We start from the raw sequence: 115,343 nt of genomic DNA, 5'->3' as shown, positions 1-115,343 counted from the left end.
ATGCGCGATCCGATGGACTCGTGCTTCTCGTGTTACTCGCGCCTGTTCGCAAACAACAATCTCGATTTCGCCTACAGTCTGGACACGGTGGGACGCTATTACGTGCGTTACATTCAGCTGATGCAGCATTGGCACCGCGTACTGCCGACGGGCACGGTGCTGGACGTGCGCTACGAGGATATGGTGACGGATACCGAGGGCCAGGCGCGACGTTTGCTTGACCACCTCGGCCTGCCCTGGGACGAGCGCTGCCTCGACTTCCACCGGAACAAGCGTGTCGTTAAAACCGCCAGCATCGCCCAGGTACGCAAACCGATCTACCGATCATCCATAGCGCGCTGGAAACACTTCGAGGCATATCTGAGCCCGTTGCTGGATATCGTCAAAGACTATCGGTGATTTAGCGGGGCGTTTTGCCAGGCGCACTAAAAAAAGAGCCCGGCCTTACGACCGGGCTCTTTACGTTGGATTGCCGTAACAGCCGCTTGTTCTGGCGGCTGTCCGGTTTGCTTGGCTTACTGCACGGTCAGGGTGACGTCGTCGAGCGTGAAGTCGGTGTTACCCGACGACGAAGTCTCCTTGCCGGTGAACTTGATGGTGACGGTCTGACCGATGTACGCGGCCAGATTGGCGGTCTCCACCGCGTAACCGGTGTTGGTATTGAGGCTGGTGAAGGTCGACAGGGTCTTCAGCACCGTGCCGGACGAATTCAGCACCTGCACGGTCAAGGTATCGGCCGCTGTGCTCTTGGTCGAGTCGATATGCAGGTAGTACTGCAAGGTCGCCGTCGTCTTGCCGCTTGGAATCGCTACCGATTGTGATGCCGTATCGGTGTGCGAGCTGCCGTACCCATCGAGCCATGCGAACCACGAACCTGCATGCGGGCTCTCGCTGCTGCCGCAGCTGCTGCTCGTGCAAAGGACGCCCGACGATAGGGTCCATGGTGTCGCCTTGCCGGTTTCGAAGCCGGTGTTGACGAGCAGCTGGGTCGGCGTACCGCCGCCACTGCTGCTGACCGTTACCGATGCCGTCTTGGCGCTGGTCGTGCCGCTGACGCTGTCGGTCACGGTCTCAGTCACACTGTAGGTGCCGGCGGCCGCATAGGTATGGCTGGGGCTCGTGGCGGTCGAGGTGCTACCGTCGCCGAAGGTCCACGCATGCGTGCTGATGGTACCGCCCGAATCGGTGGACGAATCAGTGAAAGTAGCGGTCAAGCCACTGGTGGTGTCGCTGAAATTGGCTACTGGAGTACCGCCAGTGGTGCCACCGCCGCCGCTGATGTTGCTGGAAAGGGAACTGACGATGATGCTGCCGAAGCCGGTGGTGTAGTCCCAGCCGGTGGCAGCCGTCTCGCCACTGTTGTTGCCCGAGGTGATGTCATGGAAGTCAGTTGCATAGTTGGCAGCTGCTGCCTTGTAGATCAGCGGAGCGGCAAAGCCGAGGGCACCGCCATTCGCGCCCTGGATACGTGCCCATGCGCCGACGAATAGCGGTGAGGCCAGGCTGGTGCCGCCGATCTGCTGGTTTGCCTGACCATCCACGATGACTAGCGCACCGGAATCCGGACTGGCGTCATAGGCGATGTCAGGCACGCCGCGGAACTTGGACGTACCGTTCTGTCCCACGCCCACCTGCCAGCTGGGAATCGGCTCGAACGTGCTGGGGCTGCCGCCAGTCGCACCTTCATTCTCGCTGAGATTGTTCCACACCGTCTCGCTGTCCCAGGTGGTGCCGGTGGTATACACCTCGGTACCGCCCGCCGAGATCACGTATTGCGAACTGGCCGGCCAGCTCGGCGTCACGCCGCTGGTGCACTCGTTGGCGCCGGAATCACCTGAGGACACCGAGAAGGTCTGGCCCTGCGCCACAGCCTGTTCGAAGACCGTATCTTCCGCCGTGGTGGTGCCCGCTGATTTGGCGTCGGTTTCGCACTCGCCCAGCGAGACGTTGATCACGACAGCCTTGTCGTCGGTCACAGCCAGGTTGTAATCGGTGGTGAGTGCCGCGTCGGAAAGGCTCGCTGCATCGTAGAGGATCAGGCTTTTCACGCCACCGGTCATCGCGAGGATGTCCTGGGTGTCCAGATCCCATTCGCCGTCGCCGCTTGCCGAGACGCTGCCGGTGTTGCCTGAACCCTCGATCGATGGCACGAGAGACGGCAGACCGTTGGTGCTCTCAAAGGACTTGACGTCGCTGAGCACGTCGCTCATCTGGCCCGAAACGATGTTACCCACCGTGACCGTTGATGCGGTAGGGAGGCTGCTGGCGCCGTAGATCTTGGGAAAATCGAGTGGGTTGTGACCGACGGCCGTTCCAGTAGCCAACGGGTGTGCAGCGTTCGTGTGAGACCTGACCGCGAATATATGCGAGAGATGCACATTATCCAGGCCGAGTACGGTCTGCACGGTGTCCTGCAGCGCAGCGGGAATCATCACGGCGCTTGTATTGTGATAGGCGTTGCGGCCATCGTGGGTACGCACACTCTCGAACGTGGTGTTGAACGTGGCGCGCACCGTGTCCGAGGTGGCATCGCCTTCAACCAGCAAACGGTTCGGGGCGATGGTGACGTTCTTGTAGCCAGCCTTGGTCAAGTAATCGGCCACGGCCTGCGCCTGCGCCTGGGTCGGCGAGTACTGCGCGGCGAATTGCGCCGGACTCATCGAACGCTGCGCGACCGGTGTACCCGGCTGTTCGGCTTTGGCCACAAAGCTGTCCAATTGATCCTTATTGCGCAACTTGAGCGAAACCACGATGTGCATCGGCTGCGAGACGGCCAGCGGTCCGGTCGATACGTCACCGTTACGCAGCGTGTTGACTTGTTGGGTTGCCAGCGCGACAAACGCGTTACTGACATTGCTTGCGGGGGTGGCACAGACAGACGCAGTGGCGGCCAGGGCAATGGATGCGACCAGCAGCTTGAGACGGAAATGATTTTGCATTGGAACTCCCGAAGTGTTTTAAGAGGCAAAAAGAGCCCGCACGGGGCACGAAGACCTCATGAAATAAATGCCGTGGACAGACACGGCATGGCTGACTTTCTTGGATTGCCTTGCAATCCTGTTGCGTTCCGTACGCCCTCTTTGAATATCTCTACAAGGATCAACACGCACGCTTTGACAGGGCGACGTCAAAATCAAAAAAGAAACGTCGTAACAGGACCGTCTACCAAACTCCCGATTGGCGAACTCTGTGACGTTATGGCGAAGTCTGGAGTATCGTCAATAGGACTTTTTGAAGTATTAGGTGATTGCAATCACACAACGGTCGGATAGCTTTATTTTTATTCCGTCTGAAAAGGTTTTCGCAGGAAATTAAGCTATCTCTGATTTTCTGACTGACGACTTTTCCTTGATCTCATCCTCGACACGCCCAAGAAAATTTGATTGATAAATCATTGAAAACAATAATTTACATTAAATTTCCAGCGGATGATCAGCGAAAATTCTTCAAGAGAGCGCAGATTTTCAGACAGGAATAGTAATAACTTGCATATTTCGCAAGTAGATGCGTTTAGATCGATATTATTCATATCGCTTCAGATATCACTGTTGGCAGCTGAATATACGAAGATCTTCGTGGATAATAAAAAGACAATGCTTATTATCTATAGCGTCTTAATTCTCCATGGCAATAAATAACAATCGATTTAGTGTCGGCGATGAGTTCACCTGAATAATTAATTGGCATGAGTTAATACCAAAAATTTTGGTCCTTACGTGAAAGCAAAGCGATGCTTTGCCGGGGTCTGCAGCAATAAGCGCTGAAGCGGCGGTTTCGATCTGCGGAAGCAACGTGCAACCATGCACGAATGACTAAAGCCGCTGTTCCTCAAGTGACAATCATTGGTGGTGGCCCCGCTGGCCTGATGGCGGCGGAGGCCGCGTGCGCTGCTGGCATCGCCGTTGATCTCTACGACGCCATGGGTTCGGTGGGTCGCAAATTTCTCTTGGCAGGGAAGGGCGGCCTCAACCTGACCCACGCCGAACCCTTCGCTGACTTTGTCGATCGTTTTGGCACGCGCAAGACAGAGGTCACTCGCTGGCTGGACGCATTCAATGCGCAGGCCTTGCGCGACTGGGCGAGCGGTTTGGGCGTGGATACGTTCGTCGGTAGCTCGGGTCGCGTATTTCCTGCAGATCTCAAGGCAGCTCCGCTCTTGCGCCGATGGTTGCGACGGTTGCGCGAATCCGGTGTCGTGTTTCACATGCATCATCGTTGGCTAGGCTGGCAGGACGATGGCGCACTGCACTTCGCCGCCGCACAAGGCGAGCACATCGTCAAAGCGAATACGGTGATATTCGCGCTGGGCGGTGCCAGCTGGCCACAGCTCGGCTCCGACGGTGCGTGGGTAGATTCGATGTCGCAACTAGGTGTCGGAATTGCTCCGCTGCAGCCGGCAAACGGCGGCTTTGAAATTCCCTGGAGTGAGCATCTGATCAGCCGATTCGCCGGCGCTCCACTCAAGCCTGTCGTCGTGCACTGGACCGATCGTCAGGGCACCTCGCATGCGCGGCAGGGCGAATTCGTGCTTACCGAGTACGGTATCGAGGGCAGCCTGATTTACGCGATCGGCGCCGAGCTCCGCGAGCAGATTACCGAACGCGGAGAAGCCGTGCTTACGCTGGATCTGGTGCCGGGCTACACGCAGGCCCTACTAGCTGAGCGTCTTGCGGCGCCGCGCGGCAAGCACAGCATCGGCGACTGGTTGCGCCGCCGGGCCGGGTTGGATCCTTACAAGAGCGCGCTGGTATTCGAATTGACCGCCAAGGCAACGTTGGCCGATCCGGTCGCTTTGGCCGCGCAACTCAAGGCGCTTCCGCTTCACCTGCGCAAACCACGACCAATGGCCGAGACCATCAGCACGGCCGGCGGCATACGGCTTGAGTCGCTGGATGATGCACTGATGCTTCGTGCGCGGCCCGGCGTGTTCTTCGCCGGCGAAATGCTGGATTGGGAGGCGCCAACGGGCGGCTATCTGCTGACCGCCTGTTTCGCCAGTGGGCTGATCGCCGGTCGCGGAGCCGCCGAATGGATTAAAAGTGGCCGGCCTGGAACGCCGTAATCTGTAGTGCATTCAAGGCGCGGGCTGCTTCACGAGCTTGATCTCGAACAGCTTTGGCCAGCGCTTGCCGGTGACGAAAAGCCGATCGTGTTTCGCGTCGTAGGCGATACCGTTGAGCACATCGTTGACCGGTTCGGGTAGTTGGTTGATATCAAGCAGGCTGGCCAGGTCGAGCCAGCCGGTAACATGGCCGGTTGCCGGATCGATCAGCGCGATCTTGCTGGTGAGCCAGATGTTGGCGTAGATGGTGCCCTTCACCCATTCCAGTTCGTTGAGGTTGGTTACCGGCACGCCGTCGGCGGTCACGGCAATGCTGCCGGTCTGCGCAAGGGTGTCTGGATTGAGGATGCGCAGGATGGACGAGCCGTCGCTCATGTAGAGCTGCTTGCTGTCGCGCGTGAGTGCCCAGCCCTCGCCAGGGTAGGCAAAGGTGCGCTCCAATTTGAACGTGTTGAGGTCATGGACGAAGCCGATCTGGCTTTTCCAGGTCAGCTGCATCAGCTTGCCCTTCCAGTCCACGATGCCCTCGCCGAAATACTGCGGCGGCACGTCGTAACGTTGCAGTACCTTGCCGGTCTGCAGCTCCACCTTGCGCACGGTGGATTCGCCGGCTTCACCGGTGGCCTCGTAAAGAAACCCATCCTTGTAGAACAGGCCCTCGGTATAGGCAGAAATATCGTGTGGATAAACGTGCACGACCTTGTAGCCATAAACCGGTATCGCTGCCCCGGCTTGTGTGCAGCAGGCGAGCATGGCGAAGGCGAGAAGGTAAGTCAGCCGTCGAATCATCGGAATCATTCCGTCGTTTGGTTGGGTGATGATGGTTGGGTGATGAGTTTGCCCGCGCTCATGCCAGCGGGCGCACGCGGAAATTGCGGCCTTTGATCTTGCCGGCGCGCAATCGGTCCAGTGCCTTGGTCGCCAGCGAGCGGCTGATCGCCACGTAGGCGCGGGTGGCGTAGACGTCGATCTTGCCGATGTCTTTCGCGGCAAGGCCCGCGTCGCCGGTGAGTGCGCCGAGGATGTCGCCAGGACGCAGCTTGTCCTGCCGGCCGGCATCGATCACCAGGGTTTTCATCGGCGCCAGATGCAGGGTCTTGCTGCGTTGTGGCGAGACTTTCAGTGGCTTCCATGGCAGCGGCGTGCCGTTCAACTCTTCGATATTGTTGGCCTTGGGCCGCTCGCGCGGCGCACAAAGCGTAATAGCCAGGCCGGATTGCCCGGCGCGGCCAGTGCGGCCAATGCGATGCGTGTGCGTTTCCGGATCGTGTGCGATGTCGTAGCTGATCACCAAAGGCAGCGCCGCGATGTCCAGTCCGCGTGCGGCGACGTCGGTAGCCACCAGCACACTGCAGCTGTGATTGACGAAGCGCACCAGCACTTCGTCGCGGTCGCGTTGTTCCATGTCGCCGTGCAGGGCCAGCGCGGAGAAGCCGAGGCGATCGAGCTCCTGCGCCACGGCGTCGACTTCGCGGCGCATATTGCAGAACACCAGCGCCTGATTGCCCGAAACCTCCGCGGCACGCTCGCCGCTGAGCAGTTGTGCCAACGCGTCCATCTTCTGTGCCGGCTCGACTTCGTGGAAGCGTTGCTCGATCGCGGGCTTCTCATCAGCCGGCGCATCCACGGTCACCTCGACGGGATCGTTCTGTAGACGTTGACTGACGGCGCGGATCTCCTGCGGATACGTGGCGGAGAACAGCAGCGTTTGGTGATGCTTGGCGATGCGCCCGACGATGTCGCCGATGGCATCGCTGAAGCCCATGTCGAGCATGCGGTCAGCCTCGTCCAGCACCAGCACCTTGATGCCGCCGCCGTGCAGGCTGCCCCGCTTGAGGTGCTCCTGCACGCGGCCGGGCGTACCGACCACGATGTGCGGATCGTGGGTGAGCGAGGCCAGCTGCGGGCCTAGCGGCATGCCACCGCACAGAGTCAGCAGCTTCACGTTGGCGATATTGGCGGCCAGCTTGCGGATCGCCTTGCTCACCTGGTCGGCCAGCTCACGCGTCGGGCACAGCACCAGCACCTGCAGCCGGATCGTGTCGGCGTCAAGCGTCTGCAGCAGGCTGAGGCCGAACGCGGCGGTCTTGCCACTGCCGGTCTGAGCCTGCGCGATTACGTCGCGGCCTTCGAGCATCGGAGGCAGGCTCTGCGTCTGCACCGGGGTCATGCTGGTGTATCCCAGGGTCTCGATGCTGGCGAGCAGGGCGGGTTTGAGGGCAAGTGTGTTGAAGGTGGTCATACGCGCATGATCGCATGACCGCCGCTGCGGCAATCGGCAGCTTGCATCCGTACGCTGGCTCGCCGACCCTGTAGGGCTACCGACAAGCGACGAAAACCCATGGATATCGTGTTCATCGAAGACCTGCGCATCGATACCGTCATCGGTATCTACGACTGGGAGCGCCGCGTGCGCCAGACGCTGTCATTCGATATCGAGATGGCGTTCGACAACACGCGCCCGGCGGCCAGTGACAATATCGCCGACACGTTGAATTACAAGGAAGTTTCCAAACGTCTGATCGGTTACGTCGGCGAATCGAGCTTCGGCCTGGTCGAGACGCTTGCCGAACGCTGTGCGGCGATCGTCCGCGAGGAATTCGGCGTCAGCTGGGTGCGCCTGAAACTGTCCAAACCCGGCGCTGTGCGCGGCGCCAAAGCCGTTGGCGTGCGTATCGAACGCGGAACCCGGCCAGTCTGATGGCGCGGGTCTATCTCAGCCTGGGCTCCAACATGGAGCCGCAGCGTTATCTGCGGGCAGCGGTGGATGAACTGCGCCAGCGTTTCGGTACCTTAGCGGTGTCGCCGGCGTATCGAAGCAAGGCAGTGGGTTTCAACGGGCCGGAGTTCGTCAATCTGGCGGTGGGGCTGGATACCGATCTGTCACCCACCGATTTGAACGACTGGCTGCACGCGCTGGAAGATCGCCACGGCCGTCGCCGCGACGTGCCGCGCTACGCCGATCGCACGTTGGATCTGGATATCGTCTTCTACGATGACCTGCTCATTGAGGGGCCTGGCCACCTGCAGATACCGCGTAACGAGCTGCAGTTCGCCTTCGTGCTGCGACCGATCGCGGATATCGCGCCGGATTTTCGGCATCCGGTCAGCGGCCAGAGCATGGCCGATTTGTGGAAAGCGTTTCCAGCCGAGCGCGAGCCGATGCGCGTGGATTCCCTTATGGATATGACGGTGGGTTGAGCAAATCGCTGGATTACCTGGCGGTAAGAAGATCCGTTGTTACTTGCAGAGCCGGGTGCTTGAGGATCTTTTTCGCCCCATTCTTCCGTCACTGTTGACGCATCATGGTGAGGCGCAGCTGCTCGTTCATATTGACAGCATGCGTCCGCCATCCACGTGGATAACCTGCCCGGTCACATAGTGCGCATCGCGTAGCAGCCACAGAGCCGCATTCGCCACATCCTCTGGCGTGCCTGCGCGCTTCAGCGGGGTGCGGGCGAGCAGCGTCTGCTGTTCCTCATCGCTTTTGCCCTCGGCGGGCCACATCACCGCCCCCGGCGCAATGCCGTTGACGCGGATATCAGGCCCCAATTCCAGAGCCAGTGAGCGCGTCATCGCCGATAGCGACGCTTTGGCCATGCAATACAAGGTATATCCCACCAACGGGCGTTCCGCGTAGATGTCCAGCAGATTGACGATGCCACCTTTCGCTGCCCGCAGCGCCGGTATCGCGGCCTGAGTGAGGAAGAACGGTGCCTGCGCATTGGAGGCGAACAGCTCGTTCCATTGCGCCGGCGTAGCGTTGTCGAGCGGCGTGGCATAAAACGCGGAGGCATTGTTGACCAGCGCATCGAGCCGGCCAAAATGCGCCAGCAGTTTTTCGATCAGCGTCGGTAGCGAGCTAAGATCCGCCAGTTCAGCCGGCAGCAACAGCGTGCTGCCTGCGCGCTGTTGTTCCAGCTCTTTGGCCAGTGCCTGCGCCTCGTTGCTCGAATGGCGATAGTGCAAAGCCAGATCGTAGCCCGCTGCGTGCAGCGTTCGCGCTATCACTGCGCCCACACGCCGGCTGGAGCCGGTGATCAATGCGACGGGTCGAGGATGTGCTGTCGTCATCTGTTGAACGCCACGCTGGCTGGAAAGGTTCTGGCGCTCATTCTGACGTCGGCTTGCGCGACTTGCCTGCGGCTTTTTTGCTGGCGGCCTTGCTGACTTTGTCGGCACCGATCTTGTCGGCAGCTTTCGCGATCTTGCGAGCGGCGCCAGCCAGCGCCTTGTCCGTCGCTTTCCTGGCCACCTTTTTTACGGCCTTTTTAACGGCAGTCTTGGCTGCACTGGTCACGGTCCCAGTCTTCGCCTTGGGCTTCAGCGCAACCGCGTCGACGGCCACGGCAGCGGCGACTTCCGCCTCGTCGGCGATCTCGATGTCGCCGCTGAACAGCGCGATGGCTGTGCTGGCGACTTGCCCGGTGTCGTAATACGCGTAGGCGCCGACGCCGAGCGCGCCTACTACCGGCAGCCAGCGCGAAATCCCTTCGCCGATCGTGCGTTGAGTCAGTTTGACGCCGATTTGTTTGGCGACGCGTTGCACGAGGCTGTGCGACATGCGGCGAAATACCAGTCGATCACCCATGCGCACGACGAGATCACGAAATGCCTGTGCGGCCGTATGCCGGAACAGGCACCACAGCATCTGTTCGCGGCCGAGCGAGGCATGGCGTCCGTAGGCAGCGGCAATATCACTGACCATCTGACCCTGGATTTTCCAGATCAGCGTCAGCTCCGGCAGCAGCGTCAGCCAGCCCAGCGGGCCGGGCGGCAGTGCCAGCGAACCGGCGGTGAGCGCCGCCCGCTGTGCCGCACGATTGCCGATGCGACGCGCCTCCGCTTCGGGATTCGTACTGCTGTCGACCTTGCTGTTTGGTACCCGACTGACGAAGTCGAGGATGGCCTGCGTCACCTTGTTGTGTTCCACCGGTGCGATGACGGCGGGGACGTTTTTGCTGCTCTTGGTCATGCATGGCTCCCGAGCGACTGATTTATCAGCTTACGCAATGAATGCGTCGGCCGATCTGCGGATATGGAACACCAGTCTAGGCAAATGAAGTGAAGCTCGACTCAATGGCCAGCATGCGCCATCCGCATGGGGTGCTTCAGTGTCGAATGCGTGCTGATGAATTTCTCGAGGGCATGACTTATGGGGCATACGTCGTGCACGGGCAAGTAGTAATGTTATAACATTACATACACGCCGCTTTCCCACATCCCCGATGGACGTCCTGATGAAACTCTCCCTGCTTGCCCTGAGCCTTGCCGTTGCCCTGGGCACCGTGCCCGTCCATGCAACCGATACCGCTTCCGCAACGACAGATGCCGCCACTAGCGACACCACGGCATCGGACGGTACGGCAGCCGACCGCGTGACCCGCAATAAGCAGCTGAAAGACGCGAAAAATCTGGGCACCATCGACGTGACGGCTGCACTGGATCAGGCGCGCAATTCGCTGTCGCCGGATACCGGCAGCAGCCAATATGTGATCGACCAGAAGACGATCCAGGCGTTGCCGCTGGGTGATTCCACGCCGATGAACCAAGTGCTGCTGCAGGCACCTGGCGTGGTTCAGGATTCCTATGGCCAGTTGCATGTTCGCGGTGACCACGCCAACCTGCAATACCGCATCAATGGCGTGATGATTCCCGAGTCGATCTCCGGCTTTGGCCAGACTCTGGATACACAGACCGTTCAGAGCGTGAAGCTGCTCGATGGTGCGTTGCCGGCGCAGTACGGCGAACGCACTGCCGCCGTCGTGGATATCACGACCAAGAGCGGTAGCGATCTCGGCAACGGCGGCAGTGTGGGTATCACCGGTGGTTCCTATGGCACGGTCAATCCCAACGCGTCGCTGTGGGGCAATAGCGGCAACTGGAGCTATTTCTTCACCGGCAACTATCTCAAGAACAACGTCGGCATCGAAAACCCGACGGCGAGCAAAACACCGATTCACGATCACACCAACCAGGTGAAGGCGTTTGGCGATGTCACCTATCTAATCAATAACGATACGCGTCTGAGCTTCCTGTTCGGCGTCTCCAACAACCGCTTCCAGATTCCCAACAACCCGGGCCAGACGCCGCAGTTCGGCTATCTGGATACGGTCAATTTCAACTCCGCCAACTTGAACGAACAGCAGGACGAACAGACCCGCTTCGGCGTGCTGGCGTTACAGGGCAAGTTGGGCGATACCGCCTATCAGATCTCAGCGGGTGTGCGTTACAGCGGTCTGCAATATTATCCGGATGACATTGGCGATCTGATGTTCAATGGCGTCGCCGGACAGATCAACCAGGGCGATCATGCGAAGACGCTGCAGGCCGATTTCGCCATGCCGTGGGGCGATAACCACACGCTGCGCTACGGCCTCTACGGTGAGTTCGACCAGGCCTATACCAATACCAATTCGCTGGTGTTTCCGGCCAATCCGGATGGCTCACAGGCCAGCACGGTACCGTTCAACATCTTCACCGGCAGCAACATCACCGCCAAAACCTGGGCGGCCTATGTGCAGGATGAATGGAGTATCGGCGACAACTGGACGCTGAACTACGGTCTGCGCGGCGACCAATACGAGGCGTTCCGCACCGAGAGCCAATTGAGCCCGCGCCTGGGTATGGTCTGGCAGGCCACCGGCAGCACCACCGTGCATGCCGGCTACTCCCGTTATTTCACGCCGCCGCAAACCGAGCTGATCTCGTCCTCGAATATTGATGCATTTGCCAACACCACCAATGCGGTCAAGAACTACGGCAACAACACTCCGCTGGCGGAGCGCTCAGACTACTTCGATCTAGGTGTCTCGCAGACCATCGGTTCAGCCTGGACCGTAGGTCTGGATGCATACGACCGCAAGGTCAAACGGCTGCAGGACGAAGGCCAGTTCGGTACCGCGCTGATCTATTCCACCTTCAACTACGCGCAGGGTCGCGTGCGTGGCACCGAATTCAGCCTCACGTACAACCAGGGGCCGGTGTCGGCGTACTTCAACTTCGCCTACAACCGTGCGATGGGCAAGGACGTGATCACCAGCCAGTACAACTTCTCACCGGTCGATCTGGCCTATATCGCCGATAACTACATCCATCTCGATCACGACCAGAAAGAGACGTCCTCTGGTGGTATCAGTTACGCCATCAGCGATACCACCAAGGTGGGTGCCGACTACCTCTTCGGCAGTGGCTTGCGTGAGGACGGCCTCACGCCGAACGGTCTCTCGCTGCCGTACTACTTTCAGCTAAACGCCAATGTGTCGCACGATTTCAACTTCGCCGGTTTTGGCAAACTGCATACGCAGCTGGCACTAATCAATGCGCTGGATCGCACGTATGAATTGCGCAGTGGTACCGGCGTTGGCGTGGGCGCACCGCAGTACGGTCCGCGTCGTGGTCTGTTCCTGAACCTGCAGAAGAATTTCTGAGCGAGTTCACGGTTCGGGTTTTTCATCCGTCAGGGATGACGAACCCGAATCGATGGTTGTGTGGGAACGGCTGACACGGGTGCATCGGCTATCCTTGCGCCTGGCCAACGACACAACTCCGCATGCATACCCGACTTCCCGAGCCCAACGCGGACGAACGCGCGCATTCCGATCAGTTGCTGCTTCGGCTGCGTGAAGAGATTGCAGCGCACGGTCCGATGCCGTTCTCGCAATACATGCATCGCTGCTTGTACACGCCGGGGCTCGGCTACTACAGCGCGGGCAAGGCCAAGTTCGGTGCAGCGGGTGATTTTGTCACGGCACCGGAGCTGGGCGGGCTATTTGCATGCTGCGTGGTGAATGCTGTGCAGCCGCTCCTCGCTGCGCTGGGCGACGAGGCCGATTTCCTGGAGCTGGGCGGGGGCAGTGGCGTATTCGCCGAGGTGGCGCTGAAGGCATTGGCGGCGAGTGGAACCATGCCGCGTTATTACCTGATACTCGAACCCAGTGCCGATCTGCGTGAGCGTCAGCGCCTCCATCTCGCCGCTAGTCTCCCAGCCGAACTCAACGCGCGCGTGCAGTGGCTCGATGGGCCACCCGAAGCCGACTGGCGCGGCGTGCTGTTCGCCAATGAGGTGATCGACGCACTGCCGACCACGCGATTCACGGTGCAGGGTGGTGAAATCTACGAGGAGCACATCACGCTTGATGGTAACGGCCATCTGCAACGTACCGACCGTCCGGCGGATGCGCTGGTCTCCGGCGCCGTGCGCCACGTCGAGCGTGATCTGGGCACGACGTTTGCCGATGGTTATCGCTCGGAATTATTGCCGCAGCTGCCGTACTGGATTCAGGCGATTGCCGGTTCGCTCACCGCTGGCGTGATGCTTTTCATCGACTACGGCTACGTGCGCCGCGAGTTCTATCTGCCCGAGCGCGACGATGGCACGCTGATGGCTCACTATCGCCATCGCGCGCACAACGATCCGTTGCATTTGCCCGGCCTCAACGACCTCACCGCCTCGGTCGATTTTACCGCGCTGGCCGAGGCCGGCAAAAGCGCGGGTTTTGATCTGGCCGTCTATCTGCCGCAGGCGCAGTTCCTGATCGGTGCCGGTCTGCAGGATGTCTTCCAGTCCATGCAGGCCGAGGTCATGGATGAGCACGGCGGCTATCAACTGGCGCAGCAGGTAAAGCGACTCATGCTGCCGGATCAGATGGGCGAACGCTTTCAGGCGATGCTGTTCGCCCGTGGCATCGACGCACTATCGCTGCCCGATGACTTGCTCACTGCCGATCAGCGCGGGCGACTCTAGGCTGCGGTTTCATCTCAGTACGCGTGTTGTTCAGTACGCCTGTTGTCGCCAGACATCGGCGACCATCATCCAGGGATGAAAGACAAAACGCAGCGTATGATTGCCGGCCGGAACGCAGACGGCGCGGAACATGTCGTTGACGCAATGGATAGGCAGAGGCGCACCGTCGGCATCTGCCACCCACTCGGGGAATCCAGTTCACTTGTCGCAGGGTACTTCGTAGCGTTTACGTGCCGGGCGAAACCTTGCCGGCGCTGGTCGCTGGTGCTGGCGCATCAGTCGGTTTGGCGGGCACGGGCGGCGGAACCGGCAGCGGCGTTACCGGTGTCGAATCCGATGGACGATGCACCAGCTGGCCGCGGCGGAACTGTTCGCTGGCCACCTGGTAATACGACACCGCTTGGTCGATCAGCGTCTGGTTCTGCGGGTCGATCGGCGTGGCGTCACCGGTGGCGTAGTCCGGCTTGAACTGCTCCAGCTTGCGCTGCGGCTCCAGCACGGTGAGCGCATCGTCACGCAGATAGCCGAGTTTTTCGTAGGTGCCCGGCAGCGCGTGGCCCTGTTTCGGCGGCAACTGGAACACGTCCTGGCCGAAGAAGCGTGTGCGGTAGCTGAAGTTGAGCATGCCCAGCAGGGTCGGCGGAATATCCAGCTGGCCCATCACCTGTTCCACGCGCTGCGGCGGGAAATTTTTCGGTGAATAGATCCACAGCGGGATGTGATAGTGGTTGATCGGCAGTGTGGTCTTGCCGGCGCTGGAGGCACAGTGGTCGGCGGTGATCACGAACACGGTATTGTCGAAGTACGGCTTGCTTCGCGCGCGTTCGATGAAGTCCTTGATCGACCAGTCGGTGTACGCCACCGAACCTGGGCGGGACGGTGCGATCTGCTTCACGCGGCCGGCCGGGTAGGTGTAAGGCCGGTGGTTGGAGGTGGTCATGATGTGCAGGAAAAACGGCTTGCCATCGTTGTGGATGTCGTCCATCTGCTGCAGCGCCAGCGTATAGAGATCTTCATCCGACACGCCCCACACGTTCTGACTGTGGATCGGCGCATCCTTGGGAATGTCACCGCGGTCGACCGTGCGGTAGCCGTTGTGGCTGAAGAAATAATTCATGTTGTCGAAGTAGCCATAGCCACCGTAGACAAAGTCCGACTGATAACCGCGATCGTTGAAGATGTCGGCCAGCGAGAAGAGATTCTCGTTGTGGTGCTCGCGGATCAACGAATCGCCGGGCGTCGGCGGCACCGACAGCGCCAGCGCTTCCAGTCCGCGCACGGTGCGCGTGCCATTGGCGTAGAGGTTGTCGAAGAAAACACTTTGGCCAACCAGCGAATCCAGGTATGGCGTGAGGTTTTCCTTGTTGCCGAAGGTGCCCAGGTAATCGCCGGACAGGCTCTCCACGCTGATCAGCACCACGTTGAGATGCTTCTCCGCGCCAATATGGCTGATGGCGCGGGTGAGGTCCTGCGGATCATCACTGAGGTAGGTGGCGTCCGGCGTCTTCAACTGCTCGCGGAGGATGCTGAAGGCCTTGTCATCGGGCAGGGTGCGATAGAACTTGGCGTAATCCAGATGCGAGCTACGAAACGCCGCAAAGAACTGGTAGATGCCATTGCCGGCCAGCTCGTTGACGTAGCTGTTGGCGGTGCGGTCCTTCATGCCGCCGTTGACCGCGAACAGTGACACGACGGTAAGCACCAGCCACAGCAGCGCCACACTGCCGCGCTGCCAGAAGCGGCTGCCATCGTCGCGGGTGCGCAGGCCACGGCGGCTCAGCGCAAACACCACCAGCGTGCCGATCACCAGCAGCCCGAGCCAGGTGAAGATCGGATATGACTCGCGGATATTGCCGATTACTTCGGTGGTGTAGACCAGATAATCCACCGCGATGAAATTGAAGCGGACGCTGAACTCGTTCCAGAACACCAGCTCGCACGCTGCCACGAAAAACAGCCCGTACAGCAGGACCAGGCCCATCAGGTACATCGCCCACTGGCCGCTGCGTGCTGAGTAAGCGAGCGCCGGCATCGGCAGGAAAAACAGGAACAGAATCACCAGCGGCCACGACTCGTGCACGTGCACGTGCCAGCACAGGAACACCAGACCCAGGCAGGCGGCATACAGCAGCGCCATGCCGAGCAGATACAGCAGCCACTGCCCCAAACCGGAAATCCGCGCGCGCCGGGCCGGCACCAGCCACAGGAACAGCACCATCGGCCACGCCACGTAGATAAACGTGATCAGGTCATATCCCAGGCCGACGCCGAAGCTGTAAAGCAGGTTGAGTGGGCTGTGCGAGACATCTGCGCCCGACATCACCAGCAACGCCACACGGGTCACCAGCGCGATCGCGACAAAGGTGATTGCCAGCCAAAGCAGGGGGCGGAAACGCTGCCGCATGGGTGAGACCGTGGTTAAAACTCGCGACACGGGCAACTCCAGGAAAGGATATCAGGGGATATGTCGGTCAACGCTCGATTAACGGCGCTATCTATCCGGACTTTATACAACGTGAGGGCTTTACGAATGTTTAGTTTTTACTAGTGCGATCGCCTCGACGCGGGCGGCATTCATCGCTTCGCCGATGGCCGGGCCGACAAGTCCCTGTTCGACAAACACCGCGGCATCGACGGATGCGGCGGCAGCACGTGCTTCGCGCAGGTAATCGGCTTGCGGATAGGCATCACTTTCATGGCCTAGTCGGCCACGCTTATCCGCTTCGCAGGCCGCAAGAAAAAACTCCAGTCGCACGGGACGACGCAGTGCATCCAGCGCGCTCAGCAGCTTCAGCACCGTGGCCGGCTTCAGCTCGAACGCACGATGCGCGTTCAAATGCTCGCGACAGACCTGCTCGGCCAGCGCCGCGTGTTCGGTGGGTACCTTCAAGCGCTCGGCCAACGCTCGCAGTGGCGCTACACCGCGATGCTCATGGCCGACATGCCGCGGGAGCTCATCAACCGGCGTCAACGCCTTGCCGAGATCGTGCACCAGCGCGCAGAAGCCGACGATGTCGTTGCCTGGTGCAATCCGCGCTGCGGCATCCAGCACCATTTCCAGATGCACGCCGGTGTCGATTTCGGGATGGAACTCAGCCCGCTGCGGTACGCCGTAAAGCGCGTCGATTTCAGGAAACAGCACAGCCAGCGCACCGCACTTGCGTAGTACGCTCACGAAGGCGGAGGGCTGCGGTTCGGTCAGCGCCTTGCGCGTTTCCGCCCATACGCGCTCCGGCACCAGGTGATCCACCTCGCCATCGCGCACCATCTGCTGCATCAGTGTCATCGTCTCGTCAGCCACGGTGAAACCCAGCGGTGCGAAGCGCGCGGCAAAGCGCGCCACGCGCAGCACGCGCACCGGGTCTTCGACAAAAGCATCGGAAACATGCCGCAGCACGCGCGCCTCGATATCGCGCACGCCGTGGTATGGATCGGTGAGCGTGCCGTGCTCGTCCTGCGCAATGGCATTGATGGTCAGGTCGCGGCGAGCCAGATCCTGCTCCAGCGTCACCGTCGCATCGGCCTGGAACACGAAGCCATGATAGCCACGGCCGGTCTTGCGCTCGGTCCGCGCCAGCGCATATTCCTCACCGCTGCGCGGGTGCAGGAACACCGGAAAATCCTTGCCCACCGGTTTGTAACCCAGCGCCAGCAATTCATCCGGCATAGCTCCAACGACGACGTGATCGCGATCGACCACCGGCCGTCCGAGCAGGTCGTCACGGACTGCGCCACCCACTAGATAGATTTGCATGAAAGATTATTTGCCATGCGTGTGTGTCTTGTCCGAAGAGACAAAAGTAGGTTGGGATGAGCGCCAGCGAATCCCAACATCCCGGCCGGTACAACGTTGGGATTCGCTGGCGCTCATCCCAACCTACACGGCTATCTAAAGCTTCGTAGGTAATGGCCCCAGGGCGCAAATGATTCGTAGCTTGATGAATCGAATGCCGAGTTTGGCGGTTTCGTTTGATTGAAGCAGTCTTGAGCAGCGCTGCATGCATTTATCCGAGATGCTCGTGAATGATTTTGCTGAATCTACCGCCGTGCTGCACGCGCCTCATTCAACCGGTTTTGCAGTGGCGAGCCGTGAATCAGCCGCGGCAGCCACGGCGTGAACGGTTGCGGCACGATGCCTAATGCCGCATAGCCGTCGGTCTTGCCGACGGAGTCGGTGCGCAGCGAGAGGAAGTTGTCGAGCGAGAAGGGTTTGCCGGGCAGCAGGCCGGCGACCTTGGCCTGCAGGCGGCCGAGGCTGTCGGGTAGCGCGATGATGGTGCACTTGAGGCCGGCCGCATCGCTGATCTTGCGCACGATCTCGCCCAACGTGAGTACCTCGGGGCCGTAGAGTTCGAAGCTGCTGCGTTTGCCCAGCTTGTCGCTGGCCACGCAGCGAGCGATGGCTTCGGCCACATCACCGACATAGGTCGGCGCCATCCGCGATTTGGCCCGCACCAGCGGAAATACGGGCAGCTTTTTCAGCAGCGCAGCGAAGCGGCTGACCAGCCCATCGGCGGGGCCGAAGATTACGCTGGGCTGATAGATCGTCCATTCGAGCGACGAGGCCTTGACCAGCGACTCGGCTTCGCCGCGCGTCTTCAGGTATTGCGACAGCCCCTGGCCCGCCTTCAGCGAACTCATCTGATGCAGGCGTTTGACGCCGCTGGCATGGCAAGCGGCGATCACGCGTTTGGTCAGCTCCACATGTGCGCGCTGGAAGCTGTGGGGGCCACTGGCGTTGAGGATGCCGATGAGATTGATCACCGCGTCGGCGTCGGCGAATTCCTTGCGCAATACGTCGTCGCTATAGACATCGGCGCTGCGGATGGTGACCTGCGGCAGGACACCGAGCGCGCGGTTCTGTTCGCGGTTGCGACTGAGCATCACGATGTGATGGCCGTCGGCGGCCAGCCGCGGCACGAGATGACTGCCTACAAATCCGGTGCCGCCAAGGATGACGATTTTCTGTGCGGCCATGGGAATCAATCCTGCTTTGTACAACGGCTGATGAGTATGGCGGTTCAGGGCGATGAGCCGGGCGTCGATGATGACGTCGCTGGTGTGATGGCAGGCATCGGGGTTGGAATGCTTTCCGGCTTGTTGACCACCGCGCTGGCAGGGCAGTCGATCGTGCGCTTCACGGTCATGGCGTTCGGCAGTTCGTAGGTTTGCCCAATCGGGCGCATGCGTGTGGTCAGGGGCACCGCCTTGCCGTTGAGACGCCAGTCGTAGATCACGCTGAAAGCCATCACGCGTGCTACGTATTCGCGTGTTTCCTTGTACGGCATGCTGGCGACAAACAGATCCGGCGCCAACGTGCCGCGGGCGGCCAGCCACTGGTCGACCTTGTTGGGTCCGGCGTTGTAAGCGGCACTGCCAAGCCATGGTGAACCGTTGTAATGGCTGGCGACCTGGGCGAGATAGCGAGTACCCAGTGTGATGTTGACCGCGGGGTCGTACAGCGTGTCGCCACCATCCCAGTTGAGCCCGTTGCTGCGCGCCACGAGAGCGGCAGTGGCGGGCACCAGTTGCATCAGGCCGCGGGCGTCGGCGCCCGAGTGTGCGTCGATCATCCATGCGCTTTCAGCGCGCAGGATGCCGTAGGCCCACGCGGGTTCGATCCCGGCCTGTTGGGCCTGTGTGACCACACCATCCTGACTGGCCAGTGGGAAGCGCAGATCGTACATGCGCAGTGCGTCGCCGCTGGTCAGCGTGAATACGGCGCGGTCGTACCAGCCGCGTTGGTTGGCAAGATCGGCAGCCAGTCGCTGCGTGGTCTGGTCGTCGCCCTGCAGCGCACGGTTCCATTCGCGTCTGGCAAGCTTCGGCAAGTTGACGGCGTAAAGTTCGAACGCGCGCAGCAATCCTGGTCGGTTCAGCAGCTCCTGCTCGCGTTGCGGATCGTCGGCCAGCTGCAGCGGGCAGATCGCATAGGGCTGATCGAGCTTGTCGGCGGCCAGAAAGCCGAAGAAGGTTGCTTCCTTGGCGAGCGTGGCGAAAACTGGCTGCGCCTCGTCATTGCGATTGAGCGCGGTCAGCGCGCGCGCGCGGAAGTAGCGCCACTCGCCGTCCAGTTTCTGAGTGTCGCTCATGGCCGCAATCGCGGCGAGCACCGCGCTCCAGTCCTGCTCGGCCAGCGCAATGCGCGCGCGCCATTCGCGCGTGCTGTCGCTCTGCGCGGCGGCGGGCAGGTCGATCAGGCGCGTCAGCGCGTTCTCGTCGAAATCAGTGGCGTGGAACAGCGCCAGCGTACGGAGGATCTGATCTCGCTGCGATTCGCTGAAGGCGAAATGCGTTTGCAGGTTCTGCCACGCGGTGTCGGCGCTATCGGACTGGCGCCGGGCCAGCCGCGTGAGCGCCAGCGTGGCCGCCTGCCGCGCGCGCGCGGTATCGGGCCAGCTGGGGGCGGCGGCGACGGCGGACGATGGGTCACGCAAGGCCAATGCCAGCTGTTTCGCGGTGGCTTTGTCTTCCGACGGCAGCCAGCCGGCGAGCTTGCTGATGGTGTTTGCCTGGCCGGCGTCAGCCGCACGGTCGATACGCGACCACAATCGTGTACTGGTCAGCAGGCCCTGGTCGTGCGCGGCACTGAATACCGGATCGCAGGCATCGGGTAGGCTGGCCTTGCTCCACAGGTCGGAGAGATCCCGGTCGAAATCCAGCGTCGTGCCGCGCGACAGTTTCGCTTGCAGCGCATCGCAGGTCAGTGCATCGCCGAGGTCCGGCTGATAGAGCACGAGGAAACCGTTCCAGTCCTGCCGGCGCGCCAGTTCCAGCAGAAAATCGCGGCGTAGATCGGCGGCGGGAATCCAGTCCGGATACTGTTTGATGTATGACTGTACCGTAGCGAGGTCGGTCTGCTTGAGGTCGTGCTCAAGTGCGGCAGCCTGCAGATACGGATACAACGGGTAGTCGCGCAAGCCGCTGGCCTGCGAGCGCCAGCCATCGCCGCCTTGCTGCTGGGCGGTGGCATAAGCCTGTTTGAATGCGGCGCGCTGCGCGTCGATCGACTCGTCAGCGTGGACCACGGGTGCGGCAAAGAAGCCGGCGAGGGTCAGCAGCAAACCCGGGAGCGAAGCACGCCATAGCGTGGTGGAGACGAACATGGCAACTCCTGCGATCGTTCGGCCGCCAGTGTAGTGGATGGTCGTAGCGGATGACCCGAGCGCGCATGACGGCGTGGTTCATGAATGTCCATCCACCGAGTGACGTCGTCAACGGAGGGTTGGCATCGGCCTGCTAAACTGACCCGCTTACGACTTGAACACAAGCAGGATCGGCATGCCTCCAGCGCCATCGCCAACGCATCGCCGACACGCAATCACCTGGCTGTTGCTGGGGCTGTTGGCAATTTCAGGCGCTTGGTGGTGGTGGGCGATAGGTCGGCCAGTCGCGCTGCCTGATGCACCATCGGCACGCATTGCCTGCGTCTCGTATGCGCCGTTTCGTTTGGCGGGTGAATCGCCGCTCGATCCGCATGCTTTCATCAGCCCGCAGCGTATCGATGCCGACCTTCGGGCGTTGTCGCAGCGTTTCGACTGCGTGCGCACGTATTCGCAGGGGCAGGGCCTTAGCGCCGTGCCTGAGATTGCCAAGCGCTATGGCTTGAAGGTGCTGATGGGCATCTGGCTGAGTCGGGATCCCAAGCTGAACGAGCAACAGATCCAGCTTGGCATTCAAGCCGCTCAGGCCAATCCGCAGGTGTTGCGCGGCGTGATTGTCGGCAACGAAGTGCTGTTGCGCGGTGAATTGTCCTCAACGCAAATAGCTGGCTATCTGCGGGAGGTGAAGGCGGCGGTGAGCGTGCCGGTGACCTATGCGGACGTGTGGGAATTTTGGCTGCGGCATCCCGAGCTGGCCACATCGGTGGATTACCTCACCATCCACATTTTGCCTTATTGGGAGGACCAGCCGGTGTCGCCGGAGCGCGCGGTACAGCATGTCGCCGACGTCTACGCGAAGGTGCAGCACGCGTTTCCCGGGCGCCGCGTGATGATCGGTGAGACCGGTTGGCCCAGCGAAGGGCGACCACGTCAGGCAGCCGATGCCAGCCTGGTCAACGAAGCGCGCTATCTGCGCGAATTTCTGCGCTACGCGGCGACTGTGCAGATGCCATACAACGTCATCGAGGCGTTCGACCAGCCGTGGAAGCGCGCGCAGGAAGGCACCGCCGGCGGTTACTGGGGCATCTTCGACGTACACGCCAAACCAAAGTTTGCGATGCAGGGCCCGCTTGTCGAAGAGCCACACTGGGCGTTCGGCTGGCTGGCCGGCGTGGCCGGTGCCCTGGTGTTTGCCATCGTCGGCTTCTGGCGCCGATGCTGGAGCGGTATGCGCGGTTGGCTCGCGCTGTTGCTGCTGGGATTCGCCAGCGGCTGCGCGCTAGCCTGGCAGTCGCGGCAGATGTGGTTCGCCTGCCGTGATGTGTGGGAGTGGACGCTGTCGATCACGGCCTGTGTGCTGGCGCTGCTGACGGCGCTGGCGTTGGCGCGCTGGGTTGCTGCGCGTTTGGCGGGTATTACTGAGCTGGCCTGGCCATCCGTATGGCTGCGGTTTGGATGGCTATTTGGTTTGGCGTATTTCGGCCTGCTGATGGTGTTTGACGGGCGCTATCGCGATTTCCCGCTGGGCCTGTTCGAGCTGCCGTGCATCGGCTACGCGCTGGTGGCATTGCTGTCGGGTCGCTACGAGGTCCGAATGCCGCTGATCGAGGAACGTTTCCTTGCGGCATGTCTGCCCGCGCTTGCCGCCATGGTGGTGTTGCAGGAAGCAGGGCTGACACCAGTGGCATGGCTGTGGCTCTTGCTCAACGCTGCAATGGGTGCGCCGGTGCTACTCAGCTGGCGACAGGCGCGGCAAGAGCTGCGCCTGAATCCGCAGCAAGCGTAGGCAGCCGATCAGCAACGCCAGCGCGCCGGCTTCAAAGCAGTACATTTCCAGCGCGAACGCACCCAGTGCCGCAGCCAGCCAGGCCGCCCACGGATGTTTCCAGATCAGCGACAGCGCGGCGGCGATCAGCGCGGCGATGCCATAGCCGTTGCCCAGAAAACCCAGCACCACCCATTGCCGCACATTGCACCATGCCGGGCCTTTGCCGCTCTCGCACAACTGCACGACGGCGCTGGGTTCGACCAAGCCATAGCGCAGTACCGCTGCGAGTAGTCCGACGGCAATCAGCAGCAGCCAGGGCAATGCCTTTCGCGACCACCCTATCGGGTTCGATCCAGATGTCATGTGTCAAAGCTCATGCAGGTTCTTTCGTGGGTTCGTTTGATCGCTGGTCTTGTCAGGTGCGCATTCATCATCGACGCCGTCCGCGCGTCACGTTGCCGACGTGCGACGGCAGTCGAATCTCGGCGGCCAGCGGCAGGTGATCGGAGAATGCCTGTGGGAGTGTCCATGTCTTGTCCAGTTGGATCGCTGCCGAGGTGAGGATGTGATCCAGCGCCCGGCGCGGTTTCCAGCTGGGAAACGTGGGTGTCGACTGCGCCGGCGGCTGCAGGCCGCATTTGGAAAACAGGTAGTGCATTTCCGCGCTATGCGGCTCGGTATTCAGATCGCCCATCAGCACCGCATGCGGAAAATCCTGCAGCAGTTCGGCGATGAAGCCGAGCTGTTTTGCCCGCGCCGGCGCGCTCAGCGAGAGATGTGCCACCATCACGGCCAACGTGCTGTCGCCCTCGCCGAATTGCGCCAGCAGCGCGCCGCGGCCGGGGATGCGGCTGGGCAGTGGATAGTCCAGCACCGAATTCGGTTCCATTCGGCTGATCAGGCCGTTGGCCGAGTGTGCCAGTCGCGCCATCGGACGGTTTGGCTGATGGCTCCAGAACGGCATACCGGACGTTTCGGCGAGGTAGCGGGTCTGGTTGAGAAAGCCCGAACGCAGGCTGCCGGCGTCGGCTTCCTGCAGGCCAATCACGTCGAACTGCGGCAGCACTTCGGCGAGCCGGTCGAGGTTGTCCATCTTGTTACGCCCAGGCAGCACTGCGGTGAGGCTGCGCGTGACGTATTCGCTGTAGCGCTGGACGCTGGCGCCAGCCAGGATATTGCAGCTGAGCAGGCGCAGGCGGCGCTCGGCAGGTGCGGCTTGAGGATGGGCGGCGCGGTTCATCGCAACACACTACACGGGGAAGAGAGACAGGCGGTTAGCGCAAGCGAAACAGGCGCTCGAGTGAGTCGGTAGAGTCACCAGCTCACTTGAGCAGCATAGCGTGAGCCATGCGATGTGAACGCCGCGCCAGCCTACCGACCCTCTTCGACGATTGAAGCGGCGAGATTTTACTTGCCGCTCAATTCGCGCTTGGCCAGCCACAGCGCTATGGCGGCCAGCTGTTCCTGATCCGTTGCGCCAGTTACACGGTACTTGCCGTCGATCACCAGGGTCGGTGTGCCGTCCACCTGCCATTTCTGCATCAGCGCCAGGTCGCTCTTCAATTTTGCGGTGACCTCGTCGGAGGTCGCGATCCGCATGAAGTCGGCACGATTGACGCCTTGGCGAGCGTAGAAGTCAGCCAGCTCATCCATGGAGTTGATGGGGTAATTCTGGCCAAACTTGTCTGCAAAGAGTTGCAGATGGGTGCGATCGACGACGCCCAGTTGCTTGGCGGCGTAATAAGCCCGCGCAAAAGGCAGCCACTCGGCACTGAATGGCGCGGGCATCAGCTTGAATACCACGCCGGGCGGCAACTCTTTGCGCAGCTTTTCGGCAATCGGTGCGAAATGCGCGCAGTGGATGCAGCCGTATGAAAACACCTCGACCACTTCCACCTTGCCCTCGGCGCTGTAGCGCTGAGCCGGGCCGGGCAACGTCACGTACTCGCTGCCCTCGGTGTATGGCGCAGCCGTTGAACTGGATTGCGCGCTGCAAGCGCTGGTCAGCAGCAGACCGCCAAGCAGGGTGAGCAGACGCAAACGGGCATATCGCTTCAGCATGAGGCTTCTCTTTGAGGATAGCTGTGAAAACTAATGTATCAGGCTGATTCGAACGTCAACATGCAAAAGTACTTACTTGCCGGCGGTTTCCTTGGATACCAGCCATTGCACCAGTTCAATCGTCTGTGGCAGGCCGCCGGCGTCTTTTGGCGTCAGCCGGTATTTGCCGTTAACCACGATGGTCGGTGTGCTGTCTACGCCCAGAGCCTTGAGCTCATCATCCGCACGCTTCATTTGGGTATTAATGCTGAAAGAGTTGGCGACGCCAACGAACTGCTTTGGATCGACGCCGTACTTGGCGTAGAACTTGGCGACATCGTCGATAGTCGGCCATGCTTCATGCGGTTTCGGCTTGCCCGCCTGCAGGTCATAAGTAGACAGCTCGCCGGTTTTCCAGGAGGCGTCGAACATCGCATCGTAGGTTTTATCGGCCACGCCGAGCGCCTGTGCGGCATAGAACGCGCGCTGGAACAGCGGCCAGTTTTCGTCCGGACGGAACGAAGCTGGCAGGTAAACCACGACTGCATTCGACGGCAGGCTTTTGACCAGCTCATCCATGGTGGTGTGGAAAGAATTGCAGGCCGGGCAGGCGTACGAGAACACTTCGGTCACTTCAACCTTGCCGGGATGGCTGGTCGGCTGTGCAGGATCGACCAGGAAATAATTTTTGCCTTCGACCCACTTGCCGTCGTCCACGAACGGTGCGGCCGGCTTGGTCGGCTGGGTATCCGCGGTTGCAGGGGTCGATGCGTTGGCAGCGGGTGCGGCGCTGGCGGCAGCAGCTGGTGCGGTGCTTGCCGGCGCGGGAGTCGTGCTGGCAGTTGCCGTGGTGGCGGCCGTGGTCGATGCCGCCGGTGTAGAAGAGCTGGCGGCGCTGTTGTCGCTGTCGTGGCTGCAGGCGGCGAGCGCGAGCAGGGCGACACACAGGATCGGTAAACGCTTCAACATGGGAAACCTCGGAGCGGAGGGGGCGCGAAGCCGGATGAGGCCGTGAACCAGATGGGGTGTGAGACCGTCGGCGCCGACGCGAGTTCAGCGCTGTTATCGATCAGGGCGTGGTGAGGGCTGGCGTCGGCTCGGCGCTGTGCAGGCCCTCGACATAGCTGGCCAGGGCGGCGATGTCGTTGGCGTCGAGCTTTTGTGCAATCGACGGCATGATCTGCGAATGCGTGTCGTCGCCCCATACGGTACCGTCGTGCCATGCCTTCAGCGTGGCCTGGATGTACTGCGCATGCTGAGCAGTGAGCTGCGGATACATCGCGCCCGGATTGCCGCGACCGTCAATGCTGTGGCAGGCCATGCAGGCGGGTATGCCGCGCGTCGGGTCACCCTCGCGGAACAGCGTCTGGCCATGATCGACCAGCGCCTGATCGGCGACGCCGGGTAGCGAGGTTTTGCTGGCAAAGTAGGCGCCGACGTTCTGCATGTCCTGCGGCGACAGCGGTGTGGCCATGCCCAGCATGATCGGATTCTGCCGCTTGCCGGCCTTGAAGCTGGCCAGTTGGTGGGCGATGTAGGCCTCGCTCTGGCCGGCCAACTTGGGATACTGCGGATCGCTGGAGTTGCCGTCGATGCCATGACAGGCGCCGCAAACAGCGGCCTTGGCCTGGCCTGCGGTCGCGTCACCGGGTTTGATCGCAACGGCCACGGCAGGCTCGGTCGCGCTGCTGGCGGTGGGAGGTGTCGTTGCTGCGGTCGCGGCTGCTGCGCTGGATGCGGCAGCCGGCTTTGCTGCGGTGCTGGCCGCCGCTGGTGCGGCCGCCGCGGAAGCAGAAGCGGCCGGTTTTGGCGCGGTGGTCTGAGCCATCACCGCGCTGGCGGATAGCGCAAATGCAAGAGCGGTGGCGGACCCGAGAACAGCGTTCCGAAAACCGGCGGACCGAAAACTCATACACTTGACTCCCGAGAAACTTGCGAACACCGCCGTGACTTGCCGCCATTCGGCTTGCAATAGGCAGTAACCCAAGAATTATCCCTGTGCCACCGTCCCTTGGTCAAACCATTCCCATGTCTAATCCCCTGCAAGGCGCGCAGTTCGTGCTCGCCGCTCATCGCATCAGTCAATTGCCCGCCGATCAAGGCGCCGAAGTGGCGTTCGCCGGCCGCTCCAACGCCGGCAAATCCAGCGCGCTGAATGCGCTGACCAATCACAAGGGGCTGGCCCGCACGTCCAAGACGCCTGGCCGCACCCAGCAGATGGTGGCCTTCAGCCTGCCTCCGCCGACGCAGGTCAAAGGCCAGCCGCCGCTGGATATCCGGCTGATCGATCTGCCCGGCTACGGCTACGCCAAGGTGCCGCTGGAGATGCGCGAGCACTGGAAACTGGAGATCGATGCGTATCTGCATCAACGTCAGAGCCTGCGCGGGCTGGTACTGATCGTCGACATCCGTCATCCATTGAAAGAGTTTGACCGACAGATGCTGGAGTTTTGTCTGGCGACGCAACTGTCGTGCCATCTGTTGCTGACCAAGGCCGACAAACTGTCGCGCAATCAGGCCACGCAGGCGCTGGCGACGTTGCGCAAGCAGTTCGTCACCGAAGGGCTGCACGCGACGGCGCAGATCTTTTCCTCGTCAGCCGGTACTGGGGTGGATGAGGCGCGCGAAGCGGTGATGGCGCTGCTGCGGCAGCCGCGGATTCTTGGCGAACGATCGCACTGAGGCAAAACGGACGCGTCAGCGCAATTTGGTCAGCGCTGACGCGGCGCGACGACTCAACCCAAGCGGATCAGCGCGGCAAGGTTTCCAGAAACGCTGCGCACAGCGCTTCCATACCCACACGATCTTCGTCATCGAAGCGGTTGATCATCGGGCTGTCGACGTCCCACACGCCGAGCAGGGTACCGTCGGCTTTTACCAACGGCACCACGATTTCCGACTGCGAAGCGGCGTCGCAGGCGATATGTCCATCGAATGCATGCACGTCCCGAACCAGCTGCGTTTGTCGATGCTGCGCGGCCGTGCCGCAGACGCCGCGGCCGAGTGCGATGCGGATGCACGCCGGCTTGCCCTGGAACGGACCGACCACCAGTTCGTTGCCGTCGAACAGATAAAAGCCGGCCCAGTTCACCTCGGGCAGGCTGTTGAAAATCAGCGCGCTGAAGTTGGCCGCATTGGCGATCATGTCGGCCTCGCCCAGCATGAGCCCGCGGGCCTGATTGACCAGCTCGTCATAGTGTTCGCGCTTGCTGGCATAGTTTGTCGTGATGGACTCGAACATGATGGGTCTGCCGGCAAAGTACGTATTATGCCCCGTGCTATCTATTGGAGTAGGGCTTAATGAAACTCGTCGAGCAACGTGAAGGCATCGAGGCGGGTCGACTCGGCATGTTTGCCAGCGGATGTTCGCCTTTATGCTGACCGGCCGTTTGCCGTATTTTTTCAAGCGGGGTTGCCAAGGCAGGGTGGCAACGTGAATCAGGCAGCTGTTTTCATTGCGGGCACCGATACCGGCATCGGCAAGACGCACGCCGCCTGCGCGCTGCTCCATGCGCTGCGTGCTGCGGGCTACAACACCTGCGGCATGAAGCCGGTGGCCAGCGGCTGCACGCCAACGCCGCAGGGGTTGTGCAACGACGATGCGCTGGCGCTGCAGGCAGCGAGCAGCTCTTTGTTGCCTTACGAATGGATCAATCCGATCGCCTTGAGCGAACCGCTGGCACCGCATTTGGCCGCTGCGCATGAGGGCGTCGAGATTTCGTTGGCGCCGTTGCGCCACGCATTCGATCAGCTCATTGGCAGCCATCAGCGCGTGGTGGTTGAAGGCGTCGGCGGCTGGCTGGTGCCACTAGCGCCGGGCCTCTCGGCAGCGGATATAGCCAAGCAGTGGGAGCTGCCGGTGATTCTCGTGGTCGGTCTGCGGCTGGGGTGTATCAATCATGCGTTGCTCAGTGCACGGGTCATCGAAGCCGATGGCTGCCAGCTGCTGGGCTGGATCGGCAACGTGATTGATCCGGACATGCTGGCGCTGGACGAGAATCTGGCAACCCTGCGCGAGCTGATGCCTGCGCCGTGCCTCGGCGTGTTGCCGCACGGCGTGGCGCCAAAGCAGGCCGCCATACATCTGCAGACCGCCGCGGCGACCTTGGGCTGAGCTTCACATCGTGCGTGCTTCGATAGCGCATTGACCACTCAAACATGCACCTATCGCCGGAGGCACCATGGCCCGCAGTCACTACTACCTTTCCATTGCTGATCTGACCAAGGCGCGCGGCAGCGACCCACGCTTTTCCTACGAGGGCGCTGGCCCGGGCGACTTCGCCACGGCGATGCAGCAGGCGTTGCGGGATGCCTCCCTCTTCGAACGCTGGCGCGCGGCGCAGCCCGATCCCGATGCGGTCGACAGCAGCCTGGCCGCGACTGATCCGCAGGCGGAGGTGACGGCCAGGGTCAGCGACCTGCATATCGAGGTCGAGCTGCTCACGACCTTGCCGATGAGCGTTGTGCGGCAGCGGCTGAATCTGTTGATCGGCAGCGCTTGGCAGCTGCGCGATATGCGTGCAGCCTGAGAGCCTACGGATTCATCTTCAAATTGCCCCAGTTGAACCGGTGGCAGCATCTCATCGGATGAATCGGTCATTCGATCCCTTGGTCCGTGTTAGTCCAGACTGCAATCCACCCCGGTAGCCCGGTGCCCCTGACTTTCGGCCCTTGGAAGAATCGGGCGAGAATGGTTAGAGTCAATGGCTGTTTACTGCTCACTCGTCCTTCGGACGCGTTATCTTGCACAATTCCTGGGGAACTCCGATGCTCCGTCTGCGTATGATCGTTATCGCCACATCCATCGCTCTGGGTGCCTGTTCGCAGCCGTCCGACGATACCGCCAAGCAGCCCGCCACCGCGGCAACGGTGGCGCACGCCAGTACCGCGACGCCGGCGCCTGCCGCCAGCACCAATAATCCGTTCTTTGCGGCTAGTACGCTGCCGTTCCAGGCGCCGCCGTTCGACAAGATCACCGAGGCGGATTACCAGCCGGCGATCGAGGAAGGCATGAAGCAGCATCTGGCGGAGATCGAGAAGATTGCCGACAACCCGGACGCGCCCACCTTCGACAATACCTACGTGGCGATGGAGAAATCCGGCGCCCTGCTGACTCGCGCGATGATGGCGTTCGAAGGCGTGGCCCAGGCCAACACCAGCGATACGCTGCAGAAGGTGGAGGAAGAGGAAGCACCAAAGCTGGCCGCGCATCGCGACGCCATTACGCTCAACAGCAAGCTGTTTGCGCGCGTCCAGGCGGTGTACGACCAGCGCGACGCGCTCAAGCTCGATCCGGAATCGCTGCACCTGGTCGAAGTGACCTACAAGAACTTCGTCCGTGGTGGCGCCAAGCTGTCCGACGCCGACAAGGCCAAGCTGAAGGATCTCAACAAGGAGGAGTCGACCCTCAGCACCCAGTTCAGCAACAAGCTGCTCGCCGCGACCAAGGCCGGTGCGCTGGTGGTGGACGACAAAGCCAAGCTTGACGGTCTGTCCGATGCCGATATCGCAGCAGCGGCCGGCGCCGCGAAAGAGCGCAAGGTCGATGGCAAGTGGGTTGTAGTGCTGCAGAACACCACCCAGCAACCTGCGCTGCAGGACATCAACGATCGCGCCACGCGTGAGGCCTTGTTCAACGCTTCGTGGAATCGCGCTGAAAAAGGCGATGCCAACGACACCCGCGACATGATTGAGCGCATCGCGCAGATCCGCGCCGAGCAGGCCAAGTTGCTGGGCTACCCCAACTATGCCGCCTGGACGCTGGACGACCAGATGGCCAAGACGCCGGATACCGCGATCAAGTTCATGCAGAACCTGGTGCCGGCTGCCACGGCCCGCGCCGAGCGCGAGTCGAAAGACATCCAGGCGGTGATCGACCAGCAGAAGGGCGGCTTCAAGGTCGCCGCATGGGACTGGGAGCATTACTCCGAACAGGTGCGCAAGGCCAAGTACGACCTCGACGAAGCGCAGATCAAGCCTTACTTCGAACTGGACAACGTGTTGCAGAACGGCGTGTTCTACGCCGCCAACCAGCTTTACGGCCTGACCTTCAAGGAGCGCAAGGACATTCCGGTGTACCAGCCTGACGTGCGCGTGTTCGAGGTGTTTGACAAGGACGGCACCTCGATGGCGCTGTTCTATTGCGACTATTTCAAGCGCGACAACAAGAACGGCGGCGCCTGGATGAGCAATTTTGTCAATGAGTCCACGCTCCTTGGCGCCAAACCGGTGATCTACAACGTGGCCAACTTCACCAAGCCGGCCGCGGGCCAGCCGGCGCTGTTGTCGTTCGATGACGTGGTCACCATGTTCCACGAGTTTGGTCACGGCCTGCACGGCATGTTCGCCAACACCAAGTACCCGTCGCTGTCCGGTGCCAACACCGCGCGTGACTTCGTCGAGTTTCCGTCGCAGTTCAATGAGCACTGGGCGTCCGATCCGAAGGTGTTCGCCAATTACGCGAAGAACTACAAGACCGGCGAGCCGATGCCGCAGGCGCTGGTCGACAAGATGAAGAAGGCCGGTACCTTCAACAAGGGCTATGACATGACCGAGCTGGTCTCGGCCGCGCTGCTCGACATGGGCTGGCATACGCTGGGTGCCGACGCACCAAAGCAGGACGCCGACAAGTTCGAGGCCGAAACGCTGAAGAACGACAAGATCGATCTGAGCTATGTGCCGCCACGCTATCGCTCCAGCTACTTCATGCACATCTGGAGCAACGGCTATGCCGCCGGTTACTACGCCTATCTGTGGACCGAGATGCTGGCGGACGACGGCTTCGAGTGGTTCAAGGAACACGGCGGTCTGACCCGCGAGAACGGTGATCGCTTCCGCACGATGGTGCTCTCACGCGGCAACACCGAAGACCTTGGCACGATGTACAAGGACTGGCGCGGCAAGGAGCCGAGCATCGAGCCGATGCTGATCGATCGTGGCCTGAAGGACGCACCGAAAAAGTAAGGTCGCGTTTCGACTAGGTGTACAGAAATGATCAGGCCCGCCATGTGCGGGCCTGATCATTTCTACTGGAAGCAACCGTCAGCTGTGGATGTCGCACGAAATTGCGAATCATCCGGCACAGCCGGTGTGCGCATGGAATAATCGAGCTTCATCGACTGGAGCCGCCAACGCGTGGACAGCTTTCAATTTCTGAAGACCGCGGTGGTGTTTTTGCTGGCGACGGTCATCGCCGTGCCATTGACCAAACGCTTCCGGCTCGGCTCTGTGCTGGGTTACATGATTGCCGGCATGGTGATTGGCCCGCAGCTGCTGGGGCTGATCAGCGATACCGAAGGCGTTGCATCGATCTCCGAGTTCGGCGTGGTGCTGATGCTGTTCGTGATCGGCCTGGAGCTGTCACCGCAGCGGCTGTGGGTGATGCGTCGCTCGGTGTTTGGCACCGGCCTGTTGCAGGTGTTGAGTGCGGCCATGGCAATCGGTGCGGTCGGCTATTTTCTATTCGGCCTCAGCGGGCGGTCGGCGGCGATTGTCGGCGGTAGCCTGGCGCTGTCGTCCACTGCATTTGGTCTGCAGATACTGGCCGAACGCAAGGAGGCCGGTTCGGCGTACGGGCGGCAGGCGTTCTCGATCCTGCTGTTCCAGGATCTGGCAGCGATCCCGCTGATTGCGGCAGTGCCGCTGCTTGCCACTACGTCGGCTTCGCACGGCGTCGATATTTATAGCGTGCTGCGCACGATTGGCGTGATTGTGGCGGTGGTGGTGGGTGGCCGCTATCTGTTGCGGCCGGTGTTCCGATTCGTGGCGAAAGCCGATTCGGTGGAAGTCTCCACGGCTACTGCGCTGCTGGTGGTGATGGGTACCGCGTTGATCATGGAACTGGCGCATGTGTCGGCCACGCTGGGCGCGTTTCTCGCTGGCGTGCTGCTGGCCGATTCGGAATACCGGCATGAGATGGAATCGCATATCGAGCCGTTCAAAGGGCTGCTGCTCGGTTTGTTTTTTATCAGCGTCGGTATGTCGATGGATATGTCGCTGCTGCTGGTGCAGCCGCTGCTGGTGGCGGAGCTGGTTATCGGCCTTTTGCTATTGAAAGGCCTTTTGCTGTGGCCGCTGGCGCGACTGCCAGGCGGGCTCAACCGCTCCGACAGTTTGCGCCTGATCATGTTGCTGGCCAGCGGCGGCGAGTTTGCGTTCGTGGTGCTGAAGCAGGCCGCCGAGAAGCAGCTGATCGATGGCGGCCAGCGCGACGCACTGGTGCTGGCGATCACGTTGTCGATGGCCTTGACGCCGCTGCTGGTGGTGCTCGCCGCGAGGCTACTCAACGTCAAGCCGAAAAAGCCGACACGCGAGTACGACACGATCGATACCGATACACCGCGGGTGATCATCGCGGGCTTCGGCCGCATGGGACAGATTATCGGCCGCGTGCTGCGTGCGCAGGGCATTCCGTTCGTGGCGCTGGAGCATTCGGTGGAGCAGGTGGATGCCTCGCGTCGTTTCGGCAGCATCAACCTGTTCTTCGGTGACCCGACCCGACCGGAGTTGCTGCGAGCAGCACAGGCCGACAAGGCTGAGGTCTTCGTGCTTGCCACCGACGATCCGGAAACCAGCCTGCGCACGGCGAGGCTGGTGAAACGGCAGTACCCTCATCTCAAAATCATCGCCCGGGCACGCAATCGTCAGCATGTGTTCCGTCTGATGGACATGGGCATCGACGAGCCGGTGCGCGAGACGTTCCATTCCAGTCTCAAGATGACCCGCAAGACGCTGGAGGCACTGGGTCTCTCGCATGAGCTTGCCGTCGATCGGGTCGAGCGTTTCCGGCGCTACGACGAGGATGTGCTGAAGAAGCAGGCGTTGGTCTACGATGACGAGACCAAGCTGATCCAGAGCACGCGCGATGCCATGGCCGATTTGCAACAGCTGTTTGAAGCGGACGCCGAGCCGGGTGCCGAGCGGGAACGTCAGCGCGACAAGGACAAGCCGCTCAGCGCCGAGGATTGAGTCGGCCCCAAAGGCGCAGGCGCTTTCTGTTCGCCGGAGGGGCGTTGTTCGAAAGGAATTGCTCAGGGAGGGGCGTCACCATGTGACAAGCTCCCAAGGGGAATCCATGCGCATACCGTCAACCGCATACCTAGTCCGGCGTTGCTTGGAGTCATGCCCATGACTGCAAGAAATCCTTCGCGTCGCGAAGGGGCGACAAACGCCACATCGATAACGTCGACAGCTGTCACCGCGGCCCCGATAACTCCCGTAGTGATCCGTCTCGGTCGCCTCGGCGATACGATCCTGTTGCAGCCGTTGCTGCGCAAACTGCAGCAGCGCTATGGCAAGCCCTGCCGTGTACTGGCCTTGGGCGACTGGCCGCAGGTGCTTTTTTCTGCGCAGCCAGAGGTGGACGGGTTTATTCCGCTGCGCAGCCAGTACGGCTCGCTGTTGTTCAGTCCGCCACGGTGGCGCGTCGCGATGGCATTGCGGCGGCTGCGCCACTCACCTTTCTACATCTGCGAACCGGAGCCACGTGCAGGGACCAAGGTGCGCCCGATGCTGGCGCTGGCCGGCGTGCCGGCGGAGAACTGCCAGTTTATCCAGCCGATGACGATGCTCCAGGACGAGCACTGGATCGACTGGCTACTGCGTTTTGGCGATCAAACGCCAGATGCTTTTCGCGTCAGTCATCCCTGGACTGCTTCAATCGCATCAACGGAAATAGCTCCTCAGCTGCAGGTAACCGAAGCCGAGCGCGACGATCGAGACGCCTGGCTGCGCGTGCAAGGTATGCTGGGTCGGCCGCTGGTGCTGTTGCAGCCGGCAAACAAACGCACGATACGCTGGAATGGCGTGCGGCATGCCGACGATGACGACAAATCCTGGCCGGCCGAACGCTGGGGCGCGTTGGCACGGGCCATCAGTTACCGCTTGCCGCAGGCCCAGATCCTCTTTTGCGGGTCGGCCGCCGAAGCCGGCTATATCGAATCGCTGCTCAGCGCGACCGAAACCGGTTCGTTGCGAATCGACACCGCCGTGCTTCCGCTAGGTCGGCTGAAAGCGCTGCTTGAAATCGCCCACAGCATGGTTTCGGTAGATACCGGTCCTGCCCACCTGGCCGCGGCCATGGGCTGCCCGCTGGTGGTGCTGTTTGGCGGGCGATTCCCATGCATGTGGGCGCCGCGCAGCGGACACGGTAGCGCGGTCACGGTGATTGGCGGAATGCCCGAGGTTCGCCGGATCGACGAAATCGATACCGTGCAGGTGATATCCGCCTGGCGCACATTGCCGCCGCGGTGCGCCGCGGAGGCAGCTCCGGATTTGTCTGTCGAGTAATTCGTCGATCCGATCGATTTCAGTCTGCCGGCTGTGCTGGCTGACGCAGCGTCTGCCGCACACTGGGAATCGCGCCGACGCGCGGCGCCAGTTCGTGAGCAATGTCGATATAGCCCACCTGTCGCGCCACATCTGCCGCCGTGCGTCCGAACGCGTCGGCGGCAAGACGATCGGCGCCGCGTGACAGCAGTACGCGGGCCGGCGGCAGCAGCGCGTGCATCGCGCAGGCATGCAACGCGGTAACACCGCGCTGGTCGGCATGCTCGACTTTGGCGCCGGCATCCAGCAGCAGCGGCACCAGCGCGCCAATATGTGTGGCATCGCAATCGCTGCCGGGTCGCAGCTGCGCGCCGAGCAGCAACAGCAACGGCGTCTTGCCCTCGCTGTCGGCTTGATTGATGTCGGCGCCGCGCTTGAGCAGTCCGTCGAACAGCCGGCGCGCACGCAGGCTGTCATTGTGTTCAAAGCCGAACTGCGCGGCGGCGTGCAGGGCGCTGCGACCACCGGCATCCACCGCGTTGACGTCCGCGCCACCATCGAGCAAAGCCTCGACGATTTCCGGATGACCCATGGCGGCGGCCACCATCAGGGCCGTCGTGTCGTTGGGCAGGCGCTGATCGATCGCGGCCTTGTGCTCCAACAGCAAGGCAACCAGCGCCTCGCGCCGTGCGGCGACCGCCGCGGCCAGCGGTGTCACGCCGCTGCGTGCGGCGAGGGACGAGTTCGCGCCGGCATCGAGCAGGGCTGCGGCGATTTCGCGATGGCCCGCACCGCAGGCGCGCAGTAGCGCAGTCGCGCCCTGGTCGTCCTGGGTGTCGACGGCGAAACCGAGTTCCAGCAGTCGCTGCACCGTGGGGAGTGCGCCGACGGCAGCAGCGGCCGGTAGATCGTCAGCACGTAGCGGCCGGCTGGGCCGTGACCAGTCGTGCCAGTCCAGCCAGCGCTCCACGGCCGGGTGCTCCAATGCCAACCCCAGCGGAGTTTCACCATTGGCGTCAGCGGCTTCGGGATTGGCGCCGTGGGCGATCAGCGCGCGCACCAGCGGTAGTGCATCAGCGCCGTGCTCCAGTGCGGCAAACAGCGGTGTGCGGCCGTCGCGGTCGCGCGTGTTGGGGTCGCAACCGCGTGCCAGCAATGCCTGCAGCAAGCTCAGCTGGCCGTTGATCACGGCAAGATGCAGCGGCGTGCGGTCGCGTGCGTCGGCACCGAATGGATCGGCGCCGCGTTCGAGTAGATTGAGTGGTAGCGCCGTGCATTGTGCCGAGCCGTTGAGGCGCGAGAGGGCTTGCGCCAACAACCCCGCACCGGCTGGACTGGCACCGGCCTGCAGCAGATCATCCAGCGCTTCGGTCGATGTCGGCAGTTGCTGCAGCAAGGCGTCGAACAGGCGACGACCCAGTGGCGGCAGCGCCGGCGCATCGGCTTGCGCGGTGTCGGCATCATCGGGCAACTGCGGCTGCAGTCGCGCTTCGGCATCGAGGCCGTGCTCGAGCAACCAGCGTCGCGCAGCACTCAGGCCAGGCGTGGCCAGATCCAGATACAGCTGCGCCAGCTGTCCCTGCGGCCATTCGCGCACGCGCTCGGCAAAGCTTGAAACGATCGCCCAATGAGCGAAGCGCAGCGCATCGAGCAGATGCGCCGGCGTATCGGCACCTTCGGTCAACACATCGCGACTATGGCTGGCTGGGAGCGGTGTGTCGGGGTCGAGCAGGGCGACCAGATCCCAGCGGCCGGCGGCGGCGGCATGGTCGAGCGCGCTGCGACCATCGCCGCCTGGTGTTTTGGGTTCGGCACCCAGGGCAAGCAGGGCGCTGATGGTTTCGCCGCGCGCATGCGGTGATTGGCAGGCAAGTGTGAGCGCATCGCGGCCGTGGTGATCGCGCGCCCGTGCATCGGGCTGCGCTTCGGCCAGTAGCTGCACGATGCCGCTCGCACCGGCGCGAGCAGCTTCCATTAACGCGGTGCTGCCACGATGGTCGGCCAAGGTAACGTCGGCACCCGCCGCGCACAGCACCCGGGCGATCTGTTCGTGGCCTTCGGCAGCGGCGGTCAGCAGTGCGCTGCGATGACGGGCATCGACGGCGTTGACCGCAGTGCGATGCTTGAGCAGCAGCTTGACGCCGGTGACGTCGTCATCGGCGATACCCGCAGCGGCAATCAGGGCGGGCTCGCCGTTGGCCGGCGCGGGCTTGGCGCCGTGTTCCAGCAAAAATTTCGCCAGCGGCCAGTTGGCGGCGCGGCAGGCAATCGCGAGCGGGCTGACGCCCGACCGCGTGAGCGCGTTGATCGGCGCGGAGGCATCGAGCAGCATGGCTGCCACGCCAGCGTCGGCGCTGAGCACCGCGCCGTGCAGCGGTGTGCTGCCCTCGGCGTCGGCAGCCAGCGGATTGGCGCCGTTGGCGAGCAGGGTCATCACCGCCTCGGCACGGCCGTGCCAGCTATCGCGGGTGGCGGCGAGCAGAGGGGTGATGCCGCCGCTGTCACGGTTCACGTCGGCGCCCTTGGCGATCAGTGCGCGCAGCAGGCGGATGTCCGGCAGCAGCGCGGCAAGCATCAGCACCGGGCGCTGGTCGCGGTCATCGGCAACGGGTGCGGTATTCGGATCGGCGCCGGCTTCGACCAAGGCAAGCGCGCGGTCGATATCGCCATCGCGTGTGGCGATCAGTAGCGCCTTGGCCTGCTCGGGTGTGCCGGCAGCGCGCTCCTGTTCGTTCAGCACCACGACGACCGGCTGCTTTGCCGGAATCGACTTGATCGCCGTCGGGACGACCGCCACAGGTTGCTTGACGTTCTTCGCGCACAGCAGTGCACGAAGCGTGCGGTTGGCGATGATCAGGCTACCCAGCGGCAGCAGCACCACGCCATAAAGGGCCAGCGCGGCGATGCGTGGTTCGGATGGCAGCACACCATAGAGGCCGGTCAGTGCGACCGCACCGAAAGCCATCACCAGCAGGGCCAGCGACGCGGGTAGAAAATGGCTGAAGAAACGCTCCTCGTGCGACAGATGCCGACCGAAAGCCAGGCTGCGCAAGGTAGCCGTAAAAATCCAGGAACTGTCGCGCTGCGCAGGGTAGGCATCGTCCCAGACGAAGACCAGACCGAACGCTGGCCACAGTCGCCAAAGCGCAGCGAGCGCAATCACCAGCGCGGCCGCCAGAACAAGAGCGGCGCCGAGGCTGGGTGTATGGCTCAGCTGCAGCATCGGCCAGGCGACCAGTAAAAACACCAGTACGGTATAGCCAGTGAACATCACCAGATGCGCGGCGCCGCGCCGCAAAACCGTGCGGCCAAAATGCGGTTCGGGATCGAAGCCGATCGCGTGACAGATCGCGGCCATCGTCAGTGCGTTCGCCAGCAGCAGCGGAATCAACGTCAGCGGGTGGGTGACAAAGCCTGCCGCCGTGATGGCCAACAAGCCTGGAATGAACCAGGCGAGGGATTGCACGAGAGGAGGGCGGCGTCGTGATTTGGGCTGGGTCATGTCGACAGTATAGAAATCGTTGCGACTTCAGACGGTAACCTGATGTTAACGCCCATACTATTTTTCGGTGATTTCTTCCGCGTCGACGATGGCATTTCCGAGATCGCGCTTTCAATCATCGCGATCGTCCCGCGAAGCGGCTTCCCTGTACGAAGGATGATTGGCGACGGCCAGAGTCTGCTGTGGTGGCAGCTGCAGGTGCCAGCCCTGCGTGCGCAGATGGTCGAGCACCTGCTCAGTGTCCTCGACCGGCAGCTTGCGTTGCTCGTCCAGCTGCACTTCGACCACGAAGCGCAACTCGCCCAATAGCAAGAGGAGCGATTCGGACAGCACATCGAAGCCGTCGCGGCGGGCCAGCCAGAGATAGCTGTCGGTTTTGCGCAGGCTGGCGTAGACGAAACATTGCATGGCCGTACTCCCGTGGTTATGCAAACACCGGTCGTGCTGCTCAAGACGATCACGAGGGTAACAGCGCCAGCCGTCGGTTGCTCGAACCGATTTACAGATAACGTTGGAAAGCGGCGACCGCAAGAACCATCGCCATATCATTCCCCCTGCCGTGCCTGCCGTAAACACGCTTGCCTGGGAGTTTGCTCGGATTCGAGTTCGCCCCGATGCGCCAGTCAGCCGCGTTTGATCAGCATGTTTACCATGCGATGAAAAAACGCTCCATACGGTGGTCCGAGCATGCCCGCGCCGTTGAGCCTTGCCTGCCGGAACACGGGTTTCATGTGCGAGAACGTGCGGAATCCGGCTTCACCGTGATAGCCACCCATGCCCGAAGGGCCGACGCCGCCGAAGGGCAGGCCGTGCTGGGCGATGTGATACAGCGTGTCGTTGACGCTGACGCCGCCGGCCACGGTGCGGGCCAGCACCGAATCGATCAGCGCGCCGTCTTCCTCGAACAGGTACAGTGCCAGCGGATGCGGATGTGCGGCGACATAGGCGACCGCCTCATCCATCGTGTCGTACGGCACCAGCGGCAGCAGCGGGCCGAAGATTTCGTCGCGCATGATGTCCATGCTGTCGCCGACATCGCTGAGCAACTGCGGCGGCAGCAAGCGGCGTGAGGCGTCATCCGCCGCGTCGCCCAACAGATGCACTTTCGCGCCGGCAGCGACGGCCTTGTCGCGCAGGCCGATCAGGCGCGCGTACTGGCGATCGGAAATGACGCTGGCGTATTGCTTGCTCTGCGCGAGCTGCGGATACATCTTCGTTACCGTGCGTTTGGCGACATCGATGAATTCAGCCATGCGCGCGCGCGGCAGCAGCACGTAGTCGGGCGCGATGCAGGTCTGTCCGGCGTTCACGAGTTTGCCGAACAGGATGCGCTCCACCGCATTGTCGAAGCGCGCGCCGGGGCCGATGATCGCAGGCGACTTGCCGCCGAGCTCCAGCGTCACCGGTGTCAGGTTGGCGGCGGCGGCCCGCATCACGTGGTGGCCGACAGCGGTGGAGCCGGTAAACAGCAGATGGTCGAACGGCAGCGATGAAAATGTCTGCGCCACCTCGGCGTCACCGGTGACGACGGTCACTTCATTCGGCTGGAAATACTTGGCGATCTGTTCGGCGAACAGCGCCGAAAAACTCGGCGTGAACTCGCTCATCTTCACCATGGCGCGGTTGCCTGCGACCAGCGCGTCAACCAGCGGGCCGATGGCCAGATAGAGCGGATAGTTCCACGGCACGATGATGCCGATCACGCCCAGCGGTTGGGGGATCAATACATTGCGTGCCGGCAGAAACGTCAGGCCCGGCAACGAGCGCTGCGGACGCATCCAGCCACGCCCTTTCTTTAATGCGTGACGGACGCTGGACAGGCTCGGGAAAAATTCCAGCAGATCAGTTTCTTCGGTTGGCCGCTGACCGAAGTCGGCGCTGATCGCCGCGGCAAATGTGTGGCGCTGCTCGTTGAGCAGGGTCTCCAGCGCATGCAGCCGTTTGGCGCGGACCGGCCATTCGGGCGTCGGGTCCTTGGCATGCGCGGCACGCAACTGCTGCAGGCGTTCGGCAAGGCTTGCGTCGGGGAGACTCATCGGTATTCTCGATAGGCAGAAGACCTTATCTGTAGCACACCGCTGGTGTTGTTGCGGTTGCACAGCAGCATTTGTCCGAATTTGTCCGAGTCCCAAAAAAGGCGCCGAACTTCGAGTTCGGCGCCTTTCCCAGATCAACCGTCGAACTTACTCGCCAATGGTCAGCAGTGACGCATTGCCGCCGGCAGCGGTGGTGTTGACGGTGAGCGTGCGCTCGTTGGCGAAGCGCAGCAGGTAGTGCGGGCCGCCGGCCTTGGGGCCGGTGCCGGATAGGCCTTCACCACCGAACGGCTGCACGCCGACGACCGCGCCGATCTGGTTACGGTTGACGTAGCAGTTGCCGACGCGGGCGTGACTGCTGATGTAGTCGATGGTGTCATCGATACGACTGTGGATGCCGAGCGTCAGGCCATAGCCGGTGGCGTTGATCTGCGCGACGACCTTGTCCAGTTCGCTGCCCTTCCAGCGGATCAGGTGCAGGATCGGGCCGAACACCTCGCGCTGCAGGACGCCGAGCGAGGCGATCTCGTAGGCGCGTGGGGCGAAGAACGTGCCGTGGTCGGTGACGGATGAATCCATCGCCACTTCGCCGATCTTCTCCGCTTCACGATCCATCCGCGCGGCATGATCGACCAGCAGCTTGCGCGCATCTTCATCGATCACCGGGCCGACGTCGGTGCTGAGCTGGCCGGGGTCGCCGACCTTCAATTCGCCCATCGCGCCGGCGAGCATGGCGATCACCTTATCGGCGATGTCTTCCTGCACAAACAGGATGCGCGCGGCCGAGCAGCGCTGGCCGGCGGACTGGAAGGCTGAGGCGATCACGTCCTTGACGATCTGCTCGGGTAGGGCCGAGGAGTCGGCGATCATCGCGTTCTGGCCACCGGTTTCGGCGATCAGCGTGGCGATGGGTGCGTTGCGTGCGGCCAGCGAGCGATTGATCGCCCAGGCAGTGTCGGTGCTGCCGGTGAAGGCGACACCGGCAATGCGGGGGTCTTTCGTCAGCGCCGCACCGACCGTGGCGCCGTCACCCGGCAAGTACTGCAGCACGTCGACCGGTACGCCTGCGGCGTGCAGCAACTGCACGGCCAGATGGCCAATCAGGGTGGTCTGTTCGGCCGGCTTGGCGATCACCGCGTTACCCGCTGCCAGTGCAGCACTGACCTGGCCGAGGAAGATCGCCAGCGGGAAATTCCACGGACTGATGCAGACGAACACGCCGCGGCCGTGCAGGAACAGTTGATTACTCTCGCCGGTCGGCCCAGGCAATTGCTCGGGTTGACCGAACAGCCGGCGCGCCATGGTGGCGTAGTAGCGCAGGAAGTCGGCCGCCTCGCGAATTTCCGCGATCGCATCGGGTAGGCTCTTGCCGGCTTCGCGCACGCACAGTGCGACGAACTTGCCGCGGCGCGCTTCGAGCTGGTCGGCTGCGTGCTCGAGAATCGCGGCGCGGCTGGCAGCGGGCAGACGATCCCAGCCTGGCTGTGCGGCGACGGCGCTGGTGATCGCCTGGTCGACCGTGGAGCTGTCGGCGGCGACATAGCTGCCGACGATCTGGCGGCGATCGGTCGGATTGGTCACCGATACGGTCGGGCCGCTGCTGCTGGCGTTGGGCACCAGCGAGCCAGCTTTCCACGGGCCGGCGTTGGCGTTCACCGCGTCGGCGAGGGCTTTCAGTTCGTTGTCGTTGGCAAAGTTGACGCCCATGGAATTCTTCCTGGATACATTGGTTGAATGCTGCGCAAGCGCGGCATTCTCACCATAGAGATTCACCGGCAGCGGGATGCGCGGGTGAGGGATCGAAGCAAAGCGGCGCACGGTTTCGCACGGATCGGCAACCAGCTCGCGCACCGGCACGCTCTCATCGACCACGCGGTTGACGAAGCTGGTGTTGGCACCATTCTCGAGCAGGCGGCGCACCAGATACGGCAGCAGATCCTCGTGCGTGCCGACCGGCGCATACACACGGCACGGCACGTTCAAGTTCTTCGGACCGATCACTTCGGCATACAGATCCGTGCCCATCCCGTGCAGGCGCTGGTTTTCGTAAGGCCGGCCCTGTGCGATGTGATGCACGGCGGCGATGGTGTGGGCGTTGTGGGTGGCAAACTGCGGATAGATCAGGTCGCTGCCGGCGCCGAACAGGCGTCGTGCACAGGCGAGGTAGGACACGTCGGTGTTCGGTTTGCGCGTAAACACCGGATAGCCGGGCAGGCCGTTTTCCTGCGCGCGCTTGATCTCGGCGTCCCAGTAGGCCCCCTTGACGAGGCGCACGTACCAGCGACGTTTTGCCGCACGCGCGGTTTCGATCAGCCAGTCGATCACGAACGGCGTGCGTTTGGCATACGCCTGCACCACGATGCCGAGACCGTTCCAGCCAGCCAGCGACGGATGTGCGAAGACGTCACCGATGATGTCCAGCGATAGCTCGAGCCGGTCGGCTTCCTCGGCGTCGACCGACAGCGCGATGCCGTACTTCATCGCCAGTTGCGACAGTTCCAGCAGCTTCTCGGTGAGCTCGCGACGGGCGCGTTCGCGCTTGGCCACTTCGTAGCGTGGATGCAGCGCAGAAAGCTTGACCGAAATCGACGGCGCGTCGGTATGGTTGGCGAAGGGGCCACGCGCGCCGATGGCTGCGATGGCATCGCGATAATCCTGCTGGTAGCGCTCGGCGGTGGCCGCGGTCAGCGCCGACTCACCGAGCATGTCGTAGGAATAGCGGTAGACCGCATGTTCCTTCTTGGCACTGCGATCCAGCGCCTCATCGATGGTGCGCCCCATCACGAACTGGTGGCCCATGATGCGCATGGCCTGGCGCACGGCCAAACGGATCGCCGGTTCGCCGGCACGACCGACCAGTCGGCGCAGCGCGCTGGTGACGTCGTGGCGGGTTTCCTCGGCCAGGTTCACCAGATGACCGGTGAGCATCAGTCCCCAGGTCGAGGCGTTGACGAACACCGACTCGCTCTGGCCGAGGTGTTTCTTCCAGTTGGCGTCGCCGAGCTTGTCGCGGATCAGTTTGTCGGCGGTGGCCTTGTCCGGAATGCGCAGCAGCGCCTCGGCCACGCACATCAGCAGCACGCCCTCCTCGCTGGACAGGTCGTACTGACGCATGAAGGACTCGACCACGCTCTGGTCCTTGGCGCGCAGGCGTACCCGGCTGACCAGGTCGGCGGCGACGTCGATGACCTTCTCGCGCTCGACCGGCGGCAGACTGGCCTGGGCGAGCAGGTCGTTGACCGCTTCGGTTTCGTCGCGCAGCCAGGCGGCGGTGATGCGCGCGCGCGCAGGCGTGGGGTCGCCGGGGAGTTCGGAGCTGAGAATAGGTTGGGTCACGGGCTTGTCAGAAAATCCGCGGAGGCGGAGGGGAGCGCGGGATTGTACGCTGGCGCCCGCTTTTTGCGTGCGTCATCCGGGCGCATTCCGATGCAACTCTGCATTGGCCAACGGCACACGGGACAACTTTCGATGGGGTTCTGGACTACGCCGTCAATGAGTGGACAGGCCGCTTTTCCTCATTGATGTCACATTTCCAGATCGCGGCATTCTTGCCCGCTGCCGCGCCGGGGCCTATCATCCCGATGTTCCTGGCACGCTGGATCCTTATGATCGTGCTTCGACCGGTCGCCGACGATCTGCTGTGTGTGACGATGTGGCTCAAGCCCAATCGTGCGCTCAGCCGTCGAGGCCTGCGTCGACTGATCGTGGTACTGGCGGTACTGGCGCTGACAACAGCGGGACTGGGCGCGTGGCAGGGCAATGTGTTTGCACCGCTGTTCGCCTTGGTGGAATCCGTGGCTGTCTCGTGTGCGTTGAGCGTGGCCTGGCGGGCCGGCGATCGCAGTGAGCGCATCACCCTCGACGCATCGTCGCTGGAGGTGCAACTGCTGCCGAGTCGGCGCTGCACGCAATTCCAGTCGTACTGGGTGCGTGTGCTGCTGAAGCCAGGCAATGGTCGTCAGCGCCTGTTGTTGTCATCGCACGGGCGTGAAATGGAGATCGGCGTTTTTCTGGGAGAGCAGGAACGCGTCGAGCTGTCAAAGAAACTCAGGGTGCTGCTGGCCACGATCAACGACCAGCGGCGCAAGTAGGTTCATCAAAGGTGCAACACATGACATCTGGCAGCATCAGGCGATCATTTACCGCAGCGGCGGCCATTGCATCAACACTGTTTGGCGGGGCAGCCAGCGCGGACCCATCGCCGTATCAGTTGAACATGGAGCGTGGCGCATCGACCTGGTCGCAGGTTCCCTACGAACTGAACAACTGGTCGTTTGGCGTATGTGTCGTGATCGGCATCCTGGTGTTCGGCGCGATGTTCATCGCGATGTTCCGCTTCCGCAAATCGCGCGGTGCAGTCGCTGAAAAGTGGTCGCACAACACACGTCTGGAAATCATCTGGACAACGGTTCCGGTGATCATCCTGATCACACTGGCCTACTTCGCGACCGGCGGCATCACCTCCTGGGCCGATACTACCGGTTCGCAGATGACGGTCAAGGTGACCGGCTATCAGTGGAAGTGGCGCTACGACTATGTGGAATATCTGGGCAAGCCGATCAGCAAGGTCGGCTTCATGTCCAAGCTCGATACGCAGAGTGACCAGACGCGCCAGCTGGGCTCGGGCATGGACCCGTATGCGGTCAAGGTGGGCAACGAAAATACCTATCTGCTGGACGTCGACAAGCCGCTGGTCGTGCCGGTCGATACCAAGATCCGCTTCGTCATCACCGGTGCCGACGTGATCCACTCATGGTGGGTGCCGGCGCTGGGCTGGAAGCTCGATGCGATTCCCGGCATCGTCAACGCCGCCTGGACCAATATCAAGGAACCGGGCACCTATCGCGGCCAGTGCGCCGAGTTGTGCGGCCAGGATCATGGCTTCATGCCGATCGTGGTGGTCGCCAAATCCAAGCCGGATTTTGCGAAGTGGCTGGCCGACCAGCAGGCGAAGTCGGCACCGCCGGCTGCGGCGCCCGCTCCGGCCGCTGCCTCGACGGCGGCGGCACCGAAAACCGCACAGATTGCCCCGGTGCAGTCCGTGAGCAAATCGGCTGCCGCCAAGCAAGGCTGAGCTGCGCTCTTACAAACGCTTTCGCACACGTCACTCACGTCGTCGCATCCCTATCAGGTTAGAGGTCAAGGCCATGTCCCACGCAGCCACCCATGATCACCACGATGATCACCACGGCGCGCCGAAGAATTTCTTCCAGCGCTGGTGCATGTCCACCAACCACAAGGACATCGGCACGCTCTATCTGGTTTTTGCGCTGCTGATGTTTTTCATCGGCGGCAGTTTCGCGATGGTGATCCGCGCCGAGCTGTTCAAACCGGGCCTGCAGCTGGTGCAGCCGTACTTTTTCAACCAGATGACCACGCTGCACGCGCTGGTGATGATTTTCGGCGCGATCATGCCGGCTTTCGTCGGCCTCGGTAACTGGATGATCCCGTTGATGGTCGGCGCGCCGGACATGGCGCTGCCGCGCATGAACAACCTGTCGTTCTGGATCCTGCCGTTCGCCTTCGCCCTGTTGCTGTCCACCCTGTTTCTGCCCGGCGGTGGCCCGGCTGGTGGCTGGACCATGTACCCGCCGCTGTCGCTGCAGAGCGATTCGCTGGCCTACGTGGTGTTTGCCGTCCACCTGATGGGCATCAGCTCGATCATGGGTGCGATCAACATCATCGCGACCATCCTGAATATGCGCGCGCCCGGCATGGAGCTGCTGAAGATGCCGGTGTTCGTGTGGAGCTGGCTGATCACGGCGTTTCTGCTGATTGCGGTAATGCCGGTACTGGCCGGTGCGGTGACGATGCTGCTGACCGACAAATATTTCGGCACCAATTTCTTCAATCCGGGCGGCGGCGGCGACCCGGTGCTCTATCAGCATATCTTCTGGTTCTTCGGTCACCCCGAGGTCTACATCATGATTCTGCCGGCGTTTGGCATTATCTCCGAGGTGATCCCGACCTTCGCCCGCAAGCCGATCTTTGGCTACAAGGCGATGGTGTTCGCGATTGCGTCGATCGCCTTCCTGTCGTTCATCGTGTGGGCGCACCACATGTTTGCGGTCGGCCTGCCGATGGGTGCCGAGATCTTCTTCATGTACGCCACGATGCTGATCGCGGTGCCGACCGGCGTGAAGGTATTCAACTGGGTCAGCACCATGTGGGGCGGCTCGATGACCTTCGAGACGCCGATGCTGTTCGCGGTGGCGTTCGTGATTCTGTTCACCATCGGCGGCTTCTCCGGCCTGATGCTGGCGCTGGTTCCGGCCGACTTCCAGTATCACGATACTTACTTCGTGGTGGCGCATTTCCATTACGTGCTGGTGACCGGCGCGCTGTTTGCGATCATCTCGGCGACGTATTACTGGCTGCCGAAGTGGAGCGGCCGGATGTACAGCGAGTTCTGGGGCAAGATGCATTTCTGGAACAGCGTGATCTGGGTCAACGTGCTGTTCTTCCCGCAGCACTTCCTGGGTCTGGCCGGCATGCCGCGTCGTATTCCGGACTACAACGTGGCGTTCGCCAACTTCAACATGATCAGTTCGATCGGCGGCTTTCTGTTCGGCGCCTCGCAGCTGATTTTCCTCGGCGTGCTGATCCACGGCGTGTTCTTCTCCAAGAAAAAGGCTACCGACCGCGTCTGGGAAGGCGCCAAGGGCCTGGAGTGGACCGTGCCGTCGCCCGCGCCGTTCCACACCTTCGACGTGCCACCGGTGATTCATGACGACGAGCTGGCGCACGGTCACGTGAATGACTGATCATCACCACATGACGCAGCCGCTGACAAATCACGAGATGGATGGACGTCGTAAAGGTGTGAGACGCACCGTGACGATTCTGGTATCGGTGGTGGTCGCGTTTTTTCTGCTGTCGTTTGTGCAGATCGTGATGATGAAATAGTCGTACCGCAGCAATCACAGTTTATTCTTCAGTTTGCAGTTCCCCGCGGCGCATCGCGGGGTAGAGTCATCAAGAGAAGTCCACGGGGTTTGCACGATGGATCAGTCGCACGAAGCGTATTTTGTTCCGAGCAAAAGCTACTGGCCGTTCGTGGCCGCGGTGGTCATGTTCACCACGGTGTTCGGTGCGGCGCACTGGCTGAACGCGGAGCCGGGTGATTCCGGTTTCGGCAAGACCGTGCTCACGGTCGGCGTGATCGGCGTGCTGGCGATGTTTTTCGGCTGGTTCCGCTCGGTGATCAACGAGTCGCTGGCCGGCAGCTACAACAGCCAGGTCGATACGTCGTTCCGCATGGGCATGATGTGGTTCATCTTCTCCGAAGTGATGTTTTTCGGTGCGTTCTTCGGCGCGCTGTTCTACATCCGCATGTTCTCGATTCCGTGGCTCGGTGGTGAAGGGCACGGTGTATTGACCCACGAGTTTCTGTGGAGCGATTACGCGGCCTCATGGGGTGCCAGCGCCGGTAACGGTCCGCAACATATCGGCGGCGCGTTCCGTACCGTACCCGCGTGGGGGCTGCCGCTGCTCAACACGCTGATCCTGCTCAGTTCCAGCGTCACCGTGACCATCGCGCACCACGCGCTGCGTGCCGGTCATCGCGGCAAGATCCTGGTGTTTCTGGGGATTACCGTATTGCTCGGTGCCCTGTTCCTGAATTTTCAGGCCCACGAATACATCGAGGCCTACCGCGAGCTCAATCTGACCATGCACAGCGGCGTGTATGGGTCGACGTTCTTCCTGCTTACCGGTTTCCACGGTCTGCATGTGACGCTGGGCACCATCATGCTGGCAGTGATCTGGTTCCGTGTGCTGAAAGGCCATTTCAACAAGGATCATCATTTCGGTTTCGAAGCGGTGGCCTGGTACTGGCATTTCGTCGACGTGGTCTGGCTTGGCCTGTTCATGTTTGTCTATATTCTCTAGCGCCATTCGTATGGATTCTAAAAAGCCCGTCGCCCGACGGGCTTTTTTCTATCTGCAGGTCTGGGTGCCATGAACAAATTCCCGGCGTTTCGACTTGATCGTTCGATGGCCGTTATAGCGCAGTGCCATCGCCAGGCCGAGGCAACACTGCCAAACTAGATGGCGGCCAAGGACTTATCGCATGCAGCCTCTGGAAAACACCAAGATTGCCATCGTCGGACTGGGTTATGTCGGGTTGCCGCTGGCCGTGGAGTTCGGCAAGCGCTATGACACCTTCGGGTTTGATATCAATACCGCCCGGGTCGGCGAGTTGCGTGCCGGCAAGGATTCAACACTGGAAGTGGATGCCGAAGAGATGGCCTCCGCCACGCGTCTGCATTTCAGCTCGACGCTCGATGACATACGTGGCTGCAACGTTTATATCGTTACCGTGCCAACGCCCATCGATGCAGCCAAACGCCCCGACCTGACACCACTGATCAAGGCCAGCGAGTCGCTGGGAACAGTGATCAAGTCGGGCGACATCGTGGTGTACGAGTCCACCGTGTATCCGGGTTGTACCGAAGAAGTGTGCATTCCGATTCTGGAAAGAATCTCGGGCCTGATCTACAACCGCGATTTTTTTGCCGGCTATAGCCCCGAGCGGATCAATCCGGGCGACAAGCAGCATCGCGTCACCAGCATTCTCAAGGTGACTTCCGGTTCCACCGCCGAGGTCGCCGATTTCGTTGATCGGCTGTACGGTTCCATCATCACCGCCGGCACACACAAGGCCAGTTCGCTGAAGGTGGCCGAGGCGGCCAAGGTGATCGAGAACACCCAGCGCGATCTGAACATTGCGCTGGTGAACGATCTGGCCAAGTTGTTCAACAAGCTCGGCATCGATACGCTGGAAGTGCTGCAGGCAGCGGGCACGAAATGGAATTTTCTCCCCTTCAGACCCGGTCTGGTCGGTGGCCACTGCATCAGCGTGGATCCGTACTACCTTACCCACAAGGCACAGGAGGTCGGGCATTACTCCGATGTCATTCTGGCCGGTCGTCGTACCAACGACAGCATGGGCCAATACATCGCCGGCGAAGTCATCCGCCTGATGGTATGCAAAGGCATCAACCCGGTGCGTGCGCGCATCCTTATCCTCGGGCTGGCCTTCAAGGAGAACTGCCCGGACCTGCGCAACACCCGAGTGGTCGACATCATGGAGGCGCTGGCCGGTTACAACGCGCAGGTGGATGTGTTCGATCCATGGGTCGATGCCGTGGCCGCCAGACACGAATACGGCATCGAACTGATCGGCACGCCGCAGGCGGACCAGTATGATGCGGTGATCGTCGCGGTCGGGCATCACCAGTTCACGGAACTAGGCGCCGATGGCATTCGTCACTTCGGCAAATCGTCGTCGGTGTTGTATGACGTCAAATATGTGCTGCCACGTGATGCGGTGGATGGCCGGCTTTGATTGGCGATCCAAACAGCTGTTGAGACAGTGGGTGACGGCGCGGCGGCAGATGCGCGGTAGTCAACCCGGCGCGATGCGTCATCGCGCCGATTAATGAAATGGATGAGAGCGGCATGAAGATTCTTGTCACGGGCACCGCCGGATTTATCGGCTCGCACGTTGCGATGCGACTGCTTGAGCGCGGTGACCACGTCATCGGCATCGATAACCTCAGTGATTACTATGACGTCAATCTGAAAAAGGCGCGGCTGGCGCGCTTCGCGGATCATCCGAACTACACCCACGTGGCGGCTGATCTGGCCGACCGCGCTGCCATCGAATCGACGTTCGCCACGCACAAGCCGCAGCGCGTGATCAACCTGGCAGCGCAGGCGGGCGTGCGTTACGCCGCACAGAATCCGCATATCTATGTGTCGACCAATGTCACCGGCTTTCTGCACATCATCGAAGGCTGCCGCCATCACGACGTCGAGCACCTGGTGTTTGCCTCCACCAGTTCGGTATATGGCGCCAATACGCTGATGCCGTTCTCCGAGCATCAATCCACCGAGCATCCGCTGACACTGTATGCGGCATCGAAAAAGGCCAATGAGATGATGGCGCACAGTTATGCGCATCTCTACGGCATGGCCTGCACGGGCCTGCGCTTTTTTACCGTCTATGGCCCGTGGGGGCGGCCGGACATGGCGTTGTTCCTGTTTACTAAGTCGATCCTGGCCGGCGAGCCGATCAAGGTGTTCAACCATGGTCACCATAAGCGCAGCTTTACCTACGTCGATGACATCGTCGAGGGTGTGATTCGCACGTTGGATAAGGTGGCAGTCGGTAATCCGCTGTGGGACGGCAATCAGCCGGATCCGGCGACGAGCCTCGCACCCTATCGCCTATTCAACATCGGCAACGAGCAGCCGGTGGAGTTGCTGCGCTATATCGAAGTGCTTGAGCAGTGCATTGGGCGCAAGGCGCAGATGGAGCTGCTGCCGCTGCAGGCAGGCGATGTGCCTGATACCGAAGCCGATGTCTCGGCTCTGGCCGCCGCGGTGGATTACACGCCGCGCGTGTCAGTCGAAGAGGGTGTGGCCAACTTCGTTCGCTGGTACCGGGACTATTACCCGGTCGACTGACCTACGCGGAAATCCGTCAGGCCGGCTACGCGGCGCGATTTGTCGCGGTGTAGGCACGGTGATCGATGCGGCCGGGTACAATCACCCGGTCACGGTCATTGACCCACATCGTGCGGGTGCAGCCATCCCATCCAGATGCCAAACACAACCATGGCGATCAGCAGCAGCGACAGGCCGATGCGCCGCGTCAATGCCCATACGGTGCGCTTGTCGTTGTCCTTGTCGGTCATCATGAAATACAGCGCCTGACCGAGGCTGAAGATCACCACCAGCAGCACGATCACCAGCGCGGATTTGTAGATGGTTTCCAAGTGATTGATCCGATCCAAGTCGACTCGCCGAGTATAGCGGCCGCTGCCAGGTACTTCGCATGAGCGGATTTCGCCGTCCGTCGTGGTGGGCGTTGTTGCTGACGGTGGTCGGCGCGTTGCTGTTCATACGTCTGGGTGTCTGGCAACTGCATCGCGCCGACTTCAAGGAAGCGCTTCTGCGTCGGTATGCCGCATCGGCTACGGCACCATGGCAGGACTTTGCCAAAGTCGCCGATGCGCCGCCAGACGACGGCTTTCCGCGCGTGCAAATCAGTGGTCGCTACCTGGTCGATCGCATCTATCTGCTGGATAACCCCAATCACGACGAACGCGGTGGCGTGGAAGTTTTCGTGCCGCTTGCACTGCGCAATACGCCAAAGCTGTTGCTGGTGGATATGGGCTTTTTGCCGGGCAACGGTACCGGCCAGGAGCCACAGTTACCGGCACTGCCGACCACCGACGTAACGTTGCAAGGTCTGTACGTGCCGCCGCCACCGATCGGCTTCGAGATGGGCGGCAACGCGCTGGCGCAACAGACGCGCTGGCCGAAGAAAGGCATTTTTCTGGATCCTGCCGAAGTCGCCCACGATCTCGACCGCGCGCTGTATCCGCGCATGCTGGCGCTCGATCCAGACCCGGCGTCGATCTACGTGCGCGTACACACGCTGGATTTTTCCTCTATGCCGCCAGCGCGACATCGCGCGTATGCTTTCCAGTGGTTCACGTTTGCACTGGCGGCCGTGGTGCTTCTGCTCGTACTGCATCGCAAGCGCGGACCGCGTCGGCCCTGATACTCATATCGCCTGATACTCGACCCGACTCAACTATTCCTCACCTGATTATTTCCGCGAATTCATGCCAACCCACACAAACAACCCTGCTGCCGTACGCAAGAGCCGATTCTTTCTGGTGCTGATCGCGCTGGTGTTTGCCGCACCGATCCTCGTTGCCGGCCTGCTGACGTTTACCGGCTGGCAGCCGACCGGCAAAGGCAATGGTCAACGGATCATGCCGCAGCGGAATCTTGTCGATGAGCATCTGCGCGTGCAGTTGGCCAACGGGCAAGCCTATGCGTGGCGCGATAGCGAGCCGCGCATGACGCTGGTGGCGCTGCCCGGTCCGGACTGCGCCGTACAGTGCCTGGATGATCTGACAGCCATGGCCAAGGCGCGCGTCATGCTCAACAACAACCAGTCGCGTCTGCGCCTGCTGTATGTCGGCCAGCCGCCAGCGGGCGAGGGTCTGGTGGCGATTCAAAACTACTGGCAGCTCGGCAACGACGTCGATGGCAGGCTGGCCAGTTATCGCCCGACCACGCCGGACAGCGTCAGCGCCGTCTTGGTGGAGTCCAACGGCACCGCGCTGTCCCTGTATCCTGCTGGCTCCGATCCGGCCGGTCTGGCGCGGGATCTGCAGAAGGTGATCCACTGATGTTCACTTCCGCGATGTCTCCCCGCACAGTTAAAGCCCTGCGCGCGCTGACCTTGCTTGCCGCCCTGTTCGCCTTCGGGCTGGTGATGTTCGGCGCATTCGTGCGGCTGTCAAACGCGGGCCTGTCGTGCCCGGACTGGCCGACCTGCTACGGCAAGGCGACCTGGCCCGAACACGCGCACGATATTGCCGCGGCCAACCTGGCTTATCCGGATCGACCGTTCGAAACGGACAAAGCCTGGCGCGAGCAGGTGCATCGCGTGCTGGCTGGCACGCTGGGCATGCTCGTTCTGGCGATCGCGCTGATCGCCAGTTGGCGCAAAGCCTCGGCACGTTATGCGGTGATTGCGGCCGCCGTGTTCGCGGTGGCCGGCGTGGTCATATATCAGCGCGGTGATTTCGCGCTGTCGTCGCTGTTGTCGTCACTGGCGATTGCGCTGCCGATCATCGCGGCGGTCGCACTCCGGCGCTCGGGTGCGTGGAAGGTCAGTGTGCTAGTGCTGGCAGTGATCATCTTCCAGGCCATGCTCGGCATGTGGACGGTGACTTTGCTGTTGAAACCGGTAGTGGTGATGGGTCATCTGCTTGGCGGCATCACCACGTTTGCGTTGCTGGCCTACGCAGCACTGCGCTTTGCTGGCGTGGGTGCATTGGACAATCAGATGGCCAATCTGCGTCGGCTGGTGGTGGTCGGCATCGTGCTGCTGTTCTGCCAGATCGCATTGGGCGGCTGGACCTCGGCCAACTACGCTGCGCTGGCGTGCGGCTATGGTGCCGGCGCGTTTCCGCAGTGCGGCGGGCAGTGGATGCCGGCGACGGATTTCCACCAGGGCTTCGTGCTGTGGCGTGGCGTTGGGGTCAATTACGAGGGCGGCGTGCTGGACATGGCGGCGCGCAGTGCGATCCAGATGACGCATCGGTTCGGTGCACTGGTGGTGTTCTGCTATCTCGCCGGGTTGTCGTTCAAGCTGGCACGCCGCGGGCTGCGCCTGTTTGCGATCGCGATTGCGTTGGCGCTGGTATGCCAGGTGCTGCTGGGCATCAGCAACGTGGTGTTCGGTCTGCCACTGCCGGTGGCGACGGCGCACAATGGCATGGCTGCGCTGTTGTTGTTTACGCTGCTGGCGACGCTGGCGCGTACGCAGCCGTGGCGTGATGCATGGCCTATTCTTTTGCCGGAACGACGCTGAAATGGATAACATCCGCGAATATCTGCAGCTGACCAAGCCACGCGTCGTCGCGCTTCTGGTTTTCTGCGCGGTGATCGGCATGTTCCTCGCCGTGCCGGGCATTCCGCCTTGGCGTGCGCTGGTGTTCGGTACCATCGGTATCTGGATGGCATCGGGTTCGGCGGCAGCCTTCAATCATCTGATCGACGAGCGCATCGACAAACTGATGGCGCGCACGGCGCGGCGGCCACTGGCCACCGGCAAACTCACCCCGCGGCAGGTGCTGATTTTTGCGGTCTCGCTGGGCATCGTCTCGATGCTGGTGCTGGCGCTGCTGGTTAATCCGCTGACCGCACTGCTGACCTTCGGTGGGCTGATCGGCTATGCGCTGGTCTACACGGCATACCTGAAACGTGCGACGCCGCAGAACATCGTCATTGGCGGCCTTGCCGGCGCCATTCCGCCGGTGCTGGGTTGGACTGCCGTGACCGACTCGCTGCATCCTTTCGCGCTGCAACTGTGCCTGATCATCTTCGTATGGACGCCGCCGCACTTCTGGGCGCTGGCCATCTTTCGTCGCGACGATTACGCGCGCGCGCAGGTGCCGATGCTGCCGGTCACCCATGGCGTGGTCTACACGCGCTGGCACGTTTTCTACTACACCGTGTTGCTGATCATCGTGACGCTATTGCCGGCATTGACCGGCATGAGCGGTCTGATTTATCTGGGCGGCGCGGCGGTCCTGGGTGCAGGCTTTCTTTATTACGCCGTGCGCCTGCTGAATCCGCCGGATGAGTTTTTCGCGATGAAGGTATTCAACTATTCCATCGTGTACCTGATGGCGCTGTTCGCGTTTTTGCTCGCTGATCACTGGTTGATCGGACCCATCGCGCATGCCGATACGATTTTGCGTCCGGTGATCTAGGCCGTCCAGATTTCCTTGAACACGCGGTCGAAGTTCAGGCCGAGCACCTTTTCGGTTGCGCGCTCGCTGTAACCGCGCTTAAGCAGGGCACTGGCGACGCGTTCCAGTTTGCGCGGCGTGTTGAGGTCGGGAATGTAGGGTGGCCGGTTTTCGCCCGGCGCGCCGACTCCCGCTTTCTTGCGGTCTTCTTCTTCCTTCGCCATGTCCTTCAGGTCGCTATCGCTGACTTCGAAGAAGGCAGAATCGGTTCCGATACCGACATGGTCCTCGCCGCAGACATTGAGCGCATGGATCATGTGCTGCATAAAGTCGTCGAGCATGGGTTGCCGGGTGTCGACCGTCAGAAACGGCATCATGTAGATGCCCATCACGCCGCCCTTGTCGGCGAGTGCCTTCATCTCGCGGTCTTCCTTGTTGCGCGGGTGCGCGAATACGCTGCGGCAACCGGCATGCGTGAAGATCGGTGGTTTGGTCGAGATGGCGATGCCATCGGCGGTGGTTCGCGTGTTTGCATGACTGAGGTCGAGCGCCACGCCTTGCGCATTCATGGTGGCGATCGCTTTGCGCCCCAGTTCAGTGACACCGTCGGTGTCGCCATCCAGGCAACCGCAACCGAACGGCGATTTGTGGTTGTAGGACAGCTGCATGATCAGTACACCGAGCTGGCGGAACAGCTCGATGCGCTCGATCTTGTCTTCCAGCATGGTTGCCGCTTCGAACGAAAAGATCACCGCCACTTTGTGCTCGCGCTTGGCCCGTTCCAGGTCGTCGTGGCGAATCACCTTGATGAATACCTCGGGGTGTTGTTCGATCAGGGCTTGCGCGGCAGCGATATCGGTCACGGTGTATTCGAACGTTCCGCGGTCGCCGCCTAGCGTGCTCTTCAGCGCGCTGATGCCGGAGTCCTGGATCTGCCCAAGCAGCTTTGCGAGGTCCTTTTCGTAGAGCAGGCCGCCGATCGAGGCAAGGGTGTTGCAATCGAGCACGAACGCTTGGCGATACAGAGCGGCGTCATCGGTATCCGCAGCTGCCAGGAGATGGTTGGCAGAAGCCTTGGTTTTGCCGGAAGCAGCGGGCTGCGGCTTGGCGGAAAGCGGTGGCAGTACCGCGGCAAGTAACGCACTGCCGGAAAGAGCCAATACTTGGCGGCGTGTCCAGAGTTCGCTCATGGAATTTCCTCGCGTAAGGTGGTGAATACTGATCTTGTCGACCAACGACGCAGCGGTACTTTTCAATTTATCAGTGATAAATTAGCATTCCGGAATACCGAGTACAAGCATGCGAAAAACTATTCAGACCGCAGGCCGCAAAGCCGCGCGCAAGCCGGACGAGGCGGCTTCCGTCGGCAGTCGCGCCGGACTCGACCGCGACCGTCTCGTCAATGCGGCTATCGATCTGTTGCAGGAAAAAGGCCTGGATGCGTTGAGCACGCGCCAGCTCGCCGAACGCCTTGGAGTCAAGTCACCCGCGCTGTACTGGCACATCCGCGACAAGAGTGAATTGCTTGGCCTGGTTGCCGATGCGATTTGCGCGCGCATGGCGTTGCCGGCGAGCAACCGTTCGTTCCGTGAGCGGCTGGAGGACATCGCCTGGGAATATCGCCGCGTGCTGGTGGCGCATCGCGACGCGCCACGACTGTTTGCGGAGTTGGCGCCGACCGGAGCGCACCGGATGAAACTCTACGATGCCGCGGTCGGTGCGTTTCTTGACGCGGGTTTCGCTCCGCCGGAGGCCATCGCGATGGCGACGTTCTATCGCAACTACCTGCTCGGCATGGTTGCCGAAGAAGCGCGTCAATCGTGGTCGACGCACTCCAACGCGTTGCGCCCCACAGTCGTGCTCGGCTCTGAGCTGGCCCGGCTTGGCGACGAATCGTCGGATTACCCGAATCTGCGCGGCGCGGCCGAGCTGCTGGCGAAGATCGAGCCCGAGGCGCTTTTCCGCATCGGCCTGAAGGTTCTGCTGGATGGCATGGAATGCCGCAAAGCTGAGTTTGCACAGCCCGGGAAAGCGAAACGTGCGGGTGGGAAACGCCCCGGTGCGAAGCGCTGAACTTGGCCGATGTCCTGCACTTGAACGCGAAGCTCACAGACGGTGGAAATTTGGTGCGTGCTGGTTGACACCTCTGTGTTGCAGCACGACAATAGCAAAGTCGATAGGCGCAATGCGCCCATCGGCACCCTGCCCAAACTAATCAAGGCATATGGACGTTTACCCTAGTCGCAACGTCGACATCCGCGAGCATCGGGTGCCGGCAATGCATCACAAGCTGATTACCTGCGGCGACCGCCTGCGGTCGGCTGGCGTTTTCCTCGACTAGGAAACTCCGGCCCACCTCCTTTGGCGCCGTTGGCGTCGTATACGAGGAGATGGGCGATGAAATTCTTTCGCACCCCTGGCTTTTTGCGCGCTCTGCGCACCTTTCTGCTGTCCGGTCGTCGTGACCAGGCACGTGTCGCGCGCGTCATCACCGTGCCTGCACCGCTGAGCCGTCCGGTGGCCAACGCGGTGGTTATCGACATGCCGCGTCGAGCGGACCTGTCGGCAGCCCGCGCCGCTGCTGCAGCTCGCGTCAAGCGTGGCCCGCTGCAAACTCACCGCAACAAAGTTCTGTTATCCAGTCAGGCATGAAGTTGCTTGCCATCTGCAAGGCGTGGCCTCCGCCATGGGCGGAGCGAGGGCGTTCGTCCTGACGATCGCCACGCTGCCCTGCGCCTAGCGCATGGCCCGACCGTTTCGCCGGTGGCGCGAACGGACTCCCAGAACATCCCTGGATAACACCATGATCAAGTCAGTGATCCCCACCGCTGCGGGCAAAAGCGGCTCGGCGTCTGTGCGCGCTGCTGTGGCACAAGAAGCGTTTCGCGACCGCGAGGCATTGTTTGCCGATCTCGACACCAGCGCTGCTGGCCTCGACGAAGAGCAGATTGCCGACCGGCTTGACCGCGATGGCAACAATGAGGTGTCGCACGAGAAGCCGCCGCACTGGACGCGGCAGCTTTGGCGCGCCTTCAAAAACCCGTTCATCATCGTGCTGCTGATCCTGGCGATCGTGCAGGTGTTCGTGACGCCGGATGATTTGTCGGGGCCGATTATCATTGCCGTGATGATCGGTATCAGCGTTTTGCTGAGTTTCAGCCAGGAGTATCGCTCCTCGCGCGCGGCGGAAAACCTCAAGGCGATGGTGCGCAACACCGCCACGGTGACGCGCAAGGCATCGGATGGGCACAGCGAGCGGATCGAGGTGCCGGTGGGTGAACTGGTGGCTGGTGACATTGTGCATCTGGCCGCCGGCGACATGGTGCCGGCGGACCTGCGTCTGCTCACCGCGAAAGACCTGTTCATCAGCCAGGCCATCCTCACCGGTGAGTCGCTGCCGGTCGAAAAGGTGGCGCCCACGCAAGCGCAGATCGACGCGCATGTCAGTGGCACGCTGCATGAAAACCCGCTCGACCTCACTACCGTTGGCTATATGGGCACCAACGTGGTCAGCGGCACGGCCAGCGCGGTAGTGGTGCTGACCGGCTCGCGTACCTACCTGGGCTCGATCGCGCGCACGATCACCGGTCAGCGCGTGCAAACCAGCTTCGACCGCGGCGTAAAAAGCGTCAGCTGGCTATTGATCCGCTTCATGCTGGCGATGGTGCCTATCGTGCTGGGCATCCAGTGGTACAAGCACGGCTTTTTCGAGGCTTTGCTGTTCGCGCTGTCGGTCGCTGTGGGGCTCACCCCGGAAATGCTGCCGCTGATCGTCACCGCCAACCTGGCCAAGGGCGCGTTGGCGATGTCCAAGCGCAAGGTGGTGGTGAAGCGACTCAACGCGATCCAGAACTTTGGCGCGATGGATGTGCTGTGCACCGACAAGACCGGCACCCTGACGCTGGACAAGATCGTGCTGGAGCGGCATCTCGATCTGGACGGCGAAGAGTCAGCAGACGCACTGGAGTACGGCTACCTCAACAGCCATTTCCAGACCGGCCTGAAAAACCTGATGGACAAGGCAGTGCTCGAGCATCGCGACCTCGAAGGTACGGTATCGCGTTATCGGGTGATCGACGAGATCCCGTTCGACTTCCAGCGTCGCCGCATGTCGGTCGTGCTGGCCAATGGCGATAGCCAGCATCTGCTGATCTGCAAGGGCGCGGTCGAGGAGATGCTGGCGATCTGCGGCTCCGAGCGCTGCGCTTCCGAAGACGGCAGCGACAGCATCGTGCCGATGACCGACGAGCGCCGCAACGAGATCAAAGCGATGACCCGCCATCTCAACGAGGATGGCCTGCGCGTGCTGGTGGTGGCGATCAAGCGGGAGCCGCCGGTTACGCACACCTATGGCGTCAAGGACGAGGCTGACTTGGTCGCTATCGGTTGCCTGGCTTTCCTCGATCCGCCCAAGGACAGCGCCGCCACCGCCATTGCCGCGCTGCATCACCACGGCGTGGAAGTGAAGGTGATCACCGGCGACAACGAGGCGGTAACGCGCAAGATCTGCCGCGAAGTGGGTCTCGACGTTACGCACTCGGCGCAGGGCCGCGATATCGAGCCGTTGGAAGACGCGGCGCTGGACGAGCTGGTCAAGCGCACCACCATCTTCGCCAAGATGTCGCCGCTGCAGAAGGCTCGCGTGGTGAAGTCGCTGCAGCGGCAGGGTCACACGGTCGGTTTTCTCGGTGACGGCATCAACGATGCACCAGCCTTGCGCGAAGCGGATGTCGGCATCTCGGTGGATACCGCGACCGATATTGCGAAGGAATCGGCCGATATCATCCTGCTGGAAAAAAACCTGATGGTGCTGGAGGAGGGCGTGCTGGAAGGGCGCGTCACGTTCGGCAACATCATGAAGTACATCAAGATGACCGCCAGCTCCAATTTCGGCAACGTGCTGAGCATGCTGATTGCCAGCCTGTTTCTGCCGTTTCTGCCGATGTTGCCGCTGCAGGTGCTGGTACTCAATTTGTTGTACGACATCTCACAGCTGTCGATTCCGTTCGACCGCATGGACGACGAATACCTGCGCAAGCCGCGCAAGTGGGATGCCGGTGACATTGGTCGCTTCATGGTCTGGATCGGACCTGCCAGCTCGGTATTCGACATGACCACGTTTGCGCTGCTGTGGTACGTGTTCGGAGCGAACAACCCGGCGCATCAGGCGTTTTTCCAGTCCGGCTGGTTCATCGAGAGCCTGCTCACGCAAACACTGGTGGTGCACATGATCCGCACGCGCAAGATTCCTTTCCTGCAAAGTTCGGCCGCCGCGCCGGTGCTGGGTTTGACCACGGCGATCATCATCATCGGCATGCTGATTCCCTACGCCAGCATCGGTCACAAGATCGGCATGGTCGAGCTGCCCGGCATCTATTTTGGCTGGCTGGCGGCAACCGTGTTGGCCTACTGCGTGCTGACCCAGGTCATGAAGCTGGTTTACATCCGCCGTTACGGCCGCTGGTTGTAGTCAGCCGTCGTAATGCGCAATGAAACGATGCGGGGCCGCAACCGATGTACGGTGACGGTCACGCATCGATCCGCTCGCGTCGTTCACGCACGGAGATAAGTGTCATGAATGGAACCCTCATCCTGCTGGATATTGCAGGCTACGTCGCCCTGCTTCTGTGGGGCACACACATGGTGACCAGCGGCGTGCTGCGTGGCTACGGCAGTGCGTTGCGTCGCTGGCTGGGTCGCTATCTGAGTCATCGTCCGGCGGCATTTTGTTTCGGCATGGGGCTGACGGCACTGCTGCAGAGCAGTACCGCTACAGGGATGATGGCGACCTCCTTCGCGGCCAGCGGATTTCTTGGACTGGCGCCGGGGCTTGCGGTGATGCTCGGTGCCAATGTCGGCAGCACGCTGGTAGTGCAGCTGCTGTCGTTCGATATCGCACTGATTGCGCCGGTGCTGATACTGGCCGGCTTTGTGGTTCATCGTCGCAGCGACGATGCGCGTTACGAAAACATCGGTCGTGTCGCTATCGGTCTTGGCCTGATGCTGCTGGCGCTGCACTTGCTGGTGTTGTCATTGGCACCGGTTGAAAACGCCTCTGCGCTGCACGGCGTGCTGCAGAGTCTGGCCAGTCAGCCGGTGCTTGCCGTGCTGGTGGCGGCGGTACTCACGTGGGCGTGCCACTCAAGCGTGGCCGTGGTTCTGCTGATCGTGTCGTTGGCCACGGCTGGCGTTGTCGATGCACAAGGGGCGCTGGCGCTGGTGCTTGGCGCGAATATCGGTGGCACGTTGCCGGCCTTGTTCGATGCGCATGGCAATGTTGCCAAGCGGTTGCCGCTGGGCAACACCTTTGTACGGTTGTTTGGCTGCCTGATCTGCCTGCCGTTGCTGCATCCGCTGATGCAGCTGCTGGCGCCGCTCGGTAATTCGCCGGCGCGCATGGCGGTGAATTTTCATACCGCCTTCAATCTTGCGCTGGCATTGATCTTTATCGTGCCGGTCGAGAGCCTTTCGCGGCTGCTGATTCGCGTGCTGCCCGAACCACCGCGGCCAGCCGATGCCGGCGTGCCGCAGTATCTGGACGAAGGTGCGTTGGACAGCGCAAACGTCGCATTGGCCAACGCTGCCCGCGAGTCCATGCGCATGGCCGACATGGTCGAAAACATGCTCAAGGGATTGGTCGAGGTGTTCGGCAAGGACGATCGTCAACGCGCAGCGGCCATCAGCCGCATGGACTCGACGCTGGATCGCCTCGGTGTGGCCATTCGCGAATACCTGGCCGGTCTTGGCGGCGAAGCGTTGAACGAAGAGGACACCGAGCGCACCCAGGAAATTCTGACCTTCGTCATCAATATCGAGCATATCGGTGATATCACTGCCAACAATCTGATGGAATTTGCCGCCAAGAAGGCGCAACGGGGGCAGGATTTTTCAGCAGACGATATCCAGGATCTGGCGCTGATGCATGGTCACGTGATGGAGAGTCTGCGGCTGGGCATGACGGTATTTCTGCGCAGCGATTTGCGCGCTGCGCAGAAGCTGTTCGCGCGCAAGGAAGTGCTGTGGCGGTTGGAAAACGAGATTTCAGAGCGGCACATTCGCGCGTTGCGCGAACGCCGCGATGAAGGCGGCGCGGGTGATGTCTATCTGCGGATCCTGCGTGATCTCAAGCGAATCCACTCGCATCTGGCCGCGCTGGCTTATCCCGTACTCGAACACGCGGGGTTGTTGCAGGATCGGCTGATTCGCGAAGCGGTTACCGCATCCTGCGCCACCCCATGACGATGAACCTCATCACCATTCACAGCATGAAGAAGGAGAACACCTGCCTTGGACCCGGATTCCAGAAATAGATTAGCCAGAAGTCGATCACTCAGAACCAGATCACTCAGAACCAGATCAGCGAATACCCTGCCGTCGTTCTGACGCCGCATGCGCGCACGCTCCAGTAAGGAGCGATGCCCGAACGCGGCGGCCGTTGATGGCCTCACCGCGGTTCGGGATGCGCCCGGCAGCTCTTATCGGAGCCGCCAGCTTTCCCTGCCGTTCCCGCGCTGCGTCGACTCTGCCCAGTCGGTGCACGCATGAGCCTGTTGCATGAAGGGGAAGCCCATGCGCTTTCAAACCACAAAAAACATGACCTGCCGTTTCGCTATTGCGACCCTGATCTTCTCGCTGGCGGCCTGCTCGCACGCGCCAAAAGAGGCGCCACCACAGCCAGCAGTAATCGATGACCACGGCCTGTTGCGGATACCGGACCACTCGCCGCTGCGTTCGCGGCTGCAGGTACAGACGGTCGAGCTGCGTGCGTTGCCGCACACGCTCGCCGCACCGGCGATGGTCGAGGCCGATCCGGCGCGCACGGCCAATATCTTGCCGCCCCTATCGGGCAAAGTGGTCTCGCTGAAGGTCGGTCTTGGCGACACGGTGCACCGCGGACAACTGCTTGCGGTGATCGGGTCGGGTGATTTTGCGCAGGCGGTTGCCGATGTCGCCAAGGCCCGCGATGCGCTTGACCTGGCGAAGAAAAGCCTCGACCGCGCGAGCGGAGTGCAGCAGGCAGGCGGCGCGGCGGTCAAGGATCTGCAGGCTGCGCAAAGCGGCTACAACCAGGCGTTGGACGAATACCAGCGTGCGCAGACGCGACTGGCGGCAGTTGGCGGTACGGCCGATAGCGGCAAGCATGCTGCCGGTCCCGGCATCAGCGTGCTCGCGCCGATGGATGGCAGCATTACCGCGCTGTCGATCGCACCAGGCACCTACGTCAACGACGTTACCGCGCCGATGATGACCATCGTCAATCTCGATTTGGTCTGGGTCACCGCCAATGTGGCCGAAGACGATCTCGCACTGGTTGCGCGCGATGAGCCGGTCGACGTAACGCTGTCCGCCTATCCGGGCAGCGTGCTGCACGGTCGCGTCAGTTCCGTCAGCAGCGTGCTGCAGCCCGATACTCGCCGTGGCATGGTGCGCATCACCGTCAGCAATGCCGATGGTCGCCTGAAGCCGAATATGTTCGCCACCGCTACGTTCGCTGCGGCGCAACCGGCGCAGGTGTTTGTACCCGAGTCGGCCCTGCTGATGAACAACGACAGCACCACCGTGCTGGTCGAGGTATCGCCTTGGACGTTCCAGCGCCGCACCGTGCAGCTGGGCGATGACGAAGGCACCGGCACGCGCGTGCTGGCTGGCCTGCGTCAGGGCGACCGCGTGGTGGTGAAGGGTGGAGTGTTGCTCAATGATTGACGCCATCCTGCGGTTTTGTTTCCACCGCCGCGTGCTGTTCCTGGTGGTGACGGTGCTGGTTGCGCTGTTCGGGTACTACTCCTGGACGCAGCTGGCGATCGAGGCCTATCCCGAACTCAGCGACGTCACGGTGCAGGTCACCACGCAAGTGCCGGGCTTGGCTGCCGAGGAGATCGAGCAACAGATCACCACGCCGCTGGAGCGTGGACTGTCCGGTACGCCAGGTCTGGTCAATATCCGTTCCAGCAGCACGTTCGGGCTGTCGCTGATTACCATGGTTTTCAAGGACGGCGCCGAGGATTACTGGGAACGTCAGCGCGTTACCGAGCGGCTGTCGCAGGTGACGCTGCCGACGGGGATTACGCCCAGTCTCGACCCGGTTTCCGGCCCGGCCGGCGAGATCTATCGCTATACACTGGAGTCGGACAGCAAGAACCTGATGCAGCTGTCCGAGCTGCAGAACTGGGTGATCGTGCCGGCCCTGCAGCAGGTACCCGGGGTGGCCAACGTCGACGTGTTCGGCGGATTTACCAAGGAGTTCCAGCTGGAGCTCGATCCGGCGCAGCTGTTGCGCTACAAGGTCAGTGTCAACCAGGTCAGCAGCGCCATCTCGGCCAATACCGCCAACGCGGGCGGCGGGCGCATCACGCGCGGTGAGCAGTCGTACATCGTGCGCGGCATCGGCATGGTACATACGCTGAAAGATCTCGGCGATATCGTGGTCACGCAGTCCAATGGCGTGCCGGTGTTCGTGCGTGATCTGGGCAAGCTGCAGTACGGCCATCAAGTGCGCGAAGGCATTCTGGGCAAGGACAACAACCCCGACACGATCGAGGGTATCGTCGATCTGCTGAAGTACGAGAATCCGTCGCGCGTGCTCGAAGGCATCCACGCCAAGGTAGCTGAACTCAATCAGCGACTGGCTGCGCAGGATGTGCGCATCGTGCCGTATATCGATCGCGACGACCTGGTCAAGGCGACCAAGGAAAAGGTACTGCACACGGTGATGGAAGGCGTCGGCCTGGTCTGCATCGTGCTGATCCTGTTCCTCGGCAACGTGCGCGCGGCGCTGGTGGCGGCGGTGGCGATTCCGATGTCGCTAGTGACCGTGTTCATCCTGATGCACTTTCTCAAGATGCCGGCGAATCTGTTTTCGCTGGGTGCGATCGACTTCGGCGTGATCGTCGATGGCACGATTGTGGTGACCGAGGCGATTCTGCGCCGGCGCGAGGAGAAACCGGACGAAGCACTGACCGAAGACGATGTGATGACGGTGACCTCGCACGTCGGCCGTTCGATCTTCTTTGCCACATTGATCATCATCACCGCGTATGCGCCGCTGCTCGCATTCGAGCATGCGGAAGGCAAGCTGTTTGCGCCGATGGCTTTCACCGTCGGTTTTGCGCTGCTCGCTGCGCTGTTGTGCACCATTACGCTGACGCCCGGGCTGGCTTTCATTGCGCTGCGCAAGCCGCGCAAGCTGTTCCACAACAAGCCGCTGGAACGGTTGCAGCACGGCTACAGTCGCTTGCTCGATCGGTTGTTGAATCATCTGCCGCTGGTCTACGTGATCACTGGCGCGGCGCTACTGGCCGTGGTGTTGCTTGGCGGTTCGCTGGGCCGCGAGTTTCTACCGGACCTGGACGAAGGTTCGCTGTGGCTGCAGGTACAGATGCCCACCGGTCTGTCGCTGGACAAGGCCAGCGAGATGACCAGCGAGCTGCGCCGCGCGGTGCGCGAGTTTCCCGAGGTGTCGTACATCGTCACCCAGCTTGGTCGCAACGATACCGGTACCGATCCTTGGACGCCCTCTCATGTGGAATCTGCCGTCGGCCTGACGCCTTACAGCAGCTGGGCCAACGGTGAGACCAAGGCGCAGTTCCTGCGCAAGTTCAACGCGCGCCTGCAGCAGCTGCCTGGCATGAGCATCGGCATCAGCCAGCCGATCGTCGATGGCGAAAACGACATGATCGGCGGTGCGCACAGCCCGCTGGTGATGCGCATCTACGGTGACGATCTGGTCGAGATGCGGCGCATCGGTAACAGCATCGTGGATGTGCTCAAGGGCGTGCGCGGTACCGCCGATGCGTCGATCTTCCAGGAGCCACCGATTCCGCAGTTGGCGATCGAAGCCGATCGCATGGCGGCCGCACGTTACGGCATCAATGTGGCCGATATCAGCGCGCTGATTCAGACGGCCATCGGCGGCGCACCGATCACCCAGGTATATGTCGGTGACCGCACCTACAACGTCACCGCGCGCGTGCCGCAGGCGGTGGCCAACAATCTGGAAGCGATCGGCAACCTGCCATTGTCCGCTGCCAGCGGCGCGCAGATTCCGCTGAAAGAGGTGGCGCACATCAGTCTGAAGACCGGTGAGAGCACCATCTCGCACGAGAAGAACGAACGCGCACTGACCATCCGTGTCGACAACCGCGATCGCGCGCTGTCGGAGTATCTGGCCGACGCGCAGCAGCAGATCGATCGGAAGGTGCATTTCGACAAGCAGGTTTATCGCACCGAGTGGGCTGGCACGTTCGAGAATCAGCAGCGCGCGCAGGCGCGTCTGATTGTGGTGCTGGGCCTGGTGATGGCGATCATGGCAGTGTTTCTGTACGCCGAGTTCGGCAAACTTCGGCAGTCGTTTCTGGTGCTGGCCGTGGTGCCGTTGGCTACGTTGGGTGGACTGATTTCGTTGCACCTGCGCGGCGAGACGCTGAACATTGCGACGGCGGTCGGCTTTATCGCGCTGTTCGGTGTGGCGGTACAGAACGGCATCATCATGATCTCCAACATCAATCGCGTGCGCGCTGGCGGTTTGTCGATCGAGGAGGCGGTAGTGGCGGGTGCCACTGAGCGGTTCCGCCCGGTGCTGATGACGGCCACCGTGGCCAGCGTCGGCATGCTGCCTGCCGCGATGGCTACCGGCATCGGCACTGACGTGCAGCGCGGGCTGGCATCCGTCGTGGTCGGTGGCTTGCCGATCGCGACCCTGCTGACGCTGTTTATCCTGCCGGCGTTCTACTTCGCGATGGAGTACGCCATCGAGCGCCGCGCCGCCCGCAAGTCACCTGTGGCGGGGGAGAAATGAGCATGCGTATTTCACTGGCGTCGATGTGTGCATCGCGCCGTCCGCAAGGAGACCAGACGATGAAAGTTCTTAATTACGGACTACCACACCATCGCGTAATGGCAGTTCGTTCTGTCATCTTGCTGATGCCTCTGTTCGTGGCCGGCTGCATGGTTGGTCCGAACTTCAAACAGCCGTCCGCGCCGCCGGTCGATCACTACTCCGCGCAGCAGTTGCCGGTACCGACGGGTGCCGCTGGTGGCAACGATGCCCAGCACTTCGTTGCGGATATGCAGGTGCCTGCGCAGTGGTGGACGCTGTTCCATTCGTCGGCATTGAATCAGCTGATCACGCAGGCGCTGGCATCCAATCCGGGCATGCAGGGCGCGCGCGCTGCGCTGCGCCAGGCGCAGGAGAACGTGGCGGCGCAAAAGGGCTCGTATTACCCGTCGGTCGATGCCGGTATCAGCACCACACGCCAGCGCAACGCATCGACATTGGCCAGCCCGCTGCAGTCCAATGCGAACTACTACACGCTGACGACGGCGCAGGTCAGCGTGTCTTACATGCCGGATATTTTTGGCGGTAACCGGCGTGCGGTGGAGTCGCTGCAGGCACAGGCCGATGCGCAGCGTTTTCAGCTGGAGGCGACCTATCTCACGTTGACCTCCAACGTGGTGCTCGCCGCGATCCAGGAGGCTGGCTTGCGTGCGCAGATTGCGGCAACACACGACATCATCGATGGCCAGTCAAAGATTCTGGACACGGTACGTCGTGAGTTTGCCTTGGGTCAGTTGGCCGAGTCCGATGTCGCCGCGCAAGTCGCGCTGCTGGCGCAGGCACAGGCGACGTTGCCGCCATTGGAAAAGCAGCTGGCGCAGCAGCGCGATGCGCTGGCGGCTCTGCTGGGCAACTACTCCAGCGACGATCTGACTGCCCATTTCAGTCTGGCCGATCTGCAGCTACCGCACGATCTACCCCTTTCGATTCCCTCGCAGTTGGTGCAACAGCGGCCCGATGTGCGTGCGGCCGAGGCGCAATGGCATGCGGCCAATGCGCAGGTTGGCGTGGCCATCGCCAATCGTTTCCCCAAGCTCACCCTGTTGGCGGGAGCCGGTAGTTCGCCGACGCGTTTCAACGACATCTTCAAGGATGCGACGAATTTCTGGAATCTTGGCGCCAATGTCGCGCAGCCGATCTTCGAAGGTGGCAGCCTGATGCATCAGGAGCGCGCCGCGAAAGCAGCCAACGATCAGGCCGAGGCGCAGTATCGCGGCACGGTGATCGCCGCGTTCCAGAACGTGGCCGATACGCTTTATGCGATCCGTTCGGATAACGATGCGCTTGCTGCCGCACAGACTGCCGCCAGCGCGGCATCGAAAAGTCTGGTCATCACCCAGCATCAACTGGCTCTGGGCGATATCGGTGAGGCGGTGCTGCTCACGACCCAACAGACGGCACAGCAGGCGCAGATCGCGCTGGCCAGTGCGCAGGTCAGCCGCTATGCGGACACCGTTGCGCTGTTTCAGGCCTTGGGCGGTGGTTGGTGGAATCGGCAGGACGTACCGGGTGCGCAAAGGATTTCTGGCGTTGCGCCGTTGGCGGACGCTCGCGCGCAATAGCGTCAGGCGAAATCAGGCGCTGCTGCACTTCCACGCTAGCGTCGCTGGCACTTGGTTTGCCTTGCGTCAGGCAGATTCGTTGTCAGCGGCGCGCCGCCGATGCCGCCACCACAGCACCAGCAGCAGTATCACGATGATGCCGACAAGTACCCACAGGCTGCTTTGTCCACGGCCCATCCATGTCATCAGCCACTCGTGGTTGTCGGCGCCGAAGTAGCCCAGATAGACCCAGAACGGCACGCTGATCAGCGCGGCGAGTCCGTCCATCAGCAGAAAGCGTACAAACGACACGCGATGGCTGATGCCGGCCGTGATGTAGACGGTGGTACGCATACCGGGCAGAAAGCGCGCGATGAACAGCATGCGGTTGCCGTAGCGGACGAATTTTTCCTGCACCATCTTGTAGCGGGCAGGCGTCAGGATACGTGACACAAAGCGCCATTTCAGGATGTTCGCGCCGTAGCGGTGACCGAGCAGAAAGATCGCCGAATCACCCAGCAGCACGCCGAACATCGCCAGCGCAAACATGCCGTGCACGTTGACGTAGCCAAGTCCGGCGATGACGCCACCGGCGACCAGGGTCACGTCTTCGGGCAGCGGCAGACCCGCGCCGCAGATCATCAGCGCGATAAATACTGCAACGTAGCCGTTCTCGGCAAAAATCGTGACCAGTCGTTCGAGCAGATCCATGCGTGCCGGCGCGCGGCCGGTGGTTGGCGGCAAAGCGGCATCATCCCACACGTTGCATGACCATTGCCCGTGGGGCGACAGTCTGCCCTACGGCGAAGCCATGTGGCGCCGCCTCAATTGCCTCGATCGGCACGATTTGCAGCTGATTTGGCGCAACGCCGCAAAGGCGTCACACGAGGACCTGGCAATTGCCGATTTCAGTTACGGTCACGCGCCAAGCAGGCCCCGGGCTGTGCGAAAGACGCTGCCGGGGCGCCTAAGACAGCGGGTCGATGACCAGACAATGTGCCTTACGGTGCACGGGAGGCGCCACGCATGCGGGATTACCTGTCATCAGGAATGCTGGCGGTATGCCTTTGTGACATAACTGGCTAGCTCAAGTCCGAGGTAAACAGTTCGCGAATCGGCAAGAGTGCACGCAGCTCGTCTTTCTCGGCTGCGGTCAACTGGTTTATGCGACTTTCCAGATCACGTTTCCGCATGAGGCTTGTCTGGTGCTCCAGACGGGCTATCGCGTCGAGGAATTCGCGACTTTGCCTTTCCGGCTCGCCCACTGAAATGGCCGCCATCAGCTTCTGCAGCGCTGGATATTCCTCGCGCTCGGCAAAATGTTCCACCAGCATCGCCGAGTTGATACCGGGGCGCGAGCGCGCAATGTCGAGCAGTTCGATCAGCAGGCCGATACCGGGTTTGTCGAGTTGCGAAAAACGATAGGGCTTCTCGAGGTGGTCAGCGACGCCTGGCTGCGCGAGCAGTAACGCGATGGCGCTGCGCACCAGTGAGCGTTGTACCGCGACCGGTCGCTGCACTGCGCGATGAGAGGACGGTTCGTGCTGTACCAGTGCACGCGCGCCGCTGCGCCGCTCCAGTTCCTGGCCCATCAGGTCCCGAAACGCGCCGTCGGGTAATTTGGAAATCAAGGGACGCGCGCGTTCAGCAAGACGTGCGCGTCCGTCGAGGCTGCCCATTTCGACATCGTGCGAGAGTTCGTTGAAGAAATAATCCGACAGCGGCATCGCTTCCTTGATGCGCTTCTCGAAGCCTTCCTTGCCCTCTTTGCGCACCAGCGAATCCGGATCCTCGCCGTCGGGGAGAAACAGGAAATACGCCTGGCGCCCATCGCGCAAGCGAGGTAGCGCCGATTCCAGCGCTTTCCATGCGGCCGCGCGGCCGGCACGATCGCCGTCGAAACAGAACACCACGTCTGGCGCGGCGCGGAACAGCACTTCGGTATGTTCCGGGGTGGTCGCGGTGCCCAGCGTAGCGACTGCAATCGGCAGCCCCGCCTGATGCAATGCGATCACGTCCATATAGCCCTCGACCACGACGATGCGCTGCAGGCTGGTATTGGCCTGCTTCACCTGCCACAGGGCGAACAGCTCGCGGCCCTTGTGGAATAGCGGCGTCTCAGGGGAGTTGAGGTACTTCGGCGTCTGCTCGGCCTGTAAAACTCTCCCGCCGAACGCGATCACGCGCCCGCGCCGGTCCAGGATAGGAAACATCAAACGCTCGCGGAAGCGGTCGTATTTGCGGCCCTGTTCGCTGCTGGCCACCATGCCGGCCTCGTTGAGCAACTGCAGGCGTCGCTCGCTATTGCCCAGCGACTTGATCACGCCGTCGTAGCCGGCCGGCGCCCAGCCGATGCGAAAGCGCTGGATGGTTTCCGCATCCAGTCCGCGCTTTTTGCAATACGCCTGCGCGTCCGTGTTTTTCGGCAGCTCGCTCTGATACCAGCTGGCCGAGCTGTCGAGCAGGGCATAGAGGTCGGTCTTGTCCTCGCGCGGCGCCGCCTCGCGGCCACCTTCGCGAGGTACCGTCATGCCCAGCGTCTGCGCGAGTTCCTCGACTGCGTCGGGAAACTCCAGCCGTTCGTAGTCCATCAGGAACTTCACCGCACTACCGTGCGCGCCGCAGCCGAAGCAATGGAAAAACTGCTTGGCCGGACTCACGTAAAACGACGGCGTGCGCTCGTTGTGGAAGGGACAGCAGGCCGTCCACTCGCGCCCGGCCTTCTTCAACGGCACACGCCGCTCGATCACGTCGACGATGTCGACGCGGGCAAGCAGTTCATCGATAAAGCTGTCGGGGATAAGGCCGCGCATCAGATCACTAGTCTAGCGGTTGCAGGTATGGAATTTGGCCGGGCGAAGCGGCGCGCGGCCCAAAACAAACGGCGCCCGAAGGCGCCGTTCGAGGTGTCGCTGATCAAGCCGGTCAGAACAGGTGGACGATACCCACCAGACCCAGCACGATGATCAGGAAAATGATGATGAAGATGGCAAACAGCACCTTGGCGATGGTCGCCGCTGCGCCGGAAATGCCGCCGAAGCCTAGCCAGCCGGCGACGAGCGAGATGATGGCGAAAATGATGGCCCAGTGTAAGGGATGCATGGGATGCCCTCTTTGATGTAGGTAATGGCCGGAATGGCCGGACGCAATTGGTGCGGCATTCTTAGGGCATGACCGTGAAGAGAATGCATGAATTGGCGGGCCGACCATGAAAATGTCACGTTCGCAGAATATTGCGCTGCGTTAGTCCCGCAATCCGCGTCCGGCGCGCGACGAAGCTCAGCCCAGACGCGCCTTGATCTTGGCCGACACCACAGCCATGTCGGCGCGGCCAGCGGCTTTTTCCTTGACCGCCGCGACCACCTTGCCCATGTCACGGGCCGAGCTGGCGCCGGTCTCGGCTATCGCTGCTGTTACTAGCGCATCGATCTCGGCATCGTTCAACTTGGTCGGCAGGTAGGTTTCGATCACTGCCATCTCGTCGCGTTCGATCACCGCCAGATCCTCGCGACTGGCCGCCTCGAACTGGCTGACCGAGTCACGCCGCTGCTTGAGCATCTTTTCCAGTGCGACGAGTACCTGGGTGTCATCCAGTTCGATCCGCTCGTCCACTTCGCGCTGCTTGATCGCGGCCAGCATCAGGCGGATCACGCCCAGCCGATGCTTCTCGCCGGCGCGCATGGCGTTTTTCATGTCTTCGGTGAGCTGCTGTTTGAGCGTCATGCGGGGTATCTCCAATAGAGAGGAAATGGCGTCGGGTTAGTCATTCTACGGAAACGACAAAGCCGGCGTTGCCCTGGAGGACAACACCGGCTAGATCGATCCAATGTGCTTGCGGTGGCTGCGAGCGGCTCTTGTTAGAGCTGGCGCCAACCGTGCTTCCTGTGTGCCTGGCGCGAAGCGCCGGCGGACCTGCCGATGAACGGCAGATCGGGAAACTCAGTACAGGCGGGTCTTGCGCGACACGTCACGCGACAAGCGGCGCAGGTGGCGCTTGACGGCAGCAGCGCGCTTGCGCTTGCGCTCCTGGGTCGGCTTCTCATAGAACTCGCGCTTGCGCGTTTCAGCGAGCACGCCGGCCTTTTCGCAGGTACGCTTGAAACGACGCAGTGCGATCTCGAACGGCTCGTTCTCGCGAACTTTTACGTTGGGCATGGAAACTCCGAGTGGTAATCTGCCCGCGGATACGGGCCTGTTGAATAGGGCGAGCCGCGAAGTATACCGTGCATACCACTGAATTTTCAAAGCCCCGATGAAGCCCGATCTGATCAAGCCCGATTTGACGGGCTCATTCCGATGAAACCCGACTTGAACAAGCCTGATCTGATTAAGCTCGACCTGATTAACCCTGACCTTATGAAACCCGTACTCGGTATCGAGACCTCCTGTGACGAGACCGGCGTGGCGCTGCTGCGCTGGGAGCCGGATGCGCCCGGTCGCGGGTTGCTGGCCCACACACTCTACAGCCAGATCAAGCTGCACGCCGACTACGGCGGGGTGGTGCCCGAACTGGCCAGTCGCGACCATGTGCGCAAGTTGGTACCGTTGATCCGCCAGGCGCTGGCCGAGGCCGGATTGACCGTCCAGGACCTGGGCGGTGTGGCTTATACCGCAGGCCCGGGCTTGGTCGGCGCGCTGCTGGTCGGCGCCTCGGCAGGCCGCGCGCTGGCCTGGGCGCTGGGGGTTCCGGCGATCGGCGTCCATCACATGGAAGGTCACCTGCTGGCACCGCTGCTGGAGGACGATCCGCCTGAGCCGCCGTTCGTGGCCCTGCTGGTATCCGGTGGCCACTCGATGCTGGTCGAGGTGAAAGCCATCGGTCAGTACACGATTCTGGGCGACACGCTGGACGATGCCGCCGGCGAAGCCTTCGACAAGACCGCCAAGATGATGGGCTTGCCGTACCCCGGCGGCCCGATGCTGGCGAAGCTGGCCGAGGATGGGCGTGCGGGTGCCTTCCGCTTTTCCCGCCCGATGACCGACCGGCCCGGGCTGGATTTCAGCTTTTCCGGGCTCAAAACCCAGGTGCTGCTGGCCTGGCAGCAGTCCGACAAGAGCGATCAGACGCGCGCCGATATCGCCCGCGCGTTCGAGGAGGCCATCGTCGACACGTTGATCATCAAGTGCCGTCGTGCCCTGCAGGCCAGCGGTGCGCAGCGGCTGGTTATCGCCGGCGGTGTCGGCGCCAATCGACGATTGCGCAGCGAACTGGCCACGGCCGGTACGAAAGATGGCTTCAAGGTCTACTTTCCGCGGCTGGATTTCTGCACCGACAACGGCGCGATGATCGCCCTGGCCGGTGCGATCCGCCTGGCCAGTGGGCAGCATCAGGATGATGCGGTGCAGGTGTATCCGCGCTGGGATCTGCAAAGCCTGCCGGCGGCCTGACCAAGCCCACTTTTTGGGGTGACTTCAGCTGCGACGCTGATAGTCAGTTTGATCGAATCAAAGCATAGAGCTTTCGCCCTCCTTCGGAGCGCGAGTTACTTTCTCTTGCGTGGCCAAGAGAAGAGTAACCAAAGAGAAGGCCACCCCACTTGGCGCTTGCCGGGCTGCGCCCGCCAAGTCCGTGAGCCGATGCCGGGCTTTTCGACAGGACTCCTGTCCTGACGAAAAGGAATCGACATCCATGTCGATTCCCCTGCGGGCCTGTCGACCTCACCTCACCGCCGCATAGGGGAGTTGGCAAAGCAGAGCGCTACTCCGCAATCTAAATAAATCGTCTCGATGCTTGGGTTAAGCAATTGCCTGAGCCTATCCGCTGGAGCGAAGGATCGGCATTTTGGCTTAAAGTTTTAAGTCGCGGGCCAGTTGCTCAAGGAACTGGTCGTAGGCTTGCTGTTGGGCATCGTTGTTTCGCTCCTTTGTGAATCGATCTTCCCAAGATGTATCCCACGCTTTGCTGGTGTGCTTTCGACGATCACCATCGCCTGTAGAGATGTCACTCCGAATCCGTGCATCCTGGCCAGCGCCTCCATAGGGCTTAAAAGCTTCACTCATGAATCGTTCGTAGGATTCGAAGAGTTCTTTGGAGAAAAAAGGTTTGTACGTATACATGGCCTTATCGACAGCACGCTTGCGGTCGATAACCTCGGTTGGACTAAGATTTTTCCAGCCGCCAACGAAACCCAAATATCCATATATGTCATTCAAGTCACCACCGATTTGCTTGTAGATCTCGCTGCGAAGTCCAATTGAGCGGTCTGCTGTCTTCACCGAGTTGTTGATGACGATACCAAGAATGAGCACTAACAAAGGTGTCAGTATGGAAACTGCAAGCTTGGCCTCTTCAAGGCTGGTCCACGGCGAGATATCCATCGATCGAACTCCTGATTTCAAGATGCCGAATGCTAGGTATGCCTACGATTCGGTAGTAGCACCAGATCCTTCAGTAAAGCTGAATACTCGTCAAGAAGGGTTTTCAACTGATCGCCAAAGACTTGTAGCCAGCGATTAACTGCGGAGGAATATTCGATCATCGAATCCGCTTGATAGCGCGTCAGCAGCTTTGTCTTTTCAATAAGCGCGCAGGATGCGAGCTGCTTTTACCGGGGCCCCTGTGCGCCAAGTGGGGTGGCCTTCTCTTCGGGTTACTTTTCTCTTGGCCACGCAAGAGAAAAGTGACTCGGCCGCCAGTGGCGGACGAAAGCCCGCTGCAAGCGAGCCAGATCGCGAAGCACCAACAACTGAAACCATATCCAGTTCACCACTGTGTCCGCTCGGGCAGCAAACCCTTCAATTCCGCCTCGGTGAGATTGCGCCACTGGCCGATTTTCAGGTGGGCGAGCTTGACGTTGTCGATGCGCACACGGCGCAGTTGGGTGACGCGGTAGTCGAATGCGGCGGCCATGAGGCGGATCTGCCGATTCAGCCCCTGGGTCAGCACGATCGAGAAGCCGTATTTGGCGATACGGCGCGTACGGCAGGGCTTGGTCATCTGACCGTGGATACGCACGCCCTTGGCCATACCGTGGAGAAATTCGTCGGTGACGGTCTTGTTCACCGCTACGAGATATTCCTTCTCGTGATTATTCTCGGCGCGCAGGATTTCATTGACTATGTCGCCGTTGCTGGTCAGCAGGATGAGCCCTTCGGAATCCTTGTCGAGCCGCCCCACCGGGAAAATCCGCTGCGGGTGATCGACGAAATCGACGATATTGCCGTCGACACTCTGGTCGGTAGTGCAGGTGATGCCGATCGGTTTGTTCAGTGCGATGTAAACAGCCTTCTTGGCGCCTGGCGTGGCCGCGAGAATGCGTGTCTTGACGATCTCGCCGTCCACGCGCACCTCGTCGCCGTCCAGCGCCTTGGCGCCGGTGGTGACGACTTCACCGTTGATGGTGACGCGACCGGCAAGCAACAGCTCGTCTGCCTCGCGGCGGGAGCAGATGCCAGCTTCGCTGATGTATTTGTTGACGCGCATAAGATCGGAAAAGGTGAATGACTTTGGCTTTTGTGTTCGTCATTCCAACGAAGCCGGAATGACGAACACATCAGGTTACGAAGCGTCCAGTGGGTAATGCTTGATGCGACACGGAGCATCCTGACCTTCTTCATGATGACAAAAGCCATCCAGATACTGGTAACGCATCCGAACGGTCTGTCCGATCTTCGGCCAGCGCTTTCGCGGCACATTATTCTGGTAGTCGGGTGTTTCCGGATCGAAGGTAATCGTGTCGCCGACCTGCGGGCATTCGGCATCCGCCTGTTTTGGCGTCACCTGTCGAACTTTCGCCTGCAACTCTGGCACCGGTTTCGTCACGCCGGTGATTTCAACGCGCATTTGGCAGATCTGCCATTGGGCAGCTATCGCTGCCTGTGACGTTGCCAGCAGGCATGCGACACCAAGACCCGCGAATTTACGATAGTGCTCCATGACGATCACATCGACGTCCTTTTTCCTTGTACTGATTTACGACCGCAGCCCGATTCCGCGCTTCAGCAGGGTCAGCGCGACGATCGACAGGCCCGCGACAAACACCAGCATCACGCCGAAGGCGACCCAGATATTCACGTCGGTGATGCCCAGCACACCGAAGCGGAAGGCGTTGACCATGTAGAGGATCGGGTTGACCCGCGAGATGGCCTGCCACGGTTCGCCCAGCATGTTGATCGAATAGAACACGCCGCCGAGATACGTCAGCGGCGTCAGCACGAAGGTCGGTACCAGCGCGATGTCGTCGAACTTCTTGGCGAACACTGCATTGACGAAACCGGCCAGTGAAAAAATGGTGGCGCCGAGCAGTACGGAGAGGAAGGTAATGATCGGATGCACGACATTCAACGACGTGAAAAACAGCGCGATCAACAGCACCAGCACACCGACCACCAGTCCACGGGCTACCGCGCCGGTGACGTAACCGAGCAGGATCACCCAGTTCGGCATCGGTGACACCAGCATCTCCTCCACCGAGCGACTGAATTTGGCGCCGAAGAACGAGCTGGAGATGTTGCCGTAGCTGTTGGTGATGATGCTCATCATCACCAGGCCAGGCACGATGTACTGGATGTAGCTGAAGCCGCCTTCGATGGTGCCGATGCGGCTGCCGATCAGCTTGCCAAACACCACGAAATACAACGTCATGGTGATCGCCGGCGGAATCAGCGTCTGCGTCCAGATGCGCATGATGCGCACGATTTCGCGGCGCACCAGCGTCTGCAGCGCGACGAGGTTGGTCGAGGTGCTCATGCCGCTTTCTCCCCGGTGGCGTCGTCGTGGCGTCCGTTTTCGACAAGTCGTACGAACAGTTCCTCCAGCCGGTTGGTCTTGTTACGCATCGAGGTGACCGTGATGCTGTTGGCAGACAAGGCAGCGAACAGAGCGTTGAGATCCTGCGCGCGCGGCATGTCGGCTTCCAGCGTGTGGTCATCGAGGCGACGCAGGACGATGCCCGGCAGGGTTGGCAGTTCGCCGAGGATGCCGCTGATATCGAACACGAAGGTCTCCACGTCCAGCGTCGCCAGCAAACTGCGCATGCTGGTGTTCTCGACGATGCGGCCGCCATCGATGATCGCGATATTGCGGCACAGCTGCTCGGCTTCCTCCAGATAATGCGTAGTGAGGATCACCGTGGTGCCAGCGGCATTGATGCCGCTGACGAACTGCCACATCGAGCGGCGGATTTCGATGTCGACCCCGGCGGTCGGCTCGTCGAGGATCAGCAGCTTCGGCTCGTTCATCATGGCGCGGGCAATCATCAGACGCCGCTTCATGCCGCCAGACAACATCCTCGCCTGATGCTGTGCCTTGTCCCACAGACGCAGCTCCTTCAGGTATTTCTCGGCGCGCTCCGCGGCGATCTTGCGCGGCACACCATAGAAACCGGCCTCGTTGACGCAGATGTCGAACAACTTCTCGAACTGGTTGAAGTTGATTTCCTGCGGAACCAGGCCGATCAGCCGCATTGCTTCGTTGCGCTGCTGATTGACGGAAATACCAAAAATCTTGGCGTCGCCACCGCTGGAATTGACCAGCGACGAAAGGATGCCGATCAGTGTGGATTTGCCGGCGCCGTTAGGGCCGAGCAAGGCAAAAAAATCGCCGGGTTGCACAGTCAGGCTGATGCCCTTGAGGGCTTCGACGCCGTTGCCGTAGGTTTTTCGCAGGTTCTCGACGACGAGTGCGGGTGTTGAGGTCATGGGTGACGCCGTTTGGGGGAAAGCCGCGGGGAAACCCGACGTCTGGCGCGTCTTGAACCGACAGGTTCGAAAAAATGACGCGCCAGCGTTTGGTCAGCGGCTCTTAGCCACTTATTATAGCGGGCTTGTCGCTGCCACCCGATCCCTTCGGACGCACGCATCGTTTCCATACGCACCACCAGGACGCCCATGGCCGATCATTTCCAGCTCCGTCTCGTCGACAGCCGCATGCTGGCGTCCTCGGTTCGTCATCTTGTTTTCGAGCGTGTGGATGGTCAGCCACTGGCATTTCAGCCGGGGCAATTTCTGCAGGTGCATTTCCACTACGACGACGGGACCGCGACCAAACGCAGCTACTCGGTAGCTACCGTGGGCGACGGCGCATCGCCGGTCGAGCGTATCGAGATTGCGGTGAGCTATGTGGAGGGTGGTGCGGCGACCAAGCTGCTCGGCGAGCTGCCCCAGGATGGCATCATCGACGCCAGTGGTCCGTATGGGCGCTTCTGCCTGCATGAAGCGGATACCCATCCGCGCTATCTCCTGCTGGCCACCGGCACCGGCGTAACGCCTTACCGCGCGATGCTGCCGCAAATTGCCACACTACTGGAAAAGGGTGGTCGTGAAGTGGTGTTGCTATACGGCGCGCGCACCGAAGAAGAGTTGCTGTACGGCGAAGAGTTCGAAGCGTTTGCGCAGCAGCATCCCGGTTTTGTGTTTCACGGCTGTCTGAGCCGGCAGCCGCGTTCCGAGCCACGTTCCAGCGATCGCAGCGGTCACGTGCAGAACGTGTTGTCCGAACTGGCGCCAAGCATCGAGCGCGACATCGCCTACCTGTGTGGCAATCCGAACATGGTCGATGCCGCATTCGCCGCGCTGAAGGAGTTCGGCCTGCCGGTGCCGCAGATCAGGCGCGAGAAATACATTTCCTCTCGCTAAACCTGCTCCAGAACGCATCGTTTTCGTCACTTCGGGGCTCCAACGCCCGAGCGGTTGAACAACGGAGCCACCGCCTCCGACATGGCGTCAATGCCTCCAAAAGTGTGACGTGATTGGCAGTTTGCTGCCTCGTGCCGGAAAGGTGGCTTTCTGGGGCAAAAGTTTTGATAAATCGTGCCGATAGCAACTTGAGTACTCCGTAATAGCTACGGAGCACCGCGAGGCGCGGTATGAAGTCGTCGATCAGTTCGTTGTTGGTGAGCATCGCCATTGTCGGCATGCTGAGTATGCCGCGCCTGGTCACAGCAGGCGGGGTGGAAGCTTCAGGTGGACGGATCAGCTTCATGGGGGCCATCGTCGAGCCCACATGCTCGGCCAGTGTCGCCAGCATCGATACCGTGGCATCGATAGCGACGAGCCACAATGTCACGCCACTTCGTTTTGCATGTGGCACTGCTCGTAAGGCAACGGATTCCAGCCAGTTTTATTCATTGACCGTCGTCGATCTCGATGCCGCTACGATCAATCACGATCGAGTGCTCGACTACTTTGCCGGTTATGTAAAAGCTGCAGATAGCCGCGATAAAGCGGGAAAGCGGGTTACTCCGATACTGGTCACCCAAACCTATGAGTGACATGGCAACGAAGGCTTTCCTTCATGTGCCCCATGGAGTCAAGGATAGGCAATCGTGAATGTCACACTGGTGCTTACAGTGCCAGCGCCAGCAGCTCCGCCGGAGGCAATGTATTGCGCGAAGTAATTCAGTGTCGCCGCTCCGCCGCTGACACTGTATTGCGACGAGTTCTGTGCCGAGGCCTGCGCGCCAGCCAGATTGATCACGGAGAGCGCCGCAGCGCTGCCACCGGCACCGTTCAGCAACTGCACCTCGACGTTCGTGGCAGTGCCCTTGTTGATCAGGTTGCCGCTGGTGGTATCAATGGTTGCACCCGCATAGAAATAGGTCGTGATGGTGCTCACACTCGTGGGGCAACCCGTCACCGCGATGCTGAAAGCGGCTCTGCCGTTCACTTGTCCGGCCGTCGATAACGATGCAGTCGCTACGCCAGGCAGGGTGACGGCGATGTTTTGGGAGCTGGTGGTGAGGCTACAACTGGGGGCGGTCAGGTTGATTGCGGGAAGGATGAGGTTGGCACCCAAACTCGCGCTAGTGCCAGTATTGCCGGGGCCCGCAGGGATATACCACCAGAAAGGAATCAGGTTGATGGAGGATATGGTGCCTGGAGCGATTGGGCCGGTCTTGATCAGGGTTGCGGAATAGTTGGCTGTCACCGTGCCAGTACCGGTTCCCGAAGAGTTTCCCGAAACAGACCCCAAGACATAGCCTGCAGTGCTAGTGGGGCCGCAGGCAAGACACGCTGCGCTCGTTGCCTGAACCGGGGTGGCTGTGACCAGCACCGCAAGGCCGGACACGCCAGTCGCAAAAGTGATACCGGGGCCGGCCGTATTATTCGTGGGATCCAATGTGGCCAAGTATTGGCCTGCCTGGATGGTTGCCGGATTATTGGATGACGACAGGCCAGTACATGTAAAGCTCATAGTGGCCGTGCCGGTGGCTAGGGTGCTTCCAACCGCGGTGCTGCTCGGAATGGTTACGCTGCTGGGGAAAGTGAGCGTCGCTGATGAGGATGTGCATTTAGGGGCAGCAGCCGCGAGCGGTGCCCAGCCGATCGCCGCGATCGCCAGCAACAGCCAGACGAAGAGCCGCGCGCACCGCGAGGCATTATGGAAACGATGCATCACATGCCACTCCTCGTGACCTGCGCGACCGTGTTGGGTCGTACGCAAGTTGCCTGGATCTCTTCGTAGGCTTTCGCCCGCTTGCCCCTGGCCCGTGGGGCAAGTTGGTAGGTGAACGAGCACGACTGGGCCGCGCCATTGTCATCCTGCCAGCGCACGCTTAGCTCCCCGGACTGGTCGACACCACGCACCAGGATCTGACCGGCTTGGCCGACCACGCCCAGCGAAATTCCTTTTTCATTGAACACCTCGGCGCCGAACGGCAGCGCTTCGCCATTCTGCAAACGGGCACGCACGATCAGCGCGCGACCATTCTCGGTCTTGAATTTCAGCATCACCACTGCACCGGCATACGGCGCAACCTGTGCGCTGGTGGCATCGAGCTGTACGTCCAGCGACAGCCCCTTCGGATCGATCTGGATGTTATTGAGCATGTAGGGTGTCAGGTATGGCACCACGGCATAACCAAAGCGGTCGATCCGCGCACCAGCGGCACTGTTCAAGCTAGCACCCTCGGCGCCCGGTACGTAGACGATACCGACCGTGTCGCCGATCGGCTGACCGAAGGTGACACCACCCGGGTGCGCTACCACGGCACCGCTCACGCCAATCGAAGCCTGGGAATAGCCGCTGCCATCACCATAGCTGGCGTTGAGCACCGCATACGGGCTGCGGTAACCCGCATTCACGCTGCTAGCGTTGCCGCCACCGTCACTGTTGTGTGTAGCCGTCGCGCCGTAGTTGAACTGGCTGTCCGCACCGAACGTGCCGTTCACCATCGCTTGATCCTGCGAACTCCCGCTCTGGTCATGCGTGAGATTCAGCATGAAAGTCGGTGCATGCGGGCTATCGCCCAGTGGCAGGCTGAAGTTCACCAAGTATTCGTTGTCGTAGTGACCGAGGGGATCGACCGAGCGCGTGGCCGAGATGCCGTAGCTCAACCGATGGAAATGATTGTTGTAGCCAAGCTGAAACTGGGTATTGGTGCCGCTGCGATTCCAATAGTCATTGGCGGTAGCGTTGGCGTAGATCGACCCGCCGCTTTGCCCCAGACGCTGGCTGAGCGATAAGGTGAAATTGTTGCGCTGACGTTCCACGCCGGTACCCGAGAGAATCGGGTTGGCGGTGAAGGCACTGCCCGTGAGGGCAGCCTGTTGGGCCGGAGTGAGCACGCTTTGCTCTGGCACACCGTCGATCATGGGCACGGTTGGCGATGGCACGTAATCAAAGGCGTTGATTCCCTCGCGCGCATAGCCGCGGGCTTCGGCGGCCTGGTCGAGGCTGAGGAAGCCGCTGGTTGAATAGCGATAAGCGGCGACCGACAGCGTTGTCTGCGTCGACGGAATGATCTTGCTGTAGGTTATCCGTACGCTCTGACCGGACTGCGTTGCATAGCCGGGAATGTGAGCGTTTGCGTGGGTGATGTCCAGCGCGAGCGCGCCGTAGTGTGTGTCGATCGCGCCGCCCATCAGCACGGCTGCGTAGCCCTGCGAACCCACGATGCCGGCATAGCCCGTCAGCAGGTTGTTGAAACCATGTTGCACCGTTGCTTGCACCACGGCAGGTTTGTCCTTGATCGATGCGTCGCGCAATTCACCCGCGGCGATATCGAAACGGGTGATGCCCGGGCGCAGCAATTGCGCCACCGAGGCATACGGCACTGTAAAGGTTGTCACGCGACCATCCGCTTCGGTCACCGTGACATCCAGATTGCCGCCGTAACCGGTCGGGTACAGATCGGTGAGCGTGAACGGGCCGGGTGCCACCGTGGCCTGGTAGATCTGCACGCCGTTCTGGCGCACGGTGACTTTGGCATTGGTGTTGGCTACACCGTTAATGACCGGGGCGTAGCCCTGCAACGATTGCGGCAGCATGCGATCGTCGGTGGCGAGCTGTACACCGCGGATGCCGTAACTGTCGAATACCGCACCGTCGGTATAACTGTCGCCGATCGTCAGTAGCGAGCGCAGTGAGGGAAGATCGCGCTGCACATAAGCATCGATGTTCTGCCACTGCTGGCGTGCCGGGCTGCTGGACGTGGCTGACTGCCAGTTGACGGTGGCGTCTTCGCGCAGATGCCACGGGCCGAGATTGATGCCGCTGTTCAACCCAAGGTAGGACGTGGTCTGCGTCTGGCCCTGGGTGGTGCTGCGGTAGCTGTTGAAGTTGTAGTTCAGCAATGCGGCCGGCACGCCAGCATCCCAGTATTCCGGGCTCACGTAGCCGCGCGCCATCTGGCCCATGTAGGCCTGCGGCACGCTGGTGTCCAGCCGCAGTTGCGACATGTCGAACGTCATGCTGGCACCAGGAATCAGGCTGCCGATGGTTACGCAGGCGGTCGAGTCGTTCAGACGTGTCAGGGTCTCGGCGGACAGTTTCGCCGGATGCAGTCCGAGCTGGTCTAGCAGCTTGCGATCCACACACGGGGTGGCACTGGCCTTGGCGGAAGTCGCAACGAAGCGCACGTCGCTGCGGCCAACCCAGACATTGTTGAGATAGATGTCTGTGTTGTAGTTACCTGCAAGCACCGGATTACCGTGCTCGAAACGAGACAGGTCGGTGGTGTTCTGGCCGGCACCGGACAGCATATTGCGGTCGAAATCGGCGTAGCCACCGCTGGCACTGGCGTCTGCTCCTGCAGGGCTGGCAGATGCATCTGCGCCATTGGCTGCGGCGGCGCTCGCTGCGCCGGCCCAGCTCACCAGTGCGGCGGCAATCCCCGCACAAAGCAACGCACGACGGCACGCCAGCGGCCAGCGTGGATTGCGCTGGTAGGTGGCGTGCCGAGCGTTCACTGCGAGACGTTGTCCTTGAGGATTACGTCTGCACCGAAGTCATTGATGCAGTCGTACTGGACCGTGCTGCCCGCAGCTGGTGCCTGCTTCAGGTCCGGCACGGCCAGACGCAAATCGGAAAGCGGCGCCACCATGCCCTCGTTCACCTTGTGTGACGCACCCCCGGTAGTCAACGTGATCTGGCCAATGGTCACGTAATAAGGTGTGGGGTTATGCACCACCAGGGTGACCGAGCCGGCATCACTCGCCGCCTTGAAGCTGAGTTCATTCGGCGCTTTCATCGGATCGCCCGCCAGCCCGGCGGGACGATAGAACAGCTTCAGGCGCGAACGGATCGCGAACTGCATGTAATTCTTGTCCTGGAATTGCGGGCTGCTCGGCTTCGGTGGAATTTCCAGCACGTTGAGCCAGAACACCGACTCGCGATCAGCCGGCAACGGCTGCTCGCTATGTGTAAACAGGATGCGCAGGCTCTGGTCGCGGTTCGGTTCCATGCGGAACAGCGGTGGCGTGATCAGGAATGGCGTATGCACCTTGTCCGGCGTGGCCTTCGCATCGCCGTCGTCGATCCAGGCCTCGATCAATGCCGGTGTGGTGTTCTGATTGGTCAGGCGCACGGTGACCTCACCGTCCTTGGCCGGAAAGATCACCCGGGTGCCGCTGATGACGACATTGGCGTGGACGGTGGATAGCGCGCAGCCGATGACCAGCAGCGCCGCGGTCAGGGCGCGGATCAGTTTGTTCATCGGGATCTCGGATGCCAGTGGGGTACGCTGCGGCCGGAACTCCGGCCGCAGCAGCGAGGTTTGCTGGCTATTACTGGTAGTTGAGGTTGTATATCACCGAGGCGGTAACGGTGCCCGCTACCACGGTGGCGGAAGTGGCGACATAGCCGGCGTAAAGCTGGAACGAAGAAGCGGTAGCCGACAGCGCTACCGGGGTCACACCCTGAGCGCCCGACGCGCCTGCCAGCGTCAAATAACTGGCCCCAGTGCTGCTAGTGGACAACGCGACTTCCACACCGCTGTTGGCGGTGCCGGTGTTGGTCAGGTAACCGGTGGCCGTGTCAATGCCAGCCCCCGTGAAGTATGGGTAAACCTTGCTATAGGCGGTACCCGACCCGTTCGCTATGGAGGTGGGGCAACCGCTCAAGTTGAGAGTGAAGCCCGTCCAGCCGGCCGACGAGCCAACAGTTGACAGGGTGGTGTTAACCAACCCAACAGCCGGCAGCGTGACAGTCGCGCTGGCGGTGGAGCTGTTGACAGTCACGGCGCAGGTGGACGCGACGAGCGAGCCCGAGAAGGTGATGGTGCCGCCGCTGGCCGCATTAGCAGCCTGCGGAGCGAATGCTGCCACGCCGAAACCGGCGATCAGTGCAGCGGAGAGAAGAGTCTTGTTCATGCGTATTCCTAATGAATAAAGGTGTTGGTCTTGGTTGACTGATTCTTGACGCGCTATTGGACAGCGGTTGGTGTTGGTAGCATTACCCCGACGGCAGCCTTGCGCGCGGCTGGGTCCAGCCAACATCAGCAAGCTGTGTGCCAAGTCTTGTTTTAGAGCGATTCCCCGGCCAATGGCCTCCCCCGATGATCATCCCTAGGCGTCGGGATGTCGTGCAGACGAACGTTGTAACTCATCTACCCGACGAATTATGTCATTCAATTGTGCGAACTGCGTCACCCTTTCTGACGAATTGCGTCATTCAGAAGTGCGAACTATGTCACATTATTTGGTATTTCGGGTCACGCGCCCCTCATCACAAATGTGATCGTCGTCGCTGGATGAGCGCAGTAATGTCAAGTTTACTTGACATTACTCGGGCATACTGGGGTTTGGAGATTCCCGACAGACAGTGAGCACGCCAGGCCGGTTTATGAATGCTCCGGCGCCAACACCTCGGCATTATGGGCCGCCTCTCGCAGCACGGTTGTGCGCCAACACTCGTCAGTAGGTCACGCTTACCGTAATGGTGTCGGTATATGCGCCGGGCGTGGGGGTGGCCTGAGCGGCCACGCGGCCATAAACGGTGTTGGTCTGCACGGCGCCATTGCCCGTACCGGTCACGGTATCGCTGTTGACGGTGTTGCCCCAGCGTATCGTTCGCCCGCTGTCCTGATAGAGCTCGTAAGTAATCAAATCTCCGCTGCTGCCAAGCATGCGCCGTGTGGTGCCGCTGGCGTTCTGGCCGTTGTTCAGGCCGATCTGGAACGCCGTGCTGTTGGTGCATTGAGTCTGCAGGGTAGTCGTCGCATCCACGTTGGCGGTAAGCAGGCTGGCGGGGGTGCCAAAACTCAGGTTGTTGGCCGCGGTAATGGTGCATGTCTTTGTCACGGTGGCATTGGCCGTGAAGCTGAAGGCGCTGGCATTTCCGGTGCCGCAGGTCGAAGGCGTGGTGGTGTAGTTCGAGGCCACCGTCATCTCGGCATCGGTTCCGGCAAAGGTGCTGATATAGGTGCCGGCGGTCAGGCCTATCTGGGCGTTGGGTACGCTGGCGTAAATCGTTGCTGTGCCACTGAGGATGCCGGGCAGCAGGAAGGTGAGTCCCAGAGGCACGACAACTGACGTTTGATAGGGCGCGCTGTTGACGGCTGAGAACAGCGAACCCCAGACCTGCGTGCGCGCGCTGTCCTGATACATCTGGAACTGCAGGCTCTGCCCGGTGCCGGCGGTCATCACCCGATTGGTGCCCTGAAGACCACCCGTACCGTTGCCGATGTTGATGCAGAAAGTGGTGTTGGCAGCCAGGAGCAGGGAGGGGTTTTTACAGGTCCAGCCGATCGATGCGCTGGTGGTGGCGCCGGTGACCAGTCCGTCCACGGTGCCAAAGTTGATGGTCGGCGCGCTGGTGACGCTGCAGGTAACCGAGGCGGCCTGGGCATGTGCCGTTTGCGAGGTCATCAACGAGCTGCCGATCAGCAGTATCAGTGCAATAAGCGTGACCACCAGGCTCGGCGTCTTCATTGCGCGCCCTCTGCGACACATGACAGTGGACCGATGTGCGGGATCGTGCTGCCGACCTTGTGGTAATCGAACGCGACGTGGCAGCTGCCGTCTGGCGTGACCACATCCAGCACGGTGTGCTTCTGCAGGGTTTCCAGATAGGCCTGGCCATCGAAGCCGACCAAGGCGGGATCACCGCTGACCTGTCCATGCACCCGCACCTGGCTTCCCAGCGGCAATGGCTTGCCGGCCTTGTCCACCAGCGTGAGCACGCCGGCCTGCACGGGCGTGATGCCGAACTTCACCAGCGTGCCGGCGCGATCGGTCGGTGTTGCGATGGCTTTGACGTGATCAATGCGCACATCCTGTGGCAACTGCATCGGGTCGATGGACACCTGATTGTTCTGGTACGAATTCAAGGGCTCGACCAGCAGCATGCCGTGGCTGTCGGTTGTGCCAATCGAATTGTTTTCGAGCTTTACGGGAACACCGGCGATACCGTCAGTAGATACGACCGCGAAGGCGTCGTCGATGCGGCGCGAGGCAAACAGATCACCTCCCATCAGCACCAGTGATCCGCTCGCGCCAGCGTAGGCATAACGCTGGTCGGCGATCGAGCTGACACCGGCGTCCACCATGCCGTAGCGACCCAGATAATCCAGTTCGCCCTGACCGCCATTCTGATCGCCGCCCTGGCGCAAGTCGGCACGCCAGCCCCAGCCGCCCTGGCTCGGTGCCGATTTGCTGGCGTCGAGACTGAGCCCGGTGCTTGAGCCATCGCGCTGTATGCCGGTGCTCACCGTGGTGTTGTCGTCCAGCACGATGTTGAAGCCGGCAAATAGACTGCGATCAGCGGCATTGTCGAGATTCTGGTTCGCACTCAAGCTGAGCGACATGGCATGCCCGATCGATTTGAACCAGTACACGGTGGCGTAACGCGAAGGGTCCTGCGCCGGATAACGCAGATCCAGATAGCTCACGCCGAACTCGCCCAGATGCCCGGTGCTGTAGCCGACAACGGCTTGACTGCTCACCTTTGGCGGTGGCGCGCCATACAGCGAAGCGACGTCGAGGTAGTCACCGCGGGTGCGGGTTTCGTCAACGCTGAAGTTGAATCGGTTGTTGCGCCAACTGTAGCCGAGGCTGTACTGCGAACCGCTCTGTCCGGCGTGCTCGCTTTGGGCGAGCGATGCCGAGAAAATGCCGCTGCTGTCGCCGAGCAGCCAGACCCCGCCGGCGCCGGCTTCGGTCAGTCCGGCGGTAGCCTCACCGTGAAGTTCTGCGGTGAAGTGATCGCTGACGCCGTAGCGCCAGTTGCCGCTGGCGGCGGGATCGTGCCCGTAATCAAACGAGGCCAAGCCATAGTTTTCGCGTACATAACCCAGTTCGGTCGACCATTGCGACAGCCCTTGTTGCAGCAATTGGTGCGTGTCGTACAACGAGAAATTGAGCGTGGTAGCGCGGCCCAGCGCATCGGTCAGTACGATCTGCGCATTGCCCGCACCGCTGATGTTCGGAATGGAATTGAGCTGAAACGGGCCGGTAGGGACCTTGCCGCTGTACTGGCGCAGACCATTGACGTACAGATCGACATCCGAAGGCAGGGTGGCTGATCCTAGAAACGCTGGCAATGGCGCCGTGATCAGGTAGGGCTGCAGCGCAAAGTCCGTGCCCAACTGGATGCCGCCAATACGGGTCGAGCGTGTCCACGATTGCGCAGCGGTGAGTGTGTCACCGATGCGCAGGGTCATCAGGCTGTCGGGAAACGAGGTACTCCACGCGGTGTCCAGACGTACGGTCTTGTCATCCCAGCCGGTGCCATCGGCATGCGTGGCCTGCGATAGGCTGGTGGTGCTGAACACCCCGGCGGGCCCGAAGATACGCAGCTCGGTGAAAGCGCTGAGGCTGTTGCTGCCGTGTTCGCCCTGCGTACCGTACAGGTCGTAATTCAACAGCGCCCCGGGCGAAGCGCTGGGTTTTTGTACGGATACTGCAGGCGCATTCAGCACCGTGGTCGACAACCGCAGCATGCTTAGTGGCACGCGTATCTTCACGCTCTGCTGGTTCGCATCGTAGACGACCATGCTGCCGGGCAGGCTGCTCAGCCGCAGCGGATCGGACATGCCCGACGGCAGCGCGAAACCGAGCTGGTGCAAGGTGACCTGGCTTACCCATAGCTGCCCGTCGCGAAGGCTGAAATGGGCCAGTCCGCTCGATGCACCGTTGAGTATCACGTCAAGATACAGTTCATTTCCTCCCGTTCCGACGATGCCATTGCCATCAGCGGTCAGCGCAGGATTTGCCGCCGACATTGCATTGTCGGCTTTGTCCGCCGAGTGGGCAGCTGGTGCGAGCAATCCTTGCAATAGAACTATCTCAGCGAGGACGATCGGCCAGCGACAGCTTTTGCGTAGCCTTTTCGCCATTGATCGATGCCTCCAGCGTGCCACCAGACGCGAACACGGCCACGGGCGGTTTCAGAACCCAGCGCATGGTGGCGCCAGGAAGCACGTAACCGAGCAGGCCAGGAGTGATTTCGCTGCGCTGGCCGGCGCTGTTGATGAAACTGAGGCTGGCGAGCTGTGCGTGACTGCCGCCGGTATTGCCAACCTGCAATACCGCATGGTCGCCATCCTGTTGCAGACTCCAGTGCAATATCGGTGGCGCAGCTGCCGCACCAGCAGGCTCGACAAACACCGGCAGCGTGTAGTGCAGCACAAACTGCAGGCCCTTCTTGCCATGCATGTCGACGGGCAGTTCGTCGATGGCGACGCGGTATGCATCCTCCGCTGCGCCAGGGCCGTTCGGCGGAGCGCCCAGGCGGATGACCCGCACCAGCTGTTGCTCGCCCACAGCCAGTTGCAGTATCGGTGGACTGATGACCAACCCTTGCGAGAGGGTCAGCTGATCGCCGTTGGCATCTTGTGCCCAGTGGTAGACACGCACCTGTGCATGGATGACGTTGTCACCGGTATTGCTCAGCCACAATCCATCGGCGTTTTGCGAAGGCTGGAGACTCAACGTGACGGGCGCCACCTGAAGTCCGCTCGCCATGGCGCAGCCACTTGCGGCCATTGCCACAAGAAGGGCGTAACGCCACCGTCGCCACGGGGAAGCGCCGTGCATGGTCGATCAATAGTTGACGTTGACGGTGACGGTATCCGCGTAGCTGTCGGGCGTGAAGTTGGCGCTGGCGGCGGTCGCATAGACGGTTAACGATTGCGCTACACCCGTGCCCGTGCCTGCCACGCCATTGCCTACCGCCGTGGATGTCGCCGTGTTACCCCAGATGGTGCCGCCGGCTCCGGCGGTCGACGTCAGCTGGTAGGGCACCTTGTCGGTATTGGTCGCGGGTGCAGTGGTGGAAACCATCGTGCCGGCGCCGGCCGTGTTGGCGTTCGACGGTGCCAGGCCAACGTAATACGGCGTGGTCTTGGAACAGTTGACGCTGATGGTGTTGCTGTTGGTGGTGTTCACTGCCGTGCCAGCAACCGAGCCCAGGTTGATATTGGATGCTGTGCCCGCCGTGACGGTGCATGCCTTGGTGATGGTGATCAATACCTGGAAGGTGGCGGTGGCTGGATTGGCAGCGTTGGCGGAAGCTGCAACGCCTACAAGTACGGCGAATGCGACAGCGCGCAGCGTATTTTTTATGGACATTGGGATTCCCCCCGGGTAGCTGAACCAATGAGGTAAACGCCTCGAGCCCTATGCAGGAGGCGATCCCTGCGTCTTCGAGTCTCAGGTAACCCGGTGTCGACCAATGCACAAAAAGTTACATTTTCAGGCTGCTATCTAGAGAGCGCACCTGATTAACCTGGCTCGCGAATCGCGCCGAATTGGGCGTAAGTGTCAAGTACCCTTGACATGGGTGCGAGGGAGAGATAGATTGCCCATGTCAAGTTTGCTTGACATTTCCAGCAACGTGATCGGGGAAAGCCAATCCAACGCGCCGGCCAGGGAGATTTCGCCTCTTGCCGACGAAAGCTTTGATGGCTCGATCAACGACCAAGGTTCTGGAAATACCGAATGAACTCCGAAATCGTTTCGAGGACACGTCCATGCCCCGTCTGAAGCAAAAGCGCTACCAGCAGCACCTGATGTTTGCGATGACGATTTATGCAGTCGTCATGGTGTTGGTGTGGCCGCTGGTTCGCACAGTTACCGATGCACCGACGAAATGGCTGCTGGCGTTGGCGCCTTTGCCGCCGATGCTTTACGTCATCGGCCTGATGGCGCGACGTATTCGCGATAGCGACGAGCTGGAGCAGCGCACACACCTCGTCGGATTGGGTGTGGCCACCGGTGTTGTCGGGGCTTTGAGCCTAGCGGGTGGCTTTCTGGCATCGGCGCAGGTCCTGCCACTGGATGGCAGCATCCTGATAGGGGTTTTCCCGCTGATGATGGCTTGCTACGGCGTGACTCGCTGGTGGGTGGCGCGTCGATACAGCGATGATCTGGGCTGCGATCCAAACGATTCGATGGCCTTGCATTGGCGCCTTGCGATAGCGGCTGCCATGTTCGGTTTCGTTGCGCTGTTTGCCTTTCTGAAACGAGACGCTTTTCACGGGGGCATGTTGCTCGGCATGGCGTCGACCATTGGCGTGGTTGCGCTGGCCCGGGGCGTCATTTATCTGCGCAAACGTCACGCTGAAAGGATGGAGAGCCGAAATGTCCGTTGATGCGCATGCCCGCCCGCGCATGCCGATGGTCAAGCCTCCTCAATGAATAACCACGTGCGTGAACTACGCGGCGAGCAGGGATGGTCCCAGGCCGATCTGGCCGAGCGGCTGGATGTTTCTCGGCAGACCATCAATGCCATCGAGACCGGCAAATACGATCCCAGCCTGCCGCTGGCGTTCAAGATCGCGCGATTGTTTGGCCGTTCGATTGAATTCATTTTTATACCGGGTGAGGAGTAGTAGGCATGGTGCTGAAAGGACGTACGCTTTTCCGGATCGGTGTCGTTGCCGTGGGAGTGGGTTTGCTCGCCTGGAATCATTTCCATACGAAGGACGAATCGCCGGCAATCGTCGTTGCGACGCCAGCGACATCAGCGATGCCGGAGCCTCCGGCGAAACCGCGTACATGGCAACTCGGCGCGGTGACGCTTACCGCGTGCGAGCTCGGTCAGCCCAACAGTGGGCTCAGTACGGCGGCGTGGTGCGCCGCGTTTCCGGTAGCGGAAAATCGCGCGGACCCGCACAGCCGCACGATTACGTTGAAACTGGCCGTGCTGCGTTCAAGCGCTCAGGTGCCAAGCAAGGACATGCTGGTGTTTCTCGCCGGCGGTCCGGGGCAGGCGGCAACCGAAGCGGCCAGCACGGTTGCTTCGGTGCTGCAGCCGCTGCGCACGCATCGCGATGTGCTGTTGCTCGATCAGCGCGGTACCGGTGGCTCCAATGCGCTCAGCTGCAAGGATTCCGATAACGTCACCGCCCAGGACGACGAAGACAGCGATGACGTCGGCAAGATCCGCGGCGCGGCCACGGTGTGCCTCAAGCAGATCAGCCAACGCGCCGATCCGCGTTACTACACCACCACGGTGGCCGTGCAGGATCTGGAAGACGTGCGCAAGGCGTTCGGCTCACCGACGTTCGACCTGATCGGTGTCTCGTACGGCACGCGCATGGCGCAGCAGTACCTGATGCATTATCCCGACGCCGTGCGCAGCGTGGTGCTGGACAGCGTCGTACCCAACTCGCTGGCGCTGGGTGAAAGCTTTGCGCAGACGCTGGACGAGGCTTTGAAGCTGCAGTTCGCCCGCTGCACCGCTGAGCCAGTGTGCAAGCAGCGCTTCGGCGATCCGGACCAGACGCTGTATCAGCTGCGAGATGCACTGCGCGCCAACCCGCATCAGGTGAGCTTTCGCGATCCGGAAACCTATCGGACCGTCAAGCGCGTATTGAACGAAAGCTCGCTGGCCAGCGTGGTGCGCATGTTTGCGTACACGCCGCCCACCGCTGCGCTACTGCCCATGTCGATCGATGCGGCGGCACACGGTGATGTCGGCCCGCTGCTGGGTCAGGCCAAGATCCTTTCGGGTGATCTGTCGGAACTGATGGGCAGCGGCATGCAGTATTCGGTGATTTGCAGCGAGGACGCCGACCTGCTGACATCGCGCCCGCAGGACGAGCAGACCATCCTCGGCACGCAGATGGTCGATTCGCTGAAGGCCGTGTGCTCGGTTTGGCCAAAAGGCACGCGCCCGGCGGATTTCCACCAGCCGCTGAAAACCGACAAGCCGATCCTGTTGCTAGCCGGTCAGTACGATCCGGTCACGCCGCCGCGTTATGCCGAGGAGGTGGCGAAGGGCTTGCCCAACGCACGCGTGCTGGTGCTCAAGGGTCAGGCGCACAGCGTCATGGCCGCCGGTTGTACGCCGAAGCTGATCAAGAAATTTGTCGAAGACCTCGATCCCAGGGCGCTCGATGCCAAGTGCCTAGACCTGCTGCAACCTACCCCGATATTCATCGATTTCAACGGAGCCACACCGTGATCGAAGTGAAAGATCTGCACAAGGCCTTCGGCGCGGTGAAGGCCGTCGATGGCGTCAGTTTCATGGCCCGTGATGGCGAAATTACGGGCCTGCTCGGGCCCAACGGCGCCGGCAAAACCACCACGCTGCGCATGCTCTACACGCTGATGTCGCCCGATCGCGGCCAGGTATTGGTGGACGGCATCGACGCTGACGTCGACGCGCTGGCTGTGCGTCGACAGCTCGGCGTGCTGCCCGATGCGCGCGGCCTCTACAAGCGGCTCACCGCGCGGGAGAACATCGATTATTTCGGGCGACTGCATGGCCTGCCGGAGGATTTGCTGAAGATGCGTCGCGAGGCATTGATCCAGTCGCTCGATATGGGCGACATCGGTGACCGCCGCACGGAAGGCTTTTCGCAAGGCCAGCGGGTGAAAACCGCCATCGCCCGTGCCTTGGTGCACGACCCGCGCAACGTGATTCTGGACGAGCCGACTAACGGTCTGGATGTGATGGCTACCCGCGCGTTGCGACAGTTCATGCAGCGGTTGAAGGACGAAGGCCGCTGTGTGCTTTTTTCCAGTCACATCATGCAGGAGGTTGCTGCGCTGTGTGACCGCATCGTGGTGATTGCACGTGGTCGCGTGGTGGCCGACGAATCGCCAGACGCACTGCGTGAGCACACCGGCGAAGCGAATCTGGAAGATGCATTCGTGAAAATCATTGGCAGCGAAGAGGGGCTCGCTGCATGAATGCGCCGAACGTAAAACGCGCCTATCGCAGCCGCGCCTTCCTCACCGTGTTTCTGAAGGAAGTGAAGGAAAACCTGCGCGATCGACGCACCATGATCAGCGCTTTCCTCACCGGCCCTTTGCTGGGTCCGATCTTGTTCGTGATGTTGCTCAACGTCCAGCTTGGCCGCGAGCTGGACAAGGCCGACAAGCCCGTGCCGGTGCCGGTAATCGGTGCGCAGTACGCGCCGAATCTGATCGATGCGCTGAAGGCTGGTGGCGTGGTGCCAGGCGCAGCACTGGCCGATCCTGAAAAAGCGGTGCGCAAGCAGGATGCCGATGTGGTGCTGCGCATTGCCCCCAGCTACGGCAAGGCCTGGCGCGAGGGTCAGCCGGTGCAGGTGGAGATGATTTACGACTCGTCGCAACGCGATGCCAATACCTCGGTAGAACGCGTCAGCCAGTTGGTGGAAAGCTATGCGCGCCAGCAGGGTGCGATGCGGCTGGTGGCACGCGGATTATCGCCAACCACGGCATGGCCACTGGTGGTAGCCAGGCGTGATCAGGCGACGCCGCAATCGCGCGCCGTGCTGATCTTCGCGATGTTGCCGTACTTTTTCATCATCACCATTTTCATGGGTGGCATGTATCTGGCGATCGACCTCACTGCCGGCGAGCGCGAGCGCCAGTCGCTGGAGCCGCTGTTTGCCAATCCGGTGGCGCGCTGGAAAATCTTCAGCGGCAAGCTGGCGGCCATCTGCGTCTTTTCCGCCGCCAGCCTGTTGATCACCCTGGTGGCGTTTGGGGTGGTGGGGCAATTCATACCAGCAGAAAAAATCGGCATGGAGCTGGACCTGGGTGTGCATTTCGCCGCCCACGTGCTGCTGCTGATGCTGCCGGTTCTCGTGTTGTTGGCGGCCTTGCAGTCTCTGGTGGCGGCCTTCGCCAAAACCTATCGCGAGGCGCAGACCTACCTGTCTTTGCTGATGCTGGTGCCGGCGATTCCCAGTCTGGTGCTGGCCATTCTGCCGGTCAGGGCGGAGCCGTGGATGTACGCGGTACCGCTGCTGGGGCAGAACCTTGGCATCATGCAGCTGCTGCGCGGTGATGGCATCGAGTCGATGCAGCTCGGGCTTTGTCTGGCCGGCAGTTTTGCCGCCGCCCTGATCGCTGTGCTGGTGACCATGCAACTCTATCGATCCGAACGGCTGGCGATCTCGACCTGACGCACCGTGATGAATCAACCCGGCGGTTGCGCCAGTTCGCTGGCGCTGAGATAGCCGTCGTGGTTGCGGTCGAGCCGATGAAACTGCCTGCGCAGATTGTCCTGAAACTCGCGTAGCGAGATCGGCCTGCCGCGGCCACCCGGCAGCTCGCTGGATTCCAGAATGCCGTCGCCGTTGGTATCCATGCGGCGAAAGCTACGGCTCATGTACTCGACGTACTCGGTCTCGCTGATCTTGCCATCGCCATTGCTGTCCATCAGCCGCAGGTACTCGCGCGGCGTCTGTGGATAATCCTGCGCCGCGCAGATTGTCGTTGCCAGCAGCAAGCCAGCCGTGACAAGAAGTGCTGCGAACTGAAACGTAGATGGACGTCCAAATCGCGCGATGGCTGACACTCAGCGCACGCCGCGGCCGATGCCGATGAATTGCAGAAATTCCATGCGGGTGCGCGCATCATCACGGAACGAGCCCAGCATCTGACTGGTGACCATCGATACGCCGCGCTTGTGCACGCCGCGCGTGCTCATGCACTCATGGCTGGCATCGATTACTACCGCCACGCCGGCCGGGTGCAGGTTCTCCTGGATGCACTGGGCGATCTCGGCGGTGAGTTTTTCCTGTACCTGGAAGCGCCGCGCAAAGCCGTCGACGACGCGCGCCAGCTTGCTGATGCCAACCACCCGATTGGTCGGCAGATAGCCCACGTGCGCACGACCGATGATCGGCGCCATGTGATGCTCGCAATGGCTCTCGAATTCGATATCGCGCAGCACCACCATCTCATCATAGCCGGCCACCTCCTTGAAGGTACGCCGCAAATATTCGCCCGGATCGGACAGGTAACCGCTGAACCAGTCGCCGTAGGCCTTGACCACGCGCTTGGGCGTATCCAGCAGGCCTTCGCGGGAGGGATCTTCGCCGGCCCAGCGCAGCAGTGTGCGCACGGCCTCCTCGGCCTGTTCTCGGGTGACGTCGGTGGGTGGCTGCTTGCTCATAGTGGTCCTTGGAACTCAGACAGGCTTGCCAGTGTAGCGGGCCAGTGACATTTGCGATTGACGTTAGCGTGGACAGGCATAAAGCCGCAGCTCTGCCATCGCACGTTGTGCGTTTTATGAAGAGGAGGGATCGGGAAACCAATGGCGCTCCAGCGCCTCGTAAAGCAGTGTCACCAATAACGCCGCCAGAGCGCCTAGCGTGACCTCGCCCAGGCGAAACAAGGCGAACTGCAGAAACGATCCCTGATGCGGCACCAGCATGATGATCGTGGTGGTGATGCCGCTGATGCGACCGGCCGCGCTGAGATTGCAGGCCCAGCAAAACATCGTACCTAGCATGACCGCCACGATGTAGGCCCAGTAATGATCATGGCCAAGCAGGGCGGCACCGATTCCTATCAGTCCGCCGAAGATGGCACCGATAAACTGGTCGCGCGACGAGTTGCGCACTTCGGCAAAACTGCTCTGGGTCACCGAGATGGCGGTGATCGCGGCCCAGAACCCCGGCTGCAGTCCTAGCCCCAGCGCGCCAAAGTAGCCAAGGCTTGCCGCGGCGGCGACACGAACTGCCTGGGCTAAACCGACCAGCACCCGCTCACGTCGTGGCAGCGTTTTACGCAGCCGTTCAAGTTCGGCGGCGAGTGCTCCGAGTCGTCGATGGTGCTTGATCAGCGGGTTGCGCGCGGCACTCATACGGTGCTGTCGTCATCCGCGCCGGTGAGAGGTTCGCTTGCGTCCTCAATCAAGGTTTCGCCCAGCAGGCTGGCGCTGTCGGTGACCGACAGTGTTTCGACCTCGCGCAGTTTGCGCTCGATCACGCGTGTGCGCTGGCCTGCGCTGTCGATGCTGTTGCGCACGGTATCGAGCTGCTTGCGGGTCTTGTCCAGCACGATGCCGAACTTGCCGAATTCGGTTTTTACCGCGCCGAGAATCTTCCACACCTCGCTGCTGCGCTTGGCGATTGCCAGCGTGCGAAAACCCATCTGCAGGCTGTTGAGCAGCGCGCTCAATGTGGTTGGCCCGGCCACGGTGACGCGATGATCGCGCTGCAGGCTTTCGAACAGGCCGGGGCGCCGGATCACTTCGGCGTAAAGGCCTTCGGTGGGCAGGTAAAGCACCGCGAAATCGGTGGTATGCGGCGGTGACACGTATTTACTCTGGATGCGCTTCGCTTCATCGCGCACGCGATTTTCCAGTGCCCGTCCGGCCGTGTTGGCGGCCTCGATATCGGCGGCCTCCTGCGCATCGAGCAGGCGCTGGTAATCCTCGACCGGAAACTTCGCATCGATGGGTAGATAGACGTGCTCGCCTTCCTCCTGTCCCGGCATGCGGATCGCGAACTCGACACGGTCGTTGGTGCCCGGCACGGTGATCACGTTGGAGGCATATTGCTCGGCGGTCAGCATGTCTTCGAGCAGCGCACCGAGCTGCACTTCGCCGAAGGTGCCGCGCTTCTTGACGTTGGTCAGCACGCGCTTCAGATCGCCGACGCCAATGGCCAGATTCTGCATTTCGCCAAGGCCGCGCTGCACCGCTTCGAGGCGATCGGAGACCAGCTTGAACGATTGGCCAAGCCGGGTCTCCAGCGTCGACTGCAGCTTTTCGTCGACGGTTGCACGCATCTGTTCGAGTTTGGCCGCGTTGTCTTGCTGGATCGCGCTGAGCTTGGCTTCCAGCGTGGCGCGCACTTCGCCCATGCGTTTTTCGTTATCGGCTGTGAGTGCGGCGAGGCGCAACTGCTGCTGTTCACCGAAGTGGTTGAGCGCGAGTGTGAGTTCCTCGCGGCTCTTGCGCGCATCCTCGGCCAGTCGCATGGCTAGTGACTGCAGGCCGGCATCGGTGCGTTCGGTGAGCAGGTTGAGGCGTTGGCCGAAGTCGTCGATGCGCGCCAGCTGCTGCTGGCTGATGCCGACGAGCTGCTCGCCGACATGGCCGCGGAAGCGGTCGAAACCCTGCTGAAGTTCGTCGCGTCCCGAGCGCTGTTCTTCGCGCAGGGTGCGCTGCAAGCGTTCGCCATCGTCCTTCAGCGCATCCAGTCGCAGGTTGAGTCCTGCGTCCGCGTGGCCGCGTCGCAGCGTGATGACTTGCAGCACGATCATCACCAGCACGGCGAGGAGCAGAACGATCAGCAGTATTTCAGCAACAGACATGGGGCATTCCAGCAAAGGCTAGCCATCAGTTTACGCGCTGGCGACTCAAGCGCTGCGACGGCCACCCGCCCGCAGGCGGCGACGCAGGTAGCGCAGGGTGAGCTGCTCGAGCTGGCGGGCGTGATGCGCCGCGCTGGCAGGGATGACGCGTTGCAGGTCGCCGTCCTGCCAGCCTTCGATGATCAGTGGGTGGATGTAGGAGGCGCGGCATACGGCCGGCGTGTTGCCGAGCGTGGCGGCGACTTCCTTGATGGCCGCAGCCAGGGCGGAGCGTATCGCGCGCTCACCGCCCTTTTCCGGAAGCGGCGTGCGGGCAAGCACGCCGGCGGCCTGCACCGTGCCGCCCCAGGTACGAAAATCCTTTGCCGTGAACTCGCCGCCACTGGTGTTGCGCAGGTAATCGTTGACCATCTCCGAATCCACCGGCTGGCGTTTGCCGCCCTCGTCGAGATACTGAAACAGGCGTTGCCCCGGCAGCTGCTGCATACGATGGATGATTTTCGCCAAACGCCTGTCGTCCAGCTCAATCTCGCGCTGCTGGCCGCTCTTGCCGCGAAATTCGAAACGCAGCCGCCCGCGATGCAGGCGCACATGGCGCGAGCGCAGCGTGGTGAGTCCGAAGCTCTTGTTGTCGCGCGCATAGCGATCGTTACCAATGCGGATCAGCGTTTCGTCGAGCAACCGCACGATCAGTGCCAGCACTTTCTCTTCGGGCAGGCCGGGTTGCGCGAGGTCGCTGCGCACGCGTCGTCGAAGCCTCGGCAGCACATCGCCGAACTCGAGCACCCGATCGAACTTGCCGTGATCGCGCATCGCACGCCAGCGCTCGTGGTAGCGGTACTGCTTGCGCGCACGGGCGTCGCGGCCGGTGGCCTGGAGGTGGCCGTTGGGGTTGGTGCAGATCCACACATCGACGTAGGCTGGCGGAATCGCCAGCGCACGAATGCGCGTCAGCACCTCTTCGTCGGTGATGCGCAAACCTTTGGCATCGAGATAGCCGAAACCCTTGCCGCGACGCTGGCGCGCGATGCCTGGCTGATCATCGCTGACATAGCGTAGGCCGGCAGCGCGTACTTCGCTGCGCAGCACGGGGTCGATTTCAGGAGCGATTTGGCGTTGGCTCATGCCGGCAGTGTGGACATACGCGGTCAAACTGGCGTGCACGCGGATCTCGACAGAAGCCCTTCGCTCCGTTTATCGTCAGCGCAGGAGTGGCGCAGGCAGGAAGTTCTGCCGCCGCTACTCCGACGTCGCTCGGACGGTTCCGGGCGCTTACGTACAACGAGGCTGTCATGACCGAGCAGGGTTTCTCGCGCCGTTTCGAGCGCATCGAACGTCTTCCCCCCTATGTCTTCAACATCACCGCCGAGCTGAAGATGGCGGCGCGGCGCCGCGGTGAGGACATCGTCGATCTCAGCATGGGCAACCCGGATGGCCCCACGCCGCCGCATATCGTCGAGAAGCTGTGCACCGTGGCGCAGCGCCCGGATACACACGGCTATTCCACATCGAAGGGCATACCGCGCCTGCGCCGCGCCATCACGCGTTGGTATGGCGAGCGTTACGGCGTGGAGATCGATCCGGAAAGCGAAGCCATCGTCACCATCGGCTCGAAGGAAGGCCTGGCGCATCTGATGCTGGCCACGCTGGATCGCGGCGATACGGTGCTGGTACCCAACCCCAGTTACCCGATCCACATCTACGGCGCCGTGATTGCCGGCGCACAGATCCGCTCGATACCGATGGCGCCGGGCATCGATTTTTTTGCGGAGCTTGAGCGCGGCATTCGCGAGAGTATTCCCAAGCCGAAGATGATGATCCTCGGTTTTCCATCGAACCCGACCGCGCAGTGCGTGGAGCTGGATTTCTTCGAACGGGTGGTCGCCCTGGCCAAGCAGTACGACGTACTGGTGGTGCACGATCTGGCCTATGCCGATATCGTCTACGACGGCTGGAAGGCACCATCGATCATGCAGGTGCCCGGCGCCAAGGACATCGCGGTGGAGTTTTTCACCCTGTCCAAGAGCTACAACATGGCCGGCTGGCGTATCGGTTTCATGGTGGGCAACGCCGAGCTGGTCAACGCGCTGGCGCGGATCAAGAGCTATCACGACTACGGCACGTTTACGCCACTGCAGGTCGCTGCCATCGCCGCACTGGAAGGCGACCAGCAGTGCGTGCGCGATATCGCCGCGAACTATCAGCAGCGTCGCGATGTACTGGTCAAGGGCCTGCATGAAATCGGCTGGATGGTCGAGGTGCCGAAAGCCTCGATGTACGTCTGGGCAAAAATTCCCGAGCCGTATGCGAAGCTCGATTCGCTGGCGTTCGCCAAGAAGCTGCTGGCCGATGCCAAGGTATCGGTGTCGCCGGGCATTGGTTTCGGCGACTACGGCGATGACTACGTGCGCTTCGCCCTGATCGAGAATCAGGACCGGATTCGCCAGGCGCTGCGTGGCATCAAGGGGATGTTCCGGGCAGACGGTTTGCTGCCGCCGGCTTCGGCAAAAGCAAAGGTATCGCCATCGGTGTAGTGGCAGGTTCCCTGGAGCGAAACGTGTTATCTCAATGATGCGTTTCGCCACCGGTCGAATCGATCGATGGTGGAGCTTGCCGGCGAATGCCAAACCAGACGACAACCGAAGCGGTGACCAGCAGTCCACTGGAAAGCCACGCGGCCGCATGCATGCCGGGCACGATGTGAAGATCCCCGCCGGTCACCAGCGCACCAAACGCGGCGACGCCGATGGCGCCGCCCGCCTGTCGGGCGGCGTTGAGCACCGCCGAGGCGGTACCCGACCAAGCTTTTTCGACGCTGGCCAGGATCGCCGTCGTCATCGCCGGTACGCCCAGGCCCATGCCACTGGGGATCATCACGAACGGCGCCAGCATCGCCAGATAGCTGCTATGCGCATCCAGTCGCGTGAGCAGGGCAAAGCCGCAGGCACCAATCAGCGCGCCCAGCAGCATCGGCAGGCGGCTACCGTAATGGCCGACCATCCAGCCACTGATCAGATTGGCCACCACAAACGTGGCAGTCAGCGGCAGAAAGGCTAGCCCTGCCTGCGTGGCGGTGTAGCGACATATGTGCTGCAGATACAGGCTGAGGATGAAAATCAGGCCGTAGTAGGTCAGGTTCACCGCGATACCGAACAGCACCGCCGGGCTGAAATTCGGCAGACGGAAAAAGCTTAGCGGCAGCATCGGTTGCGTCACTCTACCTTCGACGCGTACGAACCACACGGTGCTGATCAACGCCAGCGCGAATCCACCCAATACCAACGGATGGCGGATACCGAGCGGCCCGATCTCGATCACCGCCGCGGTGAGACAAGTCAGTGCGGCGATTGCCAGAAGCTGTCCAGCCAGATCCAGATGCTGCTGTGGTTTGCGTGGTGTTTCGGCGACGCGCAGGGTCATCAGCATGCCGATCATGCACAGCGGCAGATTCACGAAAAAGATGCTGCGCCAGCCGAGCCAGCTCAACAGCAGCCCGCCAACAATCGGGCCGGCGGCGATGGAAACACCGGCGGCAGCCGTCCATAGACCGATGGCCTTTGCTCGCAATTTTGCATCGTGCGCGCAAGCATGGTTGAGCAGCGCCAGCGACGGGGGCACCAACAACGCTGCGCCGATGCCTTGCACGGCGCGCGCCGCGATCAGCTGGGTTGCCGTCTGCGCCGCGCCGCAGGCCGCAGACGCCAGCGCAAAACCGGCCAGGCCGATCAGGTAGGCACGCTTGGCGCCCAGTCGGTCACCCATCACGCCGGCTGACAGCAGCAGCACGGCGAACACCAGGCTGTAGGCATCCACCACCCATTGCAGGCCGGGCACGCTGGCGGTCAGATCAATGCTCAGTCGCGGCAGCGCCACGTTGACGATGGTGACGTCCAGCTGCACTACGGCGAAGCCGAAGCTCGCCGCAACAATGGTCCAGGCGATGGACGTCTGTCTGCTGCTGGAGATTGAGTTCACGGGTCAGTTCCAAACGGTGAAGCGGGTCTATGCATCGTCGGGCCAGTTTGCGTCGACCGGTGTCGCGCGGCTTACATCACCTTGCAAATCACCGCTTTCAGATAGCGGCCTTCCGGTACGTTGGTACGGAACGGATGGTCGGCGCCGGCGCCACGCACCTCAAGAACCTGGATCTCGCGCCCGGCGTTCAGCGCCACGCGGCGAAGCATTTCGAGGAAATCCGCTTCGCTGACCAGTCCGGTGCAAGAGCAGGTCAGCAGGATGCCGCCGGGTGCGATCGCGTCCATCGCCATGCGGTTCATCGCGAAGTATTTCTTCAGCGCATCGAACACCTTGCTGCGGTCGCGGGTGAGCTTGGCCGGGTCGAGGATCACTGCGTCGTACTGCTCGCCACGCGCCACCGCGGCACGTACCCAGTCGAAGATATCTGCTTGCTCGAAGTTCACCGTGACGTTGTTGGCGGCGGCGTTGGCGCGGGCGACTTCCAGGATACCCGCATCCAGATCCACGCCGGTGGCTGACAGTGCGCCAGCGGCCATGGCATGCACCGCGAAACCGCCGGCGTTGCAGCACAGATCCAGCACGCGCTTGCCGCGCGCCAGTTCGGCAAAACGGCGGCGGTTGTCGCGCTGGTCGGCGAAGAAACCGGTCTTGTGGCCAGAACCCGGTGCGGCATGGAAGCGCAGCTTGTATTCATGCACTTCCACGGCTTCGGGTACGTCGCCGCTGCGGCAATCGAATGACTCCTGCTTCTGCACATGCGATTCGGCAAACCAGTACAGCCGCGCGCCCGGAAAATGCGTGAGCAGCGCAGCGTGGATCGCCTCGCGAAAACGCCACATGCCGGCAGCGAAATATTCGATCACCAGAATGTCGGCGTAGCGATCGACGATGAGGCCGGACAAGCCGTCGCCTTCGCTGTGCACCACGCGCCAGGCATCGCTGACGTGATCGATCTGCAGCAGTTCGCGACGCAGGGTTACCGCGTTGTCGATGCGCCTGGCGATCCATTCGGCATCGATCGTCTCGGTTTCGTCGTTGCTCAGCAGCCGCAGCGCAATACGCGCATGGCCGTTCCAGAAGCCACGCCCGACGAAGCGGCCCTTGGCGTCCTGCACTTCGACCACACTGCCCGGTGGCAGTCGCGCCTCGGGCTTGTAGATCTGCGCTGACCATACCCAGGGGTGGCCCGGATTACGGTCGGACTTCAGACGGATCACGGGAAGAGTGGCGGGGGGAGCGGCTTGATCAACGGGCGTATTCATCCCTACATGATAGCGTGCGGGCGCGAACCACCGGCATTTGCAGTCAGGGGCTGCCGTTATCGAGTGTCGCTTCGGTATGGCCGTGCGGCGATGGCTGATCGTCCAGGCCCATGTTGACGAAGACGATCTTGTCGATGGTGAGAATGCTCTTGTGGGTCACCATATTGCGCACCTCGCAACGCAAGGTGATCGAGGTGCGGCCGAAGCGGGTGGCGTTGATGCCCATCTCGATCACGTCACCCTGACGCGCCGAGCTGACGAAGTTGATCTCCGACATGTACTTGGTCACCACGCGGCTGTTGCCCAGCTGGGCGATCACGTACACCGCCGCCTCTTCGTCGATCCAACGCAGCAGGCTGCCACCAAAAAGCGTGCCGTTGGGATTGAGGTCTTCAGGCTTCACCCATTTGCGGGTGCGAAAATTCATCGGCAGCATGTTTATCGCACATCCACTGGGCTAGTCAGAAGAGTTCAGCTTAGCTATTTGCAGTGGACTCGTTGCCGAGCTCAATCTGCTTTGAGCACGGCCAGTTCATTGCCGTTGGGATCAGTGAAATGAAAACGGCGGCCACCGGGAAAACCGAAAATCGGCTTCACGATGACTCCGCCTGCCGATGTCACGGCGGCCAGTGCCGCCTCCAGATCATCCACCGCGATCACCGGCAGCGGCGCGCGCGGCGCTTCAGCCATATCGCCCTGCAGGCCGGTATCGACATCGCCTGTCATTGTGCACGCGTAATTCGGGCCAAAGTCGGTCAGCTTCCAGGCGAAGACTTTCGTATAGAACTGCTTGGCGGCGTGCAGGTCGGCGGCAGGGAGTTCAATGAAACTGATGCGAGCCATTGGCATGCCTCGGTTGGAGTGGATGAGCCTGGTGCGGATCAGGTCGGACAAAAAATGTCTGGTGGCGAAGCGAGATGCCGATCAGCGCAACCGCAGCGCCAGCCATGACAGCAGCGCCAGCAGGTTGAGGCCGATACGCGAAGTGCCTGGACCGGCCAGCGCCAGCTGAAACCCCTGGATGCCGAAGCGCCAGTCAAGACCCAGATGCGGCGGCATGTGCAGGGTGGAAAATACGTTGACGAAGGCGCCGCAGGACAGCGCATAACTGAACATCGAGGTGGCGATCAGCGGCAGCTGCAGCAGCTGCGCCCAGCGCGAAAGCGTGATTCCTCGTTCGCTGTTGTCCAGCAACAACACACCGGCTACCAGTACAAACGCGAACAGGGCCAGCTCGATCAGCGCAAAGATGCTTTCGTGAGTCGAGTCCAGCGGCAGCAGTCGACGCAGCGCGGCTACCACGCCGTAAAAGCCACCGGCAATTTCAAGGATGCCGATCAGGCGGAAAAGAACAAGGCGCATGCGGAACTCCGAAAGGGGTGCGAAGAGTGGCAGAAAAAGCCGATGTTGCGGAAGCGTCGGCGCAGGCTGGTTTGCCGACGGTCATGCCAACTCATCAGCCAGTTCGTGCAGATCGGCGATGTGCTGCTCCCACCAGCGCGATTCGGCGGCGAAGGGAAACGCCGTGGGAAACGCGGGATCGTGCCAGCGCGCGGCGATCCAGCCGGCATAGTGCATCTGTCGCATGGCACGCAGCACGGGAATCAGGATCAGTTCGTCGTCGTTGAAATCCCGAAACTGTCGATAGCCTTCAAGCATCGCGTCCATCGTGCGCGCATCGCCGGCGAGCATCCACAGATCCTGCACCGCCGGTCCCATACGGGCGTCGTCCAGATCGACGAAATGCGGACCGTCGTCGGTCCAAAGCACGTTGCCGGGGTGGCAGTCGCCGTGCAGGCGCAGCTGGCGCAGTGGGCCGATCGCCGACTGCCGCTGCGCGATCGCGGCATCGAGCCGATCGGCGGCGGCGCGGTAGTGGCTTTGTAGTGATGTCGGCAGTAGCGATGAACCGAGCACGGCCTGCATTGACTGCCGCACCATCGTGTCGCGATCAAGCGTGCCGCGATGGTCGAACGGCTGGCGCGCACCGACGGCATGCATGCGCGCGATCAGCCGGCCCAGCCATTGCAGCTGATCGGGCGAGTCGAGCGTCGGCGCACGACCGCCACGGCGGGGTGTGAGTGCGTAACGAAAGCCATCGTGCAGCAGCAGGGTGCGATCGGCGAAAACAAGCGGCGCAACCACTGGCAGCTCCGCCGCGGCCAGTTCGAGGGTGAATGCGTGTTCCTCGACAATCGCCGCATTGTTCCAGCGGTTGGGTCGGTAAAACTTGGCGATCACCGGTTGTGAATCTTCTAGCCCGACCTGCCACACGCGGTTTTCGTAGCTGTTGAGCGCCAGCAGACGGCCGTCGGTCCACAGCCCGCAGGCACCAACGGCATCGAGTATGCAGTCGGGGCTGAGCGTGGCGTAGGGCGCTTCCTGGTTCAAAGTCGGCTCACAGTAGATGTGCTCATTTCACATTCGTCCCGATGACGCGCGCGGGCACTACTGCCATGGTTAGCCGCGATACGCATACCAGCGCGCCGTCTTCGTTCTCGATGCGGATTTCCCACACCTGGGTGGTGCGCCCCAGGTGCAACGGCCGGGCCGTGCCGGTGACGATGCCGCTGCGTACGCCGCGGATGTGGTTGGCGTTGATGTCGAGGCCGACCGTAAGTTCTTTTTCCGGGTCCAGCGTGAGCATCGCCGCGCTGCTGCCCAGCGTTTCGGCCAGCAGCACCGAGGCGCCGCCGTGCAGCAGGCCGAACGGCTGGTGCGTGCGATGGTCTACCGGCATCGTGCCCTGCAGCCAGTCGTCGCCGACCGCGGTAAAGCGGATGCCCAGCACTTCCATGGCAGTGTTGGTGTTCCAGCCGTTGATGCGATCGAGGTCGGTGTCCTGCTTCCAGATAGGCGTGATGGGTGTGGTCATCGTTGATTCCTGCGAGTCGAACCGCCATTGTTGTCCGCTGTCACCGCCGCGACAATGCATCAGGAAAATCCCGGGTGTTTACTGCCACGATCAAATCCTCCGGCCGCCAGTTTTCCGTGGCGACCGACGAGCCCGTACTGGAAGCGGCGCAACGCGCCGGCATCGCGCTGCCGTACTCCTGTCGTTCTGGTGTCTGCGGTAGCTGCAAGGCTACCTTGCTGTCTGGTGAATGTGCCTACACGCACAATCCGCCGGTAGCATTGACTGCGAATGACAAGGCCCATCACGCGGTGCTGCTGTGTCAGGCCACGGCAACCAGCGATCTGCTGCTGGACGTGCGTGAAGTCACCTCGGTGGAAGCCATCGCAAAACGTCAGCTCGATGTCATCGTGGCCGCGAAATGGCAGCTGGCCAGTGATGCGGTCGGGCTGCATCTGATGCCGGCAGCGGGCGAAACCGCACTCAACTGGGTGCCAGGTCAATACCTGGATGTGGTTTTGGACAACGGCAAACACCGGCCGTTTTCCATCGCCAACGGCCCGCAGGCGGACGGCATGATCGAACTGCACGTACGCCAGGCGGTCGGCGGCGGCTTTACCTCGTGGGTTTACGAAAGCTTGAAGGTCGGCGATCGGCTGCGCATCGAGGGACCGCTGGGTACCTTCGTGCCGCGCGAGGATTCCGAACGGCCGATGATCTTCATGGCCGGTGGTACCGGTTTTGCGCCGATCAAAGCGATCGTCGAGCACTTCATTGCGCTGGGCACACGCCGGCCGATGCACGTCTACTGGGGCGCCCGCAGTGCAGCCGATATCTACATGCCCGCGCTGGCCGAGAGCTGGATGCGAGTGGCGCCGAATCTGCACTTCCATGCCGTGGTGTCCGATTCGGAGCAGGCCGGAGGATTGCGCAGCGGGCTGGTGCACGAGGTCGTGCTGGCAGATCAGCCTGATCTATCCGACTACGACGTCTACATGAGCGGACCACCGGCGATGATCGAAGCCGGTCATCAGCTGTTTCTCGATGCCGGGCTACCCGAGGATCGGCTCTACTACGACTCGTTCGAATACGCGCCGGATGTGCTGGCGCAGATTCTCAACGGTCGGGCGGGGATTCATCACCTGTAGCGTGCCAGCGCAGTGCGGGGGCGGGTTCAGCTTGTGGATGTTTAGGTTCGCTGATCCACGAGGGCTTGCCGGCAACGCTCTTGTGACAAGTTTGACCAAAGACAATCAAGAGAGCGTTGTCTATTTCTTGCCTTTGGCAAGAGGCAACTGCGCTTGCTGCCATGCCAGCACACCCCCGCCCAGGGTATAGACCTTGGCAAAGCCGGCCTTGACCAACTGCTGCGAGGCCTTGATCGAGTTGCCACGCCCATCCTTGTCCATCACCACCACCGGTAGTTCGCGCGCCTTGGCCAGATCCTTGTTTTCGGGATCGAACTGGCTCATCAGCACGTGCTTCGCGCCGGGGACATGCATTTTCTCGAAGTCGAGCAGGGCCGACAGATCGACCAGTAGCGGACTCTCGCGGTTGATCAGCAAGGTCAGGCCGGCAGGTGTCAGCACCTGGGTCTTGCTGAAGAGTTCGGCGATCTGCATGACGATCAACGCCAGCAGCAGGATCGCGAACAGCGCTGACAGCGCCGCGTGGTTGCCGATAAATTCGGGCAGCTTGTGCAGAAAATCGTTCATCGTGGTTCCACAGCCGCGCGGAGCGCGCCTATCCGGGTAAACCCGCGATTATACGGGCAGTGCGGGGCTGGCAGGCGGTCAGCCTGTCGACAGCGGCAGTTACTGCTGCTGCGTGATGTCGGGCAGCCCGCTGGTCAGCCACCAGTGCTTGCTGGCTTCGTCGTAATGCCAAGTCTGGCGGTCGACGATGCTGCGCTCGGACTGGGAACTGACGATGACTAGGTTGATATGGACGATCTGCCGTACCTGATTTTCGCCATCGGGTACGGGGCCGTTGCCAGCGTCGTATCCGCTGACCTGTACCAGCTTGTAGCGCGCCAGATCGAGCGCGCTCGGCATATGTTCGGCGCGCGTCTTTGGGTCAAGAAATATTGCAGCGCTCTGGAAATCACCCCAACGCACCGCGCTGGCATAGGCCCTCAGCGTGGTGTCGAGTGTGTCGGCGCGTTTTTGCGTGGCGCAGCCGGCGAGCACAAGCATGGTAGCAATGGCGAAAAGGCTCAGTACACGGCGCATGGTGGATGGCCTCGTTGGATGATGGTTCGATCCGACTCAGCCTGATCGACTATCAGCGTATTCTGCCCCAAGCTGCGGCCGCCGTCAGTTATGCCACCCGGCGCTTGGCGACAAAGCGTGCGCACAGCGTGGCCGCTGGCTTGCCATGTTCGCCGGGCACCATGCAGACCACTTCGATACGCGCCTTGCCGCGGGCATCCAATGTGCGAAAGAAAGTGGCCCAGTCGGCGTGCGTGGACAGCTTTGCCTCGCTGCGGAAATCCCGCACCACCGGCGCCAGATAATGCACGCTGGACTCGCCAACGAACAGATCGCAGTCCTCGCCACGCTGGCGCAGCGCCAGTTCCACCAGCGCCCAGCCGTTCAGTGTCATCACGCTGACCAGGCTGCCGCCAAACGCGCTGCCCTTGTCGTTCACGTTCGGCGCGAGTGGTGCCAGCAGGGTGAGATGGCCTTCATCGCAGTCGCCCAGCCGGATGTCCATCGCCAGCGCCATGGGAATTTCATCGCGCATGAACTGCACCAGCTTCTTTGCTTGCCTGGCCAGGTTCTGCGTTGGGAGTTCGATGGTGCTCACGTTGATCAACAGTCCGTGGAATGGGTGAATACCCAATTGTAGGTAGGTAGCTACACTTACGGCTAATGGCAACGACCGGATGCGATGCGTAGATGCAGCGGCAAATTCCCGCAGGCGGCAAGAATCTGGGCGGCCGTACCGTGGTGATCACCCGCCCCGCCGGCACCGCCGCCGCACTGGCGCGAAAAATACGCGCCCATGGTGGCATGCCGATGCTGTTACCGGGGTTGTCATTACGCAAGGTCGCCGATGAAGCCAGCGCCCGCCTCGGTCTAGAGAAAGCGTTGACGGATGACGTGCTGATTTTCACCAGCCCAGCCGCGGTGCGTTTCGCGGCGGCGCTGTCAACGCTGAAAACATCAGCGATCGTGCTGACCGTTGGACAAAGTACAGCGCGTGCGCTTCAAAGGCACGGTATCAGCGCAGCGCTGGTGCCGTCGCGTCAGGATAGCGAGGGCCTGCTCGATCATCCCGCGTTGCGCGATTTGCGGGATCGCCGCGTTGTCTTGATCGGCGCGCCCGGCGGTCGCGGCCTGTTGGGTGAACAACTGAGGGCACGCGGTGCGCAGTTGCGTGAAGTGCACGTTTACCAACGTGCGGCACCACGGCTCGATCGTCGCCACGTCGATGCGCTGCTGCAGTTGCCCGTTTCGGCGCTGGTGCTTCTATCCAGTGCCGAAGCCTTGAATCATCTTTGCCATCGATTGCCGCCGCCGGCGCTTGCCAGGTTGTTTGCGGCAACGGCTGTGGTCAGCAGCGAGCGGTTGGCTGTGGCAGCGCGCGCGGCGGGTTTTGGCTGCATCGCGCAAGCCGCGTCGGCACTCTCGGCCGATCTGCTTGGTGCAGCTTCGCGCGCGGGCTGATTTTGTCCGCCTGATTGCATCGGCGTCCTTCACAAGGACTTGCTACGACCCTGAACACCGGGGCTGGTAGCATGGTTCAGAGATCAATGCAGACAAACCGAGTGAGAACGCCGTGCCCGAGAGCATTAACCCCGATTCAACGCCAGCCGGTCCGAAGCCAGACGATCAGAGCCCGACAAGGCCGGTACGTCCCGCACCGGTGAAACACGAGCCGAGTCCGCGCGGCGGCACGCTCGCCTTGGCCTTGCTGCTGGCGCTGATCGCACTGGGTGCTTCAGGTTACGTCGGTTGGCGCCAGTGGGAGCAGGCGCAGGTCAGCACGGTCGATAGCAGCAACCTCGCCTCGCTGCAGCAGCGGGTGGGCGCGCTGGAAACCACGCTCTCAGGCGTCAGCGGTGAGCGCACCAGCCTCAACCAGCGCCTCAGCGATGCCGACCAAGTCAACCGTTCGCTGCGCGAGGAGCTGTTGGGTCAGGCTGACCGTACGCGTAATCTCGAAGATGCGGTGGCGAAACTGGCCGAGAAGAGTTTGTCCGGTCAGGACGGCATGCTGCTCGACGAAACCGAATCGCTGCTGCGTATGGCCAGCGAGCGCTACACGCTGTTCCACGACGCGCAGGGTGCGGCGGCGGCCTATACGCTGGCTGATCAGACGCTGGCTGGGGTCAATGACGGCACGTTCTCCAGCCTGCGCCAAAGCATTGCCGCCGAGCGTGACGCCCTGGCCAAGAGCCAGCCCGCGAGTCAGGCCAGTTCGCTGCAGGAGCTGACCGAGCTGCGCTCCGATCTCGCCACGCTGCCACTGAAGGCATTGGACAGCCCATCCACGACGGCGCAAACGCAAACGGTCTGGGAACGTATCAAACAGGCGCTGGCCAGCGTGGTCAGCGTGCAGCGCTCCAACGGTGCGCCGCTGGCGGTGGCCGATGCGCGCTTCGCACGCGAGCTGGCATCGCTCGATCTGGCGCAGGCGCAGAGCGCGCTGCTGGCCTATGACGCCAACGCCTACGCGGCCGCATTGCAACGCGTCGATGTGGCGTTGTCGACTCAGTTCGATAGCAATAACCCCGACGTGCAGCAGGCGCGCGTCACGCTGAAGCAGCTTGGTGCGGCACTGCCGCCGAGCCCCCCGGTGCATCTGGGCGCTGCGCTGAGCGAATTGCGTAATCTGCGCACCGTGCATGCATTGAAGCCAGAGTCCACCGGCGCTGCCCCAACCCCGTCGAGCAGCAGTGCAGCACCGGCCAACGGAGCCAAGCCATGAAGCTGTGGCGCTGGATTCTGCTATTGCTGGTAATCGCCGCGTTGGTGGCTTTTGGCTGGCACTGGGCCGCCAACGATCCCGGCTATGTCTACGTGCAGATACACGGCTGGTATGCCGAGCGAACCGTCGTTACCGCTGTACTTACGCTGCTGCTGTTCTGGGCCGTGCTCAGCGGGTTGTGGTGGTTGATTCGCTGGCCGTTCGGCGCGTTTTCGCGGCGCCATCGGCGCGTGAGCCGCCAGCGCATGAGCGATGGTCTGATCGCGCTGGCCGAAGGTCGTCATGGCGATGCCGAGCGCGATCTCAACCGTGCATCGCGGCTGGACAGTTTTCGTGGCGCTGCCTTGCTGGCTTCCGCCGAAGCCGCGTCGCGTCGCGGCGAACACGCTCGTGCACTCGAAGCACTGGATCATGCATCGCAGTCTGCGCCGCAGGCAGCTCGCGTGTTGCGTGCTCGTGTGTTGCGGCGCGAAGGCAAGCCTGGCGAGGCGGTAGCGTTACTTGCGCCCGAGTCGGACAGCGGCAGTCTCAGCCCCGGCGGCTGGCGCGAACTCGCGCTGTCGGCGCTGGCCAGCGGTGATCTGCGCCGTGCGCGCCAGGCGCTGGAGCCGTTGCAGAAAAGCGCCGCGTTCGGCACCCGCGCCTACAACGCGTTGGAATCGAAAGTGCTGGTTGCCACGCTCAACGCATCGCCCGATGGCGCCGTACTCAACACGCTGTGGTCGCAGTTGCCCAAGGCACAGCGCCGCGTGCCTGTCATCATCGACGCCTACGCGCGGCGCGCCGCGGGTTTTGGATTGATCCTGCCGGCGATGGACGAAGTCGAATCGGCGCTGCGCCGCGAATGGTCGCCGCTCCTGATCGAAACCTACGGCACGCTCGGCAACAACGATATCGACGCACGCCTGCGCCGCGCCGAAGGCTGGCTCGACGCCCACCCCAACGACGCCAGCCTGCTGCTCACCCTGGGCCGCATGTGCCTGCGCCTCAAGCTGTGGAGCAAGGCACAAACCTATCTGCAGCGCGTGCTCGCGCTAGCGCCCAGCGCATCGGTGTGGGAGGCGCTCGGTGATCTGCACGCCGGTCAGGGCAACGATGCACTCGCCAGCCGCTGCTACCGAAACGCGCTAGCGTTCGCACGCGGCGAGGCGATCGAACCACTGCCGCTGAATCCACAGACCGGCAGTGTGGATACGCGTCCGATCACGATTGAAGAGCGCAGTGAGCTTGGAGTGCCGCGGCTGAGGGAGTGAGTGCAAATAGGCGCAATGGCCCGAATCGTAGAGCGTCCACTATTGACCTAGAGTGACATATCGGCAGTCAGAATGGGGCAAGCCACACAAACTGGGAGGATTGAATGAAGCGGCGATTGATTTTTCTGCTATGTCTAACTGTGCTTTCAATAACCGGCTTGGCGACGGCCGCGTCCATACCTCCAGCCGGACACATCACCGGTGTCGGCGGAATCTTTTTCAAGGCGAAGGATCCCAAGGCTCTCGCGGCGTGGTATCGCGATGTCCTTGGCATGCCCGTGGAAGTCTGGGGAGGTGCGGCACTTCGCTACGACGCGCCAAAGCACCCTCCCGCGCTGGCATGGAATGCGTTTCCTGCGGCTACGAAATACTTCGCGCCATCGACGAGTGGATTGATGGTCGACTACGCTGTAGATGATATGGATGCGTTGCTCGCGCGGTTGCGATCCAATGGTGTCAAGGTTCTTAAGCGTGACGACAGCGACGCAATTGGCCGCTTTGCCTGGATTTTGGATCCCGAAGGAAACAAGGTTGAGCTCTGGGAGCCCAAGCGCTAGTTTTTCTCAGGTCTGATTTCGACCCAATGCAGACCATGATGTTTCTTTAGGAGTCACTAACCGATTCGGCTCCATGCGAACTACGCTGGAAGCTAATTTCACGTGCGCAAGGGGAGTGCGATGTCAAACGGACAAGCTATTGCTTCGCTATTTTTTTGTACGCTTGCGGTCACGTTCTTTTCGCTGAGGAATTCGCGAACAGAGAGCCAGAACGAAGAATTGTTCAAAGCCACCGGCGAACTTAAATCGCCGCGATGGCTGGTCGTCTTGCTATTCGCGATGGCATCGTTCGCTACCCTCATGTCCGTCATGGTCAGTCATGGGCCTAGAGACCAAACTTGGCCGATGGCTCTGATCGGATTGTTTGGTCCTGTGTTTGTGTGTGTTCGCTCCTTCTTTGGTCTGCACTTGGACCAATCGGGAATTCATTTCGGTTGGCAGTGCGGTCGCTACACAGCATATGCGGATGTAGTTGAGCTTGAGAGAAAGTCAGATGGGCGCAACTCCTCTTTTATTCTCGTGCTTCGCTCAGGGAACAGGCTTCGGATTGGTAGTGATCTTCCGTGCGAGAAGGTTTTTATTGAAGAGTTGCAGCGACGCTCAGGGTGCTCTGTGAGTTATCGTCAGCCAGGCGGATGGGTTACTCACGTTCCGTAACCAGCTGCCAGCTTCGGCCCGTGAAGTTACAGTGCTTCGGTGTCCGCTTACCCAAAGCAGACGTCGGTTGATAGCCGAAAATGGACTCGGCGTAGTCGCTAGTCAACGGACAGCCTCAAGCTAAAGCGGTGTCAGATTCGCATACGCCGCCACCAGCCACTTGCTGCCGGCGCCTTCGAAATTCACTTGCAATCGCGCATGGCCGCCGCTGCCTTCGGCGCTAAGCACTACGCCTTCGCCGAAGCTGGGGTGGCTTACACGCTGGCCGAGTTTGACTGGGAGTTCTTCTTGCAGCGATGACGACGGCTGGTTGAAGCGGCCGGCGTAGATTGGACGGCTGACCTGCACGCGGGGGCGCACTTCGTCGATCAATTCGGCGGGTATTTCGCCGAGGAAGCGGGAGGGGCGCGCCAGCATCTCGGTGCCGTGCATGCGGCGCGATTCTGCATGCGTGACGAACAGCTTTTCGCGCGCGCGGGTGATGCCGACGTAGGCGAGCCGGCGCTCTTCTTCCAGTCGACCTTCGTCGTCGACCGAACGCTGGCTGGGGAACAGGCCTTCTTCCATGCCGACCAGAAACACGATGGGGAACTCCAGGCCCTTGGCCGAGTGCAGGGTCATCAGCTGCACGCAGTCGTCCCACTTCTCGCCCTGGTTTTCACCGGACTCCAGCGTGGCGTGCGACAGGAAGGCGGAGAGTTCGCTGAGCCCTGCGTCGATATCTTCCTGCGTGGGCTCGAAGCGGCTGGCGACGTTGACCAGCTCGTCGAGATTTTCCACGCGCGCCTCGCCGTTGCCGCGGCTGTCCTTCTCGTAATGGTCGCGCAGGCCCGTGTGGGTGATGGCGTGGTCGATCTGTTCGGCCAGCGTAAACGCAGCATCGCTGTCGAGGCCCGCAAACGCTTTGGCCATGGCATCGATCATCGCCAGAAACGCTTTCACCGCATTCTTGGCGCGGCCAGCGAGTTCGCTCGCGCCGGCCAGTTCGGTCAGCGCGGTTTCCCACATCGAGGTGTTGTCGGTGCGGGCGCGCTTGCGCAGGGCGTCGAGCGTGCGGTCGCCGATGCCGCGCGGCGGCGTGTTGACCGCACGTTCGAACGCTGCGTCATCGTGCCGGTTGGCGGTGAGGCGCAGATAGGCCAGCGCGTCCTTCACCTCGGCGCGCTCGAAGAAGCGCTGGCCGCCGTAGACGCGATAGGGGATATCGCGCTGGATCAGCTGCTCTTCGAAGTTGCGCGACTGCGCGTTGGAGCGATAGAGGATCGCGCAGTCTTTCGCGCTGCCGTGCTCGGCGACGTATTCGCGGATGCGCTCGATAACGAAGCGCGCTTCGTCCTGCTCGTTGTAAGCGGCGTACAGCGCAATGCGTTCGCCGTCGTCGCCGGCGGTCCACAGCTGTTTGCCCAGGCGTCCGCCGTTGCGTGCGATGACGCTGTTGGCGGCCTTAAGGATGTTCGATGTGGAGCGGTAGTTCTGCTCCAGCTTGATCGTGCGTGCGCCGGGGAAATCCTTCAGGAACTGCTGCACGTTCTCCACTTTCGCGCCGCGCCAGCCGTAAATCGCCTGGTCGTCGTCGCCGACGACGAAGACCTGCCCCGAAGTCCCGGCGAGTACGCGGATCCACGCATACTGCAGCGTGTTGGTGTCCTGGAATTCGTCGATCAGCAAATAGCGCCAGCGCTGCTGGTAGTGCTCCAGCACGGCAGGATTTTTCAACCATAGCTCGTGCGCGCGCAATAGCAGCTCGGCGAAGTCGACCAGGCCGGCGCGGCGGCAGGCGTCTTCATAGGCCTGGTAGATCTGCACAAAGGTGCGGGTGACCGGGTGATTGCCGTGCTCGACACTTTCCGGGCGCTTGCCCTCGTCCTTCCAGTTGTTGATCTGCCAGCTGGCCTGACGTGGCGGGAAGCGCGCATCGTCCAGGCCCAGCCCGGCGACGACGCGTTTGACTAGCCGCAGCTGGTCGTCCGAATCGAGAATCTGGAAAGTTTCGGTCAGTCCGGCTTCGCGCCA

The 115,343-nt window shown here is 61.6% G+C and carries 103 protein-coding genes (2 of these 103 running past the window's edge); 47 read left to right on the top strand and 56 right to left on the bottom strand.

What is annotated here, in order from left to right; genetic code table 11:
- On the top strand, positions 1-399 hold the end of the coding sequence (locus HDE79_RS14530; protein ID WP_184602697.1) for a tetratricopeptide repeat-containing sulfotransferase family protein. The gene continues 1,650 nt to the left of window position 1, outside the view; only the last 399 of its 2,049 coding nucleotides appear in the window; the start codon falls outside the window, past its left edge; its stop codon occupies positions 397-399.
- Between the two features lie 116 nt (positions 400-515).
- On the opposite strand, the gene HDE79_RS14525 is transcribed toward HDE79_RS14530, so the two are convergent.
- A complete protein-coding gene (locus tag HDE79_RS14525) occupies positions 516-2,939 on the bottom strand; it encodes a protease pro-enzyme activation domain-containing protein (RefSeq protein WP_184602696.1) in 2,424 nt (807 codons plus the stop codon).
- A gap of 869 nt (positions 2,940-3,808) precedes the next feature.
- On the opposite strand from HDE79_RS14525, the gene HDE79_RS14520 reads away from it, so the two are divergent.
- The gene (locus HDE79_RS14520; RefSeq protein WP_184602695.1) at positions 3,809-5,062 is read left to right on the top strand and encodes a TIGR03862 family flavoprotein; all 1,254 of its coding nucleotides are present in this window, start codon (positions 3,809-3,811) and stop codon (positions 5,060-5,062) included.
- Positions 5,063-5,074: 12 nt separating this feature from the next.
- Here HDE79_RS14520 and HDE79_RS14515 read toward each other — a convergent pair whose 3' ends face one another.
- Both HDE79_RS14515 and dbpA read right to left on the bottom strand, forming a co-directional pair.
- Complete coding sequence (locus HDE79_RS14515) at positions 5,075-5,851, bottom strand: glutaminyl-peptide cyclotransferase (protein ID WP_184602693.1); 777 nt, start codon at positions 5,849-5,851, stop codon at positions 5,075-5,077.
- A gap of 58 nt (positions 5,852-5,909) precedes the next feature.
- Positions 5,910-7,304, bottom strand: a complete 1,395-nt coding sequence (gene dbpA / locus HDE79_RS14510; RefSeq protein WP_184602692.1) for an ATP-dependent RNA helicase DbpA — start codon at positions 7,302-7,304, stop codon at positions 5,910-5,912.
- A 99-nt stretch (positions 7,305-7,403) separates the two neighbouring features.
- Between dbpA and folB the strand changes: the two genes are divergently transcribed.
- Positions 7,404-7,763: a dihydroneopterin aldolase gene (folB, locus tag HDE79_RS14505; RefSeq protein WP_184602691.1), complete on the top strand. Its 360-nt coding sequence runs from the start codon at positions 7,404-7,406 to the stop codon at positions 7,761-7,763.
- A complete protein-coding gene (gene folK, locus HDE79_RS14500) occupies positions 7,763-8,263 on the top strand; it encodes a 2-amino-4-hydroxy-6-hydroxymethyldihydropteridine diphosphokinase (protein WP_184602690.1) in 501 nt (166 codons plus the stop codon). The genes folB and folK overlap by 1 nt, the downstream gene beginning before the upstream one ends.
- A gap of 126 nt (positions 8,264-8,389) precedes the next feature.
- On the opposite strand, the gene HDE79_RS14495 is transcribed toward folK, so the two are convergent.
- Entirely contained in the window at positions 8,390-9,136 is a 747-nt protein-coding gene (locus HDE79_RS14495) for a pteridine reductase (protein WP_184602689.1), read from the bottom strand.
- A 37-nt stretch (positions 9,137-9,173) separates the two neighbouring features.
- Complete coding sequence (locus HDE79_RS14490) at positions 9,174-10,037, bottom strand: hypothetical protein (protein WP_184602688.1); 864 nt, start codon at positions 10,035-10,037, stop codon at positions 9,174-9,176.
- Positions 10,038-10,302: 265 nt separating this feature from the next.
- On the opposite strand from HDE79_RS14490, the gene HDE79_RS14485 reads away from it, so the two are divergent.
- Complete coding sequence (locus tag HDE79_RS14485) at positions 10,303-12,492, top strand: TonB-dependent receptor (RefSeq protein ID WP_184602687.1); 2,190 nt, start codon at positions 10,303-10,305, stop codon at positions 12,490-12,492.
- A 122-nt stretch (positions 12,493-12,614) separates the two neighbouring features.
- The gene (locus HDE79_RS14480; RefSeq protein ID WP_184602686.1) at positions 12,615-13,808 is read left to right on the top strand and encodes an SAM-dependent methyltransferase; all 1,194 of its coding nucleotides are present in this window, start codon (positions 12,615-12,617) and stop codon (positions 13,806-13,808) included.
- 226 nt (positions 13,809-14,034) lie between these two features.
- Here the strand turns inward: HDE79_RS14480 and HDE79_RS14475 are convergent, their stop codons facing one another.
- The 4 genes from HDE79_RS14475 to HDE79_RS14460 all read right to left on the bottom strand — a co-directional run bounded on the left by HDE79_RS14475 (position 14,035) and on the right by HDE79_RS14460 (position 20,914).
- Positions 14,035-16,212, bottom strand: a complete 2,178-nt coding sequence (locus tag HDE79_RS14475) for an LTA synthase family protein (protein ID WP_184603048.1) — start codon at positions 16,210-16,212, stop codon at positions 14,035-14,037.
- Positions 16,213-16,332: 120 nt separating this feature from the next.
- Entirely contained in the window at positions 16,333-17,562 is a 1,230-nt protein-coding gene (locus HDE79_RS14470) for a multifunctional CCA addition/repair protein (RefSeq protein ID WP_184602685.1), read from the bottom strand.
- A gap of 284 nt (positions 17,563-17,846) precedes the next feature.
- On the bottom strand, positions 17,847-18,785 hold the full coding sequence (locus tag HDE79_RS14465; protein WP_184602684.1) for a complex I NDUFA9 subunit family protein: 939 nt from the start codon (positions 18,783-18,785) through the stop codon (positions 17,847-17,849).
- Between the two features lie 44 nt (positions 18,786-18,829).
- Complete coding sequence (locus HDE79_RS14460) at positions 18,830-20,914, bottom strand: transglycosylase SLT domain-containing protein (protein ID WP_184602683.1); 2,085 nt, start codon at positions 20,912-20,914, stop codon at positions 18,830-18,832.
- A 175-nt stretch (positions 20,915-21,089) separates the two neighbouring features.
- On the opposite strand from HDE79_RS14460, the gene HDE79_RS14455 reads away from it, so the two are divergent.
- Positions 21,090-22,697, top strand: a complete 1,608-nt coding sequence (locus tag HDE79_RS14455) for a glycoside hydrolase family 17 (protein ID WP_184602682.1) — start codon at positions 21,090-21,092, stop codon at positions 22,695-22,697.
- On the opposite strand, the gene HDE79_RS14450 is transcribed toward HDE79_RS14455, so the two are convergent.
- The 5 genes from HDE79_RS14450 to HDE79_RS14430 form a co-directional block, all read right to left on the bottom strand.
- Complete coding sequence (locus HDE79_RS14450; protein ID WP_184602681.1) at positions 22,641-23,042, bottom strand: hypothetical protein; 402 nt, start codon at positions 23,040-23,042, stop codon at positions 22,641-22,643. The two genes, HDE79_RS14455 and HDE79_RS14450, sit on opposite strands and share 57 nt — an antisense overlap.
- A 67-nt stretch (positions 23,043-23,109) precedes the next feature.
- Positions 23,110-23,919: an endonuclease/exonuclease/phosphatase family protein gene (locus tag HDE79_RS14445; protein ID WP_184602680.1), complete on the bottom strand. Its 810-nt coding sequence runs from the start codon at positions 23,917-23,919 to the stop codon at positions 23,110-23,112.
- A 167-nt stretch (positions 23,920-24,086) separates the two neighbouring features.
- The gene (locus HDE79_RS14440; protein ID WP_184602679.1) at positions 24,087-24,740 is read right to left on the bottom strand and encodes a thiol:disulfide interchange protein DsbA/DsbL; all 654 of its coding nucleotides are present in this window, start codon (positions 24,738-24,740) and stop codon (positions 24,087-24,089) included.
- 72 nt (positions 24,741-24,812) lie between these two features.
- On the bottom strand, positions 24,813-25,688 hold the full coding sequence (locus HDE79_RS14435; protein ID WP_184602678.1) for a thiol:disulfide interchange protein DsbA/DsbL: 876 nt from the start codon (positions 25,686-25,688) through the stop codon (positions 24,813-24,815).
- 100 nt (positions 25,689-25,788) lie between these two features.
- Positions 25,789-26,388 (bottom strand): c-type cytochrome, encoded by a 600-nt coding sequence (locus HDE79_RS14430; RefSeq protein WP_343205976.1) that lies wholly within the window; start codon positions 26,386-26,388, stop codon positions 25,789-25,791.
- Between HDE79_RS14430 and HDE79_RS22265 the strand changes: the two genes are divergently transcribed.
- Together HDE79_RS22265 and yihA are read left to right on the top strand one after the other, a co-directional pair.
- Positions 26,372-26,542 carry a hypothetical protein gene (locus HDE79_RS22265; protein WP_343205975.1) on the top strand — a complete coding sequence of 57 codons (171 nt, stop codon included), beginning with the start codon at positions 26,372-26,374 and terminating at the stop codon, positions 26,540-26,542. The genes HDE79_RS14430 and HDE79_RS22265 overlap by 17 nt on opposite strands.
- A gap of 205 nt (positions 26,543-26,747) precedes the next feature.
- Positions 26,748-27,401 (top strand): ribosome biogenesis GTP-binding protein YihA/YsxC, encoded by a 654-nt coding sequence (yihA, locus tag HDE79_RS14425; protein WP_184602676.1) that lies wholly within the window; start codon positions 26,748-26,750, stop codon positions 27,399-27,401.
- 67 nt (positions 27,402-27,468) lie between these two features.
- On the opposite strand, the gene HDE79_RS14420 is transcribed toward yihA, so the two are convergent.
- Entirely contained in the window at positions 27,469-27,960 is a 492-nt protein-coding gene (locus HDE79_RS14420; protein WP_184602675.1) for a GAF domain-containing protein, read from the bottom strand.
- A gap of 192 nt (positions 27,961-28,152) precedes the next feature.
- On the opposite strand from HDE79_RS14420, the gene bioD reads away from it, so the two are divergent.
- The 5 genes from bioD (at position 28,153) to HDE79_RS14395 (ending at position 35,006) form a co-directional block, all read left to right on the top strand.
- Positions 28,153-28,833: a dethiobiotin synthase gene (bioD, locus tag HDE79_RS14415; RefSeq protein ID WP_184602674.1), complete on the top strand. Its 681-nt coding sequence runs from the start codon at positions 28,153-28,155 to the stop codon at positions 28,831-28,833.
- Between the two features lie 67 nt (positions 28,834-28,900).
- A complete protein-coding gene (locus tag HDE79_RS14410; protein ID WP_184602673.1) occupies positions 28,901-29,248 on the top strand; it encodes a hypothetical protein in 348 nt (115 codons plus the stop codon).
- Positions 29,249-29,486: 238 nt separating this feature from the next.
- Complete coding sequence (gene dcp, locus HDE79_RS14405; protein WP_184602672.1) at positions 29,487-31,682, top strand: peptidyl-dipeptidase Dcp; 2,196 nt, start codon at positions 29,487-29,489, stop codon at positions 31,680-31,682.
- 171 nt (positions 31,683-31,853) lie between these two features.
- On the top strand, positions 31,854-33,686 hold the full coding sequence (locus HDE79_RS14400; protein ID WP_184602671.1) for a monovalent cation:proton antiporter-2 (CPA2) family protein: 1,833 nt from the start codon (positions 31,854-31,856) through the stop codon (positions 33,684-33,686).
- Positions 33,687-33,845: 159 nt separating this feature from the next.
- The gene (locus HDE79_RS14395; protein ID WP_184602670.1) at positions 33,846-35,006 is read left to right on the top strand and encodes a glycosyltransferase family 9 protein; all 1,161 of its coding nucleotides are present in this window, start codon (positions 33,846-33,848) and stop codon (positions 35,004-35,006) included.
- A 19-nt stretch (positions 35,007-35,025) separates the two neighbouring features.
- Here the strand turns inward: HDE79_RS14395 and HDE79_RS14390 are convergent, their stop codons facing one another.
- The 4 genes from HDE79_RS14390 to putA form a co-directional block, all read right to left on the bottom strand.
- Positions 35,026-38,487: an ankyrin repeat domain-containing protein gene (locus HDE79_RS14390; RefSeq protein ID WP_184602669.1), complete on the bottom strand. Its 3,462-nt coding sequence runs from the start codon at positions 38,485-38,487 to the stop codon at positions 35,026-35,028.
- Positions 38,488-38,598: 111 nt separating this feature from the next.
- On the bottom strand, positions 38,599-38,895 hold the full coding sequence (locus HDE79_RS14385) for a YcgL domain-containing protein (RefSeq protein ID WP_184602668.1): 297 nt from the start codon (positions 38,893-38,895) through the stop codon (positions 38,599-38,601).
- Between the two features lie 215 nt (positions 38,896-39,110).
- Complete coding sequence (locus HDE79_RS14380; RefSeq protein ID WP_184602667.1) at positions 39,111-40,523, bottom strand: coniferyl aldehyde dehydrogenase; 1,413 nt, start codon at positions 40,521-40,523, stop codon at positions 39,111-39,113.
- Positions 40,524-40,670: 147 nt separating this feature from the next.
- Positions 40,671-43,859 carry a bifunctional proline dehydrogenase/L-glutamate gamma-semialdehyde dehydrogenase PutA gene (gene putA, locus HDE79_RS14375; protein ID WP_184602666.1) on the bottom strand — a complete coding sequence of 1,063 codons (3,189 nt, stop codon included), beginning with the start codon at positions 43,857-43,859 and terminating at the stop codon, positions 40,671-40,673.
- 314 nt (positions 43,860-44,173) lie between these two features.
- On the opposite strand from putA, the gene HDE79_RS14370 reads away from it, so the two are divergent.
- The 7 genes from HDE79_RS14370 (at position 44,174) to HDE79_RS14340 (ending at position 50,996) form a co-directional block, all read left to right on the top strand.
- Positions 44,174-44,614 carry a DUF2244 domain-containing protein gene (locus HDE79_RS14370; RefSeq protein WP_184603046.1) on the top strand — a complete coding sequence of 147 codons (441 nt, stop codon included), beginning with the start codon at positions 44,174-44,176 and terminating at the stop codon, positions 44,612-44,614.
- A gap of 20 nt (positions 44,615-44,634) precedes the next feature.
- Positions 44,635-45,597 carry a cytochrome c oxidase subunit II gene (gene coxB / locus HDE79_RS14365; RefSeq protein WP_184602665.1) on the top strand — a complete coding sequence of 321 codons (963 nt, stop codon included), beginning with the start codon at positions 44,635-44,637 and terminating at the stop codon, positions 45,595-45,597.
- 73 nt (positions 45,598-45,670) lie between these two features.
- On the top strand, positions 45,671-47,287 hold the full coding sequence (gene ctaD / locus HDE79_RS14360; RefSeq protein ID WP_184602664.1) for a cytochrome c oxidase subunit I: 1,617 nt from the start codon (positions 45,671-45,673) through the stop codon (positions 47,285-47,287).
- A complete protein-coding gene (locus HDE79_RS14355; RefSeq protein ID WP_184603088.1) occupies positions 47,280-47,429 on the top strand; it encodes a hypothetical protein in 150 nt (49 codons plus the stop codon). Before ctaD ends, HDE79_RS14355 begins: the two co-directional genes overlap by 8 nt.
- 96 nt (positions 47,430-47,525) lie before the next feature.
- Positions 47,526-48,413, top strand: a complete 888-nt coding sequence (locus HDE79_RS14350) for a cytochrome c oxidase subunit 3 (RefSeq protein WP_184602663.1) — start codon at positions 47,526-47,528, stop codon at positions 48,411-48,413.
- Between the two features lie 181 nt (positions 48,414-48,594).
- The gene (gene tviB, locus HDE79_RS14345; RefSeq protein WP_184602662.1) at positions 48,595-49,872 is read left to right on the top strand and encodes a Vi polysaccharide biosynthesis UDP-N-acetylglucosamine C-6 dehydrogenase TviB; all 1,278 of its coding nucleotides are present in this window, start codon (positions 48,595-48,597) and stop codon (positions 49,870-49,872) included.
- 113 nt (positions 49,873-49,985) lie between these two features.
- Entirely contained in the window at positions 49,986-50,996 is a 1,011-nt protein-coding gene (locus HDE79_RS14340) for an NAD-dependent epimerase (protein ID WP_184602661.1), read from the top strand.
- A 95-nt stretch (positions 50,997-51,091) separates the two neighbouring features.
- Here HDE79_RS14340 and HDE79_RS14335 read toward each other — a convergent pair whose 3' ends face one another.
- Positions 51,092-51,307, bottom strand: a complete 216-nt coding sequence (locus HDE79_RS14335; RefSeq protein ID WP_184602660.1) for a twin transmembrane helix small protein — start codon at positions 51,305-51,307, stop codon at positions 51,092-51,094.
- A 59-nt stretch (positions 51,308-51,366) separates the two neighbouring features.
- On the opposite strand from HDE79_RS14335, the gene HDE79_RS14330 reads away from it, so the two are divergent.
- The 4 genes from HDE79_RS14330 (at position 51,367) to cyoE (ending at position 54,832) form a co-directional block, all read left to right on the top strand.
- Positions 51,367-52,098 carry an SURF1 family protein gene (locus tag HDE79_RS14330; protein ID WP_184602659.1) on the top strand — a complete coding sequence of 244 codons (732 nt, stop codon included), beginning with the start codon at positions 51,367-51,369 and terminating at the stop codon, positions 52,096-52,098.
- Positions 52,099-52,162: 64 nt separating this feature from the next.
- Positions 52,163-52,738: a hypothetical protein gene (locus tag HDE79_RS14325; protein WP_184602658.1), complete on the top strand. Its 576-nt coding sequence runs from the start codon at positions 52,163-52,165 to the stop codon at positions 52,736-52,738.
- A 14-nt stretch (positions 52,739-52,752) separates the two neighbouring features.
- Complete coding sequence (locus HDE79_RS14320; protein ID WP_184603044.1) at positions 52,753-53,928, top strand: COX15/CtaA family protein; 1,176 nt, start codon at positions 52,753-52,755, stop codon at positions 53,926-53,928.
- Position 53,929: 1 nt separating this feature from the next.
- Positions 53,930-54,832, top strand: a complete 903-nt coding sequence (cyoE, locus tag HDE79_RS14315) for a heme o synthase (RefSeq protein WP_184602657.1) — start codon at positions 53,930-53,932, stop codon at positions 54,830-54,832.
- On the opposite strand, the gene HDE79_RS14310 is transcribed toward cyoE, so the two are convergent.
- Positions 54,829-56,001: a membrane dipeptidase gene (locus HDE79_RS14310; protein ID WP_184602656.1), complete on the bottom strand. Its 1,173-nt coding sequence runs from the start codon at positions 55,999-56,001 to the stop codon at positions 54,829-54,831. The two genes, cyoE and HDE79_RS14310, sit on opposite strands and share 4 nt — an antisense overlap.
- A 109-nt stretch (positions 56,002-56,110) precedes the next feature.
- Here HDE79_RS14310 and HDE79_RS14305 point away from each other — a divergent pair, with 109 nt between their 5' ends.
- From HDE79_RS14305 to HDE79_RS14275, 7 genes are all read left to right on the top strand, one after another.
- The gene (locus tag HDE79_RS14305; protein WP_184602655.1) at positions 56,111-56,884 is read left to right on the top strand and encodes a TetR/AcrR family transcriptional regulator C-terminal domain-containing protein; all 774 of its coding nucleotides are present in this window, start codon (positions 56,111-56,113) and stop codon (positions 56,882-56,884) included.
- A gap of 324 nt (positions 56,885-57,208) precedes the next feature.
- Positions 57,209-57,463 (top strand): hypothetical protein, encoded by a 255-nt coding sequence (locus HDE79_RS14300; protein WP_184602654.1) that lies wholly within the window; start codon positions 57,209-57,211, stop codon positions 57,461-57,463.
- Positions 57,464-57,614: 151 nt separating this feature from the next.
- On the top strand, positions 57,615-60,281 hold the full coding sequence (gene mgtA / locus HDE79_RS14295) for a magnesium-translocating P-type ATPase (RefSeq protein ID WP_184602653.1): 2,667 nt from the start codon (positions 57,615-57,617) through the stop codon (positions 60,279-60,281).
- Between the two features lie 104 nt (positions 60,282-60,385).
- Positions 60,386-62,050, top strand: a complete 1,665-nt coding sequence (locus HDE79_RS14290; protein ID WP_184602652.1) for a Na/Pi cotransporter family protein — start codon at positions 60,386-60,388, stop codon at positions 62,048-62,050.
- Between the two features lie 330 nt (positions 62,051-62,380).
- Positions 62,381-63,514: an efflux RND transporter periplasmic adaptor subunit gene (locus HDE79_RS14285; RefSeq protein ID WP_255488424.1), complete on the top strand. Its 1,134-nt coding sequence runs from the start codon at positions 62,381-62,383 to the stop codon at positions 63,512-63,514.
- Complete coding sequence (locus HDE79_RS14280; protein ID WP_184602650.1) at positions 63,507-66,605, top strand: CusA/CzcA family heavy metal efflux RND transporter; 3,099 nt, start codon at positions 63,507-63,509, stop codon at positions 66,603-66,605. The genes HDE79_RS14285 and HDE79_RS14280 overlap by 8 nt, the downstream gene beginning before the upstream one ends.
- Positions 66,606-66,664: 59 nt before the next feature.
- A complete protein-coding gene (locus tag HDE79_RS14275; RefSeq protein ID WP_255488423.1) occupies positions 66,665-68,206 on the top strand; it encodes an efflux transporter outer membrane subunit in 1,542 nt (513 codons plus the stop codon).
- Between the two features lie 66 nt (positions 68,207-68,272).
- Here HDE79_RS14275 and HDE79_RS14270 read toward each other — a convergent pair whose 3' ends face one another.
- The 5 genes from HDE79_RS14270 to rpsU form a co-directional block, all read right to left on the bottom strand.
- Positions 68,273-68,896 (bottom strand): DedA family protein, encoded by a 624-nt coding sequence (locus HDE79_RS14270; protein WP_184603040.1) that lies wholly within the window; start codon positions 68,894-68,896, stop codon positions 68,273-68,275.
- 371 nt (positions 68,897-69,267) lie between these two features.
- Entirely contained in the window at positions 69,268-70,998 is a 1,731-nt protein-coding gene (gene dnaG, locus HDE79_RS14265; protein ID WP_184602649.1) for a DNA primase, read from the bottom strand.
- Positions 70,999-71,110: 112 nt separating this feature from the next.
- A complete protein-coding gene (locus HDE79_RS14260) occupies positions 71,111-71,287 on the bottom strand; it encodes a DUF1328 domain-containing protein (protein ID WP_184602648.1) in 177 nt (58 codons plus the stop codon).
- Between the two features lie 177 nt (positions 71,288-71,464).
- The gene (locus HDE79_RS14255; RefSeq protein WP_184602647.1) at positions 71,465-71,908 is read right to left on the bottom strand and encodes a GatB/YqeY domain-containing protein; all 444 of its coding nucleotides are present in this window, start codon (positions 71,906-71,908) and stop codon (positions 71,465-71,467) included.
- 216 nt (positions 71,909-72,124) lie between these two features.
- A complete protein-coding gene (gene rpsU / locus HDE79_RS14250) occupies positions 72,125-72,340 on the bottom strand; it encodes a 30S ribosomal protein S21 (protein WP_077483322.1) in 216 nt (71 codons plus the stop codon).
- Positions 72,341-72,541: 201 nt separating this feature from the next.
- Here rpsU and tsaD point away from each other — a divergent pair, with 201 nt between their 5' ends.
- Positions 72,542-73,573 (top strand): tRNA (adenosine(37)-N6)-threonylcarbamoyltransferase complex transferase subunit TsaD, encoded by a 1,032-nt coding sequence (gene tsaD, locus HDE79_RS14245; protein ID WP_184603039.1) that lies wholly within the window; start codon positions 72,542-72,544, stop codon positions 73,571-73,573.
- A 399-nt stretch (positions 73,574-73,972) separates the two neighbouring features.
- Here tsaD and HDE79_RS14240 read toward each other — a convergent pair whose 3' ends face one another.
- From HDE79_RS14240 to HDE79_RS14220, 5 genes are all read right to left on the bottom strand, one after another.
- A complete protein-coding gene (locus tag HDE79_RS14240) occupies positions 73,973-74,503 on the bottom strand; it encodes a hypothetical protein (RefSeq protein WP_184602646.1) in 531 nt (176 codons plus the stop codon).
- A 385-nt stretch (positions 74,504-74,888) separates the two neighbouring features.
- A complete protein-coding gene (locus HDE79_RS14235) occupies positions 74,889-75,608 on the bottom strand; it encodes a pseudouridine synthase (protein WP_184602645.1) in 720 nt (239 codons plus the stop codon).
- Positions 75,609-75,683: 75 nt separating this feature from the next.
- Complete coding sequence (locus tag HDE79_RS14230; protein WP_221440175.1) at positions 75,684-76,070, bottom strand: hypothetical protein; 387 nt, start codon at positions 76,068-76,070, stop codon at positions 75,684-75,686.
- 27 nt (positions 76,071-76,097) lie between these two features.
- Positions 76,098-76,874, bottom strand: a complete 777-nt coding sequence (locus HDE79_RS14225; protein WP_184602644.1) for an ABC transporter permease — start codon at positions 76,872-76,874, stop codon at positions 76,098-76,100.
- Positions 76,871-77,824, bottom strand: coding sequence for an ABC transporter ATP-binding protein (locus tag HDE79_RS14220; RefSeq protein WP_184602643.1), 954 nt, complete (start codon positions 77,822-77,824; stop codon positions 76,871-76,873). Before HDE79_RS14220 ends, HDE79_RS14225 begins: the two co-directional genes overlap by 4 nt.
- A 189-nt stretch (positions 77,825-78,013) precedes the next feature.
- On the opposite strand from HDE79_RS14220, the gene HDE79_RS14215 reads away from it, so the two are divergent.
- Both HDE79_RS14215 and HDE79_RS14210 read left to right on the top strand, forming a co-directional pair.
- Entirely contained in the window at positions 78,014-78,760 is a 747-nt protein-coding gene (locus HDE79_RS14215; protein WP_184602642.1) for an FAD-binding oxidoreductase, read from the top strand.
- Positions 78,761-78,990: 230 nt separating this feature from the next.
- Positions 78,991-79,395 carry a hypothetical protein gene (locus tag HDE79_RS14210; protein WP_184602641.1) on the top strand — a complete coding sequence of 135 codons (405 nt, stop codon included), beginning with the start codon at positions 78,991-78,993 and terminating at the stop codon, positions 79,393-79,395.
- Positions 79,396-79,433: 38 nt separating this feature from the next.
- Here HDE79_RS14210 and HDE79_RS14205 read toward each other — a convergent pair whose 3' ends face one another.
- The 8 genes from HDE79_RS14205 to HDE79_RS14170 all read right to left on the bottom strand — a co-directional run bounded on the left by HDE79_RS14205 (position 79,434) and on the right by HDE79_RS14170 (position 89,914).
- A complete protein-coding gene (locus HDE79_RS14205; protein WP_184602640.1) occupies positions 79,434-80,519 on the bottom strand; it encodes a hypothetical protein in 1,086 nt (361 codons plus the stop codon).
- Entirely contained in the window at positions 80,519-83,314 is a 2,796-nt protein-coding gene (locus tag HDE79_RS14200) for a fimbria/pilus outer membrane usher protein (protein WP_184602639.1), read from the bottom strand. Before HDE79_RS14200 ends, HDE79_RS14205 begins: the two co-directional genes overlap by 1 nt.
- Positions 83,311-84,060, bottom strand: coding sequence for a fimbria/pilus periplasmic chaperone (locus tag HDE79_RS14195; RefSeq protein ID WP_184602638.1), 750 nt, complete (start codon positions 84,058-84,060; stop codon positions 83,311-83,313). Before HDE79_RS14195 ends, HDE79_RS14200 begins: the two co-directional genes overlap by 4 nt.
- A 70-nt stretch (positions 84,061-84,130) precedes the next feature.
- Positions 84,131-84,715 carry a type 1 fimbrial protein gene (locus HDE79_RS14190; RefSeq protein ID WP_184602637.1) on the bottom strand — a complete coding sequence of 195 codons (585 nt, stop codon included), beginning with the start codon at positions 84,713-84,715 and terminating at the stop codon, positions 84,131-84,133.
- Between the two features lie 543 nt (positions 84,716-85,258).
- Entirely contained in the window at positions 85,259-86,275 is a 1,017-nt protein-coding gene (locus HDE79_RS14185) for a spore coat protein U domain-containing protein (protein WP_184602636.1), read from the bottom strand.
- On the bottom strand, positions 86,272-88,566 hold the full coding sequence (locus tag HDE79_RS14180; RefSeq protein WP_255488422.1) for a fimbria/pilus outer membrane usher protein: 2,295 nt from the start codon (positions 88,564-88,566) through the stop codon (positions 86,272-86,274). Before HDE79_RS14180 ends, HDE79_RS14185 begins: the two co-directional genes overlap by 4 nt.
- A gap of 64 nt (positions 88,567-88,630) precedes the next feature.
- The gene (locus HDE79_RS14175) at positions 88,631-89,308 is read right to left on the bottom strand and encodes a fimbria/pilus periplasmic chaperone (protein ID WP_255488421.1); all 678 of its coding nucleotides are present in this window, start codon (positions 89,306-89,308) and stop codon (positions 88,631-88,633) included.
- 78 nt (positions 89,309-89,386) lie between these two features.
- Positions 89,387-89,914 carry a spore coat protein U domain-containing protein gene (locus HDE79_RS14170; RefSeq protein ID WP_184602633.1) on the bottom strand — a complete coding sequence of 176 codons (528 nt, stop codon included), beginning with the start codon at positions 89,912-89,914 and terminating at the stop codon, positions 89,387-89,389.
- 235 nt (positions 89,915-90,149) lie between these two features.
- On the opposite strand from HDE79_RS14170, the gene HDE79_RS14165 reads away from it, so the two are divergent.
- The 6 genes from HDE79_RS14165 to HDE79_RS14140 are packed head-to-tail and all read left to right on the top strand — an operon-like array spanning position 90,150 to position 94,689.
- A complete protein-coding gene (locus HDE79_RS14165) occupies positions 90,150-90,287 on the top strand; it encodes a hypothetical protein (RefSeq protein WP_184602632.1) in 138 nt (45 codons plus the stop codon).
- 28 nt (positions 90,288-90,315) lie between these two features.
- Positions 90,316-90,936, top strand: a complete 621-nt coding sequence (locus HDE79_RS14160; protein ID WP_184602631.1) for a hypothetical protein — start codon at positions 90,316-90,318, stop codon at positions 90,934-90,936.
- A gap of 42 nt (positions 90,937-90,978) precedes the next feature.
- Positions 90,979-91,176, top strand: coding sequence for a helix-turn-helix transcriptional regulator (locus HDE79_RS14155; RefSeq protein WP_184602630.1), 198 nt, complete (start codon positions 90,979-90,981; stop codon positions 91,174-91,176).
- Positions 91,177-91,181: 5 nt separating this feature from the next.
- Positions 91,182-92,753 (top strand): alpha/beta hydrolase, encoded by a 1,572-nt coding sequence (locus tag HDE79_RS14150; protein WP_184602629.1) that lies wholly within the window; start codon positions 91,182-91,184, stop codon positions 92,751-92,753.
- Positions 92,750-93,484, top strand: a complete 735-nt coding sequence (locus HDE79_RS14145; protein WP_184602628.1) for an ATP-binding cassette domain-containing protein — start codon at positions 92,750-92,752, stop codon at positions 93,482-93,484. Before HDE79_RS14150 ends, HDE79_RS14145 begins: the two co-directional genes overlap by 4 nt.
- Positions 93,481-94,689, top strand: coding sequence for an ABC transporter permease (locus HDE79_RS14140; RefSeq protein WP_184602627.1), 1,209 nt, complete (start codon positions 93,481-93,483; stop codon positions 94,687-94,689). Before HDE79_RS14145 ends, HDE79_RS14140 begins: the two co-directional genes overlap by 4 nt.
- A 14-nt stretch (positions 94,690-94,703) precedes the next feature.
- Here the strand turns inward: HDE79_RS14140 and HDE79_RS14135 are convergent, their stop codons facing one another.
- From HDE79_RS14135 to HDE79_RS14115, 5 genes are all read right to left on the bottom strand, one after another.
- Positions 94,704-95,084, bottom strand: a complete 381-nt coding sequence (locus tag HDE79_RS14135; protein ID WP_343205974.1) for an EF-hand domain-containing protein — start codon at positions 95,082-95,084, stop codon at positions 94,704-94,706.
- Complete coding sequence (gene folE / locus HDE79_RS14130; protein WP_184602626.1) at positions 95,085-95,684, bottom strand: GTP cyclohydrolase I FolE; 600 nt, start codon at positions 95,682-95,684, stop codon at positions 95,085-95,087.
- Between the two features lie 114 nt (positions 95,685-95,798).
- A complete protein-coding gene (locus HDE79_RS14125) occupies positions 95,799-96,377 on the bottom strand; it encodes an FUSC family protein (RefSeq protein WP_184602625.1) in 579 nt (192 codons plus the stop codon).
- Positions 96,374-97,834, bottom strand: a complete 1,461-nt coding sequence (gene rmuC / locus HDE79_RS14120) for a DNA recombination protein RmuC (protein ID WP_184602624.1) — start codon at positions 97,832-97,834, stop codon at positions 96,374-96,376. Before rmuC ends, HDE79_RS14125 begins: the two co-directional genes overlap by 4 nt.
- A gap of 45 nt (positions 97,835-97,879) precedes the next feature.
- The gene (locus HDE79_RS14115) at positions 97,880-98,998 is read right to left on the bottom strand and encodes a DNA topoisomerase IB (protein WP_343205972.1); all 1,119 of its coding nucleotides are present in this window, start codon (positions 98,996-98,998) and stop codon (positions 97,880-97,882) included.
- 128 nt (positions 98,999-99,126) lie between these two features.
- Between HDE79_RS14115 and alaC the strand changes: the two genes are divergently transcribed.
- Positions 99,127-100,368 (top strand): alanine transaminase, encoded by a 1,242-nt coding sequence (gene alaC, locus HDE79_RS14110; RefSeq protein WP_184602623.1) that lies wholly within the window; start codon positions 99,127-99,129, stop codon positions 100,366-100,368.
- Positions 100,369-100,399: 31 nt separating this feature from the next.
- On the opposite strand, the gene HDE79_RS14105 is transcribed toward alaC, so the two are convergent.
- From HDE79_RS14105 to HDE79_RS14075, 7 genes are all read right to left on the bottom strand, one after another.
- A complete protein-coding gene (locus tag HDE79_RS14105; RefSeq protein ID WP_221440174.1) occupies positions 100,400-101,809 on the bottom strand; it encodes an MFS transporter in 1,410 nt (469 codons plus the stop codon).
- Between the two features lie 71 nt (positions 101,810-101,880).
- Positions 101,881-103,074, bottom strand: a complete 1,194-nt coding sequence (locus HDE79_RS14100; protein WP_184602622.1) for a class I SAM-dependent rRNA methyltransferase — start codon at positions 103,072-103,074, stop codon at positions 101,881-101,883.
- Between the two features lie 43 nt (positions 103,075-103,117).
- Positions 103,118-103,501, bottom strand: coding sequence for a hotdog domain-containing protein (locus tag HDE79_RS14095; protein WP_184602621.1), 384 nt, complete (start codon positions 103,499-103,501; stop codon positions 103,118-103,120).
- Positions 103,502-103,581: 80 nt separating this feature from the next.
- A complete protein-coding gene (locus HDE79_RS14090) occupies positions 103,582-103,917 on the bottom strand; it encodes a VOC family protein (protein WP_184602620.1) in 336 nt (111 codons plus the stop codon).
- Between the two features lie 81 nt (positions 103,918-103,998).
- Positions 103,999-104,436 (bottom strand): hypothetical protein, encoded by a 438-nt coding sequence (locus tag HDE79_RS14085; RefSeq protein WP_184602619.1) that lies wholly within the window; start codon positions 104,434-104,436, stop codon positions 103,999-104,001.
- An 81-nt stretch (positions 104,437-104,517) separates the two neighbouring features.
- Entirely contained in the window at positions 104,518-105,465 is a 948-nt protein-coding gene (locus HDE79_RS14080) for a serine/threonine protein kinase (protein WP_184602618.1), read from the bottom strand.
- A 22-nt stretch (positions 105,466-105,487) separates the two neighbouring features.
- Positions 105,488-105,949 carry a hotdog fold thioesterase gene (locus HDE79_RS14075; protein ID WP_184602617.1) on the bottom strand — a complete coding sequence of 154 codons (462 nt, stop codon included), beginning with the start codon at positions 105,947-105,949 and terminating at the stop codon, positions 105,488-105,490.
- 74 nt (positions 105,950-106,023) lie between these two features.
- Here HDE79_RS14075 and HDE79_RS14070 point away from each other — a divergent pair, with 74 nt between their 5' ends.
- The gene (locus HDE79_RS14070) at positions 106,024-107,076 is read left to right on the top strand and encodes a 2Fe-2S iron-sulfur cluster-binding protein (RefSeq protein WP_184602616.1); all 1,053 of its coding nucleotides are present in this window, start codon (positions 106,024-106,026) and stop codon (positions 107,074-107,076) included.
- Between the two features lie 120 nt (positions 107,077-107,196).
- Here HDE79_RS14070 and HDE79_RS14065 read toward each other — a convergent pair whose 3' ends face one another.
- The 3 genes from HDE79_RS14065 to HDE79_RS14055 form a co-directional block, all read right to left on the bottom strand.
- Positions 107,197-107,643: a rhodanese-like domain-containing protein gene (locus HDE79_RS14065; RefSeq protein ID WP_184602615.1), complete on the bottom strand. Its 447-nt coding sequence runs from the start codon at positions 107,641-107,643 to the stop codon at positions 107,197-107,199.
- A 99-nt stretch (positions 107,644-107,742) separates the two neighbouring features.
- On the bottom strand, positions 107,743-108,159 hold the full coding sequence (locus HDE79_RS14060) for a hypothetical protein (protein WP_184602614.1): 417 nt from the start codon (positions 108,157-108,159) through the stop codon (positions 107,743-107,745).
- Positions 108,160-108,247: 88 nt separating this feature from the next.
- Positions 108,248-108,727 carry a YiiD C-terminal domain-containing protein gene (locus HDE79_RS14055; protein ID WP_184603030.1) on the bottom strand — a complete coding sequence of 160 codons (480 nt, stop codon included), beginning with the start codon at positions 108,725-108,727 and terminating at the stop codon, positions 108,248-108,250.
- A 101-nt stretch (positions 108,728-108,828) separates the two neighbouring features.
- Between HDE79_RS14055 and HDE79_RS14050 the strand changes: the two genes are divergently transcribed.
- From HDE79_RS14050 to HDE79_RS14035, 4 genes are all read left to right on the top strand, one after another.
- Positions 108,829-109,599 carry a uroporphyrinogen-III synthase gene (locus HDE79_RS14050; protein ID WP_184602613.1) on the top strand — a complete coding sequence of 257 codons (771 nt, stop codon included), beginning with the start codon at positions 108,829-108,831 and terminating at the stop codon, positions 109,597-109,599.
- Positions 109,600-109,711: 112 nt separating this feature from the next.
- Positions 109,712-110,863 carry a uroporphyrinogen-III C-methyltransferase gene (locus HDE79_RS14045; RefSeq protein WP_343205969.1) on the top strand — a complete coding sequence of 384 codons (1,152 nt, stop codon included), beginning with the start codon at positions 109,712-109,714 and terminating at the stop codon, positions 110,861-110,863.
- Entirely contained in the window at positions 110,860-112,116 is a 1,257-nt protein-coding gene (locus tag HDE79_RS14040; RefSeq protein ID WP_184602612.1) for a heme biosynthesis HemY N-terminal domain-containing protein, read from the top strand. The genes HDE79_RS14045 and HDE79_RS14040 overlap by 4 nt, the downstream gene beginning before the upstream one ends.
- Positions 112,117-112,220: 104 nt before the next feature.
- Positions 112,221-112,673 (top strand): VOC family protein, encoded by a 453-nt coding sequence (locus HDE79_RS14035; protein WP_184602611.1) that lies wholly within the window; start codon positions 112,221-112,223, stop codon positions 112,671-112,673.
- 98 nt (positions 112,674-112,771) lie between these two features.
- On the opposite strand, the gene HDE79_RS14030 is transcribed toward HDE79_RS14035, so the two are convergent.
- Both HDE79_RS14030 and uvrD read right to left on the bottom strand, forming a co-directional pair.
- Positions 112,772-112,984 carry a hypothetical protein gene (locus HDE79_RS14030; protein ID WP_184602610.1) on the bottom strand — a complete coding sequence of 71 codons (213 nt, stop codon included), beginning with the start codon at positions 112,982-112,984 and terminating at the stop codon, positions 112,772-112,774.
- A gap of 466 nt (positions 112,985-113,450) precedes the next feature.
- A protein-coding gene (uvrD, locus tag HDE79_RS14025) for a DNA helicase II (protein ID WP_184602609.1) crosses the window boundary here: on the bottom strand, positions 113,451-115,343 show its 3' portion. 303 nt of this gene lie beyond the right edge of the window; 1,893 of the gene's 2,196 nt are visible here — the last part of the coding sequence; the start codon falls outside the window, past its right edge; the stop codon is at positions 113,451-113,453.

The organism is Rhodanobacter sp. MP1X3, assembly GCF_014207165.1.
In the GTDB taxonomy this organism is placed as follows: domain Bacteria; phylum Pseudomonadota; class Gammaproteobacteria; order Xanthomonadales; family Rhodanobacteraceae; genus Rhodanobacter.
Note: the sequence above shows the minus strand (reverse complement) of the source record. Positions and strands in the feature narration are given on the sequence as shown.

Bases quoted from the DNA above. Each gene is read 5' to 3' on its own strand.
- HDE79_RS14525 (WP_184602696.1), bottom strand. From the start codon at position 2,939: ATGCAAAATCATTTCCGTCTCAAGCTGCTGGTCGCATCCATTGCCCTG.
- HDE79_RS14520 (WP_184602695.1), top strand. From the start codon at position 3,809: ATGACTAAAGCCGCTGTTCCTCAAGTGACAATCATTGGTGGTGGCCCC.
- HDE79_RS14515 (WP_184602693.1), bottom strand. From the start codon at position 5,851: ATGATTCGACGGCTGACTTACCTTCTCGCCTTCGCCATGCTCGCCTGC.
- dbpA (WP_184602692.1), bottom strand. From the start codon at position 7,304: ATGACCACCTTCAACACACTTGCCCTCAAACCCGCCCTGCTCGCCAGC.
- folB (WP_184602691.1), top strand. From the start codon at position 7,404: ATGGATATCGTGTTCATCGAAGACCTGCGCATCGATACCGTCATCGGT.
- folK (WP_184602690.1), top strand. From the start codon at position 7,763: ATGGCGCGGGTCTATCTCAGCCTGGGCTCCAACATGGAGCCGCAGCGT.
- HDE79_RS14495 (WP_184602689.1), bottom strand. From the start codon at position 9,136: ATGACGACAGCACATCCTCGACCCGTCGCATTGATCACCGGCTCCAGC.
- HDE79_RS14490 (WP_184602688.1), bottom strand. From the start codon at position 10,037: ATGACCAAGAGCAGCAAAAACGTCCCCGCCGTCATCGCACCGGTGGAA.
- HDE79_RS14485 (WP_184602687.1), top strand. From the start codon at position 10,303: ATGAAACTCTCCCTGCTTGCCCTGAGCCTTGCCGTTGCCCTGGGCACC.
- HDE79_RS14480 (WP_184602686.1), top strand. From the start codon at position 12,615: ATGCATACCCGACTTCCCGAGCCCAACGCGGACGAACGCGCGCATTCC.
- HDE79_RS14475 (WP_184603048.1), bottom strand. From the start codon at position 16,212: ATGCGGCAGCGTTTCCGCCCCCTGCTTTGGCTGGCAATCACCTTTGTC.
- HDE79_RS14470 (WP_184602685.1), bottom strand. From the start codon at position 17,562: ATGCAAATCTATCTAGTGGGTGGCGCAGTCCGTGACGACCTGCTCGGA.
- HDE79_RS14465 (WP_184602684.1), bottom strand. From the start codon at position 18,785: ATGGCCGCACAGAAAATCGTCATCCTTGGCGGCACCGGATTTGTAGGC.
- HDE79_RS14460 (WP_184602683.1), bottom strand. From the start codon at position 20,914: ATGTTCGTCTCCACCACGCTATGGCGTGCTTCGCTCCCGGGTTTGCTG.
- HDE79_RS14455 (WP_184602682.1), top strand. From the start codon at position 21,090: ATGCCTCCAGCGCCATCGCCAACGCATCGCCGACACGCAATCACCTGG.
- HDE79_RS14450 (WP_184602681.1), bottom strand. From the start codon at position 23,042: ATGACATCTGGATCGAACCCGATAGGGTGGTCGCGAAAGGCATTGCCC.
- HDE79_RS14445 (WP_184602680.1), bottom strand. From the start codon at position 23,919: ATGAACCGCGCCGCCCATCCTCAAGCCGCACCTGCCGAGCGCCGCCTG.
- HDE79_RS14440 (WP_184602679.1), bottom strand. From the start codon at position 24,740: ATGCTGAAGCGATATGCCCGTTTGCGTCTGCTCACCCTGCTTGGCGGT.
- HDE79_RS14435 (WP_184602678.1), bottom strand. From the start codon at position 25,688: ATGTTGAAGCGTTTACCGATCCTGTGTGTCGCCCTGCTCGCGCTCGCC.
- yihA (WP_184602676.1), top strand. From the start codon at position 26,748: ATGTCTAATCCCCTGCAAGGCGCGCAGTTCGTGCTCGCCGCTCATCGC.
- HDE79_RS14420 (WP_184602675.1), bottom strand. From the start codon at position 27,960: ATGTTCGAGTCCATCACGACAAACTATGCCAGCAAGCGCGAACACTAT.
- HDE79_RS14410 (WP_184602673.1), top strand. From the start codon at position 28,901: ATGGCCCGCAGTCACTACTACCTTTCCATTGCTGATCTGACCAAGGCG.
- dcp (WP_184602672.1), top strand. From the start codon at position 29,487: ATGCTCCGTCTGCGTATGATCGTTATCGCCACATCCATCGCTCTGGGT.
- HDE79_RS14395 (WP_184602670.1), top strand. From the start codon at position 33,846: ATGACTGCAAGAAATCCTTCGCGTCGCGAAGGGGCGACAAACGCCACA.
- HDE79_RS14390 (WP_184602669.1), bottom strand. From the start codon at position 38,487: ATGACCCAGCCCAAATCACGACGCCGCCCTCCTCTCGTGCAATCCCTC.
- HDE79_RS14385 (WP_184602668.1), bottom strand. From the start codon at position 38,895: ATGCAATGTTTCGTCTACGCCAGCCTGCGCAAAACCGACAGCTATCTC.
- HDE79_RS14380 (WP_184602667.1), bottom strand. From the start codon at position 40,523: ATGAGTCTCCCCGACGCAAGCCTTGCCGAACGCCTGCAGCAGTTGCGT.
- HDE79_RS14370 (WP_184603046.1), top strand. From the start codon at position 44,174: ATGTGGCTCAAGCCCAATCGTGCGCTCAGCCGTCGAGGCCTGCGTCGA.
- coxB (WP_184602665.1), top strand. From the start codon at position 44,635: ATGACATCTGGCAGCATCAGGCGATCATTTACCGCAGCGGCGGCCATT.
- ctaD (WP_184602664.1), top strand. From the start codon at position 45,671: ATGTCCCACGCAGCCACCCATGATCACCACGATGATCACCACGGCGCG.
- HDE79_RS14355 (WP_184603088.1), top strand. From the start codon at position 47,280: ATGACTGATCATCACCACATGACGCAGCCGCTGACAAATCACGAGATG.
- HDE79_RS14350 (WP_184602663.1), top strand. From the start codon at position 47,526: ATGGATCAGTCGCACGAAGCGTATTTTGTTCCGAGCAAAAGCTACTGG.
- tviB (WP_184602662.1), top strand. From the start codon at position 48,595: ATGCAGCCTCTGGAAAACACCAAGATTGCCATCGTCGGACTGGGTTAT.
- HDE79_RS14340 (WP_184602661.1), top strand. From the start codon at position 49,986: ATGAAGATTCTTGTCACGGGCACCGCCGGATTTATCGGCTCGCACGTT.
- HDE79_RS14330 (WP_184602659.1), top strand. From the start codon at position 51,367: ATGAGCGGATTTCGCCGTCCGTCGTGGTGGGCGTTGTTGCTGACGGTG.
- HDE79_RS14325 (WP_184602658.1), top strand. From the start codon at position 52,163: ATGCCAACCCACACAAACAACCCTGCTGCCGTACGCAAGAGCCGATTC.
- HDE79_RS14320 (WP_184603044.1), top strand. From the start codon at position 52,753: ATGTCTCCCCGCACAGTTAAAGCCCTGCGCGCGCTGACCTTGCTTGCC.
- cyoE (WP_184602657.1), top strand. From the start codon at position 53,930: ATGGATAACATCCGCGAATATCTGCAGCTGACCAAGCCACGCGTCGTC.
- HDE79_RS14310 (WP_184602656.1), bottom strand. From the start codon at position 56,001: ATGAGCGAACTCTGGACACGCCGCCAAGTATTGGCTCTTTCCGGCAGT.
- HDE79_RS14305 (WP_184602655.1), top strand. From the start codon at position 56,111: ATGCGAAAAACTATTCAGACCGCAGGCCGCAAAGCCGCGCGCAAGCCG.
- HDE79_RS14300 (WP_184602654.1), top strand. From the start codon at position 57,209: ATGAAATTCTTTCGCACCCCTGGCTTTTTGCGCGCTCTGCGCACCTTT.
- mgtA (WP_184602653.1), top strand. From the start codon at position 57,615: ATGATCAAGTCAGTGATCCCCACCGCTGCGGGCAAAAGCGGCTCGGCG.
- HDE79_RS14290 (WP_184602652.1), top strand. From the start codon at position 60,386: ATGAATGGAACCCTCATCCTGCTGGATATTGCAGGCTACGTCGCCCTG.
- HDE79_RS14285 (WP_255488424.1), top strand. From the start codon at position 62,381: ATGCGCTTTCAAACCACAAAAAACATGACCTGCCGTTTCGCTATTGCG.
- HDE79_RS14280 (WP_184602650.1), top strand. From the start codon at position 63,507: ATGATTGACGCCATCCTGCGGTTTTGTTTCCACCGCCGCGTGCTGTTC.
- HDE79_RS14275 (WP_255488423.1), top strand. From the start codon at position 66,665: ATGAAAGTTCTTAATTACGGACTACCACACCATCGCGTAATGGCAGTT.
- HDE79_RS14270 (WP_184603040.1), bottom strand. From the start codon at position 68,896: ATGGATCTGCTCGAACGACTGGTCACGATTTTTGCCGAGAACGGCTAC.
- dnaG (WP_184602649.1), bottom strand. From the start codon at position 70,998: ATGCGCGGCCTTATCCCCGACAGCTTTATCGATGAACTGCTTGCCCGC.
- HDE79_RS14260 (WP_184602648.1), bottom strand. From the start codon at position 71,287: ATGCATCCCTTACACTGGGCCATCATTTTCGCCATCATCTCGCTCGTC.
- HDE79_RS14255 (WP_184602647.1), bottom strand. From the start codon at position 71,908: ATGACGCTCAAACAGCAGCTCACCGAAGACATGAAAAACGCCATGCGC.
- rpsU (WP_077483322.1), bottom strand. From the start codon at position 72,340: ATGCCCAACGTAAAAGTTCGCGAGAACGAGCCGTTCGAGATCGCACTG.
- tsaD (WP_184603039.1), top strand. From the start codon at position 72,542: ATGAAACCCGTACTCGGTATCGAGACCTCCTGTGACGAGACCGGCGTG.
- HDE79_RS14240 (WP_184602646.1), bottom strand. From the start codon at position 74,503: ATGGATATCTCGCCGTGGACCAGCCTTGAAGAGGCCAAGCTTGCAGTT.
- HDE79_RS14235 (WP_184602645.1), bottom strand. From the start codon at position 75,608: ATGCGCGTCAACAAATACATCAGCGAAGCTGGCATCTGCTCCCGCCGC.
- HDE79_RS14225 (WP_184602644.1), bottom strand. From the start codon at position 76,874: ATGAGCACCTCGACCAACCTCGTCGCGCTGCAGACGCTGGTGCGCCGC.
- HDE79_RS14220 (WP_184602643.1), bottom strand. From the start codon at position 77,824: ATGACCTCAACACCCGCACTCGTCGTCGAGAACCTGCGAAAAACCTAC.
- HDE79_RS14215 (WP_184602642.1), top strand. From the start codon at position 78,014: ATGGCCGATCATTTCCAGCTCCGTCTCGTCGACAGCCGCATGCTGGCG.
- HDE79_RS14210 (WP_184602641.1), top strand. From the start codon at position 78,991: ATGAAGTCGTCGATCAGTTCGTTGTTGGTGAGCATCGCCATTGTCGGC.
- HDE79_RS14205 (WP_184602640.1), bottom strand. From the start codon at position 80,519: ATGCATCGTTTCCATAATGCCTCGCGGTGCGCGCGGCTCTTCGTCTGG.
- HDE79_RS14195 (WP_184602638.1), bottom strand. From the start codon at position 84,060: ATGAACAAACTGATCCGCGCCCTGACCGCGGCGCTGCTGGTCATCGGC.
- HDE79_RS14190 (WP_184602637.1), bottom strand. From the start codon at position 84,715: ATGAACAAGACTCTTCTCTCCGCTGCACTGATCGCCGGTTTCGGCGTG.
- HDE79_RS14185 (WP_184602636.1), bottom strand. From the start codon at position 86,275: ATGAAGACGCCGAGCCTGGTGGTCACGCTTATTGCACTGATACTGCTG.
- HDE79_RS14180 (WP_255488422.1), bottom strand. From the start codon at position 88,566: ATGTCGGCGGCAAATCCTGCGCTGACCGCTGATGGCAATGGCATCGTC.
- HDE79_RS14175 (WP_255488421.1), bottom strand. From the start codon at position 89,308: ATGGCGAGCGGACTTCAGGTGGCGCCCGTCACGTTGAGTCTCCAGCCT.
- HDE79_RS14170 (WP_184602633.1), bottom strand. From the start codon at position 89,914: ATGTCCATAAAAAATACGCTGCGCGCTGTCGCATTCGCCGTACTTGTA.
- HDE79_RS14165 (WP_184602632.1), top strand. From the start codon at position 90,150: ATGTCAAGTTTGCTTGACATTTCCAGCAACGTGATCGGGGAAAGCCAA.
- HDE79_RS14160 (WP_184602631.1), top strand. From the start codon at position 90,316: ATGCCCCGTCTGAAGCAAAAGCGCTACCAGCAGCACCTGATGTTTGCG.
- HDE79_RS14155 (WP_184602630.1), top strand. From the start codon at position 90,979: ATGAATAACCACGTGCGTGAACTACGCGGCGAGCAGGGATGGTCCCAG.
- HDE79_RS14150 (WP_184602629.1), top strand. From the start codon at position 91,182: ATGGTGCTGAAAGGACGTACGCTTTTCCGGATCGGTGTCGTTGCCGTG.
- HDE79_RS14140 (WP_184602627.1), top strand. From the start codon at position 93,481: ATGAATGCGCCGAACGTAAAACGCGCCTATCGCAGCCGCGCCTTCCTC.
- folE (WP_184602626.1), bottom strand. From the start codon at position 95,684: ATGAGCAAGCAGCCACCCACCGACGTCACCCGAGAACAGGCCGAGGAG.
- HDE79_RS14125 (WP_184602625.1), bottom strand. From the start codon at position 96,377: ATGAGTGCCGCGCGCAACCCGCTGATCAAGCACCATCGACGACTCGGA.
- rmuC (WP_184602624.1), bottom strand. From the start codon at position 97,834: ATGTCTGTTGCTGAAATACTGCTGATCGTTCTGCTCCTCGCCGTGCTG.
- alaC (WP_184602623.1), top strand. From the start codon at position 99,127: ATGACCGAGCAGGGTTTCTCGCGCCGTTTCGAGCGCATCGAACGTCTT.
- HDE79_RS14100 (WP_184602622.1), bottom strand. From the start codon at position 103,074: ATGAATACGCCCGTTGATCAAGCCGCTCCCCCCGCCACTCTTCCCGTG.
- HDE79_RS14095 (WP_184602621.1), bottom strand. From the start codon at position 103,501: ATGAATTTTCGCACCCGCAAATGGGTGAAGCCTGAAGACCTCAATCCC.
- HDE79_RS14090 (WP_184602620.1), bottom strand. From the start codon at position 103,917: ATGGCTCGCATCAGTTTCATTGAACTCCCTGCCGCCGACCTGCACGCC.
- HDE79_RS14085 (WP_184602619.1), bottom strand. From the start codon at position 104,436: ATGCGCCTTGTTCTTTTCCGCCTGATCGGCATCCTTGAAATTGCCGGT.
- HDE79_RS14075 (WP_184602617.1), bottom strand. From the start codon at position 105,949: ATGACCACACCCATCACGCCTATCTGGAAGCAGGACACCGACCTCGAT.
- HDE79_RS14065 (WP_184602615.1), bottom strand. From the start codon at position 107,643: ATGAACGATTTTCTGCACAAGCTGCCCGAATTTATCGGCAACCACGCG.
- HDE79_RS14060 (WP_184602614.1), bottom strand. From the start codon at position 108,159: ATGCGCCGTGTACTGAGCCTTTTCGCCATTGCTACCATGCTTGTGCTC.
- HDE79_RS14050 (WP_184602613.1), top strand. From the start codon at position 108,829: ATGCAGCGGCAAATTCCCGCAGGCGGCAAGAATCTGGGCGGCCGTACC.
- HDE79_RS14040 (WP_184602612.1), top strand. From the start codon at position 110,860: ATGAAGCTGTGGCGCTGGATTCTGCTATTGCTGGTAATCGCCGCGTTG.
- HDE79_RS14035 (WP_184602611.1), top strand. From the start codon at position 112,221: ATGAAGCGGCGATTGATTTTTCTGCTATGTCTAACTGTGCTTTCAATA.
- HDE79_RS14030 (WP_184602610.1), bottom strand. From the start codon at position 112,984: ATGACGGACATGAGGGTAGCGAACGATGCCATCGCGAATAGCAAGACG.